Genomic DNA, 113,420 nt, shown 5'->3' with positions numbered 1-113,420 from the left:
CAGCTGGTCGACCAGGGCTTCCTGGTGGCGCGCGAGCGGCGCGGCCATTTCGTCAACCCTGACGTGCTGGCCACCCCCGCCAAGCCGCACCAGAAGGCGCCCGACCAGCAGAACGAGATCGACTGGAAGGCGCGCCGGCAGATCGCCGCAAGCGACATGCCGCCGCCGGCCAAGCATGACAACTGGATCAAGTCCTCTTACCCGTTCGTCTACGGCCAGTTCGATCCGGCGCTGTTTCCGACCGCCGAATGGCGCGAATGCAACCGCATGGCGCTGGCGGTGCTGGAGATCCGCAACTGGGCATCCGACATGGTCGACCGCGACGATCCGCTGCTGATCGAGCAGATCCAGGCCAGGCTCCTGCCGCGGCGCGGCATCTTCGCCAATCCGGACGAGATCATCGTGACGCTGGGCGCGCAGAACGCGCTCTATATGCTTGCCTCGCTCTTGATGACCAAGGGCTCGAAAGTGGCGATGGAAGATCCGGGCTATCCCGACGCCCGCTCGATCTTCCGGCTGGCCGGCGCCGATATCCAGCCGGTCCCGGTCGACCAGTCCGGCATCGTGACCTCGTCGATCCCCAGCGATTCCGGCTTCGTCTTCGTCACGCCGAGCCACCACTGCCCGACCATGGTGCCGCTGTCGGCCGAGCGGCGGCAGGACCTCCTGGCGCGCGCCAACCGCAACAACCAGATCATCATCGAGGACGGCTATGACAGCCAGCTGCTCGACGAGGCGCCCCAGCAGGCGTTGAAGAGCCTCGATCGCTCGGGCCGCGTCATCTATGTCGGCTCGATGTCGAAGACGCTGGCTCCAGGTCTCAGGCTTGGCTACATCGTCGCCTCGGCCGGGCTGATCGCCGAGCTTCGCGCGCTGCGCCGCTTCATGCTCAGGCACCCGCCGGCGAACAACCAGCGCGCCGTGGCGCTGTTCCTGTCGCTGGGCCATCACGAGGCATTGGTGCGGAGGCTTTCCACCGCCTTCGACGAGCGGCGCAAGCGTCTGGTCCATGCGATTTCCGCTTTCCTGCCGGAGTGGCGCTCCACCGACTCGGCGGGCGGCACATCGCTCTGGCTGGAAGGGCCGCGCGGCACCGATTCACGCGGCCTGGCGGAAGCCGCCGCGTCGCGCAGCGTCATCATCGAACCCGGCGACCGGTTCTTCGACCGCAGCGAAAAGCCCTCTCGTTTCATGCGCTTGGGCATCTCCTCGATCTCGCTGCAGCATATCGAGCCGGGCATCCGCGAACTCGCCACCGCCGCCGGACGCAGGCCCGCGGCCGCCTGATCGCCACAGAACTTCCAAAAAGAGCCGGCACAGCGCCGGCTCTTTTTTGTTTGGGCTCAGGCTTACCGGTTTAGCATTCTGGCATATTCGACGGGATTGGTTGGCCCATAGGCTGTACCAATGCCGGCGGCATAGTCGGGGCCAGAAGGGGACGAGGCAGGCCGATGGTGGACCAACCGCCGCGGACCGTCTCGCAGATAAAGACAAAAGGTGGAGTGCTTCCATGTCAGTGGCTCTCGAGAAGCAGGAATCGTCGTCGGACCAGCGTTCGCGGCGTTCCGGCGGGCGCGAAGCGCGCCGCGCGATGCGGGCGGCGCCGTTGGCCGACGACATCCGTCCGGTGCGGGCCGGCCTCGAAGGCGGCAGCTACGGGCCATTGAGCCAGAATGACCGGGAACGCATCCACGAAGCGGTGCTGACGCTGCTGGAGACAGTCGGCTTCGCCAATGCCATCCCGTCCTGCATCGAAGCGCTGGTCCGCGTTGGCGGCACCTATGGCGACGACGGCCGCATCCGGCTGCCGCGCGCCTTGGTGCTGGACACGATCAAGAAGGCTGCGCGCAACTTCACCCTCTACGGCCAGGATCCGAAGCACGACATGCTGATCCAGGGCAAACGCGTGCACTACGGCACGGCGGGCGCGGCGGTGCATCTGGTCGATGTCGAGAAGCGCGAATACCGCGAATCGCTGCTGCAGGATCTTTACGACGCCGCCCGTCTCGTCGACGGGCTGGACAACATCCATTTCTTCCAGCGCACCATGGTGCCGCGCGACATTCCCGACCCGCTCGATATGGACTTCAACACGCTCTATGCCTGCGTGACGGGGACATCCAAGCATGTCGGTACCTCGTTCACCGTGCGCGAGAACGTCAAGCCGGCGCTGGAAATGCTCTATGCGATCGCCGGCGGCGAGGAGAATTTCCGGGCGCGGCCGTTCGTGTCGAACTCGAACTGCTTCGTGGTGCCGCCGATGAAGTTCGCCGAGGACGCCTGCGGCGTGCTGGAAGCCTGCGTGGAAGGCGGCATTCCGATCCTGCTTCTGTCGGCCGGCCAGGCCGGCGCCACCGCACCGGCGGCGATTGCCGGCGCCGTCGTGCAGGCGGTGGCGGAAGTGCTGATGGGCCTGGTCTATGTCAATGCCATCAAGCCCGGGCATCCGGCGATCTTCGGCACCTGGCCGTTCGTCTCCGACCTCAGGACCGGCGCCATGTCCGGCGGCTCCGCCGAGCAGGCAGTGCTGACCGCGGCCTGCGCGCAGATGGCGCAGTACTACGACCTGCCGGGCGGCTCGGCCGCCGGCATGACGGATTCGAAACTGCCCGACATCCAGTCCGGCTATGAAAAGGGCATCACCGACGTGATGGCCGGTCTTGCCGGCCTCAATCTCGTCTATGAGTCAGCCGGCATGCATGCCTCGCTGCTCGGTTTCTGCCTCGAAAGCCTGATTATCGACAACGATATGCTCGGTCACTGCCTGCGCTGCGTGCGCGGCATCGAGGTGACCGACGAGGCGCTGTCGATCGACACCATCGCCGATGTCTGCATGAAGGGTCCCGGGCACTATCTCGGCAACGATCAGACGCTGAAGCTGATGCAGACGGAATATTTCTACCCCGCCGTCGGCGACCGTTTCTCGCCCAAGGAATGGAACGAAAAGGGCCGGCCCGACATCCTGTCGCGGGCGATCGCCGAGAAGAAGCGCGTGCTTGCCGAGCGCTTCCCGCGCCATGTCTCGCGCCTGCTCGACGACAAGTTGCGCGCCCGCTTCGGCGAGATGATCAAGTTGCCGCGCAGCGGCATGGGCGGCTAGAGCGTTTCACCGTTTCACGGAAACGGCGAACCGCTCTATCCCTTTGTTTTTACGCAATTCCGGACGGAAAACCGCTCACACTTTTCCTGGAATTGCTCTAGGGCGCGCTGATATTTCGGTGAGGCCGGCCTGCAAATGGCGGCTCCTGCGCTTCCGGTGCTCACGTACGAAAGTACGCTCCGCTCCGGTTCTCGGAAACCATCATTTTCGACTCGGCCTGACCGAATCTCAACGCGTCCCACCAAGTCACTCCGCGGTCAGCCCGTAGCGTTCGACGACCTCGGCGTTGATCAGCTTGGCGTGCAGCGTCATCAGCACGATCTGCGCGTCGAAACTGTCGCCGGCTTCCAGCGCCGCCTCGATGCGGCGCTCGACCTCCAAGGTCGGCTCCCGGCCGTTGGCCTGCTCGAACACATCCGGTCCGGCGACGCAGTAGCCGCAAAGTTGCGCCACGGAGTGATAGGCGGGCGCCGGTGGCTCGTTGGGCCAGTGGTCGTTCATCAGATTGACAATGGTGAGTTTGACGCCTTCGGGCACCAGGGCCGGATGCAGGTCGGCCGCGCGCAGTGCCTCGTCGAGCTGGCGCAAATCGCCGGAGCGGCCGAACATGCCGAGGAAGCCGAGGGAAGAACGCCGTTTCGCCACGATAATCTTCTCCCTTCGCAAGGCCGCCGAGGTCGAGCTTATCTGTGGGTTCCATGAAGCTGAAACAAGGGCATGAAAAAGGGCGACTCGCTATTCGCAAGCCGCCCCTTTGATTTAGCCGAATATGAACTCAGTGATTGTCGCGCGGCACGCCGCTGGTATGCGCGACGTCCTGGTATTTTACCGCCGGCTTCAGCACCATGCCGGCCGAGAACTGGTCGACCATACCGCGCTGAATCTCCTGCCAGGGCGTCTGGTGCTTGGGATAGTGATAGCCGCCATTGCCCTGCAGCGCGGCGCGCCGTTTGGCGATCTCCTCGTCGCTGACGAGGATATTGGCCGTGCCCTTCTTGAGGTCGATGCGGACGCGGTCGCCGGTCTTGAGCAGCGCAAGGCCGCCGCCGATGGCGGCTTCCGGCGAGGCGTTGAGGATGGACGGCGAGCCTGACGTGCCGGACTGGCGGCCGTCGCCGATGCAGGCCAGCGAATGGATGCCCTTCTTGATGAGGTAGGCCGGCGGCTGCATGTTGACCACCTCGGCGCCGCCCGGATAGCCGACCGGACCGGCGCCGCGCATGAACAGGATGGTGTGCTCGTCGATGCCCTGCGCCGGATCGTCTATGCGGGCGTGGTAATCTTCCGGCCCGTCGAAGACCATGGCGTTGCCCTCGAAGGCTTCCGGATCGTTCGGGTTGGAAAGGTAGCGCTCGCGGAATTCCGTCGAGATGCCGCTGGTCTTCATGATGGCGGAATCGAACAGATTGCCCTTGAGGTTGATGAAGCCGGCATTGGCCTTGAGCGGCTTGGCGGCGCTGCGGATGACATCGTGATCCTCGGTGACGGCATCCTTGCAATTGTCGCCCATGGTCTTGCCGTTGGCGGTGATCGCATCGGGATGCGGCAACAGGCCGCCCTTCATCAGTTCGGCCACCACCGCCGGCACGCCGCCGGCATGGTGATAGTCCTCGCCGAGATACTCGCCGATCGGCTGCAGGTTGACGAGCAGCGGCACGTTGAGGCCGATCTTCTGCCAGTCGTCATTGTCGAGCGGCACGCCGAGATGGCGGGCGATCGCGTTGAGGTGGATCGGCGCGTTGGTCGAACCGCCGATAGCCGAGTTGACGACGATGGCATTCTCGAAGGCCTGTCGCGTCATGATATCGGACGGCTTCAGGTCCTCATGCACCATGTCGACGATGCGCTTGCCCGTCTCGTAGGCGATCTGGCCGCGCTCGCGATACGGCGCGGGAATGGCGGCCGAGCCCGGCAACTCCATGCCGAGCGCCTCGGCCAGCGAATTCATCGTGGTGGCGGTGCCCATGGTGTTGCAGTAGCCGGTCGACGGCGCCGAGGAGGCGACGATGTCCATGAACTCGTCATAGTCGATCTCGCCGGCAGACAGGCGCTGGCGCGATTCCCAGACGATGGTGCCGGAGCCGGTGCGCTTGCCCTTGTGCCAGCCGTTGAGCATCGGGCCGACCGACAGCGCGATGGCCGGAATGTTGACGGTGGCCGCCGCCATCAGCAGCGCCGGCGTGGTCTTGTCGCAACCGATGGTCAGCACGACGCCGTCGAGCGGATAGCCGTAGAGCACCTCGACGAGGCTAAGATAGGCAAGGTTGCGATCGAGCGCGGCGGTGGGGCGCTTGCCGGTCTCCTGGATCGGGTGGCACGGGAACTCGAACGGGATGCCACCCATCGAGACGATGCCTTCGCGCACGCGCTTGGCGAGCTCGATGTGATGCCGGTTGCAGGGCGAAAGATCGGAACCGGTCTGCGCGATGCCGATCAGCGGCTTGCCCGACATCAGCTCGGCGCGCGTCAGGCCGTAATTGAGGTAGCGCTCGAGATAGAGCGCCGTCATGCCCGGATTGTCGGGATTGTCGAACCACTCCTGCGAGCGAAATGTCTTCTTCTTGGTGGGGGCGCCTGCCATGGTGGTCTCCGTATTTGTATGACAAATCGATAGGACAATGCGCTCATGCAGGCAAGAGGCAGGCGCTGCCAGAACCCGGACTTTGGTGCGATAGACTTGTCCCGGCCCGCGCGCTACGACCAATCGGCATCAGCAATCCGGGGAGGTCTTGATGGCTTTGGTGATCGAAGGCGAGGAGCGGATCGCCGCACCCATCGAGAAGGTGTGGGAAGCCCTCAACGACCCTGCGGTCCTGAAGGAGGCCATTCCCGGCTGCCAGAGTCTGGAGAAGAGTTCGGCCACCGAGATGGCGGCAACCGTGGTGCTCAAGATCGGGCCGATCAAGGCGACCTTCAACGGCGAAGTCACGCTGAAGAACCTCAAGCCGCCGCATTCCTATACCATCCAGGGCGAAGGCAAGGGCGGCATCGCCGGCTTCGCCAAGGGCGGCGCCGACGTCACGCTGATCGCCGACGGGCCGAATGCCACGGTGCTCAAATATGCCGCCAAGGCCGAGGTCGGCGGCAAGATCGCGCAACTCGGCAGCCGGCTGATCGAGTCGACATCGAAGAAATTGGCAGGGCAGTTCTTCTCGACGTTCGGCGAGAAGGTCGGCGCCTAGAGCGTTTCACCGTTTCACGGAAACGGCGAACCGCTCTATCCCTTTGTTTTTAAGCAATTCCGGACGGAAAACCGCTCACACTTTTCCTGGAATTGCTCTAGCGCCGGTCCGGCGAATTACTCGAACACGATGCTCGGCACCGCGGCTTCGGCCGCGCCGCGCTCTTCCTGGACCCGATCCCAGACCTTTAATGCGATGTCGCGATAGATTTTCGCCTCGGCGCCCTCGGGCTTGGAGGCGACGACCGGCGCGCCGGCATCCGAGCTTTCGCGGATGCCCATTTCAAGCGGCACCTCGCCGAGGAAGGTGACCCCGAGGCGCTCGGCCTCGCGGCGCGCGCCGCCATGGCCGAAAATGTCGTAGCGCTTGCCGGTGTCCGGAGCGAGGAAGTAGCTCATATTCTCGACGATGCCGAGCAGCGGCACATCGACCTTCTTGAACATGTTGAGACCCTTGCGGGCGTCGATCAGCGCCAGATCCTGCGGCGTCGAGACGATGACGGCGCCGGCGAGCGGCACCTGCTGGGCCATGGTGAGCTGAGCGTCGCCGGTGCCGGGCGGCATGTCGACCACCAGCACGTCGAGCGGACCCCATTCGACCTCGCGCAGCATCTGCGTCAGCGCCGACATCACCATCGGGCCGCGCCAGATCATCGGCGTCTCCTCGTCGACGAGGAAGCCCATCGACATCACCTTGAGGCCGTAATTCTGCATCGGCTTCAGGATCTTGCCGTCGACGGTCTGCGGCCGGCCGTGGATGTTGAGCAGCCTGGGCATCGACGGGCCGTAGATGTCGGCGTCGAGCACGCCGACCTTCAGCCCGTTGGCGGCAAGGCCGAGCGCCAGGTTGACCGCCGTGGTCGACTTGCCGACACCGCCCTTGCCGGAGGCGACCGCGATGATGGCGTCGATGCCGGGCACGCCGCGCTTGCCATGGCTCTGCGATGCGGGCGCGTGCGGCGCGGGACGCTGCGGTGCTGCCGGCGGAGCAGGCGGTGACGGTGCTGCCTGCGAAGATTGACGCGCCGGAACCGGCGCCTCCATGCCGCCGCCCTTCTTCTCCGCCGTCAGCGCGACGACGGCGCTGGCGACGCCGGGGATGGTTTTCACCGCGCGCTCGGCGGCGGCGCGCAGCGGCTCCAGCTCCTGGGCACGGGCAGCGGGAACGGTGATCGAGAAGAAGACCTTGGAATCGGCGATGAAAATCTCCGAGACCATGCCGAGGTCGACGATGTTGCCGGTGAAGTCCGGCCCATTGACCGTCTTCAGACGCTCGACGACGGATTCCTTGGTAACAGTCATGATCTTTCCTCGGGGTTTGGCGTTCCAGATAGTGCAGTTTCCCGGCAGAACCAAGCCGTGGCGCAACAGCTCGCCCGGCGTGCCCCGGAAAGCGACGGACGGTGTCGGATTTGCCAACCGGGATCGCGCTTCGAGCCCAAGCCCATGGCCAAACGACCCGCCCGCGCTATCTCCACTGCCATCACGACAATCTGTGAAGGAGACCGTCATGCTCCAAAACAGCAATGCGACAGCCAATCTCGCGGTGAAGGACCTGGACAAGGCCAAGGCCTTCTACGAAGGAACGCTCGGCCTCAAACAAGTGCACGACATGGGCGGCGAGCTGATCGTCTATAAGAGCGGCGAGACTGTCATCAACGTCTATCATTCGCAATTTGCCGGCACCAACAAGGCGACGGCGGTGACGTGGACGGTCGGCGACCAGATCGAGCCGATCGTCAAGTCGCTGCGGGCGAAAGGCGTCAGCTTCGAGCACTACGACATGCCCGGGCTGACGCTCGAGGGCGACATCCATGTCGGCCAAGGCATGAAGGTCGCCTGGTTCAGGGATCCCGACGGCAACATCCTGAACCTGGTGGACAGGTAGCCTCGCCGCGAGGCTGAGCACGGCCGCTTACGCGGCCAGCCTCGTAGCGAGATAGGTCAACGCCGAGATCGCCGCCGTCGCCGGCAAGGTGATCACCCAGGCGACGACGATGTTGCCGGCGATGCCCCAGCGCACGGCGGAGACGCGGCGGGCGGCGCCGACGCCGATGATGGCGCCGGTGATGGTGTGGGTCGTCGAGACCGGGACACCGAGCCAGGTGGCGGCGAACAGCGTCATGGCGCCGCCGGTCTCGGCGCAAAAACCTGCATGGGGTTCAGCCGCGTGATCTTCGATCCCATCGTGTGCACGATGCGCCAGCCGCCGAACAGCGTGCCCAGCGCCAGCGCCGACTGGCAGGTGAGGACCACCCACAGCGGCACATAGAAAGTCGGGCCGAGCGCGCCTTGCGAAAAGAGCAGCACGGCGATGATTCCCATGGTCTTCTGCGCGTCGTTGCCGCCATGTCCCAGGGAATAGAGCGAGGCGGAAAAGAACTGCAGCACGCGAAAGGTGCTGTCGACCGCGAACGGCGTCTGGCGCACGAACAGCCAGGAAACGATGAGAACCAGGACGAGCGCCAGCACGAATCCCGTCGCGGGCGAGAGCACGATGGCCGCGATCGTCTTGCCGAGCCCGGACCAGACGATGGCGCCGGTTCCAGCCTTGGCGACGCCGGCGCCGACCAGCCCGCCGATGAGCGCGTGCGAGCTGCTCGACGGAATGCCGGCGACCCAGGTGACGATGTTCCAGACGATGGCCCCGACGAGCGCTGAGAAAATCACCGCCGGCGTGACGATGCTGACATCGACAATGCCCTTGCCGACGGTCTCGGCGACATGCAGGCCGAAGAACATGAAGGCGATGAAATTGAAGAAAGCCGCCCAGAACACCGCGTAATGCGGCCTGAGCACCCGGGTGGAGACGATGGTCGCGATCGAGTTGGCAGCATCGTGCAGGCCGTTGAGGAAATCGAAGAACAGCGCCACGGCGACGAGGCCGATCAGCAGGGGAAAAGCGATCGTGGCTTCCATCGCCTAAACGTTCTCGATGACGATGCCGCTGATCTCGTTGGCGACATCCTCGAAGCGGTCGACCACCTTCTCCAGCTGGCCATAAATCTCCGAGCCGATCAGATACGCCATGGCGTCGCCGCGGCCATGACGCCTGAACAGGTCCTTCAGGCCCTGCTCGTGCAGGTCGTCGGCGCGGCCCTCGACGCGCATCACCTCCTCGGCGATGGCGTTGAGGCGCGCGGCATTGGCGCCGACCTTGCCCAGCAGCGGGATGGCCTCCGCGACCAGCCGGGCAGCCTGGACGATGACGCCGCCCATCTCCCGCATCAGCGGGTCGAACTCCCTCACCTCGAACAATTTCACCGTCTTGACGGTCTTGTGCATCATGTCGATGGCGTCATCCATCGACTGGATCAGATCCTTGATGTCGCCGCGGTCGAAGGGGGTGATGAAGGAGCGCCTGACGGCAAGCAGGACTTCGGCGGTGATGCCGTCGGCCTCGTTTTCGAGATCGACGATCTTCTGGCACCAGCGGTCGATGTCCTTGCCGCTGAGAAGCTGCTCGAGGGCCTCGGCGCCGCCGACCACGGTGCGCGAATGCCGCTCGAACAGATCGAAGAAGCGATCCTCGCGCGGCAACAGCTTGCGAAACCAGCCCAGCATGTCGTCCCTCCTTGGCTTGCGCCTATCCCACATAGCGCCATGCGCCGCGCGGGAAAACAGATAGCCGGCTCAAAAAATGTGGACGAGGCCCGATTATGCGTGCGTCTTGCGAAGCAACGCGATTTCCCCGACCTTGGGCCGAACGTTGCGGATCGGATGGCATGATCGACAAGCTGGAATTCTTCATCGCCTTGGCCAAGGAGGAGCATTTCGGCCGGGCCGCGGAGGTGTGCGGCGTCACCCAGCCGACCTTGTCGGCCGGCATCAAGCAGCTCGAGGAGCAGCTCGGCGTCATGCTGGTGCTGCGCGGCTCGCGCTTCCAGGGCCTGACGCCGGAAGGCAAGCAGGTGCTGGGCTGGGCGCGCCGCATCGTCGGCGATACGCGCACGATGCGCGAGGAGATGCGGGCGGCGCGCCACGGCCTGTCCGGGCGCATCCGCATCGCGGCGATCCCGACGGCGCTGGCCATGGTGGCGCGGCTGACGACACCGTTCCGCGAAAAGCATCCCGGCGTCACATTTTCCGTGCTGTCGCGCACCTCGATCGAGGTGCTGTCGCTGCTCGGCAATTTCGACGTCGATGCCGGCATCACCTATCTCGACAACGAGCCGCTCGGGCGGGTGACCAGCGTGCCGCTCTATGACGAGCGCTACCAGCTGATCACCGCGGTCGGGAACCCTTTTTCCGACCGCGACAAAGTGACGTGGTCCGAGATCAGCCAGTTGCCGCTCTGTCTGCTGACGCCGGATATGCAGAACCGCCGCATCATCGACCAGCACCTGGCGGAAGCGGGAGTGCAGGTGCGCCCGACGCTGGAATCGAATTCGATGATCGTGCTGTTCTCGCATATCCGTACAGGCAAATGGTCGTCGATCATGCCGCTCAACCTTGCGGAAACATTCGGCTTTTCGGAGCCGATCCGGGCTATTCCGATCGTCGACCCGGATGCCAGCCACACGGTCGGGCTGGTGGCGGCGCCGCGCGAGCCGCACACGCCGCTGGTGCAGGCGCTGCTGGACGAGGCGATGGCGCTGGCGGACGATTTCCGCGCCCACCGCTAGGCTAGACAATGCGAGCGACCTGATTTCGATAGAAAATTTCTATCAAGCGACGGAAGCGCTTTATTGATTTCGGAGGTTTCCTCTGATTTCGTAAGGACTTAGCGATATTGCGTCCATGCATGTCGTTGCCCCAAAATCGCTAAGAGTTTGGGCGGCATATATGGTTGGATGCCACGACCCAGGGAGGGCGCTGCGTGACCATGCAGGCCGCAAATACCGAGATCGCGTCGCGTACGGCGGCGATCATTGACGAGATGAAGGGCCTCGAAGGCCCGCTGCTGCCGATCCTGCACAGCATACAGGAAGAGTTCGGGCACGTTCCGAAGGACGCGCTGCCGGTGATCGCCGACGGGCTGAACCTGTCGCGGGCCGAAGTGCACGGCGTCGTCAGCTTCTATCATGATTTCCGCGCCAAGCCTGCCGGACGGCACGTGCTGAAGCTCTGCCAGGCGGAGGCCTGCCAGTCCATGGGCTCGGACGCCATCGCGGCCAAGGTCAAGCAGTTGCTCGGCATCGATTTCCACGAGACCACGGGCGACGGATCGGTTACACTGGAGCCGGTCTACTGCCTCGGGCTTTGCGCCTGCTCGCCGTCGGCGATGCTCGACGGCGAAGTTATCGGCCGGCTCGATGACGAGAAGATCGAAGAGATCGTCGCGGAGGTGCGTTCATGATCCCGCGCATCTATATCCCGGCAGATTCCGGCGCGCTGGCGCTCGGCGCCGAAAAGGTCGCCAAAGCGATCGAGAAGGAACTCAAGGAGCGCGGCGTCGAGGCCAAGATCGTGCGCAACGGCTCGCGCGGCGCCTATTTCCTCGAGCCGATGGTCGAGGTGGCGACGTCCGAGGGCCGCATCGCCTACGGGCCGGTCAAGCCGTCCGACGTCAAGAGCCTGTTCGACAGCGGCTTCCTCACCGGCGGTCATCACAAGCGCTGGCTCGGCGCGCCTGACAAGATCCCCTTCTTCGTCAAGCAGACGCGGTTGACCTTCGCCCGTTGCGGCATCAACGACCCGCTGTCGCTCGATGCCTACAAGTCGCTGGGCGGTCTGCGTGGCATGCAGAACGCCGTCGCCATGGCGCCGGCCGATGTCGTCAAGCAGGTTACCGAGTCCGGCCTGCGCGGCCGCGGCGGCGCCGGCTTCCCGACCGGCATCAAGTGGAAGACGGTGCTGGATACGGCGGGCGCGCAGAAATACATCGTCTGCAATGCCGACGAAGGCGACAGCGCCACTTTCGCCGACCGCATGATCATGGAAGGCGACCCCTTCGTGCTGATCGAAGGCATGGCGATCGCCGGCATCGCCACCGGCGCGACCAAGGGCTTCGTCTATGTCCGCTCGGAATATCCGCATGCGGTAGCGACAATGAACAAGGCCGTCGCCATCGCCCGCAAGGCGGGCGTGCTCGGCGTCAACGTGCTGGGCTCGCCCAACGCCTTCGACATGGAAATCCGCGTCGGCGCCGGCGCCTATGTCTGCGGCGAGGAAACCTCGCTCCTGAACAGCCTCGAAGGCAAGCGCGGCGTGGTGCGCGCCAAGCCGCCGCTGCCGGCGATCCAGGGCCTGTTCGGCAAGCCGACGGTGATCAACAATGTGATCAGCCTGGCCTCGGTGCCGATCATCATGGACAAGGGCGCCGCCTACTACAAGGATTTCGGCATGGGCCGCTCGCGCGGCACGATCCCGATCCAGATCGCCGGCAACGTCAAGAATGGCGGCCTGTTCGAGACGGCCTTCGGCCTGACGCTCGGCGAGATCGTCGACGATATCGGCGGCGGCACGGCTTCAGGGCGTCCGGTCAAGGCGGTGCAGGTCGGCGGGCCACTCGGCGCCTATTTCCCGCGCGCTTTGTTCGACACACCCTTCGACTATGAAGAATTCGCCAAGCGCGACGGTCTGATCGGCCATGCCGGCATCACCGTGTTCGACGACAGCGCCGACATGCTGAAGCAGGCGCGCTTCGCCATGGAGTTCTGCGCCATCGAAAGCTGCGGCAAGTGCACGCCGTGCCGCATCGGCTCGACGCGTGGCGTGGAGGTTCTGGACAAGGTCGCCGCGGGCATCGAGGCGGAAAAGAACCTCGCTCTGGTCACCGACCTCTGCAACACGATGAAGTTCGGATCGCTGTGCGCGCTGGGCGGCTTCACGCCCTACCCGGTGATGAGCTCGATCACGCATTTCCCCGAGGATTTCAAGCCCGCCGGCGCGCGTGGCGGCTGAATAGGAGCTGGCAGATGAACATCAAGGCCGACTTCCCGACACTCATCGAAGAGATCGACTACGGCACGCCGGCGTCGAAAGCGACGAAGCAGGTCACCCTGACCGTCGACGGGCAAAGCATCACCGTGCCGGAAGGCACCTCAATCATGCGCGCGGCGATGGGGGGCGGGGTCGAGATCCCGAAGCTCTGCGCCACCGACATGCTGGACTCCTTCGGCTCCTGCCGCGTCTGCCTGGTCGAGATCGAAGGGCGCGGCGGCACGCCGGCCTCCTGCACGACGCCGGTCGGCGAAGGCATGGTGGTGCGCACGCAATCGGATCGGCTCGATTCGATCCGCCGCGGCGTCATGGAGCTCTATGTCTCCGACCATCCGACGGGCTGGAACGAGAAGGCCGGAACCGGCGCCAGCGAATTCGACGCGGTGGCGAAGTCGGTCGGTCTCTCCGAGAACCGTTACGGCGTCGAGGGCCGCAACCACGTCAAGGAAGAGGGCGGCGTGGCGCCTGGCCATGGCTCGCTGGCGGTAGACTATATCGCCCGCGACGAATCGAACCCCTATTTCACCTACGACCCGGCGCAGTGCATCGTCTGCTCGCGCTGCGTGCGTGCCTGCGAAGAGGTGCAGGGCACCTTCGCGCTGACCATCGAGGGCCGCGGCTTCGAGTCGCGCATGGTCGCCGGCATGCATGAGGACTTCATCGCTTCCGAATGCGTATCCTGCGGCGCCTGCGTGCAGGCCTGCCCGACGGACGCGCTGCGCGAGAAGACCGTGCTCGAGAAGGGCATGCCGGAGCGCTCGGCCGTCACCACCTGCGCCTATTGCGGCGTCGGCTGCTCGTTCAAGGCCGAGGTCAAGGATGACGAGGTCATCCGCATGATGCCCTACAAGGACGGTATGGCCAATCACGGCCATTCCTGCGTCAAGGGCCGCTTCGCCTATGGCTACGCCACCCACAAGGACCGCATCCTGTCGCCGATGATCCGCGAGAAGATTTCCGATCCGTGGCGCGAAGTGACGTGGGAAGAGGCGATCGAGCATACGGCGAAGGAATTCCGCCGCATCCAGTACCAATATGGACGCACGGCGATCGGCGGCATCACCTCCTCGCGCTGCACCAACGAGGAAACCTACCTCGTCCAAAAGCTGGTGCGGCAGGGCTTCCGCAACAACAATGTCGACACCTGCGCCCGCGTCTGCCATTCGCCGACCGGCTACGGCCTCGGCCAGACCTACGGCACCTCGGCCGGCACGCAGGATTTCGACTCGGTCGAATTCACCGATGTCGCCGTGATCATCGGCGCCAATCCGGCTTCCGCCCATCCCGTCTTCGCCTCGCGGTTGAAGAAGCGGCTGCGCCAGGGCGCCAAGCTGATCGTGATCGATCCGCGCCGCACCGAGATGGTCAAGTCGGCGCATATCGAGGCGGACTATCACCTGCCGCTGAAGCCCGGCACCAATGTGGCGGTGCTGACGGCGCTGGCGCATGTCATCGTCACCGAAGGCCTCTACAATGAAGCCTTCGTGCGCGAGCGTTGCGACTGGGCCGAATTCCAGGACTGGGCGTCCTTCGTCGCCCTGCCGGAAAACAGCCCGGAAACCGTCGGCAAGCTGTCCGGCGTCGACCCGGAAGCCATCAGGGGCGCCGCGCGCCTTTACGCCAAGGGCGGCAATGGCGCGATCTATTACGGCCTCGGCGTGACCGAGCACAGCCAGGGCTCGACCACGGTGATCGCCATCGCCAACCTCGCCATGGCCACCGGCAATATCGGCCGGCAGGGCGTCGGCGTGAACCCGCTGCGCGGCCAGAATAACGTGCAGGGCTCGTGCGACATGGGCTCGTTCCCGCACGAGCTGCCGGGCTACCGCCACATTTCGGGCGACGCGGTGCGCGACATCTATGAGAGCCTGTGGGGCGTGAAGCTGGACGACGAGCCGGGCCTGCGCATCCCCAACATGCTGGACGCCGCCGTCGACGGCTCGTTCAAGGGCATCTACATCCAGGGCGAGGACATCCTGCAGTCCGATCCCGACACCAAGCATGTTGCCGGCGGCCTCGCCGCGATGGAATGCGTGGTCGTGCACGACCTCTTCCTCAACGAGACGGCAAACTACGCGCATGTCTTCCTGCCGGGCTCGACCTTCCTCGAGAAGGACGGCACCTTCACCAATGCCGAGCGCCGCATCAACATGGTGCGCAAGGTCATCGAACCGAAGGCCCGCTACGCCGACTGGGAAGCGACGCAGGAGCTTGCCCGCGCCATCGGGCTCGACTGGAACTACACGCATCCGTCGCAGATCATGGACGAGATCGCCAAGACCACGCCAAGCTTCGCGGGCGTCTCGTTCGAGCTGCTCGACCGCGTCGGCTCGGTGCAGTGGCCCTGCAACGAGAAGGCGCCGCTCGGCACGCCGATCATGCATGTCGACGGCTTCGTGCGTGGCAAGGGCAAGTTCATCCGCACCGAATATGTGGCGACGGACGAGCGGACCGGTCCGCGCTATCCGCTGCTGCTGACCACCGGCCGTATCCTGTCGCAATACAATGTCGGCGCGCAGACCAGGCGCACCGAGAATTCGATGTGGCATGCCGAGGATCGGCTGGAGATCCATCCGCACGACGCCGAAGTCCGCGGCGTGCGCGAAGGCGACTGGGTACGGCTGGCGAGCCGTTCGGGCGAAACCACGCTGCGCGCGCTGATCACCGACCGCGTCTCGCCCGGTGTCGTCTACACGACGTTCCACCACCCGGACACGCAGGCCAATGTGATCACCACCGACTTCTCGGACTGGGCGACCAACTGTCCGGAATACAAGGTCACCGCCGTGCAGGTGGCGCCGTCCAACGGCCCGACAGACTGGCAGAAGGACTATAACGAACAGGCCAAGCAGAGCCGGCGCATCGCTCCGCTGCAGGCGGCGGAGTAGTTCTTGGCCGCGCGCCGCAAAGCGACGACACAAATCTCGCGGCTGGCGCATCGCGCCAGCGGCACAGCGACCGCGTACCGCATGGTGCCGGAAGAGACGCCGGTGGCGTTCTCCTTTGCCGGCACCACGCATGCGGTGATGATGGCAAGCCCCGCCGATTTCGAGGATTTCGCGTTGGGCTTCTCGCTGACCGAAGGCATCATCGCCGACCGAAAAGAGATCGAGGCGATCGAGGTCGAGGATCTCGGCGCCGGCATCGATATCCAGATCAGGCTGAAGGACCAGGCCAACACGCGCTTCCAGGCGCGGCGGCGCCGGCTGGCCGGGCCGGTCGGCTGCGGCTTGTGTGGCATCGAATCCATCGAGGAAGCGATGCGCTCGGTCGACGCCGTCGGTGCGTCAAAGCTTACGCTTGGCGCGGATGACATAACGAGCGCTGTCCGACTACTCTCGAAGGTGCAGCCGCTGCACGCCGAGACCGGCGCGGTGCATGCCGCAGGCTTCTATATTCCCGGCAAGGGCATCGTGATGGCGCGTGAGGATGTCGGCCGCCACAATGCGCTGGACAAGCTCGCCGGCGCGTTGGCCAAGGCCGGCATCGACGGCGCAAGCGGCGCGATCGTGGTGACCTCGCGCGTCTCGGTGGAGATGGTGCAGAAGACGGCCGCCATCGGTGCTTCGATCATCATGGCGGTTTCCGCGCCGACCGCCCTTGCCATCCGCACGGCGGATGCCGCCGGTATGACGCTGGTGGCGCTGGTTCGCGGCGACGATTTCGATATTTTCACCCACCCCGAACGGGTGGCTTCCGGAGTTGCCAAGCATGTCGCATGACGAAGACCACATCGCCAGCACCGCGGAAAAGCTGGTGCGCATGGCCAACCAGATCGCCACCTTCTTTCATTCGAAGCCGCGCGAGGAAGGCATTACCGGCGTGGCCGAGCACATCAACAAGTTCTGGGAGCCAAGGATGCGGCGCCAGTTCTTCGAGATGCTCGACGCCGGCACCGAGAATTTCGACGAGCTCGTGGTTGCCGCCTCGGCCAGGATCAAGCGGCCGCCGATGCCGGAGCAGGCCGACAAGGACCTCGGCTATGTCAGGCAGGCATAGGGCCGGACGCCGTTCCGTACCCGGCAGGGCGGCTTCGCTCTTTCGGCGACAAAAATCTTATATTTCAGCTCTCTAAAGTTAGGCTGCCTTAGACGGCCGGTTTCTGCTATGGTCGGCGGCAGAAAATCGTCTGGCCGGACGGGGTAGTTTGCGTGAGGCCGATCGAGACCAGATACGCGCGCAGCGGAGAGGTGCGGATCGCCTATCAGGTGGTCGGCCAAGGCGCGTTCGATCTGGTCTTCGTGCCGGGCTTCATTTCCAATCTCGATCTGCATTGGGAAGACGAAGGCTACAGCCGCCTGTTGAAACGGCTCTCGGCCTTCTCGCGCCTGATCCTGTTCGACAAGCGCGGCACCGGGCTTTCCGACCGCGTCGACAGCCGCCACCTGCCCAGCTTGGAGACCCGCATGGACGACGTGCGCGCGGTGATGGACGCCGCCGGCAGCGGCCGGGCGGCGATCCTCGGCGCCTCGGAGGGCGCGCCGATGGCGATGCTGTTCGCCGCCACCTATCCGGAGCGGACGCGCGCGCTGGTGCTTTATGGCGGCTATGCGCATTTCCACAAGTGGGTGATGCCGCCGGAGCGTCTGGAAGCTTTCGTCGATACGACGGAAACGTGCTGGGGAACCGGCGCGACGTTGCCGAATTTCGCGCCTGGCCGGGTGGACGATACCCACTTCACCCAGTGGTGGGCCCGTTTCGAGCGGCTGTCGGCCAGTCCGACCGCCGCGGCAGCGCTTGCCCGTATGAACGCCGATATCGACGTGCGCGACATGCTCGGAACGATCAGGGTGCCGACATTCCTTATCCATCGCCGTAACGACGCCCGCGTCGATCCAGATGCCAGCCGCTTCCTGGCTAGGAAGATCCCCGGCGCTCGCCTGGTCGAGATCTCCGGGCGCGACCACCCGATCTGGACCGGCGACGTCGACCGCGTGGCCGACCTGGTCGAGGAATTCCTGACCGGAGAACCGGCCGTCGCGGATGTGGAACGCGTGCTTGCCGCGCTGCTGGTGACCCGTATCTACGACACCGCGCGACTTGGCGACCGTTTGTGGAGCGAACGCAGCCTGCGCTTCCAGGAGAACTGGCGATTGCTGGTCGGCCGCCATGGCGGGCGCGTTGCCGGAACGCATGGCGAACTGATGATCTCGCGCTTCGACGGCCCGGCCCGCGCCGTGCGATGCGCGGCGCTGCTGCGCGAGGCGGCCCAGGAAATCGGCGTGGCGAGCGCGCAAGGGGCGCATGTCGGCGAGATCGAGGTGCGGGGACCGCCGACGGGGCTGACGGCGCGTGTGACGATGCAGCTCGCCGCGCATGCCGAACGCGGCCACATCCTCTGCTCACGGCTGGTCGCGGACCTGGCCGCGGGCTCCGGGCTGCATTTCACCGATGCCGGGCGCATCAGCCTCGACGAGTTGGACGAGCCGCTGGCGCTGGTGCAGGTGACGGCCGAGCAGCATCTGGAGCCGGCCTGCCGGCCCAAGCCCAAGCCGGCCGAGCCGACGGCGCTGACGGTTCGCGAAAGCGAGGTGGTGAGCCTGATCGCCGACGGCAAGAGCAATGCCGCGATCGCCGCCGAACTCTGCCTCAGCGAGCACACGGTCAAGCGCCATGTCGCCAACATACTGCTCAAGCTCGACCTGCCGTCGCGGGCGGCGGCGGCGGCCTTCTCGGCCAGACATGCTGGCCCGGACGGGCCATGAGAACCATGGCGCTTTCGGGCGAAGCGGTCGGGGCGCCCTAAGAGGTATCAATTCTCCCCATGCAGGCTAGGCGATGCAGCCACGAAGGCACTGCGAATGGAGGATGAAATGCTGAAATTGAATCGCAAGATCGGATTGCTGGCATTTGCCGCGGGCGCATTGCTGGCCATCACTCCGGCGCGGGCCGAGGACGCCTCGGCAACCGCGGCCTACAAGGATATCCAGGCCACGCTCGGCACGGTGCCCGACATGTTCAAGACGCTGCCCGATGTCGCGGTGGCCGGCGCGTGGGCCGAGATCAAGGGCGTGCAGCTCAATCCGAACACCGCCCTCAACGGCAAGACCAAGGAGCTGATGGGCCTGGCGGTCGCCTCGCAGATCCCCTGCCAATACTGCATCTATTTCCACACGCTGGCGGCCAAGGCGAACGGCGCGAGCGACGAGGAGATTAAGGAGGCCATCGCGATGGCGGCGATCGTGCGCCACTGGTCGACGATGCTCAACGGCAGCCAGGTCGATATGGCGACCTTCAAGAAGCAGACCGACGACCTGTTCGCGGCGGTCAAAGCCAAGTCGCAATAACAAAATCCCTGTCCGGCAATGAGCGCCGGGCGGCACTTTCGCACATCAACCGCCCAAGACGATGGGCATATGGAGGATGAAATGCTGACCAAGACACAAACAGTGGACGGCGCTGCGATCAAGAAGGCGATCGAAGGCCGTGACGGCAAGCTCTTGTCGAGCTTCTACAATGACGATGCGCTGGTGCGGGTGATCGACCGCAACAATCCGCCGAGCAAGCCGCGCGAGATCCGCGGCCGTGCGGCGATCAGCACCTTCTGGGACGATATCTGCAGCCGGGCGATGACCCACAAGGTGGATACCACCATCGCGGAGGGGAACAACCTCGCCTTCATGCAAGCCTGCGCCTATCCGGACGGCACAAAAGTGTACTGCGCGGCGATGGTGGAGCTGAAGAACGGGCGGATCGCGCGGCAGACCGTCGTGCAGGCCTGGGACGAATAGTCAACCTCGGACAAATCAACAGCGGCCTTGGCCGCAATGGTGAGGGAGAAGCTACATGTTCAGCGCCAGATGGCAGATCGACGCCAAGTTCGGTCACAAGCAGACCGCACTCGAGCTGATGCGGAAATGGGAGCGCGAGATCGGCTCGCAGGTCGGGCTCGCCGACTTGAAATTCCGGCTCATGACGGGCTCGATCGGCGCACGCGAAGCGACGATCGAGTCCCATCACGAGGTCGAGAGCCTGGCCCAGTTGGAGGCGTTCTTCGCCAAGATCGCCAAGATCGACGCGCATGCCAAATGGGGCAAGGAACTGGAGCCCTGTGTGGTGTCTGGCACCAGCCAGTGGCAGATCTTCCGGATCGTGGAATAGCTGCACCGTCGAAGAGCCGGGGCTGAGAGGCGACCGGCAAGCACGAAGGCGCGAGTGGCCGCGGCGCGCGGCGGCCGCTCGCCTTCATCAGATCGACAAGGCCGGGGACCGAGCCTCGGTACGGCCGGCCCCGGCGGCCGCGTTGGCGGCCATGCCATGGCTCTCCCGGGCCATGCCCCGCTGGCCCTTTCGGGCGAAGCGGCACGCACTGGATCGGTGCAATGTGATCTTCCTGCGCCATCCAACGCACCCCGCCCGTCGAGGCGGCATAACGAAGCAACAAATGCGTCGCGCCGCCGCCGCATGGCGGTGGCCCCAATCAAGGGAGCAAACCGATGACCGACGAAGCCCATGCAAAACTACGTGAAAGCCTGCGCGGGGAGGTGATCCTGCGTGACGATGCCGGCTATGACGAGGCCCGCAAGGTCTATAACGGCATGATCGAAAAGCGCCCGCTGCTGATCGCACGCTGCGCCGACATCGCCGACGTGATCACCGCCGTGAAATACGCGCGCGACAACGACCTGCTGATCGCCGTGCGCGGCGGCGGGCACAACGGCGCCGGGCTGGGGATCTGCGACGGCGGCCTCGTCATCGACCTGTCGATGATGAAAGGGGTCCATGTCGATCCGAAAACGCGCACCGTGAGGGTCGGCCCAGGCTGCACGTCGGGTGACGTGGACCATGCCACCCATCCTTTCGGGCTGGCTGTTCCGGCCGGCATCGTCTCGACCACGGGCGTTGCCGGTCTGACCCTCGGCGGAGGGACGGGCTATCTCACGCGCAGATACGGTCTCACCATCGACAATCTGGTCGAAGCCGATCTGGTGCTGGCCGACGGCAGCGTGGTGACAGCCAGCAAAGCTGAGAATCCCGACCTGTTCTGGGCGCTCCGGGGCGGCGGCGGTAATTTCGGCGTCGTGACCAGCTTCCTGTTCCAGGCCCATCCTGTGAACATGATCTTCGGCGGCCCGGTGTTCTGGGAGGCCAAGGATGCGTTGGCCGTCATGCGGACCTATCGCGACTACCTGCCGGAGGCGCCGGAAGATCTCGGCGCCTTTGTCGGCCTGAAAACCGTTCCCTCGACCGATCCCTTCCCGCGCGAATATTGGGGCAAGCGCGCCTGCGCCATCATCTCCTGCTACAACGGCACCGAGGAGGACGGGCGCAAGGCCATGGCGCCGCTGCTCGACAATCTGCCGCCGCCGATCTTCAACTGGATGGGCGTTATGCCATTCCCGGCCTTGCAGGCGTTGTTCGACCCGCTGCTTCCGAAAGGCCTGCAATGGTATTGGAAGGGCGATTTCGTGAAGTCGCTTCCCGACGAAGCCATCGCCACCCATATCGCGCAGGCCGCCGCGGCGCCGAGCGAATTGTCGCTCATGCATCTTTACCCGATCGACGGCGCCGTTCGCCGCGTCGGCAAGAACGAAACGGCATGGAACGCGCGCGACGCAACCTGGTCGATGGTCATCGCGGCAATCGATCCCGATCCGGGCAAGGCCGCCGACCTCACCAAGTGGGCCAAGACCTACTGGACGAGCATCCACCCCCATAACGGCGAAGGCGGCTACGTGAATTTCATGATGGAAGACGAAGGAGAAGCGCGCGTGCAGGCGAGCTACGGCGCAAATTACGAGCGGCTGAGCCAGGTGAAGCGCACCTATGACCCCTTCAACGTCTTCCGGGTCAACCAGAACATCAAGCCTGCGACTTCGATGGCGGAGGGCAGGACAGCCGCTTAATTCCTACGCTGATCCCGCCGACACAGGGATCGTCGCGCCGAAGTCGGATTGCACCGAATTGCTCTTCGCAATTCGGTGCAATCCGACCTCCCCCACAAGGGAGAGGTCGGAGGCGCCTAGCCGTGCGCCACCATCACGTGGCGAACGGCGGTGTAATCCTCCAGCGCGTAGAGCGACATGTCCTTGCCGTAGCCGGACTGCTTCAATCCGCCATGCGGCATCTCGTTGGTCAGCATGAAGTGGGTGTTGATCCAGGTGCAGCCATATTGCAGGCGGGCGGCCGTCGCCATGGCGCGCGAGACGTCCTTGGTCCACACCGACGAGGCGAGGCCGTAGTCGCTGTCGTTGGCCCAGTTCACCGCTTCGTCGACATCCGAGAAGCGGGTGACGGAGACGACCGGGCCGAACACTTCGCGGCGCACGATCTCGTCTTCCTGCAGCGCGCCGGCCACCACCGTCGGCTGGTAGTAGAAGCCGGAGCCCTCGCCCGGCTTGCCGCCGGTGGTGATCTCGATGTGCTTCAGTTCGGAGGCGCGCTCGACGAAGCTCGAGACGCGGTCGCGCTGGCGGCGCGAGATCAGCGGCCCGATCTCGTTTTCGGTGTCGTCCGGCTGGTTGTACTTGATGGTCGAGACCGCCGAGGAGAGATCGGCGACGAGCTTGTCGTAGATCTTCTTGCCGGCATAGATGCGGCAGGCGGCGGTGCAGTCCTGACCGGCATTGTAGTAGCCGAAGGCGCGCAGGCCGTTGACCACGGCGCCGAGGTCGGCGTCGTCGAAGACGATGACCGGCGCCTTGCCGCCGAGCTCCAGATGCGTGCGCTTGACCGACTTGGCGGCCGCCTGCAGCACCTTCTTGCCGGTGGCGACATCGCCGGTGATCGAGATCATGTTGACCTTGGCATGGTTGATCAGCGTGTTGCCGACGCTGTCCCCGCGACCGAGCACGACATTGACGACGCCCTCGGGCAGCACCTCGGCGAGGATCTTCGCCAGCTTCAGGGCGGTCAGCGGCGTCTGCTCCGACGGCTTGAAGACGACCGTGTTGCCGCCGCCGATCGCCGGCGCCAGCTTCCAGGCCATCATCATCAGCGGATAGTTCCAGGGCGCGATGGAAGCGACGATGCCGACCGGGTCGCGCCGCACCATCGAGGTGTGGCCGGGCAGGTATTCGCCGGCGACCTGTCCGGGCATCGAGCGGACCGCGCCGGCGAAGAAGCGGTAGCAGTCGACGATCGCCGGGATCTCGTCATTGAGCACCGCGTTGATCGGCTTGCCGCAATTCAACGCCTCGAGCGCCGCGAACTCCTTCGCCTCCGCCTCGATGCGGTCGGCGATCTTCAAGAGATAGCCGGAACGTTGCGCCGGCGTCGTGCGCGACCAACCGACGAACGCCTTTTCAGCGGCCGCCACCGCGGCCTCGATCTGCGCCGGGCTCGCTTCCGGCAGGTTGAGGATGGTCGCCCCGGTCTTCGGATTGAGGATCGGCTCCTCGGTTTCGGTGCCCTTCTCGAATTTCGAGCCGATCAGCATCTGGGTGTCCATGGGGTCTCTCCTTGGTCAGGAGCGAGTAGCGAGTAGCGAATAGCGAATAGGGTTTGGCTGTCGGCTTTCCCTATTCGCTATTCGCTACTCCCTATTCGCTGTTTTCATTTTCCACTTCCCGCGATCTGGTCACCGTCGCGGGTCAGGTAATAGGCAAAGAGGATCGGCAGCAGCGTCACCAGCACGACCACCATGGCCACGACATTGGTGACCGGGCGCTGGCGCGGGCGAATGAGCTCCTCCAGCATCCAGATCGGCACGGTCTGCTGCTGGCCGGCGGTGAAGGTGGTGACGATGACCTCGTCGAAGGACAGCGCGAAGGCCAGCATGCCGCCGGCAAGCAGCGCGGTCGCGATGTTGGGCAGCACGACATGCCGGAACGTCTGGAAACCGTCGGCGCCGAGATCCATCGAAGCCTCGATCATCGAGCCCGAGGTGCGGCGGAAGCGGGCGACGGCGTTGTTGTAGACGACGACCACACAGAAGGTGGCGTGGCCGAGCACGATCGTCCAGAACGAAAACGGGATGTCGGCCAGCGCGAAGGCCGAGCGCAGCGCGATGCCGGTGATGATGCCGGGCAGCGCGATGGGCAGGATGACCAGCAGCGAGATGGCCTCGCGGCCGAAGAAGCGCGTCCGCGAGACGGCGGCGGCGCAGAGCGTGCCGAGCACCAGCGCGATCACCGTCGAGATGGCGGCGACGCGGACCGAAAGCGACAGCGCCTCCCAGACGTCGGGCCGGTTCCAGGTGACGGCGAACCATTGCGTGGTGAGCCCCGGCGGCGGCCAGACGAAGCTCTTCTCTTCCGTCGTGAAGGCGTAGACGAAGATCAAGAGGATCGGCAGGTGCAGGAAGAGCAGGCCGCAGGCGGCGGCGACCTTCAGGCCGAGCGGAGCACGTTGGCCACGATCAGAGCGCATCGAAAGCCCCCATGCGCTTGGCGCCCCACAGGTAGAAACCCATGATGACGATGGGCACCACGGTGAAGGCGGCGGCCAAAGGGATGTTGCCGGCGGTGCCCTGCTGCGAATAGACGGCCTGGCCGATGAAGAGCCGCGAGGTGCCGATGATCTGCGGGATGATGTAATCGCCGAGCGTCAGCGAAAAGGTGAAGATCGAGCCGGCGACGATGCCCGGCAGCGCCAGCGGGAACAGCACGTTGCGGAAGGTCTGGCCGGGCGAGGCGCCGAGATCGGACGAGGCCTCGACCAGATTGCCGGGCACGCGCTCGAGCGCGGCCTGAACGGGCAGGATCATGAAGGGCAACCAGACATAGACGAAGACGATGAAGGTGCCGGTGAAGGACACCGACAGCGAGTTGCCGCCGACGATCGGCAGCGACAGCCATGCATCGAGCAGCCAAAGCAGGTTCAGCTTGGCGAGCAGCCAGGTGAGGATGCCTTCCTTGGCCAGGATCAGCTTCCAGGCGTAGATCTTGACCAGATAGCTCGACCACAGCGGCAGCATGACACCGAGATAGAACAGCGCCTTCCAGCGGCCGCGCGCATAGCGCGCCGCGTAATAGGCGATGGGGAAGGCGACGACCGCGGAGGCGAGCGTGACGAGCGCCGCCATCGTCACCGTGCGCAGGATGATGTCGAGATTGGCGGCCTGGAACAGATCGCCATAGGTCTTCAGCGTGAACTGGCGATTGATGAGGCCGGAGAACTCGTCGATCGAGAAGAAGCTTTGGGCGAGCAGCGCGAACAGCGAGCCGATATAGACGATGCCCAGCCACAGAAGCGGCGGCAGTAGCATCAGGGTGAGCAGGAATTTCGGCCGCCGCCAGAACAGATCGGAGAAGGCGCCGCGCAGGCCGCCGCTGCCCGGCAGGATGGCGGGCGTGGGGTTGGATTGAACAGCGGCGATGGTCATGGCGCCGCCGTGTGCAGACCGAGGCCGCGATCCTTCGCCCCCCTCTCTGTCCTGCCGGACATCTCCCCCTCAAGGGGGGAGATCAGCAGTTTCTCGGCCTCGCCAATTCTGCCACGTTGGAGATTGGCGAAACCCAAAGGGACAGCCAATCTCTCCCTTTGAGGGGGAGATGTCCGGCAGGACAGAGAGGGGGGCCTCGCGCAAACCTTCATCATGCCGGCTCGTCCATCAGATGCAGGCTGTCGCGGTTGAAGGTGAGCATCACCGCCTCGCCTTCCGCCGGCAGCGCCGTTCCCGCCGGCACCACGGCATGCAGCCTCAACCCGTCGGCATCGAGCGCCAGCCTCGTCGTGGCGCCGAGATAGTTTGTCCCGACCAGACGCGCGGCAACGCCGTCGCCGCCGGTCGCGCTGGAGACGCGGATCGACTCCGGGCGCAGACTCCCCCAGCGATGCTGGCCGGAATAGCGCTGGACGAAATCCGGCGGCAGCACGTTGGACGAGCCGACGAAATCGGCGACGAAGCGCGTGTTCGGGCGCTGGTAGATATCTTCCGGCGTGCCGACCTGCATGATCTTGCCGTCGTTGAAGACGGCGACGCGGTCGGCCATGGAAAGCGCCTCGCCCTGGTCATGGGTGACGAAGACGAAGGTGATGCCGAGCGCCTTCTGCAGCGACTTCAATTCCTCCTGCATGTTCTCTCGCAGCTTGAGGTCGAGCGCACCGAGCGGCTCGTCGAGCAAGAGCACCTTCGGCTGGTTGACCAAAGCGCGGGCGAGCGCGACGCGCTGGCGCTGGCCGCCGGAGAGCTGGCCGGGGCGGCGCGCGCCGTAGCTCGGCAGACGCACCAGCGACAGCGCCTCCTCCGCCGCCTTCAGGCGCTCGGCCTTGCCTACGCCCTTGACCATCAGGCCGTAGGCGACGTTGTCGAGCACGTTCAGATGCGGGAACAGCGCATAGTCCTGGAAGACGGTGTTGACGTTGCGGCGGTAGGGCGGAACGCCCTCGGCGCGCTCGCCGAAGATCGAGATCGATCCGGACGTCGGCTGCTCGAAGCCGGCGATCAGCCGCAGACACGTCGTCTTGCCGGACCCGGACGGCCCGAGCATGGCGAAGAACTCGCCAGGGACGATCTCCAGATCGACCGCGTCGACCGCGCGCACGCTGCCGAAATGGCGCGAGACTTGTTTGAAGGAAACGGCAGAGGTCATGGGCCCTGTCAGTTCAGTTGCCGGTTAAACGAAGGCGAGTTCGCACGACGCCCACCTCCCCCTCGATGGGGAAGGTCGCGGCGAAGCCGCGAGTGGGGGTGGTTAGCGCCAAACGTCAGCGCTGCCCCCACCCCGACGCTTTGCGTCGACCCTCCCCACAAGGAGAGGTCAGGGAGATCACCGGCCGCCGATGACGCCGATATAATCCGACACCCAGCGGTAGTAAGGCACGCACTGGTCGTTCTGGCTGGCGCATTTCGACACCGGCGTCTTCCAGAACTTGATCTTGTCGAAATTCTCGTAGCCGTTGGTCTTGCAGCCTTCCTCGCCGAGCAGCTCGTTGCCCTTGCAGGCGGCGGGCACGACCGGCAGCGAGCCGAACCAAGCCGAGACGTCGCCCTGGACCTTCGGCGACAAGGAATGCTCAAGCCACATATAGGCGCAGTTCGGATGGGCGGCGTCGGCTTCCATCATGGTGGTGTCGGCCCAACCGGTGACTCCTTCCTCCGGCACGGTCGAGGCGACCGGCTTCTTGGCGGCGACCAGCGTGTTGACCTGATAGGGCCAGGAGCCGGAAGCGACCACGCCCTCGTTCTGGAAGTCGTCGACCTGGATCGCGGCGTCATGCCAGTAGCGGCCGACCAGCGTGCGCTGCGTGCGCAGGAGATCGAGCGACGCCTTGTACTGGTCCTCGTTGAGCTCGTAGGGGTCCTTGATGCCGAGTTCCGGCTTGTGGAACATCAGGTAGTTGGCGGCGTCGGCGATGTGGATCGGGCCGTCATAGGCCTGGACGCGGCCCTTGTTCGACTTGCCGTCGGGCAGCTTCATTTCCTCGAAGACGACGTTCCAGCTCTTGGGCGCGTCCTTGAAGACGTCGGTGTTGTACATCAGGATGTTCGGACCCCACTGGTAGGGAACGCCGTAATGCACCTTGTCGACGGTGAACCACGGCGCGTCCTTCAGCCGGTCGTCGACCGTCTTCCAGCTCGGGATGAGATCGGTGTTGATCGGCTGCACGCGCTTGCCGGCGACGAGGCGCAGCGAAGCATCGCCCGAAGCGGTGACCAGGTCGAAGCCACCCTCGTTCATCAGCGAGACCATCTCGTCCGAGGTGTTGGCGGTCTTGACGTTGACCTTGCAGCCGCTTTCCTTTTCGAAAGCCGTGACCCAGTCGTAACCCTTGTCGGTCTCGCCGCGCTCGATATAGCCCGGCCAGGCAACGATGTTGACCTCGCCCTCGCCCTTGCCGAGTTCCTTGACCTGGGCAATGGCCTGACTGGAAAAAGTCAGCGCGACAGTCAGCGCCGTGCACGACTTCAGGAATGCATTCATCGTCGATCTCCCATTTTGGCGCATGACCCCGAAAACCAGTTCGGTTTTCGGAAGGATCATGCGCAAACTACAAAGGGTCGGAGCTTCATGCTCCGACGGCAGCGCTCTCAGGGCGCGGCTTTGTTCCCTGAGCGAAAGGTGCTGTGAAAATTCCGGTTTCGCAAATTCATTTATCAGAAAGCCGATATCGGTTTTACCGATAGTTCTTTTGAACGCAATTCCGGACGGAAGGCTACGGCGAAGCCGCCGAACCCAACCGCTTCACACTTTTCCTGGAATTGCTCTTATTTGACGCAATTCCGGATGGAAAACCGCTTCACACTTTTCCTGGAATTGCTCTGGTCACGGCCGTTGACGGACCATCCGCTGCGACTGCGCGAGGCCGATGAAGTCGCGCGCGGCCTGCGGCAGGCCGGAGCCGCGGCGCCAGACCGTGCCGACCTGGACCACCGGCAACGAGCCGGAAACGTCGCGCGATTCGATGCGGTCGCCTTCCAGCGACCAGGGCCGGTAGACGAGGTCGGGCAACAGCGCCACGCCGGCGCCGGTGGCGACAAGGCTGCGCACCGCTTCCACCGATCGCGTGCGGAAGGCGACATGCGGCCGCGCGCCGATCGCCGACAGCAGCTTGCCGGTGTTCTCCTCGATCTCGTCGACGGTAAGCATGATCAGCGGCTCGGACGCGATGTCGCCGATCGAGATGATGTCGGCGCTGGCGAGCCTGTGGCTGAGCGGGATCCACAGCCGGTAGGCCGAGACTTCGAGGATTTCCGACTGCAGCGCGGTGCGGTCGCGCAGGTTGGACGTCACCATGACGGCGATGTCGAGCTTGCCGCCAACCAGAAGGTGCTCGAGATAGTCGCCATTGTCCTCGATGGCCGAGACTTCGACGCCGGGATAGGCGCGGCGGTAGCGGGCTAGCAGATCGGACAGCACATAGCCGGCGACCAGCGAGGTGACGCCGAGTTGCAGGCGCCCGCCCGCGGCGGCCTGCTCGCCGGAAAAGGAACGGCGCGCGTCCGAGACATCGGCCAGGATCTTGGTCGCGTGGCGGAGAAACTGGTGGCCCTTGTGGGTGATGTTCAAGCCACGCGGATGGCGCTCGAAGAGCTCGACGCCGAGGTCGCTCTCCAATTCCTTGATCGCCTCGGTGACCGAGGATTGGGAAATCGACAGGTTCTGCGCCGCACCCGAGACGGTGCCCTGCTCGGCGACGGCGACGAAGAACTGCAACTGGCGGATGGTGAAAGCCATGGCCGGACTAAACACCGGCGCGCACGGGAAGGAAAGCGGGCGCGGCCGGCTTGTTCGCCCCGGCAACTTCTAGCCCCTTGCGGATCCGACGCGGCGCCGGTGGGAGCGCAGCGCGATGAGGAACGCGACTTCCAGCGCGAGCACGATGGCCATGATGCGAAACGCCACCGTGGGCAGATCGTGGACGCTGCCACGCATCGCATAGCCGGCAAGAAGAAAGCCGGCGTTCCACAGCATCGCGCCAAGCAAGGTGGCCAAGGCAAAGGGCAAGGCCGGCAGGCGCAACGCGCCGGCGGCGATCGGCAGATAGTTTCGCACCGTGGGCACGAACTGCGCCATGAGCGAGGCCCGCATGTGGTTACGGCGGTAGGCGTCGCAGAAACGCAGATAGGTTTCTTGGCGCAGGAAGACGTAGCGGCTGAAGCGCCGGACCAGGGCGTCGGCGCGCCCCTGCCCGAGCCGGGCGCCCAGAGCGAACCAGAACAGGCAACCGGCCGTCGAAGCCAATGTCGTCACCGCCAGCAGGGCGCCGAGCGCCGCCAGATCAGCCGCCCTGGTCATGCCGAGAAAGAGCAGCAGCACATGCGACGGCGGCGCAGGAAGGATCTTTTCGGTGAAGGCGAGACATGCCGCGCCGAGCAGGCCAAGCCCCAGAACCGCCGACAGGACATCGCTCATGCGAAGCGCCAGTCATAGGTGCCGAGGCTCTTGATCCTGGAAACGCGATAAACCGTCGCCGGCGGAAAGTTGCGCAAGGTGCCGCCGATGCGGACTGCCTCGAGGTCGAGCCTGTCGAGGACCGACTGCTCGAAAGGGCACCGGCGGCCAAAGGTAAACTGGTAGAGTGCCGCGCCCGGCCGAAGACTGGCAAAGACGCCTTCCAGGATCGCGGATGATTTGCGCGGCGATATCAGGCGAAACGGCAATCCGCTGACCGCCGCGCCGACAACCGGGCCATTGAAGAGCGGCTGATGGCGCAGGCCGACCGCATCCATCTCGACGATGCGCGCCGCCGGGAAACGGCGGCTGAGCAACGAAGCGAAATCCGGATCGGACTCGACCAGGGTCAGGTCGCTTTCGCGGACGCCGCGCTGCAGCAAGGCGCGCGTGAAGGGGCCGGTGCCCGGCCCGAGTTCCAGCACCGGACCCGTGTCGGGACCGATCTCGCGCGTCATCAGCGCCGCGAGGCTCGGACTGGAGGGCGTCACCGAACCCATGCGGAACGGCGCCAGCGTCCAGGCCATCAGGAAGGACAAAGCATCACTTGCAGGCATGTTGACCTCATTGCTTGCGCGGGCGATTCGAACCTGCCCGGCATTCGACGAGGCGCTGTTTGCGGGGTGCGGATTGCATGGACATTGCGCATGGCGTGGCCTCACGAAAGAAAGGCTCGCGCCGTCGCCAGGAAACTGGCGCCATGTTTGCGCAATCTTGGCGCGATAGTCGGCCGGCAAGGAATTGTAAGAGGTGGGATTGGAAGAGGTTTTGAATGCGTATCCTGCTGGTCGAGGACGAGCCGGAAATGGTTTCGGCGCTGCGGGCGGCGCTGAGGCGGCACGACATGGTGGTCGACCATGCCGGCTCGCTGCTGGAAGCGGGAGGGTTCATCGCGGTCGACAGCTATGACGCGATCCTGCTCGACCGGCAGTTGCCGGACGGCGACGGGCTGACGCTGGTGCCGAAGCTGCGCGCCGCCAAGAACATGACGCCGGTGCTGATGCTGACGGCCCGAGGCGACATCGCCGACAAGGTCGACGGGCTCGACATGGGCGCCGACGACTATCTGGCCAAGCCCTTCGCCTTCGAGGAGCTGCTGGCGCGGCTGAGGGCATTGCTGAGGCGGCCGGCGGCGATCGCGACGCAGACGATCCGCGCCGGCCATCTTTCGCTCGATGTCGGCCATCGCGAAGCCTCGATCCGCGGCGAGCCGCTTAGCCTGCCGCGCCGCGAGCTGCTGGTGCTGGAAGCGTTGATGCGACGTACCGGCCGCATGGTGCAGCGAGAAGCCCTGATGGAAGCCGTCTTCGGGCTCGACGACGAGATCCAGTCCAACGCGCTCGACACCCATGTCTCGCGGCTGCGCCGCAAGCTTGCCGACGCCGATGGCGGGGTCGTCATCAACGGCATCCGCGGCGTCGGCTACCTGCTGCGCGAGACCACATGAACCTTCGCCGGCCGCGCTCGCTGAAATGGAGCCTGGTGCTGCGCATCGCCATCCTGCAATGCGTGATGCTGACGCTCATCATCGTCGTCATCATCGGCGCAATGCTCGCCACCGGCCTCATTCCGCACGACTATGAGGACGGCACGATGGACGTGCTGGCGGATGCGGTGACGCGCGAAGCCAATGGCGCGCTGGTGCTGAAGGAGAATTCCGACCTGACCAAGCTGCGGTCGGAGGTCCCGGACCTCTGGTTCATCATCCGCGACAAGCAAGGGCACCGGCTTCGGGAAGGGACGGCGCCGGTCGCCTACCAACCCTTCGTGGGACTGCTGGACAATATCAGCGATGCCCGCATCGACCTGGCCATCGGCGAAGCTGCACCGCCGGGCGGCAAGATCCGCTGGACCGACACTGCGGCCGGCAATGTCCAGATCATGTGCGGCACCAAGGGCGGGCTGTCGCTGCTGCGCGTTCTCGGGCAGGCGCCCGAACTCTTCCTGCGGGGGATTTTGCCGCTGGCCGGGCTGATGGCGCTGGCGACGCTGTTCGTCACTCCCTGGGTGGTGCGCGGCGCGCTTTCCAGCCTGGGGCGTGCGGCGACCGCGGCCGGCCAGATCGACATCGACAAGCGCGGCGCGCAACTGCCGCTGGACGGCGTGCCCAAGGAAGTCACGCCGCTGGTCGACGCGGTCAACGCCGCCTTGTCGCGGCTCGATGCCGGTTACGCGCGGCACAAGCGCTTCCTGACCGATGCCGCGCATGAGCTCAGGACGCCAGTCGCCATCCTCAACACCCGGCTTGCCGCGCTGCCGGCAACGCCGGAGCGGGCGCGGCTTCTGCAGGACGCCGCACGGCTGTCGACGCTTGCCGACCAGTTGCTCGACCTGCAGCGGCTCGACCGCCAGGCTGAGCATTTCGGGCCGGTCGACCTGGTCCTTCTTGCCCGCAACGTCGTGGTCGACCTCGCGCCGATGGCCTTCGCCGCCGGCTATGAGATGGCGTTCGAGCCGGCCAAAGAGACGCTCGTGGTGCGCGGCGATCGCACCGCGATCGAACGCGCCGTGACCAATCTCGTCCAGAACGCGATCGACCATGGCGGCAAGGCCGGCCGGATCACCATCAGCTTAATCACGCCCGCGGTGATCGAAGTGCTGGATGAAGGCGACGGCGTGCCGACCTCCGAACGCGAACGCATCTTCGAGCCGTTCTACCGGTTGCATCCGCAGGATCATGGCGCCGGACTCGGCCTCAACCTTGTCCGCGACCTGATGCAGCTGCATGGCGGCAAGATCGAGGTGCTTGACGGTAAGGCCGGCGGCGCCTGTTTCCGGATGATTTTCCCGGCCTGACATCCGTTCGATTGCCATGGCAATCGGTGAGGATTTGACATCGGCATTATTCGTAACTAACTAAGTTACATGAAACGCAACAGCCGGCTGTCCTCGACCCTGCACATCCTCGTCCATATGGCCGACGCGCCCGACCGGGCGCTGACCTCCGAACAGCTTGCCGGCTTCATCCACACCAATCCGGTGGTCGTGCGCCGCACCATCGCCGGGCTGCGCGAGGCCGGCATCGTCACTTCGTCGCGCGGCCATGGCGGCGGCTGGCAGCTCGGTCGCGCGCCGGACAAGATCTCGCTCGCCGAGATCAGCGCCGCGCTCGGCGAGACGCTTTTGCCGTTCAGCACCGAGCCGGAAAGCCCTGGATGCCTGGTCGAGCAGGCGGTGATCGCCGTGCTCGACGATTTTCGCCTGGAGGCGGAAAGACTGCTCACCGAGCGGCTCAGCCATATCACGCTGGCCGACCTGACGGCCGACTTCCGCCGCCGTTATGACCTGATTGGAGTATCCAGCCATGCAGTATGATGTGATCGTCGTCGGCGGCAGCTTTGCCGGCCTGTCCGCCGCCATGTATGCGGCGCGGGGCCGACGCAAGGTGCTGGTTATCGATGCCGGACAGCCGCGGAATCGCTTCGCCGAGCACTCGCATGGCTTCTTCGGTCAGGACGGGCGGGCGCCGTCGGACATTCTCGACGAGGCCCGGGCGCAGTTGCTTGCCTATCCCACCGTCACGGTGATCGACGGCCGCGCCGAGCGGGCCGCCCTTGCCGGCGCCGGCTTCGAGATCGAGATGGACAATGGCGAGGGTTTCGGCGCGACGCGGCTGGTGCTCGCCACCGGCGTCCGCGATATCCTGCCGGACGTCCCCGGATTGGCCGGGCAGTGGGGCAAGACGGTGCTGCATTGCCCCTATTGCCACGGTTACGAGGTGGCCGGCGGGCCGCTCGGCGTGCTGGCGACCGGACCGATGTCGCTGCATCAGGCCGAGCTGATCTCCGACTGGGGCGACGTCACGCTGTTCGCCAACGGCTTGTTCGAACCGGATGCGGACCAGGCGCGAGCCTTGGAGAAGCGCAATATCCGCTTCGAGCCGGGCAAGGTGAGCGAGGTGCGGGAAGACGGCGCCGGCGGCCTGGTCGTCAGGCTCGATGGTGATCGCCGCGCAAGCGTGCGGGCGCTGTTCACCGCGCCGCGCAATGTGATGGCAAGCCCGCTCGCCGAGCAGCTTGGCTGCGCCTTCAACGAAGGCCCGCTTGGCCAGGCAATCGTCGTGGACGACAAGCAGCAGACATCGGTGCCCGGCGTCTTCGCGGCCGGAGACGCCGCGCGGATGATGCACAACATCGCCTTCGCGGTGTCCGGCGGCGCGATGGCCGGGGTTGCGGCGCATCAGTCCCTGGTCTTCGGCTAGCTGCTTCCTGTTCCCCGGGGGATCAGGCCGTCGCAATGGTCAAGCGCGCGCCGGCCTGGCTCAGCGCGGCGGCGACGTCACGCGGCGGCGGCTGGTCGGTGGCAAGCTCGGAAAAGCCGTCGAAGCCGCAGACCCTGACCAGGCCCTGGCGACCGAACTTGGTGTGGTCGGTGATGACCAAAGAGCGCTGGCCGCGCGACAGCACCATGCGGGCGAATTCCGCCTCATCCAGATCATAGTCGGTCAAGCCGGCGACGGCGTCGACCGCACCGATCGAGATCACCGCGTGATCGACCGAGAAGCGGCTGACGAACTCGATCGCCGAAATCCCGAACGCCGCGCCTGAATCGCTGCGCAGCTCGCCACCGGCCATATAGACCTTGTTGCCGTTCACCGTCGCCAGCGTGCGGGCAATGTCGGAGGAATTGGTGACCACCGTCAGCCGGCGATGCGCCAGCAGCTCGCGCGCCAGGAAGGACGTGGTCGTGCCGGTATCGAGCATGATCGCCTCGCCATCGCGGATCGTGGCCGCGACCATCCTGGCGATCAGGCGCTTGGCTTCGGCATTCTCGCGCATGCGCCGCTCGAATGGCGCCTCGCCCACCATCGAGGCAAGGCCCACGGCGCCATGCATCTTCAGCACCGACCCGTCATCGGCGAGCGGCTTGACGTCGCGCCGCACCGTTTCCAGCGACACGCCGAGACGTTCGGCGAGGTTCGCTATGGTGACCGTGCCTTCCTCGTGGAGGATGCGCAGGATTTCGCCATGCCGTTTCGAATGGATCATGTGGATGTCCGGGATTTTGACCGAATTTAAGGCTTTGACAACGCTTTGAAAGGAGTTGCTTATATTTTCGGGCAAAACACCCAAAAAAGGTCACAGCTTTTGATTGACAGTTCTGCCACCACGGCATGAGAGTGGTTGCAAGTGACAGGCTCGGAACTGCTAACGGGAGGGTGATGGCAGAGCCGCAACCTAGTGACCAGATCGTCTGGAGACAGCCAGACGCGGGCTTTTATCGAATCCGCGGGGGCGGATGCCGGGATACTAAACCTGGCCAAGGGGCTCGTCGGTGCGGTGCGGGATACCGATCCTGGCGTCTCGCACCGACGAGGCTTTTTCGTTTTCTCTCATCACTGTTTTCCGGAGGACCGGCTTTGGCCGGAGCAGAACCGTGAGGGCCGAAGACCGCATCCGCGCCCTGCCGTGCTGGAACGGCGGCATCGAGATCGAGCCGCTGCCGGGCGGCCTCAGCAACGCCAATTTTGTCGTCACGGATGCGGCCGGGCGGCATGTCGTGCGCTTCGGCCAGGATTTCCCCTTCCACCATGTCTTTCGCGAGCGCGAGGTGATGACGGCGCGAGCCGCGTATGCGGCAGGCTTCGCACCGGCCGTACACTATTCCGAGCCCGGCATCCTAGTGACGGCGTTTCTGGGAGCGAAGACCTTTCTCGGCGAGGACGTGCGCGCCAATCTCGGCCGCGTGGCGGCGCTGCTGCGCGGCTTCCATCGCGAGATGCCTAACCACGTCTCAGGTGCCGGCTTCATGTTCTGGGTGTTCCACGTCATCCGCGACTATGCGCGCACGCTGGACGAAGGCGGCAGCCGCAAGAAGGACCAGCTGCCGCGCTACCTGGCGCTGGCGGACGAGCTCGAGCGGGCGCAGAAGCTTTTGCCGATCGTCTTCGGCCATAACGATCTTTTGCCGGCGAATATCCTCGACGACGGCCAGCGCCTGTGGCTGATCGACTTCGAATATGCCGGCTTCAACACGGCGATGTTCGACCTCGCCGGCGCGGCCTCCAATGCCGGGATGAGCAACGACGAATCCTTCGCCTTCATGACCGCCTATTTCATGAAGGAGCCGGACAACGAAATCCGCCGCTCGCACGCCGCCATGCAATGCGCCTCCCTGCTGCGCGAGGCGATGTGGAGCATGGTGTCGGAGCTTTATCTCGACGCGCCCGGCATCGACTACGTCGCCTACACCGAGGAGAACCTCGTGCGGCTCGACGCGGCGCTTGAGAACTACCGGACGAAATACGGGACCAAGTCATGACCTTGCCCAGCCATGCCGGGATCGTCGTCATCGGCGGCGGCATCATCGGCTGTTCCACTGCCTATCATCTGGCGCGCGACCACCGGGCGGACGTGGTGCTGCTCGAGCAAGGCAAGCTGACATCGGGCTCGACCTGGCACGCCGCTGGCCTGGTCGGACAGTTGCGCTCCTCGGCCTCGATCACGCGCGTGCTCAAATATTCGGTCGAGCTCTACAAGGGGCTGGAGGCCGAAACCGGCCTCGCGACCGGCTGGAAGATGACCGGCTGTTTGCGGCTGGCGACGAATGCCGACCGCTGGACCGAGTTCAAGCGGCTGGCGACGACGGCCAAAAGCTTCGGCATGGACATGCAATTGCTGTCGCCGGCCGAAGTGAAGCGCATGTGGCCGCTGATGGAGACCGGCGACCTGGTCGGCGCCTCGTGGCTGCCGACCGACGGGCAGGCCAGCCCCTCCGACATCGCCCAGTCGCTCGCCAAGGGCGCGCGCATGCATGGCGCGAAACTGTTCGAGGACGTGCGCGTCACCGGCTTCACGATGAAGGACGGCCGCATCACCGCGGTGAAGACCTCAAAAGGCGACATTGCCTGCGACAAGGTGGTGAACTGCGCCGGGCAGTGGGCAAGGCAGGTCGGCGCGATGGCCGGCATCAGCGTGCCGCTGCAGCCGGTCAAGCACCAGTACATCATCACCGAGAAGATCGAGGGGCTCGCCAACGACGCGCCGACGATCCGCGACCCCGACCGCCGCACCTATTTCAAGGAGGAGGTCGGCGGGCTGGTGATGGGCGGCTATGAGCCCGACCCACAGGCCTGGGCAACCGGACTTTCCGGCGGCGACGTTCCCAACGACTGGGAATTCCGCCTGTTCGACGACGACTACGATCACTTTGAGCAGCACATGACCCAGGCGATCGCGCGCGTGCCGGCGCTTGGCCTCGTCGGCGTCAAGCAGATGATCAACGGATCGGAAAGTTTCACGCCGGACGGCAACTTCATCCTCGGCGTCGCGCCCGAATGCTCCAACATGTTCGTCGGCGCCGGCTTCAACGCCTTCGGCATCGCCTCGGGCGGCGGCGCCGGCTGGGTACTGGCGCAATGGGTGGTCGACGGCGAGGCGCCGCTCGACCTTTGGGTCGTCGACATAAGGCGCTTCTCAAGCCTGCATCGCGACCGCGACTGGGTCCGCGACCGCACGCTGGAAGCCTATGGCAAGCACTACACGATCGGCTTCCCGCATGAAGAATATCTGACGGGACGGCCGCGCATCGTTTCGCCGCTCTATGAGCGGCTGAAGGCGCACCGCGCCGTGTTCGGCTCCAAGCTTGGCTGGGAACGGCCTAACTGGTTCGCGCCGGATGAGGCGGCCGCCGAGGACGTCTATTCGATGGGCCGCCAGAACTGGTTCGGCCCGGTCGGCGACGAGCACCGCCATGTGCGCGAGAAAGTCGGCATCTTCGACCAGTCCTCCTTCGCCAAGTACGAGCTGACCGGCGCCGACGCGCTGAAGGCGCTCGACTGGATCTGCGCCAACGACGTCAACAAGCCGGTCGGTCGGCTGACCTACACGCAGCTTCTCAACACGCGTGGCGGCATCGAGGCCGACCTCACCGTGTCGCGGCTCGGCGAGGACCGGTTCTACATCGTCACCGGCACCGGCTTCCGCACGCATGACCTGTCGTGGATAAGCGACCATATCGGCTCGGGCCTGGACGCGCGGCTGACGGACGTCACGGAGGAGTACGGCACGCTGTCGCTGATGGGGCCGCGCGCCCGCGACGTGCTGGCGGCGGTGACGGAGGCCGACGTCTCCAACGCCGGCTTCCCCTTCGGCCATGCGCGCGAGATCGCGATTGCCGGCCATAGCGTGAAGGCGCTGCGCGTCACCTATGTCGGCGAGCTCGGCTGGGAGCTGCATGTGCCGATCGACGCCACCGGCGAGGTTTTCGACGCGCTGATGACGGCGGGCAAAGCGCATGGCATTCGCCCGGTCGGCTACCGGGCGCTGGAATCGCTCAGGCTGGAGAAAGGCTACCGGGCCTGGGGCTCCGACATCACGCCGAACGACACGCCGCCGGAGGCGGGGCTGGGCTGGGCGGTGAAGCTTCGCAAGAACACCGATTTCGTCGGGCGCAGGGCGCTGGAGAAAGCAGCCGGCAAGCCACCGACGAAACGCTTTGCCGGCTTCACCGTGGACGACCCGGAGATCGTGCTGGTCGGGCGCGAGACGATCCTGCGCAATGGCGAGCCGGTCGGCTACCTCACCTGCGGCGGCTATGGCTATACGGTGGAGAAGAACATCGGCTACGGCTATGTGCGCAACGCCGACGGCGTCGGCGACGAGTTCCTCGCCTCAGGCGATTATGAGCTTGTCGTGGCGATGGAACGCACGCCGGCCAGGATCCATCTCGAGCCGATGTATGACCTGGCCGGGGCGAAGATAAAGGCCTGATCACGGAGAGCGGGTCAGCTGACGCGCAGCACCAGGCCCCTGCTCGGCACTGTGTCACCCTCGCCCGGCATCGAAGCGTATGGCCGTGTCTCTTCGAGGCGGGTTACGGTGCCTTCGGCCTCAAGCTCGAGGATGCGCTCGGCAAAGCCGGTCTGCCAAAGCGTGTTCTTGACCGTCAGCACGATGACGCCGCCGGGACGGCAGATGCGGATCAACTCGTCCAGTCCCTCGACCCCGACATGGCCGGAGGTGAAGACGCCCGCCGAAATAATGCCGGCATAGGCGCGGTCGGCGAAGGGCAGAGTGTCACCCATCGCCAGGCGATGCAGCGCCGTGTAGACGCCCTTGGCGCCTGCTTTGTCCAGCATGCCTTGTGAGATATCGAGCGCCTCGACCCTCGGATAGCCGGTGATGGCCAGCCATTCGCCGATCAGACCGGTGCCGGCGCCTGCATCGAGCAAGGGGGCAGCGCCGCGTGGCAGGTGCCGGGCGAGCAGCGCCAGGCAGATCGTCGGATGGCGATAGCCGGCCGCCGACATGTCGGTGTCGTAGGTGTCCGCCCAGCTATCATAGATCGCGGCCACTTCCTCCGGCCGCTTCGCGGCGTAGGCCGCGCTTAGCGAGCCGCTGTGCTTGCCGTCCGTCATTGTCGCCCCTCAAAGCCGATTCATGTGCGAAGGATCATAGCCAAGCCGCCAAAACTGTGGAACCGTCCAAGCTAGAACAATGGCGTGAAGGGGGACACGACATGACCGATGAGCTGCGCGCGGCGCTGGCGACCATTCCGGTGCTGTCAGGCTATGACGGACCGCTGGAGCGTTTGGGCGGCCTCACCAACATGGTCTACAGGGCCGGCGAAGCGTGTCTGCGCGTTCCCGGCAAGGGCACGCAGGAATATATCAACCGCGCCAACGAGGTGGTTGCGGCGCGCGAGGCGGCCAAAGCCGGTGTCAGTCCCGAAGTGCTTTATGCCGATCCGGCGTCCGGCCTGATGGCGACGCGTTTTATCGCTGGCGTCGAGACGATGTCGCCCGAAAAATTCAAGGCGCGGCCGGGCAGCCCGGCGCGGGCCGGCCAGGCCTTTCGCAAGCTCCACTCTTCCGGCGCGGTCTTTCCCTTCCGCTTCGAGCTGTTCGCGATGATCGACGACTATCTCAAGGTGTTGTCGACCAAGGACGTGGCGCTGCCCGCCGGCTATCACGACGTGGTGCGCGAGGCAGGCGCGGTGCGCGCGGCGCTTGCCGCGCACGCCATCCCACTCGCCGCCTGCCATTGCGACCCGCTGTGCGAAAACTTCCTCGATACCGGCGAGCGGATGTGGATCGTCGACTGGGAATATTCCGGGATGAACGATCCGCTCTGGGATCTCGGCGACCTCTCGGTGGAGGGCAAGTTCGATGCGGACCAGGACGAGGAACTGATGCGCGCCTATTTCGGCGGCGAAGCGATGCCGGCGGAGCGCGGCCGCGTCGTCATCTATAAGGCGATGTGCGACCTGCTCTGGACGCTCTGGGGGCTGATCCAGCTCGCCAACGACAATCCGGTCGACGATTTCCGCGCCTATGCCGATGGCCGCTTCGCTCGCTGCAAGGCGCTGATGGAGACAAAGGAATTCTCGCGGCATCTGGCGGCTGTGCGCGCGGGTTAGGAAAGAAATTTCTGCCTATTTGTACCCCAGAAACATAGCTGTTGGCACATCTGCTGGTGGTGCCACTTTAAACGCAATTTGGTAATGAGGTCTGATCACACCGGGTCGCAGCAAGCAACAACTCAAATATTGCCTTCCTGACCCGCACGGACAAGAATCTGTGGGATCAATTTCCGAGAAAAAAGTGTGCGAGTGATATGCCTTTTCCAATTTATACGACCATTGACCGAACGGACTACTGATCCTGTCTACAACAAACTTAACCACTGAATAATTAAACTGGTCATTTCCTGATTCGTCACGGACAAACGCCACCGAATATTTTTGTACTGGATCGAGAACTATCGAAATACTCAGAAAATTTGCTTCTTCGATAACCCGGCAACACATTTCCCCTGAATAAACTTTACCAACCTTGTGGTCGCACTTCTCCCACGGATCGACAATAGCCTTACAGATCGAGCACGTCGCTTTTTTGATGACAAATTCCGGGCTCATGAAAACTTTGTATGGAAAAATTCCTTGCCAGAATTTTACCTGCTTAGACAGCTTCGCAATCTCAAACTCGCCGCCCTCGAAGAACGCGTTTGATCGCAGTCCATCGATAGCGATCTCCATTCTCTCAAAATTGCACCAGGCTCCGTAATAATCGCCATCTCTCATTTCTTGCATGGACTTAACCATAAGTCCTCGCACTGCCGCAACTTCCCTTAGGTACCACGCGCGATTGGAACAATCCTCCAAGCTAGACACCCTAGCCTCCACGCGAAGCTTTTCTGCCCTCCCTTCCATCTCAGTCCAAAACGAAATATCCGGCGATCTCAGCCGAATCTTTATCGCTTTAGCCAGATTCCTTATTTCCCTTATCAATTTTTCTTCTTTTTCAAATATTTCTTACTCTTCGTCGGCATCATCTTGTTCTTGCTATCCACTCGTTTAGGTTTGTCCTTTTCCGTAGGCGGTAAGCATCTTGAGCTCTCTGCGACTAGCGTTTCAATCAATCTTCCAGGCGGGCCATTGTACTTTATTGAAATACATTTTCCAGAATCACCTTCAATCACCAGTTCCATTTCAATGGTGTCGTCCGTGGACGCCCCAGCAGAGATACCGATTTCATTCGAGATTATCGCGTCAAGCCTGTTCGTTATAATGCCAACAACAACAGGCACGAGAACGGTTGATACGAGAATTGTCGGCCATCGCGACGCACGGCCATGAAGGGCAATCTCTTCATACTTTTCCCGATCTATTGCGATCGCAATCTTCAGATCGGCGCTAGCTTGGAGGCTACGAAAAAACTCCGGCGTGCCTTGGGGAAAGAGAGCGACATGGTCCTCCCTGAAATTCTCCCATGGGAGAAGCAGTATATCCGCGTCACGCAGTTCCTGAGAATTGCCCCCCACCCAGGGCCGGCTCACCCAATATTCTCTATTCTTGTCCGTTTCGCTGACTTCCAGCTGAAACAGCTTTCTGTTTAGACCGCTCAAGAATTCCCCCACAGCAAACCACCCAGCCATTATATAGTCGTGGGTTGGCGCTAAAAAAGAGAGGGATACCGGTTCCTCGGTAATTTTCGAGACGATTTGGGGCATCGATCACGCCCGGCCATTGGGACGCCCTAATTCACGCCCTTCGGCACGTTCTCGGGCGGCACCTCGGTCTCCACCACCTTCTGGCGATGGAAGATGAACATGCCGGCAAGCACGACGATCGCCGCGCCGATCAATATACGCGGCCCCGGGACATCGCCGAAGAACACCAGGCCGAAGACCACGGCCCACAGAAGCAGCGTGTAATGCAGCGGCGCCAGCGTCGAGGCCGGCGCCAGCTTCAGCGCCCTTGTGATCATCAGATGCGCTGCGCAGGAGACGACGCCGAGCAAAAGCATGGCGCCGAAATCAAGCCCCGACGGCGTGCGCCAGGCGCCGATGGTGAGAAGGCCGCCGACAATCAGCGTGCCGATGGTCTGCCAGGTGACCAAGGTGGTGTCGCTGGTGCCGCGCAGCAGGCGGCCGAGGATGATGGCGAAGCCGAAGGCGATGCTGCCGACCAGCGCGAAGGCGGAAGACAGCGAGAAGGCCGCCGGGGACGGCTTCAGGATGATCAGCACGCCGCAGAAGCCGACCAGGATCGCCAGCCAACGGCGCCACCCGACCTTCTCGCCGAGCAGGAGGTGCGACAGCGCCGCGACATAGATCGGCCCTGCCATATAGAAGCTCATCACGTCGGCCAGCGGCAAATAGACGACCGCGGCGTAGAAAAGCCCGGTATCAGTCGTGGTGGCCACGACGCGCAGGAACTGCAAGAGCGGCCGGTCCATGTCGAACAGCCTGGCCGTGCCCTGGTTGGCGATCATCGGGCCGAGCACGATGAAGGCGCCGATCGAGCGGATCAGCACCACCTGTCCGACGGAGAAGCTCGCGACCAGCCATTTGCCCATCGCGTCGTTCAGCGCGAACATGAAGTCGCCGGCCAGCATCAAGAGGATGCCGGCGAGCAACATGTTCCTGATCGTGAAATTGCGGGCGATGGTCTGAGCCATGCCGCTCCCTAGCCGCAAGCGGCTGGTTTGACGAGGGAAATCCGTAAGACCAGCGCCGGGAATCGAGGTTGGCCGAAGACAAAGCATCATGAACGGTTCGCGATTGACCGGAACGCTCGGGACTTCGTCATTCTATGGCGAAGCAAGGAGCGAAGCGACGCGGCGCAGACCATAGAATCCATGCCGTAACCTCGGAGCGTTGCTGCGGCGCAGAATGACCTTAGTTCTGCACCGCTTTTACTCCTCGCACAACGTCACGGAATGGATCCTCGGGTCTACGCGACGCTGCGCGTCGCTCCGCCCGTGGATGACGAAGTTCGGGCGAAAACGCTATCCTCTCGCTCGTCAAACCGAGAATGCAGAGACCTACGCTGTCTTGTGCCGCCGGTTCACCTGCGCAGGCCGGCCGGCGATCGACAGCCGCGTTTCCTGCCTGGTCCGCTCCGCCACGACCTTGCCCCTGGCGATGACGCAGAGGCGTTCGGGGCGCAGGCGCACGGCCTCGATCGCATTGCCGGCATCGAGCACGACGAGGCTCGCCCGCTTGCCGACCGCAAGGCCAAGATGATCGAGCCCCATGATGGCGGCGTTGACGTTGGTGACCATGTCGAAGCAGCGCGCCATATCGGCCGGGCTCGACATCTGCGCGACATGCAGGCCCATGAAAGCGACGTCGAGCATGTCGGCGGTGCCCAGCGAATACCAGGGGTCGAGCACGCAATCCTGGCCCCAGCCGACACGGATGCCGAGCGCCTGCATCTCCTTGACCCGGGTCAGGCCGCGTCGCTTCGGGAAGGTATCGTGGCGCCCCTGCAGCATGATGTTGATCAGCGGATTGGGGATAGCCGAAACGCCGGCCTCAGCGATCAGCGGCAACAATTTCGAGACGTAGTAATTGTCCATCGAATGCATGGAGGTGAGGTGCGAGCCGGCCACCCTGCCCTGCAGGCCGAGGCGCTGCGTTTCGTAGGCCAGTTGCTCGATATGGCGCGACAGCGGATCGTCGGTCTCGTCGCAATGCATGTCGACCATCAGGCCGCGTTTGGCGGCGATCTCGCAGAGCTCCGTGACCGAGCGGGCGCCGTCAGCCATGGTGCGCTCGAAATGCGGAATGCCGCCGACGACGTCGACGCCCAGGTCGAGCGCCCGGATGGTGTTCTTGAGCGCCGTCGGGGAGCGGTAGAGGCCGTCCTGCGGAAACGCGACCAGCTGCAGGTCGATATAGGGCGCGACAATTTTCTTGACGTCGAGCAGCGCTTCCACCGCCAGCAGCCGGTCGTCGCAGACATCGACATGGCTGCGGATGGCGAGCAGGCCCATCGAGACGGCCCAGTCGCAATAGGCGAGCGCGCGCTCGCGCACCGCCTCGTGCGTCAGCAGCGGCTTCAGTTCGCCCCACAGCGCGATGCCTTCGAGCAGCGTTCCGGAAGCGTTGATGCGCGGGATGCCGTAGGAGAGCGTGGCATCCATATGGAAATGCGGATCGACGAAGGGCGGGGAGACCAGATTGCCGCGCGCGCCCCCCGCGGTCGGCGCGGAGCCCGGCAGTTTCTGCTCGACCGCCCGGATGGTTTCGCCGGCAATGCCGATATCGGCAATTTTGCCGTCCGGCAGCGTGCCGCCGCGCACGATGAGGTCGAAATCCATCTGTCGTCACCCTCTTCCTTAAGAACCGGCAATCATCGTGGCCGAAAAGACAGCCTGGCGCAGCCTTTTCTTTCGCCTGCAGCCGAAAGGTTCCATCGCGCCGCAACTCGCTCTATAAGCCGCCTCTCGCACTCGTGGCGAATCCGAAATTCTTTGCAAGCCAGACATAGGATCGGCCGTTGTTTCGCTTCTTCCGTTCGACGGAAAACCAGCGCCTTATCGCGAGGCTGATAAGGGAATCCTTCCACGAGCATAAATTCGGCTATGGCGCCGCCATAGCATCGATGCTGGTGGTGGCCGCCATGACCGGCGCCAGCGCCTGGATCCTGCGCGAGATCACCAACGAATTCGTCGTCTTCAAGAGGCTCGACCGCGTCAACCTGATCGCGGCGGGCGTCGCGGGGATCTTCCTGCTCAAAGGTCTCGCCACCTTCGTCCAGGCCTATTTCATGAGCCGCGTCGGCAACGCCATCATCGCCGACCGGCAACGCAAGATCTACGATCGGATCCTGGCGCAAGGCATCGAATTCTACCATTCGACCTCATCGGCCGACCTGATCGCCCGCATGACCAACAATGCGCAGGCCGCGCGCAGCGTGCTCGACCTCGTCGTCACCTCTTACGTGCGCGACCTGGTGACATTGATCGTGCTGGTCGCGGTCATGGTCTGGCAACAGCCGTGGCTGTCGCTGATCTGCTTTGCCGTCGGGCCGGTGGCGATCTATGGCGTCAACCGCATCCTGAAACGTGTGCGCAAGATCGCGTCCATGGAATTCATATCGCTCGGCCAGATCGTGCATGTGATGCAGGAGACGGCGATCGGCGTGCGCGTCGTCAAATCCTTCAACCTCGAAGGCGCGATGCGCAAACGCATGTACAAGGCCGTCTCCGATGTCGAGAACCGCGCCAACAACATCGCGACGCTGGAGGCCGCCACCAGTCCGGTGATGGAAACGCTTGCCGGCATGGCGATCGCCGGGGCGGTCTTTGTCAGCGGGTTCCTGGTGCTGCAGGGCGGGCAGATGCCGGGCAACATCATGGCCTTCATCGCGTCGCTGCTCTTGGCTTATGAGCCGGCAAAGCGTCTGGCCCGCGTTCGCATATCGCTCGAGACCGGCATTGTCGGCGTGCGCATGATGTTCCAGCTCGCCGACCGGCCGCTGACGCTCGCCGAGAAGCCCGGCGCCACGCCGCTGCAGCCCGGTCCGGGCGAAATCCGCTTCGACAATGTCAGCTTCGCCTATCCGGAAAGCTCGCCGGTGTTCGAAGGCCTCAACCTGACGCTCAAGGCCGGCAAGATGACGGCGCTGGTCGGGCCGTCCGGCAGCGGCAAGTCGACGATCCTCAATCTGATCATGCGCATGTACGACCCGCAGACCGGCAAGGTGATGTTCGACGGCCAGGACATCTCGTTCGCGACGCTCGATTCGCTCAGGCAGAAGATCGCCTATGTCAGCCAGGACACGTTCCTGTTTGCAGGCACCGTCATGCACAATATCCGGCTTGGCCGCGAGGGCGCGACGGATGAAGAGGTGATCGCCGCCGCCAAGGCCGCCAATGCGCATGAGTTCATCAGCGCCATGGCCAAGGGCTATGAGACGGAGGTCGGCGAGAATGGCTCGCTCTTGTCCGGCGGCCAGCGCCAGCGCATCTCGATCGCGCGCGCCATGCTGCGCAATGCCGAGATCCTGCTGCTCGACGAGGCGACCAGCGCGCTCGACGCCGAGTCGGAAGCGCTGTTCCGCGACGCGCTGCAGCAGCTCACCGTCGGGCGTACGACGATCGTCATCGCGCACCGGCTTTCCACCGTGCACCAGGCCGACACGATCGTGGTGCTGGAAAAAGGCAAGGTGCGGGAAAGCGGCCCGCACAAGACTCTGCTCAAGCAAGGCGGGCTCTACCAGAAGCTCTATGAATATCAGCTGATGCCGTAGCGCCGGCTTTCCCTTCTCCCCTTGTGGGAGAAGGTGTCGCCGAAGGCGACGGATGAGGGATGTTCTAGGAAACACCAACCTCTCACGCCGCTGGAACACCCCTCATCCGTCTCGGCGCTATCGCGCCGATCCACCTTCTCCCACAAGGGGAGAAGGAAGAATCTGTCCTACTCCGGCACTTTCCTGACCGCGCCCTTGTCGGCGCTGGTGGCGAAGGCGGCGTAGGCGCGCAGCGCCGTCGTCACCTTGCGCTTGCGCTTTTCCGCCGGCTTCCAGGCGTCCGCCCCCTTCGCCGCCATCGCCTTACGGCGTACCTCGAGCTCGGCATCGCTGATGGCGAGCCGGATCGTGCGGTTGGGGATGTCGATCTCGATCGTATCGCCTTCCTGGACCAGGCCGATCGCGCCGCCTTCGGCTGCTTCGGGCGAGACGTGGCCGATCGACAGGCCGGACGTGCCGCCGGAGAAGCGGCCGTCGGTGATCAGCGCGCAGGCTTTGCCGAGGCCCTTCGACTTCAGATAGCTGGTCGGGTAGAGCATCTCCTGCATGCCGGGGCCGCCCCGCGGGCCTTCGTAGCGGATGACGACGATGTCGCCGGCCTTGACCTCGTTGGCGAGGATCGCCTTGACGGAGGCGTCCTGGCTTTCGAAGACGCGGGCCGGGCCGGTGAATTTCAGGATCGATTCATCGACGCCGGCGGTCTTCACGATGCAGCCGTCGAGCGCGAGATTGCCTTTCAGCACCGCAAGGCCGCCGTCCTTGGAGAAGGGCGTCTTTGCCGAGCGGATGACGCCCGTCTCGCGGTTCGTGTCGAGCTCGTCCCAGCGGCGGTCCTGACTGAAGGCGACCTGCGTCGGCACGCCGCCGGGAGCGGCGAGGAAGAACTCTCGGACATTCTCGGCCGAGCTGCGCGAAATATCCCAATGGTCGAGCGCCTCGCCGAGCGTTGCCGTATGCACCGTCGGCAGGTCGCGATTGATTAGGCCGGCATGGTCGAGCTGGCCAAGGATCGCCATGATGCCGCCGGCGCGGTGGACGTCCTCCATATGCACGTCGGACTTGGCCGGCGCCACCTTGCAGAGCACAGGCACCTTGCGCGACAGGCGGTCGATGTCTTCCATGGTGAAGTCGACCTCGCCCTCATGTGCGGCGGCCAGGATGTGCAGCACCGTGTTGGTCGAGCCGCCCATGGCGATATCGAGCGCCATGGCGTTCTCGAAGGCGCCCTTGGAGGCGATGCTGCGCGGAAGTGCCGTTTCGTCGTCCTGCTCGTAATAGCGCTGGGCGAGATCGACGACGAGATGGCCGGCCTCGACGAACAGGCGCTTGCGGTCGGCATGGGTGGCCAGCGTCGAGCCGTTGCCGGGCAGCGACAGGCCCAGCGCCTCGGTCAGGCAGTTCATCGAATTGGCGGTGAACATGCCCGAGCACGAGCCGCAGGTCGGGCAGGCCGAGCGCTCGATGACCTTGACGTCCTCGTCGGAAATCTTGTCGTCGGCGGCCGCGACCATGGCGTCGACCAGATCGAGCGCCTGCGCCTTGCCGGCCAATACCACCTTGCCGGCCTCCATCGGACCGCCTGAGACGAAGACGGTCGGGATGTTGAGGCGCAGCGAGGCCATCAGCATGCCGGGGGTGATCTTGTCGCAATTGGAGATGCAGACCATGGCGTCGGCGCAATGCGCGTTGACCATGTATTCGACGGAATCGGCGATCAGCTCGCGCGATGGCAGCGAATAGAGCATGCCGTCATGCCCCATGGCGATGCCGTCGTCGACGGCGATGGTGTTGAACTCCTTGGCGACGCCGCCAGCCTTCTCGATCTCGCGCGCGACGAGTTGGCCGAGGTCCTTCAGGTGGACGTGGCCCGGCACGAACTGGGTGAAGGAATTGACGACGGCGATGATCGGCTTGCCGAAATCGCTATCCTTCATGCCCGTGGCGCGCCACAGGCCGCGGGCGCCGGCCATGTTGCGGCCATGGGTGGTGGTGCGGGAACGATAGGCAGGCATTGATTTTCCTTAGCTGGCTGGCTGCGCTCGGTGCAGAGCGCGGCGGCGCTGAATTCGGATCGCAGGCGTTATAGACGCCACAGTCCGGCATGGCCAGAATTTTGCGATGCACCAGCAAGCTGGTTGACCATCGACGTCGATTTGTATATAGCCACTTAGGTATATAACTGATTGGCTATCTAATATGAATCAGCTCGATGCTACCTTTGCTGCGCTTTCCGACCCGACGCGGCGCGCCATTCTCGCTCGGTTGATCGAGGGGGAGGCCTCGGTGATGGAGCTTGCCGAGCCCTTCGCCATGAGTCAGCCGTCGATCTCGAAGCATCTCAAGGTGCTTGAGGGTGCAGGCCTGATCTCGCGCGGGCGCGACGCTCAGCGCAGGCCATGCCGGCTCGAAGTGAAGCCGCTGGCGGAAGCCACCGAGTGGTTGGAGCGTTATCGCAAAATCTGGGAAGGCAATTTCCAACGGCTCGATGCCTTGCTGGGCGCGCTGCAGGCCAGCAAGAGCCCGGGCGAGGCGGAACAATAGGCGGAGCCAGGCGTATCCGGCCCATGGCACGGCCCGATCGGAAAAATAGCAATCGTGTCGGGCCGGCGCCTGGCCGGACGTCCTTGAGCAAGCGAACACAAAAAGGACATTCCATGAGCACCACGAGATTGCCAGGCTCCACTGTCGCGACGTTGACCGTTACAACCCCCAGCGATCGCGAGGTCCGCATAACCCGTGTCTTCGACGCGCCGCGCGCGATGGTGTTTGACTGCTGGACCGTCCCCGACTTGCTCAAGGGCTGGCTGCATGGCCCGGACGGCTGGCGGCTCGAGACCTGCGAAATCGACCTCAGGGTGGGCGGGACGGCACGCTACGTGTGGCGCCATCGTGACGGCCAGGCGATGGGCATGACCGCCACTTATCGCGAGATCGACCGGCCGAGCCTGATCGCGGCCAGCGAGCTGTTCGACGAGGACTGGACCGGCGGCGAGACACTCGCAACCGTCGTCTTCACCGAGGCCAAAGGGAAGACGTTGCTTACGCAAACGATCCTCTACGCATCGCAAGCCGCGCGCGACGGCGCGCTTGGCACCGGCATGACCTCAGGCATGGCCGACAGCTACGGCCAACTCGATGCCTATCTCGCTTCGCTTCAGGACAGCGCCAAAGGCGCCGCCTGACCTCATTCCAAAACGCAAAGGAGAAAACGATGCCAAAGATCACCACCTGCCTGTGGTTCGACGGCCAGGCCGAAGAGGCGATGAACCACTACGTCTCCATCTTCAAGAATTCGAAGGTGCTGAGCGTCATGCGCTGGCCGGAAGGCCATGCCCAGGAAGGCCAGGCACTGGTGGCCACGTTCGAGTTGGACGGCGTACCGTTCCAGGCGCTGAATGGCGGGCCGCAATACAAGTTCAGCGAGGCGATGTCACAGTCGATCGACTGCAAGACCCAGGCCGAAGTCGACCATTTCTGGACACGTCTTACCGAAGGCGGCGGCGAGCCCGGGCCTTGCGGCTGGCTGAAGGACAAGTTCGGCGTTTCCTGGCAGGTCGTGCCGGAACAGTTGCCGCGGCTGCTCCAGGATCCGGACCGGGCCAAGGCCGGGCGCGTGATGGACGCCATGATGAAGATGGGCAAGATCGAGATCGACAGGCTGGAGGCGGCGGCGAAAGGGATGATCATAAGTGAGTAGTGAGTGGTGAGTGGTGAGTAGTGAGTAGTGAGTAGTGAGTAGTGAGTAGTGAGTAGTGAAATCACTACTGACCACTGACTACCGACTACCGACTACCGACTACTGACTACTGACTATTCACTTCTCACGGCGCCTTATCACGCACCTGATAGTCCTTCACCGCGGTGAAGCGGATCGCTTTCCAGCGCTCGGCTTCGTAGTTGAGCGAGAAGGCGTGCTGGGCGAGGAAGACCGGGTCGTTGTCGAGGTCGCGGGCGATGTCGCCGCGATGCGCCTCGATGAAGCGCTGCACCTCCGCCTTGTCGTCGGCCGCGATCCAGCGGCAGATCGAGAAGCGCGACATCTCGAAATCCACCGGCAGCGTGTACTCGATGTTGAGCCGCTCCTTCAGCACGTCGAGCTGCAGCGCGCCGACCACGCCGACAATGGCCGGCGAGCCGTCTTCCGGCGAGAAGAGCTGCACCACGCCCTCCTCGGCCATCTGGTGCAGCGCCTCCTTCAGCTTCTTGGCCTTCATGGCATCGCCGAGGCGCACGCGGCGCAGGATTTCCGGGGCGAAGTTCGGCACGCCGCGGAACAGGATCTCCTCGCCTTCGGTCAGCGTGTCGCCGATACGCAGCGTGCCGTGATTGGGAATGCCGACGACGTCGCCGGCGAAAGCCTCGTCGGCGGTGACGCGGGTGCGGGCGAAGAAGAACTGCGGCGCAGACAGGCTCATCGGCTTGCCGGTGCGCACCAGCTTGGCCTTCATGCCGCGCTCCAGCTTGCCTGAACAGACGCGCACGAACGCGATGCGGTCGCGGTGGTTGGGATCCATGTTGGCCTGGATCTTGAAGACGAAGGAGGTCATCTTGTCCTCCGTCGCCTCGACCGTACGCTCATCGGCTTCCTGGGCACGCGGCGGCGGGCCGTAGGCGCCGAGCGCCTCGATCAGGTCGCGAACGCCGTAATTGCGCAGCGCCGAGCCGAAATAGACGGGCGTCAGATGGCCTTCGCGGAAGGCGTCGACATCGAGCGGGCGACAGGCTTCGCGTGCGAGCTCCAGTTCCTCGATGAAGGCTTCGCGTTCATTGTCCGGCAACAGCCCGGCGACGCGGTTGGAATCCGGGCCGTTGACCGGCGTCCGCTCCTTCTCGTCGTCGCTGCGGCGCACCGCGTTCTGCGCCAGATGATAGGTGCCTGAAAAGCTCTTGCCGCGGCCGATCGGCCACGTGACAGGCGCGGTATCCAGCGCCAGCTTCTGCTCGATCTCGTCCAAAATCTCGAACGGATCGCGGCTTTCGCGGTCCATCTTGTTGACGAAGGTGATGATCGGGATGTCGCGCAGACGGCAGACCTCGAACAGCTTCAGCGTGCGCGGCTCGATGCCCTTGGCGGCGTCGATGACCATGACGGCGGAATCCACCGCCGACAGCGTGCGGTAAGTGTCGTCGGCGAAATCCTCGTGGCCGGGCGTGTCGAGCAGGTTGAAGACGTTGTCGTCATATTCGAAGGTCATCACCGAGGTGACGACCGAGATGCCGCGTTCGCGCTCGATCTTCATCCAGTCTGAGCGCGTCTGGATGCGGTCCTTCTTGGCCTTGACCTCGCCGGCAAGCTGGATGGCGCCGCCGAACAGCAGCAGCTTTTCGGTGAGCGTGGTCTTGCCGGCGTCGGGGTGCGCGATGATCGCGAAGGTGCGGCGGCGCGCAACCTCTTCGGGTATTGTTTCGGGCATTTCTTTTAAGGCGTTCCGTGTGACAGGCGGCGCTTCTACCAGTGCGGTGCCGGCCTGTCGACATGGGGCGGGCAACGCTTCGTGCCCGCCGCTACGGCTCAAGCCAGCTCGGCCGCGTTTTCCGCCGGAGCGATCCGCGGCAACCAGCCGGCAATGGCCTTGCCGATCGCATCGGGATGGTCTTCCTGCAGATAATGGGCGCCCGGCCCCAGATCGATGAAACGGCAGTTCTTCAGCCCCGCCGCGAATTCCCGAGCCGCCTGCGCAGAAATCAGAGCGCCGGGGTCGCCCGCGAATAGCAGTTTCGGATAGGAGGAAAGCCGCAGCGCGTGGTGATCGTGCGCGCTGATCGCGGCGACATCGGCCGGCTGACCTTCGATCGGCAGTTCCCTGGGCAGGCGCAGCGCCGGCTTGCGCGACTGCGGCGTCGGGAACGGCGCGCGGTAAGCGGCCATCTCGTCCTCTTTCATCGGCCGCAGGACCGAGGCAGGCAGGATTTTTTCCACGAAGATATTGTCTTCCAACACCAGCTTCTCGCCGGCGCCCGGCGTGCGCAACGCCTTGAAGAGCTCGCGCGCCTGCGGGCGCTGATGGAAATCCTCCCAGCGCTCGAAGGGCCTGATGAACTCCATGAAGGCCAGGCCCAGAACGCGCCGGGGCCGCCGCGCCGCGAAATGGAATGCCAGCGCCGTGCCCCAGTCCTGGGCGACGATCACCAGATCCTTGATGTCGAGCGCCTCGATGAAGGCGTCGAGATAGCGGACCTGATCGAAGAAGCGATAGTCGATGTCCGGCTTACCCGACTGGCCGTAGCCGATCAGGTCGGGCGCGATGCAGCGACCGAACGGCGCGACATGCGGAATGATGTTGCGCCAGATGTAGGAAGAAGTCGGATTGCCGTGCAGGAACAGCACGGTCGGGCCGGTCGATCCAGCCTCCAGATACGACATCGTTGAATCAAGGACATTAATCTCGGCGCGCCGCAGTTGCCGCCCATCGGTCGTCGAATTCACCTGAATCACTCCCTTCCGAACACGGTGCTGAAGATGATTTTCTTGAACCGCTCGAGCGGTTCCGGACTGCGCTCGACTTTCATGCGCAACATGGCTCCCTGCCAGGACGACAGCAGGAAATCGGCGAGGTCCTCGGCGTCGAAGGCTTTTGTGATCTCGCCCGCAGCCTGACCCTCGGCGATGCAGGCCGCGAAGGGCTGGCGCCAGCGCTCGAAGATGTCGACCAGCCTGAGTCGGAGCGGTTCACTGTGAACGGCCGTTTCCAGGCTGAGATTGCCGACCATGCAGCCGCGCGCCCAGTCATGCGCTTCGAGCTTGGAGGTGATGACGTCGAGATAGCGGCGAAGCCTGCCGATGGGCGGCGTGCCGTCACGCGTCAGCGCGCTTTCCACCAAGCCGCTGACATAGGCGAAGTAGCGCTCCAGCACCTCGCCGGCAAACTCCTCCTTGGAGGCAAAATGGTTGGTGAACGAACCCGGACGGGCGCCGGCGGCGGCAACGATGTCGCGGACGCCGGCCGCGGTGTAGCCGGAATTCCAGATGGTCTGGAAGCCGGCCTGGAGAAGGTTTTCGCGGAGTGATTGTCTAGCCATGGTGATATAATACGTACGTACGTATTGATGTCAAGCGCATGGATTGGACTGGCAAAAGATTGCTCCAAATCGGCAGTGGGATGCGGGACATCATCAGAGCCGCATGCGGGGCGCCGGTGCCGACCTCATCGGCACTGTTGAAGCGGATGCCGTGGACCGTCGCCGCCGGAACCAGCCCGTCAAATCTGTGCACCGTCGTCCTGGCTGCGGCCGTGCCAGATGACCGACGAGATTTCCGAACGTTTGATGCCGATGTCGCGCAGCAGATGGTCCGGCAACTCGTCCAGCCAGACGCGATCCCTGCGGAGGCGGACCATCCGTGCAAGCACGCGCGGGCCGGAGCGGCATATTTCGACGGCTGTCGCGAAGAAACGCCCGTCAACTGGCTGACCGGCGACGGCTTCATTCCCATGCGAAGGGTTGGCATGATCATCTTTCCTTTTGTCTGAACGAAGGGATCGGGAGGGCCACGAATGGTCCTCCCGAAGCACACCGCCCGTCACACCGGTCAGGACCGGTCGTGCTCGCAGCTCACATAGGGGTTCCAGTCGGCGAACATGCCGGCCGGGTTGTGCCGCCAGTGCCAGACATGGAGCTCGTAATACGGGTCCACCGGGTGGACGCCCACCGTCGTCTTGCGCTGCAGGGTGCGGCCGAGGAATTCGGGCACGCCTTTTCCCTTCCAGTCCTTTTCGAAGACGATGTATTCCATGCCGACGAGCTGCATCGAGCCATCGGCTTCCGGCTCGTAGGTCAGCACGTCCGGCTCGCCGAGCACGAGCCTGCCGTCGCCGGCGCGGCCGGGATGGATGAAGTGGACGCCCATCGTGCCGTGCTCGTCATGCGTCGTGCATTCGAACAGCTGCTTGTAGCCGTCGGTTTTGGCGACCTCGATGTCGAGGTACTTGGCCGCCATGTCCCGCGACCGGTTGAGCACCGGATCGGGCATGTCATGCGCGACCGCGGTGCTGCAAAGCAGCGCCGAGGCACCGACGGCAAGGACGATTTCCGCAAAGCGCTTCACGATCGATCCCTCCCCGTCAGGCGGCGGCGTAAGCCGTCGTCGGATCGAACAGGCGCTTGACCTGCGTGATCTTGGTCGCCGGGAAGCCGCTCATCTTGGCGTGGCGCTGGATGATCGCCTCGTCCTTGGCGAGATAGACGCAAAAGGTCTTGTCGTCCAGCGCTGGCCGATGGCCTCAATCCAGGCGCTGACCGCGGAAGCCAAGGCGGAGCTGTTCATGCAGGAAGAACGCCTCGCCGAGGCCGCCCGGGAGCTGCAGATCGCATGCTCGCGGTGGAACGAGATCGGCTCGCCGATCAATGCCGCCGACGCCAGGCTGTCGCTCGCGGCGCTCCTCATCAGGATCGGCGATCGTTCCGGCGCTGAACTGGAGCTCGGCACAGCACTGGCGGTTGCGAAGAAAGTCGATTCTTCACGGCTCAAACGGTGCTGTGACGAGTTGAGGGGCCTGATTGCCGGGGCGCCTGCGGTAGCAATGGGCGGCGCATAGCCGGCGCTCACTTGAGGTCCGGCCGGCGGGGTGGCATGACGGGGGAAATCTCTCCCAAAGGTCCGGCATGAGCAACGCAAAACAAGTCATCGTCATCGGAGCCGGCATCATCGGCGCCTCTATCGCCTGGCATCTGGCGAAAGCCGGCGCGCGCGCGACGGTCGTTTCCGAGAGCGGCGCCGGTGGTGTCGCCACGCCGAATTCCTTTGCCTGGATCAACGCAAGCTGGGGCAATCCGGAAACCTATTTCCGGCTGCGCATCCGGGCCATGGCCGAATGGAAACGGCTGGCGAACGACCTGCCGGGCCTGCCGCTCGCCTGGTGCGGCGGCCTGTGCTGGGACCTGCCAGCGGACAAGCTCGAAGCTTATGCGGCGGAGCATTCGTCCTGGGGCTATGGCATCGAGCGGGTCGGGCGCGAGCAAGCGGCGCGCATCGAGCCCAATCTCACTGAGTTTCCCGAGTTTGCGCTCTACGTCGCGGAGGAAGGCGTGGCCGAGCCTGTGGCGACCACAAAAGCACTGCTAGCCGATGCCGAACGGCGCGGCGCACGGGTCGTCATGGGGACTGTCGACACGCTAGTGCTGTCCAACGGCAAGGTCACCGGCGTCGTCGTTTCGGGCGAGACCATCGCCGCCGACGAGGTGGTGGTTGCAGCGGGAGCCGGTGCTCCGGCGATCGCCGCGACGGCGGGCGTCATGTTGCCGATCGAGACTCCGCCCGGCCTGATCGTGCACTCGCGCCCTCACAAGAGGCTGCTTAACGGCCTCGTGCTGGCCGACAGGCTGCATATGCGCCAGACGGCCGAGGGACGCATCGTCGCCGGCTCGGATTTCGGCGGCGGCGAGCCAGGCGAGAACGCGGAAGCGGATGCGCGCGCGCTGTTCGCCGCGACGAAAGCGATGCTGCGTGGCGCGGACGGGCTGGAATTCGACTTCCACACGATCGGCTACCGTCCAACGCCGGCCGATGGTTTCCCGATCGTCAGCCGCGCCGACGGCGTCGGCGGCCTCTACATCGCCGTCACTCATTCCGGCATCACGCTGGCGCCCGCCGTCGGCATGTTTGTTGCCCGCGAAATCCTCGACGGCGAGCGCGATGCGTTGCTCGCGCCTTACGCCCTGTCGCGCTTCGTTTAGCAGCCGGCCGATGGCAGAAGCCGCCAATGCCGAGGCTTCAGCTTGCCAGCGCCCACCGGGACGTCGCTGGCGCGAACGGCCGGATGCTGGTGCTGTCGCGGGTCATCGTCACGAAGCTCGATTGCGGAATCTCGTGCCAGGTCCGGCCGTCGCGATCGAACGGCTCGGAGACGATGCAACGGCCGACGCCTTTGGCGAAGGCGGCGGTGTAAAGCGTCGGTGCTTGACCGTCGGTGGCGTAGCGAACTGCGTGAAGCGCCCGACCATCGCTGAAGGCGGCCGTCAGCTTCAGGGACGGCTCGATGCCGACGCGGCGCGCAGCCTCGAGCACGCGGCCGGTGGCGCGGGACACCGCGCCTTGCGGATCCTGCGCAAGGCCTTCGCCGAGCATCACGCGGAAAAACAGCTCGGAATCCGTGGTCCCTTCGATCTGGTCGAACAGCGCATCCGAGAGCGAGTTCTCGGGCTGACGACGGATCTTCTCGAAGCCGCCGATCTGGCCGTTATGCATGAACGACCAGCGGCCCGAGGGGAAGGGATGGCAGTTCGCGCGGCTGGTGGCGCCGCCTGTCGAAGCGCGGACATGGGCCAGGAACAGGCCGGATTTCACCTGGCGTCCAAGGCTCCTGAGATTGGTGTCGGACCAGGCCGGGAGGGGGCGGCGATGACGTCTTCCAGGAAGATCGCGTCGCCGAGATAGGCTGCCCACCTGCACATTGTCCTGTCATCCTCTGTCGACGCGTTTTTGAGCGCGCGAACGAATTCGCCGCTCGTCTGGCGCCACAGATGACAGGAGGGAGGTTGGACGTCCTTACGCCGCGCTTACGTTTTGCTGATCTCTGCCTGAACGCGGCAGTTCGGGATTCTACTTCAACCGACGACCAGCGCCAGCTTGTTCGCCGCCGGCGCGAACGGCCGGATGCCGGTGCCGTCCCTGGTCATGGTGACGAAGCTTGCCGGAGGTATCGCCTGCCACTCGCCGCCGTCGCGGTCGAAGGGTTCCGAGACGATGCAATGACCGGCGCGCTTCGTGAAGGCGCCGGTATAGAGCGTCGGCGCATGGTCGTCGGTGGCGTAGCGAACGGCGTACAGCGCCTCGCCATCCGAAAAGGCCGCCGTCAGCTTCAGCGCCGGCGCGCTGCCGGCGCGGCGGGATGCCTCGATGACGCGACCGGTCGCCCGTGACACCGCACCCTGCGGGTCGGTCGCCAGGCCCTGGTCGATCATCAGGAGAAAAAAGAGCTCGGAATCGGTAGTGCCCTCGCGCTGGTCGAAGACCGCGTCGGTGAGCGTGTTTTCCAGCGCGCGGCGGATCTTTTCGAAGCCGCCGATCTGGCCGTTATGCATGAACGACCAGCGGCCGGAGACGAAGGGATGACAGTTCATGCGGCTGGTGGCGCCGCCGGTCGAGGCGCGCACATGGGCCAGGAACAGTCCCGATTTGATCTGCCGGCACAGGCTCTTCAGGTTGGGGTCGGACCAGGCCGGCAGGATGTCGCGATAAAGGCCGGGCTCGGGCCGGTCGCCGTACCAGGCAAGGCCGAAGCCGTCGCCATTGGTCGGCGACTTGGCTTCCTGGGCGCAGTGGCTCTGGGCGATCAGCGAATGGCAGGGCGCGGTGATGATGTCTTCGAGGAAGACCGCTTCACCAAGATAGGCCGCCCACCGGCACATCGCATTCCACCACTTATCAGGCGCGATCCATCAGAGCCGCCGGCTCCTTGACCGCATGTGAGCCTCGGTTGTGCGTGCGCTCGTAGAGCTCGCGAACGATTCGGCTCGCCGTAGTTTCGAACAGAAACGGCAAGAAAGCGTGAACGAGCGCGGCACCGGCCGCCATCGACAGGCGCGAGCAGAACCAGGCGGCGAAGGCCATGTGGCCGAAATAGGTCTCGCCGACCTTCTCAGGGTGAGAGGTGAACAGTGCCGTAAGCCTGGTCGTCATGGTGATCCCTCCTGCGGGATAAGCCCCTATGGTGAGTATCGTGCCACAGGGCTTTGGTTCATCGGTCCCAAATTGTCCTTGATTTTGATAGAACCATGAGACATTCATCCCAATATGCCGACAGAACTCGATGAGATCGATCGAAGATTGCTTGCCGAGTTGCAACGCGACGGCACGCTGTCGATCGACCAGCTGTCGGAGCGGGTGGCGCTGTCGCGCAACGCCTGCTGGCGACGCGTCAAGCGGCTGGAAGAGGATGGCGTCATCACCGGCCGCGTGGCGCTGGTCGACGCCGACAAGCTTGGCCTCGGCCTTTCCGTCTTCATCCTGATCCGCACCTCCAACCACGACCCGGACTGGCTGCAGAAATTCCGCGCGGCGGTGACCGGCTTTGCCGAGATCACCGGCGTCTACCGCATGTCGGGCGACCTCGATTATGTGCTGAGGGCCCGGGTAGCCGACGTGAAAGCCTATGACCGGCTCTACCAGCGGCTGATCGCCAAGGTGGCGCTGTCGGATGTCTCGGCCTCCTTCGTCATGGAGGAGATCAAGGAGACAACCGTGGTGCCGGTGGAACTGCGCTAGGTTGGCAAAGCCTCATCGCTTCGTCATCCACGGACGAAGCGACGAGCGTTCTCGCCAATCGCCAAAATGGATGGCGAGGTCATAGTCGCGCCAGAAAGAAAGCCGTTGATAGCATGGCGGGCGAGTTGACCGAATCGCCGCTCGCGCCGATAGGATCGATTTTATGCGCACAGCTGTCCATCCTTCCTCCGTCATCGGCCCCACCGTCGGTTTCGTCAGGCTCCCGCATGGAGAAGGCCTGCCTCTGCCGGCCTATGAAAGCGCCGGCGCCGCCGGCATGGATCTGCGGGCCGCGGTGCCGGAAGACCGGCCGCTGCTCATCCTGCCGGGAAAGCGGGCCCTGGTGCCGACCGGGCTTGTCCTGGAAATCCCGGAAGGCATGGAAGGCCAGGTGCGGCCACGCTCGGGCCTTGCCTTCAAGCATGGGCTGACCGTCCTCAACACGCCCGGCACCGTCGACAGCGACTATCGCGGCGAGGTGAAAGTGCTGCTCGTCAATCTCGGCGACGAGGATTTCTCGGTGACCCGCGGCATGCGCATCGCCCAGATCGTTTTCGCCGCGGTGACGCAGATGGCCAGCGAGGAGCGCGCGCTGGCCGGCGGCACGACGCGCGGCGCCGGCGGTTTCGGATCGACCGGCACCGCCTAAATGCAAGTTCCAAAGCTGGTCATCTTCGACTGCGACGGGGTCCTGGTCGACACCGAGAACCTTGCCAACCGGCGCCTCGCCGAATGGCTGACCGCCGCCGGTTTTGCGACCACATTCGAATATTGCCGCAAGAATTTCTCCGGCCGCAGCATGGTCTCGGTGCAGAAAGAGATCGAAGAGACGACCGAGGTCCGGCTCGGCGCCGACTTCGTCGATCGCTGGAATGCGGGCCTGCCGGATCTTTTCTCGCATGGCGTCGAGGCGATCCCCTATGTGCGCGATTTCGTCGAGACGGTGCGCAAAGCCGGCATCGCCTATTGCGTCGCCTCCTCGGCGCGGGTCTCGAAGATGCATATCACGCTTGGACAGACCGGACTTTTGCCGCTGTTCGAGCATGCCATGTTTTCCGCCACCATGGTCAGCCGCGGCAAGCCGTTCCCGGACCTCTTCCTGCATGCCGCAGGGACGATGGGCTTCGCGCCGGCCGACTGCGTCGTCATCGAGGACAGCGTTGCGGGCACCCAAGCCGGTATTGCCGCTGGCATGCGGGTGTTCTCCTACTATGCCGATCCGTTCTCCGATCGCGACGGCCTGGCGGCATCCGGCGGCATCCTGTTCGACGACATGCGCGAACTGGCAGGGCTGGTACCTATCCACTGATCGCATTTGGCTGCGCGCCGTAAAACGCCGTGCTAGCGTGGGCTGATCCGAGGGGGCGCGGTCCATGGTTTCCACATTAAGCCGTTTCATGCTCGCATGCCTGCTGCTGCCTTGCCTGTGGGCGGCCGCGCTGGCCCAGGCGGTCGGCTTTCCGGAGCTGAGCAGCGCCGTTCCCCGACATCAGGACGTCACTTATTTCGACCTTGCCAAAATGATCGTGCCTGACCTCAAGGCCGGCGATGACGGTTTCTACAAGGGCAGCGCGCCGATCGAGATGCGCGACATCCTCGGTGGCGACGACGGCGGATCGCCGCCTGAAACCATCAACCTGCCGAATGCGGCGGTGCTGGCCATCAAGGCCGGCGGCAAGGGACGGCTGACGATGCTTCTCGACCTCGGCCAGGCGCAGGACAGCGCCGAAGGATTTGCCGTGCTGGCGCTCTTCGATCTCACCGGCAAGCCGAAGCTGCTCGACGCGGTCAATGTCGGAACCGACCGGAGCACCTATTTTCGCGATCCTGGAAAGCTGGCGATCAGCCCGGATGACGACGCGCTCATCACAATGAGCACGCATTTCAATTCGAACCAGGGCTATGTCGGCACGATCCTGATCCTGGTCCGCAACGACCGCTTCGAGACGATCGACCAGATCAATACGTTCGACGAGAATGTCTGCGCCTACAAGCGCACGCAGGACCTTTCCTTCCAGGCGCTCGGCGCTGAGAAGCCCTACGCGGCGATCAAGGTGACGGTGACCGACGCCACCGAGCCGAGCGAGGAAAGCTGCGAGGAGCCGGCGCCCAAGGCGGTCTCGCACGATATTTCCGTCACTTATCGCTGGGATGCCAAGGCGTCACGCTACGTGAAGGATTCCGACGCCTTCGAGAAATTGTCAGCAGAAAACGCCGAACGCTTCTGAGCCACACGCATTCGTTTGCCCGGTTCGAGCGGCCGCGATAAATTCCCCGCACGACCCCCACTCATGATTGAGGACCCGCCATGGACAAGGGCAAGATTTTTCGCGATCTGCATGCCTCCACCTTCGTCATGCCCAACCCCTGGGACATAGGCACGACCAAGCTTCTGGCCTCGTTCGGCTTCAAGGCGCTGGCGACGACCAGCGCCGGTTTCGCCTTCTCCCGCGGCCTGCCGGACGGCGCCGTGACCTTCGACGCCATGATCCATCATTGCCGCGAGGTGACGGCCGCGACGGAGCTGCCGGTTTCGGCCGATCTCGAACGCGGCAAGGGCGACAGCGCCGAACAAGCGGCCGAGACCATCTTCGCGGCCGAGGCCGCCGGTCTCGCCGGCTGCTCGATCGAGGACCACACCGGCGACGCCGCCAACCCGATCTATGATTTCTCGCACGCCGTCGAGCGCGTCGCCGCCGCCGTCGAGGCCGCCCGCGCGCTCAAGCACGATTTCGTCTTCACCGCGCGGGCCGAGAATTTCCTGTGGGGCAGGACCGACCTCGACGATACCATCAAGCGGCTGCAGGCCTTCGAGAAAGCCGGCGCCGACGTGCTTTATGCGCCCGGCATCGGCGACGTCGAAATGGTGCGCACGATCTGCTCGTCGGTGAGCCGGCCGGTCAACGTGATGGCCCGACCCGGTTTCACCATCGCCGACCTTGCCATGGCCGGCGTCAAGCGCATCTCGCTCGGACCGTGGCTGACCAATTTCGCCTATGGCATGCTGGAGACGGCGGCGCGCGAAATCCAGCAGGACGGCACTTTCGGCTTCACCCGGGCGGCGATGCCGTTCGGCAAGCTGCAAGCGCTGTTCCGGGAGGGCAAGGAGTAGGGCTAGATCGGCTCCCGCGCCGAAACCGCCTTGTGCAGATGCACCATCATGGCGGCCGCGAAAAGCGGCGTCAGAAGATTGAGCAGCGGCACCGCCAGGAACAGGGCGATGACCAGCCCGGCCAGGAACACGGTGCCGGCATATTTGCGGCGGAGCGCCTTGGCCTCGGGTTCGGAGCGAAAGCGCATGGCCGCGAACTCGAAGAATTCGCGGCCCAGCAGATAGCCGTTGACGATGAAGAAGGCGGCGATGTTGATGCCCGGGACCAGAAGCAAGAGCAGCGCGACGATGTTGCCGAGGACGACAACGCCGAAGAATTTGATCGCCAGCGCAAGCGAGCGCAGCGCCGGCACGGCATGGCCGGGCGGATCGTTGGGATAGTCGGTACGTTCGACGACTTCGGCGATATCGTCGAGGAAGAGACCGGCGACGATCGCCGTCACCGGCGCAATGAGCAAGGCCAGGCCCACGGCCAGAACGATGCCGGCGATGATGCCGCCCAGCCATCCGGCCCAGGACGGCAGGCCAGGCAGCAGCGTTTGCAGCCAGGGCAAGGCCAGCCATTCGAGCAGGCTCTCCAGGCCGAGCCAGAGCGCCAGCAGAGCGAGCAGCGTCAGCCCAAGCGTCTTCAGGAAGACGGAGCGGAATTCAGGCGAGAACAGCCGGCTGGCGGCGGCGCGTGCAGCGTCTAGGATCACGGCGGGTCCAGGCCCTCATCGAGTAATGACGTCCCCGAGATAGGCGGGCTTCTGCCCAGACGCAACCAAAGCGCGTCGCGCCGACGCGCTTTGGTTTGGTCTCGATGCATGTCGGTTATCCCAAAACCGTGTCACACTTTTGGGCGACATGCATTATCGCGCAAGCTTGACCTGCCGTGCCGGAATGGTCATGGCCGCAACGCCGGCGACGACAAAGCCCATGCCGACCCAGGCCATCGGCCCCAGGCTTTCGCCGAGGAAGACGGCGCCGATGCCGACGCCGATCGGCACGCGCAGATAGGCCTGCGAGGTGGTGCCGACCGAGCCCAGCGTGTGGATCAGGCGGAAATAGATGACGAAGGCCAGCGCCGTCGAGAAGACCGACAGGCCGAGCAGGGCCAGGATCGATGCGCCCGACGGCGCAAGCGTCCATGGCTGGTCCACGACCAAGCTCAGAGGAACAAGTATGACGGCGCCGCAAAGCATCGAACCCGCGGCGGGTATCATCGGATCGAGGCCCTTGAAGCCGCGGCCGAAGATCGCCGCCCCGGCATAGGAGACCGTCGCGATGACGATCGCAAGCTGCGCCCAGAGCTCACGGCCGAGTCCGCCGAGCGCCTCCGTGCCGATGATGAGACAGATGCCGACGATGCCGGCGCCGACACCGACCAGCTTGCGCGCCGTGACGGGCTCATGGCGCGTGATCAACGCCGTCAGCAGGAAGGTGAAGATCGGCGAGGTCGAATTGAGGATTGTGGCAAGACCGGCATCGACCGAGCGCTCGGCGGCGGCGATCAGCGTGAACGGCACGACGCTGTTGAGGCAGGCCTGGAAGGCGAAGCGGCGCCAGATTGCCGCGTCGGCGGGCATGGCGAGGCCGCGCCAGCGGATGATGGTGAAGAGAACAGCCCCGGCAATCAGCGTCCGGGCGGCAATGAAGGTCACCGGCGGGATCGTCTCGACGCCGATCTTGATGAAGGTATAGGAAGCACCCCACAGCACCGCCAAAACGCCAAGCAGCGCAAGGTCGGTGGACATTTCGGTCTTCTCGGACATTCGTGGTTCGCGCCTTCAGCCTGTCGCCGGAACGATCCGCTTCGTTCTTACGGTTCTTACGCAATTCCGAACGGAAAACCGCCACGCACTTTTCCTGGAATTGCTTCTAGCCCGCAACGTCGCGGAAATGTTTAGATCGCGGTGAAACCATAGCTGTCACGGTCGTGACTGTTGTGGGCCAGTTCGATACGAACGCTGCCGCAGCCGGCGAACAATCGGCGCCACGGTCGGCTCCACGGAAGGCAATGGCGATTTTCGGGGTAGGCAAAGCAGTGCCAAGTCGCTAGACCCGCGCCCGGCCGGCATGCCAGATAGCCGGCCAGAAGCCTGATTGGCTCTTGGCGGAGATTTTGATGCCGGAATATGACGTGCTTTGCATCGGCAATGCCATTGTCGACATCATCGCGCAGTGCGACGAGGCTTTTCTCGAGACCAACGGCATCATCAAGGGCGCGATGAACCTCATCGACGCTAGGCGCGCCGAATTGCTTTACGGCCGCATGGGACCGGCGATCGAGGCTTCCGGCGGCAGCGCCGGCAACACGGCGGCCGGCGTCGCCAGCCTCGGCGGGCGGGCGGCCTTCTTTGGCAAGGTGTCGAACGACGCGCTGGGCGATATCTACACCCATGATATCCACGCCCAGGGCGTTGCCTTCGACACCAGGCCTCTCGGGGGCGAGCCGCCGACCGCGCGCTCGATGATCTTCGTCACGCCCGATGGTGAGCGTTCGATGAACACCTATCTCGGCGCCTGCGTCGAGCTTGGCCCCGAGGATGTCGAGGCGGACAAGGCTTCCGGCTCTAAAGTGACCTATTTCGAAGGCTATCTGTGGGATCCGCCGCGCGCCAAGGAAGCAATTCGGCAGACCGCCAAGCTGGCGCATGCGGCGGGCCGCGAAGTGTCGATGACACTGTCGGACTCCTTCTGCGTCGACCGCTACCGCGACGAGTTTCTCGACTTGATGCGCTCGGGCACCGTCGACATCGTCTTTGCCAACAGCCACGAGATCAAGTCGCTTTACCAGACCGCGTCGTTCGAGGAGGCGCTCGCCGCCATCCGCAAGGATTGCAGAATAGCCGCTGTCACCCGCTCCGAAAAAGGCTCGGTGATCGTGCGCGGCGACGAGACCGTCGCCATCCAGGCGACGAAGATCAAGGAACTGGTCGACACGACCGGCGCCGGCGACCTCTATGCCGCCGGCTTCCTCTACGGCTACACGACCGGACGCAGCCTCAAGGATTGCGGCGACCTCGGTTCGCTGGCCGCGGGGTTGGTGATCCAGCAGATCGGCCCGCGCCCGCGCCAGAGTCTGCGCCGCGAGGCCGAGCAGGCCGGGCTCCTCTAGGGCCTTTACCTCCCCCCGTGGGAGGTCGGATTGTCCCGAATTGCGCTTCGCAATTCGGCTGGCAATCCGAGCGAGGGGTAATCGGCGCCAAGCTGGAGCACCCCCTCATCCGTCTCGGCGCTGTGCGTCGATCCACCCGGCTGCTCATAAGGGGAGAAGATAGTGCGCCGGCTGTCGCGGACCTGTCACGTTGGCCCTCTAAGATGCAAAATGAGGCGTTCCGTGACTGACATTTCGGCGCGCCAAACCAGGGGTGTGAAGATGCAAACCAGCAAGCTGCCGGGCCGCGGCGCCAGTTGCCGTCGCGTATTTTATTTTCCGCTATAAAATTTCAGCAATCGCCGGCGCCTGGGGAGGAGCGCGGGCCGCAAGACAGATTCATGACCAGGTTCCAGAACCCGTCCGACGGGATTTCACAAGAGGCATTGGCAGGCCTAATGGCCGAAGCCGTGCAACAGGCGTTGATGCAGCATGGCGTCATGCTGGACGCCGAGGCGCTGACGTCGGCAAGCAAGATCGCCGGCCATCTGGCTGCCGCCCTCCCCTTCCTGCCGCCTGCACAGCGCCTGGCCATCGGCTCCTTCAAGGGCGAGTGGACCGACCTTGCCTCCGACTTTCTTCGTGTGATGACGAACAAGGTCGCGAGCGACGGTTCGGCCGCATCCGAGCGCGGCCCTGAGCGCCCGGCGCGGAAATCGGAGACAGGGAGGCCGGCGGCCCAGCCGATCGCCGAGCGAGCCGCGGACCTGCAATCGATGCCGATCGAGGATTGGGCTGGCGAGGTCGCCGGCTCGACCTATCTGGAAGAGAAGCTCCGCATTCCGCGCTCCACGCTGCATCGCTGGCAAAGACGCGGCGAGGTCATTGCGCTCCGCAAGGGCGGCCGCAAGCATGTCTTCCCACTGGCCCAGTTCATTGATGGCAGGCCGGTTCTGGGTATCGGCGACGTGCTTTCGGCGATCGCCAATCCGCGGCTTGCCTGGTTCTGGCTGAGCCGGCCTTCGCCCGAGCTGGGCGGCCGCGTCCCCATCGAGATGTTGAGGGATGACATGGTCGAGGACGTGGTCCGCGCCGCACGCGCCCTGTCCTGATCCGGAGTCGTTTTTTCCATATTCGTCCGAACTTTTAGAAATTTATTCGGCAAAATTCCTGTCATAAAACCATAATAATTGGCACATTTGGCACATTTCTAGGTCTTCCCCGCGCTTAGATTGTATAGATTGTGCAATATGTCCCATTTTTACAGATGTATGACGTGATATTTGGGCAACAAGACCTTCATAAGATTCAAAAAGCCGCCTTTCAGACACAATCTCTGTTGTACGTGACGGCCGATTAAGCCATGTCCAAGGCGAAGAAGCGGCGCCGGTGCGCGACTTCTTCAACGATGGGGACGGGGGTGGCAAGAGCCGAACGGCATGTCAGGCCTGTCTTGAACCTTTGACTGGAGATTCAAGAAAATGAACATCAAGAGCCTTCTTCTCGGCTCCGCTGCGGCCCTGATCGCAGTTTCGGGCGCGCGTGCCGCCGACGCGGTGACCGTCGCCGAGCCGGAACCGGCCGAATACGTCAAGATCTGCGACGTCTATGGCGCCGGCTACTTCTACATCCCCGGCACCGAGACCTGCCTGCGCGTCGGCGGCTACATTCGCTATGACGCCGGCTTCGGCGATCCCGGCACGCTCGACGGCCGCAGGACGGCCGACGTCATGGACGGCGATGCGCAGAACAGCTGGAACAAGAACGCCCGTTTCGCGCTGAGGACCTGGACTGGGCAGGAGACCGAACTCGGTACGTTGAAGACCTATACCGAGACCCGCTTCAACTTCAAGAACGGCGATTCGGCGGCGAACCTGGAATTCGGCTGGGTCCAGCTCGGCGGCCTGCGCGTCGGTGTGGACGAGACGCCTTACGACCAGTTCATCGGCTATGCCGGCAACGTCATCCAGGACACGATCATCCCGTACGGCATCAAGGTCACCAACGTCGTCAGCTACTATTTCGACGCCGGCAGCGGCTTCTCGGGCGTGGTCTCGCTCGAAGAAGGTGCGAACACTGGCAAGATCCTCGGCTTGATCGACAGCTATGTTCCGCATGTCGTCGGCGGCCTGAAGTACAAGGGCGACTGGGGCGCGATCACGGGCGTCGTGGCCTATGACAGCAACTACGAGGAAGTGGCCGGCAAGGTCCGCCTGGATGTCAACGTCACCAAGGAACTGTCGCTGTTCGTCATGGGCGGCTACGGCACCGACGACAATTTCGTCGACCACGCCAGCGGCCGCGGCTTCTACAAGCCTTGGGGCGGCAACTGGGCCGTCTGGGGCGGCGGCACCTACAAGTTCAACCCGAAGACCGCCTTCAACCTCCAGGTCTCGGCCGACGACGCCAAGAACTTCGCCGTGGCGGCAAACGTAGCCTACACGATCGTCTCGGGCTTCACGGTCACGACCGAAGTCAACTACTACCACGATGGCAAGTTCGGTCAGGCCGACGACTACAATTTCACCAAGGCCTTCAGGAAGAACAACTGGGGCGGCATCGTCCGCTTCCAGCGCAACTTCTAATCGAATGCAAAGATCATAAAGAAACGATCGCTCTGCTACCTAGTGCGTTTTCGCCGTTTCACGGAAACGGCGAAACCCCCTGGCTCTTTGTTTCTTACGCAATTCCGGACGGAAAACCGCTCACACTTTTCCTGGAACTGCTTGGTCAGTTCCCCGCCGTATAGGCCGCGATCGCCGCCATGTTGACGATGTCCGAGTCCTTAGCATTCAACGACACGATCTGCACCGGCTTGTTCAAGCCGACCAGCAGCGGGCCGATGACGGTCGAGCCGCCGAGCTCCTGCAGCATCTTGGTCGAGATCGAGGCCGAGTGGAAGGCTGGCATCACCAGCACATTGGCCGGGCCGGTCAGGCGGATGAAAGGATACTGCGCCATGGCGCGCGGGTTCAGCGCGACGTCGGCCGCCATCTCGCCGTCATACTCGAAATCGACGCGGCGCTTGTCGAGGATGCGCACCGCTTCCTGCACACGCTCGGAACGTTCGCCCTGCGGATGGCCGAAGGTGGAATAGGCAAGCATGGCGAGCCTCGGCTCATAGCCCATGCGGCGGGCGAACCCGGCCGCCTCCTCGGCGATGTCGGCGATCTGCTCGGCGTTCGGCATGTCGTGCACGGCAGTGTCGGCGACCAGCACCGTCCTGCCGCGCGCGAGCACGATCGACACGCCGATGACGCGGTGGCCGGGCTTGGCGTCGATGATGCGGCGCACGTCGTCGAGCGCGGTCGAGTAGTTGCGGGTGACGCCGGTGACGATGCCGTCGGCATCGCCCAGCGCCACCATGCAGGCGGCGAAATGGTTGCGGTCGTTGTTGATCAGCCGCTGGCAGTCGCGGAACAGGAAGCCCTTCCGCTGCATGCGCTCGTAGAGATAGTCGGTGTAGATGCCGTTGCGGCGCGACAGCCTGGCATTGATGATTTCGAGGCCCGGCTTGTTCAAGTCGATGCCGGCATTGCGGGCATTGTCCTTGATGACGTCGTCGCGGCCGAGCAGGATCGCCGTGCCGAGCTTCTGGTTCACATAGGAGACGGCGGCACGCATCACCTGCTCCTCCTCGCCCTCGGCGAAGACGATGCGTTTGGGCTGGCGGCGCACGCGGTCGTAGATGCGCTGCAAGGTGGAGGCGATCGGGTCGCGGCGGGCGGACAGTTCCTGCGCGTAGCGGTCGAGGTCGAGGATCGGCTTGCGGGCAACGCCGGATTCCATCGCCGCCTTGGCCACCGCCAGCGGGATCGCCGAGATCAGGCGCGGATCGAACGGCACCGGGATGATGTAGTTGGGGCCGAATTTCGGCCGGTTGCCCTGATAGGCGGCGGCGACGTCGTCCGGCACGTCCTGGCGCGCCAGCTCGGCCAACGCCCTGGCGGCCGCGATCTTCATCTCGTCGTTGATGGTGGTGGCGCGCACATCCAGCGCGCCGCGGAAGATATAGGGGAAGCCAAGGACATTGTTGACCTGGTTCGGGTAGTCCGAGCGACCGGTCGCCATAATGGCGTCGGTGCGGATCTCGGCCACTTCCTCCGGGGTGATCTCCGGATCGGGATTGGCCATGGCGAAGATGATTGGGTTTTTCGCCATCGACTGCACCATGGCGGTGGTGAGCGCGCCCTTGGCGGACAGGCCGAGGAAGACGTCGGCGCCGTCCAGCGCTTCGGCCAGGCTGCGCGCCTCGGTCTTGACGGCATGCGCCGACTTCCACTGGTTCATGCCTTCGGTGCGGCCCTGGAAGACCACGCCCTTGGTGTCGCACAGGGTGACGTTTTCCGGCGCAAAGCCCATCGCCTTCATCAATTCGATGCAGGCGATGCCGGCCGCACCCGCGCCGTTGCAGACCATCTTGGTGGTCTTCATGTCGCGGCCGGTGACCTCCAGCGCATTGATCAGCCCGGCGGCCGAGATGATTGCCGTGCCATGCTGGTCGTCATGAAAGACGGGAATGTCCATCAGCTCGCGCAGCCGCTGCTCGATGATGAAGCATTCCGGTGCCTTGATGTCCTCGAGATTGATGCCGCCGAAGGACGGCCCGAGGAAGCGCACGCAGTTGATGAACTCGTCGGCGTCCTCGGTCGCGACCTCAAGGTCGATGGAATCGACATCGGCGAAGCGCTTGAACAGCACCGCCTTGCCTTCCATCACCGGTTTGGAGGCCAGCGCGCCGAGATTGCCGAGGCCGAGAATGGCGGTGCCGTTGGAGATGACGGCGACCATGTTGCCGCGCGTCGTGTAGTCGAAGGCGCGGCTCGGATCCTCGGCGATGGCGCGCACGGGAACGGCGACGCCAGGCGAATAGGCCAGGCTCAGGTCGCGCTGTGTCGCCATCGGCTTGGTGGCGACGATCTCCAGCTTGCCGGGCCGTCCCATGGCGTGGAACTCCAGCGCCTCCTCGGCACTGACGGAGGGGCCGCTGCTTTCAGTTTTCCTGGCCATGATGCCTGACGTTTTCCTCACCATTTCGCGCTCTTGAGGCGAGCGCATTCGTTTGAATTACCGGCTTAAGGCCATACTCCGCCGCTGTAAACCGCCAAGCCATGCAGTGACGATGTTCCTCGGCGTTGCCGGCGACAGTCAAATCTTGCCCGATGAGATCGCGGCAATCTCGCGCAGGTGCTCGCGCACCGGAGCCCAGCGCGTCAGCCCAGAGGTACCGGCGAACGGCCATTCGGAGAAGGGCGGATCATCGCTTCCCATGCGTTGCTTAAGCGCCGAGAGATAGGCTATCAGTTCCAGCCGTTCCGCCTTTACCCTTTCAAGCGTGCGGCGCGAATCTCCTCCCGCGGTATGGCGCGGTCGCGAAGCCGCTCGACCGCGCGGCGGATCGCGGCCGGCTCCGGCTCGGCGATAACGCAGTAGTCCGGATCGAAATAGACGTCGCGGCCGCCGATGCTCGGTGTCGAGACGATGGGCAGGCCGGCCAACAGATACTCCATGCTGGAATACATCGCCCCTTCCACCGCCGACAGGCAGAGCCCGACCGCGGCCTGGTTGTAGACGCGGTTGACCTCTTGCGACGGCATCCGACCGGGCAGGCCATCAACGAGCGGATTGGCGATGCTGTGAAGCGGCGATTGCGCCTGCAGGCGGCGGATGAAGGCGCGGTCGCCGGCCGGCGGCAATTCGCCGATCGAGGACGTCACATGGACCAGTCTTTCGATCTCGAAGGCGAGATAGTGCCGCTTGGTGTACGAGATGCGGCCGTTGTAGACGGCATCGTACTCGACCGGCACGTCCGGCAGCGGCCGGAAGACGTCTTCCGAAATCATCAGATTGTGGTTGGAGAAGATCGCTGTGCCGCCAACGCCTGCAATCAGGCGCCACTCTTCCTCCGTGTTGCAAAGGAAGATCAACTCGTGGTTGGGGCAGACCCTGGCGAACCAGGCGAGATCCTTGCGTATCTGCTCGACGACGGCGGGCCTTTCCAGCGTCCAGTTCGGCATCAGAAGGAAGGTAGCGCGCCGTGGCGCCAGGCGCCGGCAGAAAGCAGCGAGCGCGTAGAGCGGGCGCCTGCCGCCGACAGGTATATAGAGGATCAGCGGATCGCGACTGAAGATGTGGAGAGGCATGACGACGACGCCATCGAGGCCTGAGAGCGGTCCGCGCGCCGGAAGGATGAAGGGCAACCGTATCCGCGTCCACGCCTTGATTTTGGTTCTGGTTCGATTGGCGCGGTTGGTGGCAAGAAGCCGAATACGGCCGAGCGACGAGCCGGCGGGGCCGACCATTTCCTCGAACGTCTCGTGTCCGTCCTTCTTCATCGCCCTACCATGCTCTCATGGGCCCGGACGATCCATATGTCGGCCGACGGCATGAGGCAACATTCCTTCCACACCTGTCCTGCATATGGCGGCAACCGCCCAGTCTTCCCCTGCTTTTCGCGCCGCCGGCATTAAACCGGGCTGCCACATCTGCTAGCGTTCGGGCATGAACATGCACATGCCGACAGACACCGACGTCCAGGAGACGACGACGCCTGCGCCCGCCACGGGCGGCGTCACGCCGATGATGGAGCAATTCATCGAGATCAAGGCGGCGAACCCGGATTCGCTGCTGTTCTACCGCATGGGCGATTTCTACGAGCTGTTCTTCGAGGATGCGGAGAAGGCAAGCCAGGCGCTGGGCATCGTTTTGACCAAGCGCGGCAAGCACCAGGGCCACGACATCCCAATGTGCGGCGTGCCGGTGCACGCCGCGGACGATTATCTGCAGAAGCTGATCGCACAAGGCTTTCGCGTTGCCGTCTGCGAGCAGATCGAGGACCCGGCCGAAGCCAAGAAACGCGGCTCCAAATCGGTGGTGCGCCGCGACGTGGTGCGGCTGGTCACGCCGGGCACCATCACCGAGGACAAGCTGCTCGCACCCTCGGAATCGAGCTTCCTGATGGCGCTGGGGCGCGTCAAGGGTGGCGGCGCGGCGACCAGCCAGGCCGGCTTTGCATTGGCCTGGATCGACATTTCGACCGGCGCCTTCCGGGTTGCCGAGACGAGCGCCGAGCGGCTGCTTGCCGATATCTTCCGCGTCGACCCGCGCGAGCTGATCGTCGCCGAGCCGGTTTTCCACGATCCGGAGCTCAGGCCGATATTCGATGTGCTGGGCCGGGTCGCCAATCCGCAGCCGCCTTCGCTGTTCGATTCGGCGTCAGCCACAAGCCGCATCGCGCGCTTCTTCGAGGTCGCGACGCCGGACAGCTTCGGCACGTTCTCGCGCGCGGAACTGTCGGCGATCTCGGGCGCCATCGCCTATGTCGAGAAGACGCAGAAAGCCGAACGCCCGCCGCTGTCGCGGCCCGAGCGCGAGGAGCAGGGCTCGACGCTGTTCATCGACCCGGCGACGCGCGCCAATCTGGAACTGTTGCGCACGCTGTCGGGCAGCCGCGACGGCTCGCTGTTCAAGGCGATCGACCGCACCGTGACCGGCGGCGGCGCGCGATTGCTGGCCGACCGGCTGATGGCGCCGCTGACCGATCCGGCGACGATCGCGGCACGGCTGGATTCGGTCTCCTTCTTCCGCTCCGAGACACGGCTCTGCCAAGGATTGCGGACAAGCCTCAAAAGCGTCGCCGACATGCCGAGGGCGCTGTCCAGGCTCGCGCTCAACCGCGGCGGACCGCGCGATCTGGGTGCTCTGCGCGCCGGTTTCGAGGCGGCAGGCGCGATCGCCGAACTGTTCTCGGCGTCCGCCCTGCCCGCCGAGCTCGGTGCAGCACTTGCCGCGATCCTCGCCTTGCCCGAGGCGCTTGCCCGCCATCTCAGCGAAGCGCTCGACGACGAGCTGCCGCTGATCAAGCGCGACGGCGGCTTCGTGCGGTCGAGCTACAATGCCGAGCTCGACGAGATGCGGGCGCTGCGCGACGAATCGCGAAAGGTGATCGCCGGGCTGGAACGCTCGCTGATCGAGGAAACCGGTATCCGCTCGCTGAAGATCCGGCAGAACAATGTGCTCGGCTATTACATCGAGGTGACGGCCAACCATCACTCGATCATGACCGGCAGCGACGCCGCCAAGGCGCGCTTCATCCATCGCCAGACCATGGCCAACGCCATGCGCTTCACGACGACGGAACTGGCGGAATTGGAATCGAAGATCGCCAACGCCGCCGACAAAGCGCTCGGCATCGAGCTCGCCGCCTTCGACCGGCTTACGGCGGAAGTGGTGGGTGCGGCGGACAGCATCCGCGCCGGCGCCGAGGCGCTTGCCGTTCTGGACGTGTCGGCGGCATTGGCGCTGCTTTCCGAAAGCGAAAGCTGGTGCCGGCCGCTGGTCGATTCGAGCCTCGCCTTCGAGATTTCGGGCGGGCGTCATCCGGTGGTCGAACAGGCGCTCAGGCGATCCGGCGACGGGCCGTTCGTCGCCAATGATTGCGACCTGTCGCCCGAGGGCGGCGCCAAGGCCGGCGCGATCTGGCTGCTCACCGGTCCCAATATGGGCGGTAAATCGACGTTCCTGAGGCAGAATGCGCTGATGGCCATCCTTGCCCAGACCGGCTCCTTCGTGCCGGCTGAAAGCGCCCATATCGGCGTCGTCGACCGGCTGTTCTCGCGTGTCGGCGCCTCGGACGACCTGGCGCGCGGACGTTCGACCTTCATGGTTGAGATGGTCGAGACGGCGGCGATCCTCAACCAGGCCGGCGAGCGGGCATTGGTCATCCTCGACGAGATCGGCCGCGGCACCGCGACTTTCGACGGGTTGTCGATCGCCTGGGCGGCGGTGGAATATCTGCATGAGAAGAACCGCTGCCGGGCGATCTTCGCCACGCATTTCCACGAGATGACGGTGCTGGCCGGCAAATTGCCCCGGCTTCACAACGTCACCATGCGGGTCAAGGAATGGGAAGGCGACGTCGTCTTCCTGCACGAGGTCGGCAAGGGCGCGGCCGACCGCTCCTACGGCGTGCAGGTCGCGCGGCTGGCAGGCCTGCCTGAAGCGGTGGTCGGGCGCGCCAAGGAAGTGCTGCACCAACTGGAAGAAGGCGAAGTTTCCGGCAAGACCAATCGGCTGGTCGACGACCTGCCGCTGTTTTCGGTGGCGATGAAGCGCGAGGCGCCAAAGCCGGTGAAGAGCGATGCGCTGGGCGAAGCGCTCGGCGCGATCAATCCGGACGAGATGACACCGCGCGAGGCGCTGGAGGCGCTCTACCGGCTGAAGGGGCTGGCGGATCGGTAATCAAAACAATCGGAACATCGGCGTCACCAGCCCTGCCGACTGGAACCAGCCGAGCAATTCGACCGCGAGTATCGCCGCAAGAAAGTAAGAGCTGTCGATGGAGGTCCGCCTCAGCGCCACCGAATCGAACGTGACGGGAGACGGGCCTAAGAGGTCGTCGTCATCGCGCCGCAGACGGGGAAAGAAGGCCGGCACGCTTCGACAATAACGCCAATAGGCCTCGCCAAAGATCGCGTCCAGCGCGATCGCTTCGCGCATCGCGACATAGGAAAAGACCAGACAGGTGAAGGCAAAGAGAAACGCCGAAAGGATCAGCGACCCGAATGTCAGCCCGACGCCGGCCAGTCCAAGGGCCGAGAAGAAATAGAGCGGGTTGCGCGTATAGGCATAGGGGCCGGTTGTGACGAGTTCACGGTTCTTGCGTCCGCCAACATAGAGCGATGCCCAGCAGCGGCCGCCGATACACATGAAGATCAGCACGGTACCCGCAAATTCCAGCATTTCGCGAAAGGTGCTGCCTTGCGGCCACCCGCTCTCCGCAAGCAGGATCGGCGCCAGGACGACGGGAGCAACCAGCCAAAGAAAGCGCATCCTTCTGCTTTGTTGAAAAGCTGAAAGCGGCATCGGGGATTTCTTCTGCATTTGCGTCATCGCCTCAGTCATTGCGCACCGCGGCTCCCTTGTCGGTCCAGGCCGGCGGCAATCCCATCCGATCGCCGACGAAGCCGACGAGACCGGGCGACTTTCCGAAGGCCTTGCAGGCGGGATATTTAGGCCCGCCGCCGAACATGGCGCGCAATTCCGCCCTGGCCGGCAGCGACGGCAGCTTGTTCAACGGCGTCTTGCCGGTGACCAGGAGCTTGCTGAAATCCTCGCCGAACTTCGCCGCCAGGTCGTAGGCGTTGGCGCCGCGCCCCCAGACCATCGCCGCCGCCTGCTTGCCGTTGTCATCAATCGCTTCGGCTTCGAGCGACAGGCTGCCCAATCCGATCGGCAGGCGAGGAACCGGAACACGGACTTCGGGCAACGCTTCGGAAACCGCCGTGGACGCGACTTTCGAAACGCCGACCGCCAAAGCGTTCGTCGGCGTCACGTGCGGGCTACCTGCAGCTCGAACAAGCCATTTTCGACGGCTTATGCGAGTTGCGGCCGGACCAGGCACGCAACGGTCTGCGGCTGGTTTCCCTGGTGGCGGTCGTGGCGTTGCGCCTGGCCGTGGAAACATGGCAGCAGCAACAAGCCAAGCATCCGCTGGCAGGATATGTCCGGGATGCCTTTGAAAGGCTGAAAACCGAAATTCGATAAGTCCAGCCGTCTGAGGCGCCGCGAAGAACAGAAGCTGTGTTGACTCATTGTACCGATCGGTACAATGTCGGTTATCGACGATCGAAACCGACAGGAGATTTCATGAGCCGCCCGCCATTGCCGCCCTTCACGGCCGAAACGGCAGCGCAAAAGGCGCGCCTTGCGGAGGACGCCTGGAACAGCCGCGACCCGGAACGGGTGTCGCTCGCCTATACCGAGGACAGCATCTGGCGGAACCGGGCCGAATTCGTCTCCGGCCGCGGCGAGATCGTCGGCTTCCTCCAGCGCAAATGGGCGCGCGAGCTGGACTATCGCCTGATCAAGGAGGTCTGGACCTGGAACGAGAACCGGATCGCGGTGCGCTTCGCCTATGAATGGCGCGACGACAGCGGGCATTGGTTCCGCTCCTACGGCAACGAGAACTGGGAATTCGACGAGGCAGGGCTGATGCGCCGACGCGTGGCGAGCATCAACGACCTGCCGATCACTGAAAGCGAGCGGAAATATCACTGGCCGCTCGGCCGCCGGCCGGACGACCATCCCGGCCTTTCCGAGCTCGGGCTCTAGAGGGCCGAGTGGATGCGGCGCATCGCGCCAGATCGCGACCAGCTGCTGGGGATCGTTGCCGAGGTGTTCCGCGAGCATGGCTATGAGGGCGCCAGCCTGACCCTGATCGGTGAGGCGACGGGGCTCGGCAAGGGAAGCCTCTACCACTTCTTTCCCGGCGGCAAGGAAGAGATGGCTCGGGCCGTCATTGCCCATATAGACGGCTGGTTCGAGGACAATGTCTTCGTGCCCTTGCGCGACGCCGTCGAGCCGCTGGCCGGGATCGGGCAGATGCTCGAGGCGACCGACAGCTATTTCCGCTCGGGGCGCCGGGTTTGCCTCATCGGAGCCTTCGCGCTCGATGAATCGCGCGCCCTCTTCGCCGGCCAGATCGGAAGCTATTTCGGCCGCTGGGTCGTGCATCTTGCCCGCGCTCTGGAGCGATCCGGACATCCACCGGGCGAAGCCAGCGAGTTGGCCGAGGAGGCCGTCGCCGCCATTCAGGGCGCACTCACGCTTGCCCGCGCCGCCAACGACCTCGATGTATTTTCGAGGGCCTTGCGCCGACAGCGGATGCGGCTTGGGCTGCCGGCCAAGATCTAGCCCGGCTCCTACAAACCTTCGAAGCGGAAACCCGTTTCGGTTCGGGAAACCCGGCCGACGCCGGGGGAATCGAGATGCGCGCCGGCAACGCACCAAGCGCTGTCGGCGGCAAGCGCCAAGATGCGCAGCCGGGTTGCCCGCGCCTGTTCCTGGTCGGCGTCGAATTCCCAAGTGATCTCAGGCCGGTCGAACTGGAGCGAGGGCACATGCACGAGGTCGCCCCAGACCAGCAATGTCTCGCCGCCGCTCGTGACACGAAAGCCGGTGTGGCCGATTTCGTGGCCAACAGCGGCGACCGCCTCGATGTTCGCGCTCTGGCGCTGTCCGGGGTTCGAAGGTTCTGCTCGATCATGGAAGCGGCTCAATCTCGCTACCGACCGAAACATGTCGAGCTCGGCTTGAGGGACAAGCAAGCGGGAGAGCTGCGGGAAGCCGTCGCGACCATCTGGAAGGACGAGCCCGTGGATATGGTCGAGATGGGTGTGGGTGAAGGCAACCGTACGTATCCGATCGACGGCGATCTTCGCCTCGCTCAGCGCCTGCGGCAGGAAGCCCATCGTCGGATGCCAGGCGTTCGAGGATCCCGTATCGATCAGCGTGATTGCTTCGCCGTCGTCGATGGCAAAGGCATTGACCGACAATCTGAGCGCGCCGTCGAAGAGCGGTACTTGCGACGGGAAATCGTCGCCGAAAGGCTTGTCTCCCGGCTGGCGCAGCCGCCGGACCGGCATATCGACATAACCGTCGCGCAGCGAGGTGACCTTGATGTCGCCGATCTTGTAGGTCGCGTGAAAGGGCCCGTCTGAAATTCGTTCCACGCTTGCTCTCTTTCAACCTAGGTTTCGGCTAGATCATCTCCAACCCGCGCTTGCGCGTCGGCGGCGGGAAGGCGCGGTCGAGATCGGCGATATCCTGCGCCGTCAGCTTGATGTCGAGCGCGGCGGCGTTCTGGCGGACATGTTCCTGCCGGCTAGCCTTCGGGATGGCGATGACACCTGGCTGCGCCATGACCCAGACAAGCGCGATCTGCGCCGCGGTGGCGTTGTGCCGGGCAGCGACTGCCTCGAGCCGGGCGTTGCGCGCCAGCGCGCCCTGCTCGACCGGCGAATAGGCCATAAGCGGAATGCCGCGCTCTGCACACCAGGGGGCCAGATCGAATTCCGGGCCGCGCCGCGACAGATTGTAGAGCACCTGGTTGGTCTGGACGTTGCCGCCATGCGGCAGGCCGACCAGATCCTCCATCTCGTCGGTGTCGAAATTGCTGACGCCCCAGTGGCGGATCTTGCCTTCGGCCTTCAGCGCCTCGAACGCCTCCACGGTTTCGGAGAGCGGCACGCTGCCTGGCCAGTGCAGCAGATAGAGATCGATGCGGTCGGTGGCGAGCCGTTTCAGGCTGTTCTCGCAAGCACGCTTCACGCCGGCGCGCGAGGCGTTGGAGGGCAGCACCTTGGAAACCAGGAAGGTCTCGTCGCGGCGCCCGGCGATGGCCTCCGCCACCACTTCCTCGGCACCGCCGCTGGCATACATCTCGGCGGTGTCGATCAGCGTGATGCCAAGGTCGAGTCCGAGTTTCAGCGCCGCGACTTCATCGGCGCGGCGGCGCCGGTCCTCACCCATCTTCCAGGTGCCTTGACCCAGCACCAGAACGGTTTCGCCCGATGGCAGCTTTAAGGTTCTGACGGATGACGGCATGGCTTGCTCCTCGTGCGGACGGATCGCAGCACAGCCCCGTTCTGAAATCCAGATCAAAGGCCGAAAATCCAAACCGAAGGGGCTCCTGGCCGGCCGGATTTCCCGCAGTGGCTACTTCACCGGATGCTTGGCGAGCCAGTCCTGCATTTCCTTGATCTCGGCTTCCTGCGCCGCGACGACGCCTTCGGCGAGCTTGCGGATTTCCGGGTCCTTGCCGTTGGCGATCACCACCTTGGCCATGTCGATGGCGCCCTGATGATGCGGGATCATGCCGCGGACGAAATCGACATCGGCATTGCCGGTGTATTTGATCATCATGTCCTTGTGCATCTTCTTCATCGCCGCCTCGTAGCCGACGGTGGCCGGGCTCTGGGCGCCCATCGCCATCTTGGACATGTCGTGCTTCATCTCCTCCGACGAGGCCGGCACGCTTTCGAGGAAGACGGCAAGCAGCATTCCGGCGGCCATCAGCAGCAGCACGATTTTCTTGGCCAGGGTCATTCAGGTCTCCTTCTGTTGGATTTCGTATCTGGGTGTTTTGCTCAGAGTTTCAACGTTCTCAGCCGCAGCGCGTTGCCGATCACCGATACCGACGACAGGCTCATCGCCGCAGCCGCGAGCATCGGCGACAGCAGCGTGCCGGTGAGCGGGTAGAGCACGCCGGCCGCGACTGGCACGCCGAGCACGTTGTAGAGGAAGGCGAAAAACAGGTTCTGGCGGATGTTGAGGATCGTCGCCTGGGCGAGCGTGCGGGCCCTGACGATGCCGTTGAGATCGCCCTTGACCAGCGTGATGCCGGCGCTTTCGACCGCGACATCGGCGCCGGTGCCCATGGCGATGCCGACATCGGCGCTGGCCAAGGCCGGCGCGTCGTTGACGCCGTCGCCGGCCATCGCAACGACAGCGCCTTGGCCGCGCAGTTCTGCCACCAGCGCGCTTTTGCCGTCCGGCAGCAGGCCGGCACGGATCTCGTCAATGCCCAGCCTGCCGGCGATGGCTTTCGCGGTGCGCTCGTTGTCGCCCGTCGCCATGATGATGCGCAGGCCCTTGTCATGCAGCGCCTTGATCGCCTCGGCCGTCGTCGCTTTCACGGGATCGGCCACGGCGACCAAGCCGGCGAAGCTGCCGTCGACAGCCACGAACATGGCCGTCTTGCCGTCGGCCTGCAGCGCCCCGGCACTGGCCGCCGGCGCCTCCATGCCGAGATCCGCCATCATCGCCGCATTGCCGAGCGCGACCTTCCGGCCCGACACCGTGCCCGAAACGCCCTTGCCGGTGACGGCTTCGAAATCGACGGCATCGGCGAGCTTCAGACCGCGCGCGATGGCGCCCTCGACGATCGCCTCGGCCAGCGGATGCTCCGAACCCTTTTCGAGCGCGGCGGCGAGGCCGAGCAGCTCATTCTCCTCGATGCCGCCGGCCGCGACGACATCGGTGAGCCTGGGCTTGCCCTCAGTCAACGTGCCGGTCTTGTCGACGATCAGCGTGTCGACGGCGGCGAAACGTTCCAGCGCCGCGGCCTCCTTGATCAGCACGCCGGCATGCGCGCCGCGCCCGGTCGCGGTCATGATCGACATCGGCGTCGCGAGACCAAGCGCGCAAGGGCAAGCGATGATCAGCACCGACACTGCCGAGACGATGGCGAAGATCAGGCTCGGCTCGGAGCCGACGGCCGCCCAGGCAATGAAAGCGATGACCGCGACCAGCACGACGGCTGGAACGAAATAGAAGGACACGCGGTCGGCCAGCCCCTGGATCGGCGCGCGCGAGCGCTGCGCCTTGGCGACCAGCTCGACGATGCGCGACAGCGTGGTTTCGGCGCCGACCTTCTCGGCTCGCATGACCAGCGAGCCTTGTCTGTTCAGCGTGCCGCCGGTAAGCGCATCGCCTTGCGTCTTCTCGACCGGCAGCGGCTCGCCGGTGATCATGGATTCGTCGATCGCCGAGCGTCCCTCCAGCACGGTGCCGTCGACTGGCACCGCGTCGCCAGGGCGGATGCGAAGCCGATCTCCGGTCTTGACGCTGTCGAGCGGCACGTCCTTCTCGGAGCCGTCGGCGCCGATCAGCCTCGCTGTCTTCGGCGCAAGGTCGAGCAGGGCGCGGATGGCCGAGCCGGTGCGCTCGCGGGCTCTGAGTTCCAGCACCTGGCCGAGGAAGACCAGCGCGACGATGACGGCGGCGGCCTCGAAATAGACCGGGACGGCGCCGTCATGACCGCGGAACTGATGCGGGAAGACATCCGGGAACAGCGTCGCGACGAGGCTGAAGAGATAGGCGGCACCCACACCCAGCGAAATCAGCGTCCACATATTTGGGCTGCGGTTAAGGATCGATTCCCAGCCGCGATGGAAGAACGGAAACGCCGCCCACAACACCACGGGGCTCGCCAGAGCCAGCTCCACCCAGGTCTTGGTGCGGCCGTCGACGAGGTTTTCGAAGCTGAAACCCAGCATCGGCGCCATGGCGACGATCAGCAGCGGCAGGGAGAGCGCAGCGCTGACCCAGAACCGGCGTGTGAAATCGACGAGCTCGGGGTTAGGGCCTTCGTCGCCGGTCGGAACGCCCATCGGTTCCAGCGCCATGCCGCAGATCGGGCAGGAGCCGGGCTTGTCGCGGACGATCTCGGGATGCATCGGACAGGTGTATTGGGTGCCCTTCGGCATCGGCTGCGGCTCGGGCCGCCCGGCAAGGTATTTTGCCGGCTCCGCCTCGAACTTGCCCTTGCAGCCCGCCGAACAGAAGTAGAAGCCCTGCCCTTCGTGGCGAACGAAGTGCTTGGCGCTCGCGCGGTCGACATTCATTCCGCAGACGGGGTCGGTGGCCGCAAGATATGCTTGAGGCTCGGCCTGGAATTTCGTCCGGCAGCGTTCGCTGCAGAAATGAAACGTCCGGCCGCCGTGCTCGGCCGTCGGCTTGCCGCCCGCCGGATCGACCATCATCCCGCAGACAGGATCGCGAATCACTGCATCGGCGGCAGGCGCGGCATCCTTGGCGGAACAGCAGGCTCCGCCATGCTTATGACGGTGATGGTGGTGGTCGGAATGGCTCATGACAACGCCTCAAATTTTCGAACTTGAGGCGGAGGTAGTCCTTCCAGCTACTGGAAGGTCAAGGGGCGGTTCGGATTTTTAGACTTTCGCCTTTCAGTTGCCCATAGCGTCTATCGCATACGACTGGAAACGTGGCGGCCCGCCCCATACACAGCGCCGCGAAAACAGGCTATAGACGCCGCCGAATGGCAAAGATCTCCCTGAAACTCGACGAAATGATCGATGGCGACGCGCTGCGCCGCGATCTGACCGCGCTGACGGCGGCAAGCGCCGGCGACGGCTCGGGGGCCGCTGTTCGCGCGGCCGTCCTCCAATTGCTCAAGGGCAGGATGGCGGAAGGACGAAAGATCGCCGAGGCCATGCTTATGCAGGATGGCGGCGGCAATGCCTGCGCCGAGCGGCTCTCGCATCTGATGGATGAGCTGATCCGGGCGCTCTATGATTTCGCCGCCACCCATGTCTACCGGGTCAAGAACCGGTCGGCGGCCGAGCGCATGGCTGTCGTGGCCGTCGGCGGCTATGGCCGCGGCACGCTGGCGCCGGGCTCCGACATCGATCTCCTGTTCCTGCTGCCCTACAAGCAGACGCCTTGGGGCGAGCAGATCGTCGAATACATGCTCTACATGCTGTGGGACATGGGGCTGAAGGTCGGCCACGCCACCCGCAACATCGACGAGTGCCTCAGGCTCTCGCGCGGCGACATCACCATCCGCACCTCTATCCTGGAAGCGCGATACCTGTGGGGCGAACGCAAGCTCTATGACGAGTTGCTCACCCGCTTCGACCATGAGGTGGTGCGCACGACCGGGCCGGAATATGTGCAGGCCAAGCTTGCCGAGCGCGACGATCGCCACGCCAAGGCCGGCGAAAGCCGCTATCTGGTCGAACCCAACGTCAAGGACGGCAAGGGCGGGCTGCGCGACCTGCAGACGCTGTTCTGGATCGGCAAATATTTCTACCGCGTGCGCACCGGCGAGGAGCTGGTCGAGAAGGGCGTCTTCACCGAGGCCGAATATCGCGAGTTCCAGAAGGCCGAGGATTTTCTCTGGGCGGTACGCTGCCACATGCATTTCCTCACCGGCAAGGCGGAGGAGCGGCTGCATTTCGACATCCAGCGCGAGATCGCCGAGCGGCTCGGCTACACCACGCATCCCGGCCTGTCGGCCGTCGAGCGCTTCATGAAGCACTATTTCCTCGTCGCCAAGGATGTCGGCGACCTGACCCGCATCTTCTGTGCGGCGCTCGAGGAAGAGCAGGCCAAGCACGTGCCCGGCTTCAACCGTATCTTCCTCACCTTCCAGCGGCGCAAGCGCAAGCTTGCCGGTACGTCCGATTTCATCGTCGATAACCACCGCATCAACATCGCCGAAGACAGCGTGTTCGAGCGCGATCCGGTCAACCTGCTCAGGTTGTTCTGGTTCGCCGACAAGCATGGGCTGGAGTTCCATCCCGATGCGCTGAAGCTGCTCACCCGCTCGCTCGGCCTGGTCAACAAGTCGCTGCGGCGCGACGAGGAAGCCAACCGGCTGTTCCTCGACATCCTGACGTCGGACCGTAACGCCGAGCTCAATCTCAGGCGCATGAACGAGGCGGGGCTGCTCGGCAGGCTAATCCCCGACTTCGGCAAGATCGTCGCCATGATGCAATTCTCGATGTACCACCACTACACGGTGGACGAGCATCTGATCCGCTGCATCGGCGTTTTGGCCGAAATCGAGCGCGGCGACGGCGCGAAAGTGCATCCGCTGTCGCATTCGCTGATGCCGGGACTGAAGAAGAGCCGCGAGGCGCTTTATGTCGCGGTGCTTTTGCACGACATCGCCAAGGGCCGGCCGGAGGATCACTCGGAAGCGGGTGCCAGGATTGCCCGGCGCATCTGTCCCCATATGGGGCTGTCAGCGGCCGATACCGAGACGGTCGCCTGGCTGGTCGAGAACCACCTCGTGATGTCGATGACGGCGCAGACGCGCGACCTCAACGACCGCAAGACCATCGAGGATTTCGCCTCGATCGTGCAGTCGGTCGAGCGGCTGAAGCTGCTTTTGATCCTCACCGTCTGCGACATCAGGGGCGTCGGACCAGGTGTGTGGAACGGCTGGAAGGGCCAGTTGCTGCGCACGCTTTATTTCGAGACCGAATTGTTGCTGACCGGCGGCTTCTCGGAAGTCTCGCGCGCCGAGCGCACGACGGCGGCGCGCGAGCGGCTGGCCGAGGCGCTGTCTGCCTGGCCGGCGAAGGAGCGCAAGCGCTATGTCGCGCAGCATTACGAGAACTACCTCTTGACCGTCGACCTGTCCGACCAGTTGCGCCATGCCGAATTCGTCCGCGAGGCGGATGCGGCCGGCAAGAAGCTCGCCACCATGGTCAAGACGCATGAGTTCGAAGCGGTGACCGAGATCACCGTGCTGGCGCCGGACCATCCGCGCCTGCTTTCGATCATCGCAGGGGCCTGTGCCGCGGCCGGCGGCAACATCGTCGACGCGCAGATCTTCACCACCTCGGACGGGCGCGCGCTGGACACCATCCTGATCTCCCGGGAGTTCGACCTCGACGAGGACGAACGCCGCCGCGCCGAGCGCGTCGGCCGGTTGATCGAGGACGTGCTGTCCGGCAAGAGCTGGCTGCCCGAGATGATCGAGAAACGCACCAAGCCGAAGCGCGGGGCCAAGGCGTTCCGCATTCCGCCGCGCGCCGAAATCCGCAACACGCTGTCGAACCGCTTCTCGGTGATCGAGGTCGAGGGACTGGACCGGCCGGGGCTGCTCTCCGAGATCACCGGGACGCTGTCCGACCTGTCGCTCGACATCGCCTCGGCGCATATCACCACCTTCGGCGAGAAGGTCATCGACACGTTCTACGTCACCGACCTCACCGGCCAGAAGATCGACAGCCCGACGCGCACCGCCGCCATCCACAAGCGGCTAATCGATACGCTGGAAGGCAATTCGTCCGAACGCAACGGCAGGGCCAAGGCGGCGGCCGAGTGACCATCCATTTGACGCAATTTTTCTGGCAGTCGTCCCCAGCATGAGCCTAGTCAAGAAATTCGCCACCGTCGCCTCCGGCACGCTGATGAGCCGCGCGCTGGGCTTCGGCCGTGAGATGCTGATGGCGGCGGCGCTCGGCACCGGGCCGGTCGCCGACGCCTTCAATGCCGCCTTCCAGCTCCCCAACACCTTCCGCCGGCTGTTCGCCGAAGGCGCCTTCAACGCCGCCTTCGTGCCGCTGTTCGCCAAGGAGATCGAACAGCACGGCACGGAGGGAGCCAAGCGCTTCTCGGAGGAGGTTTTCGGGGTTCTGTTCTCGGTGCTGCTGGCGCTCACCGTCCTCATGGAACTGGCGATGCCGCTGATCGTCCGCTACCTGGTGGCGCCGGGCTTTGCCAGCACGCCGGGCAAGTTCGAGACGACCGTCACGCTTGCGACGATCATGTTTCCCTATCTGATCTGCATGTCGCTCGGCGCCATGATGGCGGGCATGCTGAACTCGCTGCGCCGCTATTTCGCCGCGGCGATCGCACCCGCCTTCCTCAACATCATCCTGATCAGCGTGCTCGCCTATGCCTGGTATCATGGGCTGGACGCGCATGATGTCGGCTTCGGGCTGTCCTGGGGCGTGCTGGCGGCGGGCATCGTTCAGTTGGCGATCGTGTGGGTGGCAGTGCGCTATGCCGGCATCTCGATCGGCTTCCGCCGGCCGAAGATGACGCCGAACGTCAAGCGGCTCCTGGTCCTGGCGCTGCCGGCGGCGATCACCGGCGGCATCACCCAGATCAACCAGCTGATCGGCACGGCGATCGCCTCGGGTCAGAACAGCGCCGTGTCGTCGCTCGCCTATGCCGACCGCATCTACCAGCTGCCGCTCGGCGTCGTCGGCGTTGCGGTCGCCATCGTGCTGTTGCCGGAGCTGTCGCGGGCGCTGAAATCGGGCAATCTGATCGAAGCCGCCAACCTGCAGAACCGGTCGGTCGAGTTCACCTTGTTCATAACGCTGCCGGCGGCGGCGGCGCTGTGGGTGATGTCGGAACCGATCGTGCGGCTGGTCTATGAGCGCGGCGCCTTCGCCGCCAACCACTCGACGCCGGTCGTCGCCTCCATCCTGGCGGTCTTCGGCCTCGGCCTGCCTGCCTTCGTGTTGATCAAGGCCTTCACGCCGGGCTATTTCGCGCGCGAGGACACGCGCACGCCGATGATCTTCGCCGCCATCTCCGTCGGCGTGAATGTCGCAACGGCGCTGACCTTGTTCCCGTCGATGGGCGCTCCGGGCATCGCGGTGGCGTCGGCCGTCGCGGGCTGGGTCAACGCGCTGATGCTGCTCGCCATGCTGATCAGGCGCGGTCATTGGGGCCGCGACATCCCCCTGCTGAAGCGCATCCCGAGGCTGGTGCTGTCGGCTGTGATCATGGCCGTTGCGCTCTACTTCGCCGAGCGCCATTTTGCCACGCAGATCGGACCGGGTTCACCGCTGGCGGTGAAGGCGACGACCGTGCTTGCGCTCGTTGCCGGGGGAGCGGCGCTCTACTTCATCGCCGCCTTCGGCACCGGCGGCGCCGATTTCGGCATGATCCGCCGGAACGTGAAGCGAGGCGAGGCAAAGGCCGCGCCGGCGTCCAAGCCCAATCTCGACGAATAGTCAGCCTGCCACCTCGCCTGTCGTCGGTACTTGCTCCCGCCCTCGGGTTGGTCCATAAGCCCGCCGTCGAAAGACTTTCGCCGCGCGCGGTCTCCAGCCGCATGATTGGCTCCAAACTTTTTGGAATCATGCTTATACGGCCCTCCACAAGCCATGAGGAACTCATGTCCGCCTTCAAGCCACTCGTCTTTTCTGGCGTCCAGCCGACCGGCAACCTGCATCTCGGCAATTATCTCGGCGCCATCAAGAAATTCGTCGCCCTCCAGGAACAGTCCGACTGCATCTACTGCGTCGTCGACCTGCATTCGCTGACGGCGCAGCTCGTCCATCAGGATCTCGGCGACCAGACGCGCTCGATCACCGCGGCGTTCCTCGCCTCCGGCATCGACCCCAAGAAGCACATCGTCTTCAACCAGTCGCGGGTCATGCAGCATGCCGAGCTGGCCTGGATCTTCAACTGCGTGGCGCGCATCGGCTGGATGAACAAGATGACGCAATTCAAGGACAAGGCTGGAAAGGACCGCGAGAACGCTTCGCTCGGCCTGCTCGCCTATCCGAGCCTGATGGCCGCCGACATCCTGCTCTATCGCGCCACCCATGTGCCGGTGGGCGAGGACCAGAAGCAGCATCTGGAGCTCACCCGCGACATCGCGCAAAAATTCAACAACGACTTCTCCGACAGGATCGCGGCGCTCGGCGTCGGCGTCGAGATGAGGATAGGCGAAGAGACGGTGAACGGCTATTTCCCGATCACCGAACCGGTCATCGGCGGTCCGGCGGCGCGTATCATGAGCCTGCGCGACGGCTCGAAGAAGATGTCGAAGTCGGACCCGTCGGACCTGTCGCGCATCAACCTGACGGACGATGCCGATACGATCTCGAAGAAGATCCGCAAGGCCAAGACCGACCCGGAAGCCTTGCCGAGCGAGATAGACGGCTTGGAAAGCCGGCCTGAGGCCGAAAACCTCGTCGGCATCTATGCCGGCCTCGCCGAGATCTCGAAGGAAGACGTGCTGAAGGAATATGGCGGCCAGCAGTTCTCCGTGTTCAAGCCGGCTTTGGCCGACCTTGCCGTGGAGAAGCTGGCGCCGATCGCTTCCGAGATGCGCCGCATCGAGGGTGATCGCGCCTATGTCGACGCCGTGCTCAAGGATGGCGGCGACCGCGCCCGGGCGATTGCCGAACGCACGATGAAGACGGTGCGCGACATCATCGGCCTGTTGCAGGACTGATCCTTCTGTCCCGCTAAACTCAATCGCCATACGGGCCGGCGGCTTGCCGCCGCCCCGTGGCGGTGGCAGATTGCGGCCGAATTGATACCGAGCAGATAGAGATGGTCTCCAAACGCCTCAGCCGCGAAGCCGGGCATCGTAGAAAATTTCTGGCGATCATCGACGATACGCCGGAATGCGAGCGCGCAGTCGCTTACGCCTCGAAACGGGCGCAGCATACCAGCGGCGTGCTGGTGCTGCTCTACGTCATCGAGCCGGACGATTTCCAGCACTGGCTGGGCGTGGAAAAGATCATGCGCGAGGAAGCCACGGCGACAGCCCGCGCAGCGCTCGACGGCTACGCCAACAAGGTGCGTCAGCATGTCGGGATCGAGCCGGAGCTGGTGGTGCGCGAAGGCAAGCCCACGGAAGAAATCCACAAGCTGATCGAGGACGACCAGGACATAGCCATCCTGGTGCTGGCGGCTGGCGCCGGCAAGGAAGGCCCCGGGCCGCTGGTCGGCGCGGTGGCCGGCAAGGGCGCCGCTTTCCCAATCCCGGTCACGGTGGTGCCGCAGAATCTGTCGGATGAGGAGATCGACAGCTTAGCCTGAGATGTGCTGATATTCAGGTGAGGCCGGCCTGCGAACGGCGGTTTCCTGCGCTTCCGGTGCTCACGTACTTCGAAGTACGCTCCGCTCCGGTTCTCGAAACCACCGTTCTCGACTCGGCCTGACCTGAATCTCAATACATCTCAAGTGGATGAGGGGTCGAAAAAACATTCCGCCAGCCAGCCGTTCCTAGCGACGCGTTTCGCTTGAATGTCCAGCCGATAGAGCCTATTTAGAATTATTCCAAACTATCGGCCCGCGAAGGGCCTGGAGATACCCATGTTCATCCAGACCGAATCGACGCCGAACCCGGCGACGCTGAAATTCCTGCCGGGCAAGGAAGTGCTGCGCGAAGGCACGGCCGATTTCCGCAACGCCGAAGCCGCGGCTGAGGCTTCGCCGCTGGCCGGCCGTCTGTTCGAGATCCCGGGCGTCACCGGCGTTTTCTTCGGCTATGATTTCATCACCGTGACCAAGGACGGCCCGGACTGGCAGCACCTGAAGCCGGCGATCCTCGGCGCCATCATGGAGCACTTCATGTCCGGCGCGCCGGTCATGGCCTCGACCGCTCCGACGAGCGACGTCGGCGAGACCGGCGAGTTCTACGACAAGGCAGACGAAGAGCTGGTGCTGACCATCAAGGAACTGCTCGACACGCGTGTGCGCCCGGCGGTCGCCCAGGATGGCGGCGACATCACCTTCCGCGGCTTCGAGAACGGCACCGTGTTCCTGCATATGAAGGGCGCCTGCGCCGGTTGCCCGTCCTCGACGGCGACGCTGAAGCATGGCATCCAGAACCTGCTTCGCCACTTCGTTCCGGAGGTCCAGCAGGTCGAGCAGGTCGCCTGACGCCCATTGATAGTTCTACCCCGCTGACCATCTGGCTCGGTTTTCTGCGCTTCCGGTGCTCACGTACTTAAAGTACGCTCCGCTCCGGTTCTCGAAAACCAAGCCATATGGATTCAGCAAGGCGAACTCTCGAAAGGGCGTCGCGCCGCGATATTCCAGCAAACCACAAAAACAAAAAACCGGGCCCCAACAGCCCGGTTTTCTGTTCTTGGACGTCTTGTTGTTGCCTAGACGGTCCGCTTGCGAAAGCTTTTGGCCTCGGCCTTCGTGATCACATCACGATGACTTTGGCGCCGACCGACGTGCGGTCGTAGAGGTCGATAATGTCCTGGTTCATCAACCGGATGCAGCCCGACGACATCGCCTTGCCGATCGAGAACCATTCCGGGCTGCCATGCAGGCGGTAGCCCATGTCGCCGCCCTTGTTGAAGAGATACATGGCACGCGCGCCGAGCGGGTTCTTCAGGCCCGGCTCCATGCCACCGGCGAACTTGGCGAGCTCGGGCTGGCGCTTGATCATCTGCGAAGGCGGCGTCCAGGTCGGCCATTCGCGCTTCAGCGCGATATGGGCTGTGCCGTGCCACTCGAAACCCTCGCGGCCGACGCCGATGCCATAGCGCATCGCCATGCCGTCGCCCTCGATGAAATAGAGGAACTTGTTCTGTGTATCGACGATGATGGTGCCCGGCTTCTCCGAAGAATCATACCGCACTTCCTGGCGGTGGTACCTGGCGGGGACCTTCTCGATCGGGATGCGCGGCAGCTGATAACCGGCATCGGTCATCGCGCCATAGTTGTTGGTGAACATTTGCCCACCGATGGTGCTGCACCCGCTGATCGCGGTCGACAGCGCAAGAGCGGCGAGGATTGCAAATGACTTCAAGCGCATGAATAGGTCCGACGCCCCGTCTCTATGGCAGCGGCACGAGTCGGCCGCCTTCTTGCCATCATTCATGCTGGCATTTCTTTTGCTTGCCAAGCGCGCACTGCCTATATGCAAGACCTTACGTGCCGGTAAGTGCCGAACTGCGGCATTTCCGCAACAGGCCTCACGGGATTGTGAAGCAAAATCAATGAGGCGGCTCAGAGAGCCGCCTGGAATTCGAGGAGAGCGCCATGAATGTCGGAGATGCCGCCGAGCGTTCCGGCCTGCCGGCCAAGACCATCCGCTACTATGAGGAGATCGGATTGATCCGTCCGGCGCGGGCCGGGAACGGCTATCGCGATTACTCCGGCGAGGACATCCACCGGCTTGCCTTCCTGCGCCGCGCGCGCAACCTCGGCTTCTCAATCGACGATTGCAGGCAGCTGATGGCGCTCTATCAGGACCGCGACCGCGCCAGCCACGACGTGCGCGAGATCGCCGCCGCCCATGTCAGGGCGATCGAGGAGAAGGTGCGCGAATTGCAGTCGATGCGCTCGACGCTGCAGACACTGATCCACGCCTGCCACGGCGACCACCGGCCGGACTGCCCGATCCTGGACGATATGGCTGGCGCGGTGGACCAGCTCTCCGCCTGACAGGCCCCCGCCCTACCCGCCGCGATATTGCGTGGGCGAAGCGCCGAACCGAACCCGGAACCGCCGGTTGAAATAGGACACGTCGTTGAACCCCGCGGCGAGCGCGATGTCGCTCACCCTCGTGGCGTCGTTGCGGATATCCGACAGCATGGCAGATGCCTTCTGCAGGCGCAGCTCCAGCACGCGTTCGGCAAAGGTGCGGCCGCTCTCCAGCAGAAGCGTGTTGAGATAGCGACGCGACAGACCGATCGCGCGGGCGACCATCTCCGTCGACAGCGCCGGGTCGGCAAAACGCGCCTCGATCACCGCCACGGCTTCGCGAAGCCGTGCCGCGCGCAGCCCGCGGCCGGTCGCGATTTCCGCGGCGTCGCCCATGGCCCCCAGCGCCAGCACGATCAGGTCGGCCAGCGCCGTCCCGGCCTGCCGCGAAAGCGCCGGCTCTCCGTCCAGCTCCTCGGATTGCAGCAGGAAGTCGATCGTGCGTTCCAGATGCCGGACGGCGGGGTTTGCCGGGTCGAGCCGCGTCACCGGGCGGTCGTCGGCATGCGGCACCATGCTGAGCAGCGAGGCGCGAGGGATGGAGGCCAGCACCCAGGCGGTCACGCCGTCGGTGAAACTGCGGCAGGGCTGGGCGACGTTGTAGGCGATGCCGTTGCCGCGCAGCAGCGACAGATCGCAATCGGCGACCGACCAGACCTGCGGCTTGGGGCTGCGGTAAAACCCCACGAAGATATCGTCGCGATCGTTGGCTACATGCCGGCGCGTGCGCACATAGTACTCGGTCGTGGTCTCGAACAGGCCGACGCGGAGGTCGCCGAGGAAGCGCATCTTCGTCGCCGTTGCGAAGCGCTTGTCCTCGGCATGCCTGATCTCGGCCGCGCCGAGCTGCTCCATCCACATGTCGCGCCAGAGGCGAAAGCGATCCTTGTCGCTCAGATGCGCTGGCAGGCTGTCCGACGAAAAATCGATCTTCTGCATTGGCGGAAATCTGTTTGCCCCGTGCTCAGCCTAGCACGGCCATCGCGGCGCGGATCGGCCAAAAAGAAACGATCCGGCTCGCCAGTCCAATTCCAGAGCCATCCGGTCCAAGCCGCGATCATTTGGATCGGTATTCGTTGCAGCCGCGCCACATTCCCGATCGATTTCAAACCACGCCCGCCCATCCAATGCCGGAGCCCGCCGGTCCAAGACGGCAGCCGCGAAATCAGCCATGGCTGCACGTGCCAGGATCAACTTCGAGGACTTTTGCATGAGAGCTTTGCGCGCGGCCGGTATCGTCATCGTGAGCATGTTGCCGCCGGCGGCATCGGCGGCCGACATGAATGCCGCGGGGCAAGCGCCGGCCCGGGACTGGAGCGGGTTCTATCTTTCGGCCGGCGGCGGGTTCGGATGGTGGAGCGCCGACCAGTACACCGATTTCGGAGGCTTTCCCGCGCCCGGACCATCCGAGCAGACCACAGGGAGCGGCGGCTTTGCCACTGTGGGCGGCGGCTATGACTGGCAATTTGCCCCTTCCTGGCTGGCCGGCGCCTTCGCCGACGCTCAGTTCGGCGACATCCGGGGCACGATCCGGGCGCCCTTCGAGCAATATTCCGGCACCACGAGCAACAGGCTGAACCTTGCCGCGGGACTTCGCCTCGGCGTGCTGGCAACGCCGGACGTGCTGATCTATGCCAATGGCGGCTACAGCCACGCCGAGTTCACGGGATCCGGCCTCGACCCGACACCGCTCGTGCCCTTGAGCGTTGCCGGACAACATTATGACGGCTGGTTCGTCGGCGGCGGCGTCGAAAACACGCTCGACTTCACGGGCATCGCTTCACCGGGCTGGTTCATGAAGACCGAATACCGCTTCGCCGACTACGGCCGCAAAAGCGCCGGCATGTATGTCGATGCCACCGGAGCCCCGGACAGCGCCATCGCCTTCAAGCCGAAAGTGCAGACGCTCTCGTTCTCGCTCGTCTATCGGTTCAACGAGGCGGGAAACACCCGCTTCTGAGACCGCGTCAGCGCTTCCAGAAATCGCGGTGCGGGGCGAGCAGTTCGTCCGCGATTTCGGGAAAGGGGCCGAAGACCTCGATCTTCTTCTGGCCGGAGGCGAAGACGGTGCGCGAGGTGAGGTTCATCGTCGGATTCTCCGCGTGATCCCCGGTGAGCGCCAGGAGATCCGTCTCCTCGTAGCCGTAGACCAGCCGCCCGATGTTGGCCCAATACATCGTGCCGGCGCACATCGCGCAGGGCTCGCCGGTCGTGACCAGCGTGCATCGCCACAGGAACTGAGGCGCATAGGCCGCCGCGGCGCGACGGGCGAGCTCGGTCTCGGCATGGCGCACCGTGTCGAGATTGCCCTGCCGCATCAGAACCTGGTCGTCCGGCCCGACCAGGACGCAACCGAACGGATGATGCCCATGCGCCGCCGCCTCGCGCGCGACGGCGTCGGCGGACCGGAGGTGGGCAAGCATCTGATCGCGGGTCATGGGGAAATCCCCTCACGGCGAGATTGCTGCCGAGGGATATGATTAGCAAGGGCTAATCTCCTTGCCCATCGTTTCGAGTATTCCGCGCGCCATGATCCTCTATCGGATCTGCTTGTAGAGGCCGGATCGCGCTGGCTTTTGTCCGCCTTCGTCGCCATCATGGGCCATGGGCATCCAGGAAGACATCGAACGGGTCGAGCAGCACATCCGCGAGATCGAGCAGCGGATCGAGCACCAGCGCGCGGTCATCACCCAGGCGGAAGAAAACGGCTTGCCGACCGACGGCCCGCGCAACTTCCTGTGGTTCCTGAAGGAGACATTGAGCCTGAGCCGCGACCACTTGGCGAGGCTTCTGGCGGATGAATTTCGAGCGGGGAACCCACAGTAAGGGTGCTGCGTTCTTCTGGTGGCTGGGCCGAGTCGAGATTAGACCCCTTGGCGCTCTTGCCGCTCCCGGTGGATCCAGAGCGGCACGGTAATCATACCGAACACGATCACGGTCAACCCGACCCAATAGGTAAATGGGTCATGGGCTCGCTCTACAGCGTGATCCTTGAAAAGAATCCGGCCCGTCCAAAGGGACTGGGCAACCAAAAAGACTAGAGCCAACTCCATAGCGAGCATACCGGCTCTCATCATAAGCTTGCTGGGCTTCCTCATGCGACTTTTGTATCAGCGCACCCCGGAATCCGGCAAATTAGGAGAGGTCTCTGGACTTGTTCCAGCCTCGACCTTTGCGGGTTTCGAGGTCGGACCAGTAGTAGGCAGAAGCCAAAATGGCCGGAAGACCGATGCCAACAATGACGACTGCTATAGCAAGCCAACTCATTCCCTAACACTTATCAGCGCGCAAGTCGGCAGTCGCCGGGTTTGTCAAATATACAATCGCCCCTAAGATGGCGATTGTATATTTGACAGACCCAAACTTCCCCTACCAATCTTGCGATGCTACCTATTGGCGACTTGAATCCGGGGGAGCAGAATGATCCGTATAGCAATCGTCGTTGCCATTGCAGCAAGTGCAACCGCGTGCACTAGCCAAGCGAATGTTCCTTATTCGAGTAAGGTAACGTGCACAAACCATACCGGGTACGGTGATATCGGGGGGAAGCTTGTGCCAATGAATATCAAAGAGTGTATCCCAGACACATCCCAGAAATCCTGTCTCCAGTATCTTGACCGTCGCACGGGCAACATGACGGTCATGTGCACCCCGCTAACCCGCAAAGCTACCGATCCGAAAGCTCGCGCTAGGCAACTAGGAAATGGCTGAAAGATAGGCGCGATCCAGTCCCAACCAGCAGATGAATGCGGCGGCCTAATCGTCCTTCGGCGGCGGCGACGACTTGGCCACCTTCCTAATTGCCGCGTTCAACGGCGCTTCGGAATCGACGGTTTCAATCTCGCGCGCCAGTTCGCGAAATTTATCAATTTGAGACTTGGCGGACTTTGAACCAGTACGTTCGGGTTGAGTCATGTTTCCGTCCTCGTTTGGTATACAGTTCCACCAGCCCCTTATCGACCAACCCAGACATTATCTTGCTAGCGGTCGGCCACGACACGGGTTCAAACCATGAACAAAATCTGGCATGGTGCCTCCCATGCCCATCGTTTCCCCGATTCCCCTCAACCCTTTGATCGACGGCCGCCAGTCGGAGCGCGCCATGCTGGTGCGGCGCGGCGTGCAGCGGCTGCTCACCGAGATGGGCGCGCATGTGCTGCCGGAGCTTTCGCTCGCCACCGGGCGGCGGGCCGATCTCGTGGCTCTGACCAGGCAGGGCGACATCTGGATCATCGAGATCAAATCCTCGATCGAGGATTTCCGGGTCGACCGCAAATGGCCTGACTACCGGCTGCATTCCGACCGCTTCTTCTTCGCCACCCATCCCGGCGTCCCGCAGGACATTTTCCCCGAGGAATGCGGCTTCATTCTTTCCGACGGCTATGGCGCGGAGATCCTGCGCGAGGCGCCGGAGCACCGCATGGCGGCCGCGACGCGCAAGGCGCTGATGCTGCGGATTGCCCGAGCGGGCGCCGCGCGGCTCTTGGCAGCCGAGCTTGCCGGCGTCGCGGTGCCGGCGCTGGACGGCGAGAGCGAGTAGGTCAGGCTCCCCCCGCGCGAGGTCGGCGAGAATTTTTCGCCTCGCACCGATGATTTCCGCCGATCCCATTTGTCTTCACCTACAGGCGCGTCCGGATGGCCGGCGGCCTGGAAAAGAGGTGACGCATGAAATCCCTGCAAAACCAGAATGTCGTCGTCGTCGGAGGCAGCCGCGGTGTCGGCCGTTCGATCGTGGAAGCAGCGCTTGACGCGGGAGCGACCGTGCTTGCCGTCGCCCGAGGCGCGGCCGACCTGAAGCAACTCGCCTGGGAACGGCCAGGCCTGAAGATCTTGGCCGCCGACGCGACGGCGGAAGACGCGCCGCGAGTGGTTTTCGACGCGCTGGCGCCCGACGCGCTGGTGGTCTGCGCGGGCGCGCTCGCCCCGGCCGCGCCGATCCAGGAGCAGAGCTGGGAGGTCTTCTCGGCCAACTGGGAGATGGACGTCAAGGCGTCGTTCCTGTTCTGCCGGGAAGCTCTCAAGGGCCGGCTCAAGCCCGGAGCCCGTGTGCTGCTGATCGCCAGCGGCGCCGCCATCAGCGGCGGCCCGCCGAATTCGGGCGGCTATGCCGGCGCAAAGCGCATGCAGATATTCCTGGCCGGCCATTGCCAGAAGGAATCGGACCGGCTCGGCCTCGGCCTGCGCTTCATGGCGCTTTCACCGGCCCGCATTATGCCGGGCACCGGAGTCGGCGATCGCGGCATCGACGGCATTGCGGCCTATATGGGCATCCGCCCGGCCGACTTCCTGGCCAGCATGAGCGACATGCAGACGCCGGCCGATGTCGGACAGGCGGTGATCCAGCTCGTGACGGGCAAGCCGCAAGGCAGTTCCTTCACGGTGAGCGGCAGCGGCCTTGCGGCGACGGCATGAGGCGCGCAGGATGGCGGCCGAATTCAGCTCTCCGGGCTCCGCATGACTGACGCTTCCGGCCCTACCCGGCCTTTGGGCCGGCCAGGCCAGCCGGCCCTCGACCGGCTGGCCTTCGAGCGCCTGAGCGTCGCCCACCGCCGCGCGCTCAAGCTGCATTGCTACCGGATGATGGGCTCGCTCAACGAGGCGGACGATCTCGTCCAGGAGACGTTCCTCAAGGCCTGGCGCGCACGGTCGCAATTCGACGGACGCGGCTCGGCGCGCGGCTGGCTCTACTCGATCGCCACCAACAGCTGCCTCAATGCGATCAAGGCACGGGCATCCACGCGGCGCATTCTCGAGCAGCCCGGACGGCCGCCTTCCGAAGGAAGAGCGACCGGCGGCCCGGCCATCGAACTCACCTGGCTGGAGCCATATCCGGACGCGGAACTGCCCGACATTGCCGACGACAGGCCCGGTCCGGAAGCGCGCTACGAAGCCCGCGAGGCCGTGCGGCTCGCCTTCGTCGCGGCGATCCAGCTGCTGCCGCCGAGGCAGCGAGCAACCTTGCTGCTATGCGACGTGCTCGGGTGGTCCGCAATCGAGACCGCGCAACTGCTGGGCGGATCGACCGCCTCGATCAACAGCGCCTTGCAGCGGGCCCGCGCGACGCTGGGTGGCCGCCAGGTGCGCCCGCCGCAACGGTCGCGGCCCAGCGCGGACGAAGGCGTGCTTCTCGAACGCTATATGCGGGCCTGGCAGGCCGACAATCTGAACGGGCTCGTCGAGCTGCTCAAGGAAGACGCCGTCTACCACATGCCGCCTTGGCGGGAATGGTACTTCGGACGTCCTGCCATCGGCGCTTTCCTGGGAAGCGTCTGGGGTAATTTTGCCGGCTATCGCGCGGTGGCCGTCGGCGCCAACACCCAGCCGGCCGTCGGCGTCTACGCGCTTGGCCGCCAGGATTCCAAGTGGCGGCCGCATTCGCTGCATGTCATCGAGCCGACCGGCGACAGGATCGCCGTGCTGACGATCTATGTCCCGCCGCTCGGTCCCAGCTTGTTTGCGGCCTTCGGCCTGCCGCCGGAACCCAGCCTGCCTTAGCCCAGATCCTCGTCCACCCCGCCGGCCGCCGGCGCCATGAGCAGCACGGCGGCGCCGACCAGCGCGGCAATCAGCGAACCGGCAAGAATGCCGACTTTCACCGCGTCCTGCAGCGCCGGGTCGCTGGCGAAGGCGAGCAGGCCGATGAACAGGCTCATGGTGAAGCCGATGCCGCAAAGCAGCGAGATGCCCAGCATATGCAGCCAGCCGGCATTGACCGGCAGGTCGGCGAGGCCGAAGCGGATGGCGAGCGCCGAAGAGCCGAAGACGCCGACCAGCTTGCCCAGCACAAGGCCGGCGGCGACGCCCAGCGTCAGCGGCTCGACGAGCGCTGCAAAACTCACGCCGCCGAGCGAGACGCCGGCATTGGCGAAGCCGAAGATCGGGATGACGATGAAGGGCACGAGCTTGTGCAGGCCGTGCTCCAGCCGGTGCAGCGGCGAATGTTCGACATCATGGCTAATGCCGGGAGAACGCTCCAGCGGGATGGTGAGCGCCAGCGCCACGCCGGCCAGCGTGGCGTGCACGCCCGACTTCAGCACCAGCACCCACAGCAGCGCGCCAAGCAGCAGATACGGCCAGAGCTTCATCGCCCGCATGCGGTTGAGCACGACCAGCAGAGCGATGACGACGAAGGCGGCGGCCAGATAAGCGAGCGACAGACCGCTGGTGTAGAACAGCGCGATGATGATGACGGCGCCGAGATCGTCGATGATGGCGAGAGCGGTGAGGAAGACTTTCAGCGAGGCGGGCACGCGGCTGCCGAGCAGCGAGAGCACGCCGAGCGCGAAGGCGATGTCGGTGGCGGTGGGGATCGCCCAGCCGGAAAGCGCGGCCGCATTGTTACGGTTGATCAGGACATAGACCAGCGCCGGCACCACCATGCCGCCGGCGGCGGCGATGCCAGGCAGCACGCGGCGCGGCCAGGTCGAGAGTTGGCCGTCCAGCATCTCGCGCTTGATCTCCAGCCCGACCAGCAGGAAGAACACCGCCATCAGCCCGTCATTGATCCAGTGCGAGACGCTGAGCGGCCCGAGATAGGCGTGCAGGACGGCGAAATAGGTTGCAGCCAGAGGCGTATTGGCGACGATCAGCGCGAGCGCGGCGGCCACCATCAGGATGATGCCGCCGGCGGCCTCGCCATCGAGGAATTCGCGCAGGATCGATTTCGGCCGTTCGTCTCGCATGGTCCCTCCCTAGCCCAGCCTCACCTAGCCTTATCGGCCGGGAGTCTGTATTCCAATGATGCGCGGCGCCAGCGATGACGCAAGGCTTACAAGTTACACGCCAGCGCATGTTTCGAAAGTTGGCTGAAACGCCTGTCCTTTCGTCATCCATGGGCGAAGCAAGGAGCGAAGCGACCGCGGAGACCCGAGGATGACGAATGTCTGCCTACCGCGGCGCCCGCTTTGCGAGGATCCGCTGCAGCGTGCGGCGGTGCATGTTCAATCGCCTGGCCGTCTCGGAAACGTTGCGGTCGCACATTTCGTAGACACGCTGGATGTGCTCCCAGCGCACGCGGTCGGCCGACATCGGGTTTTCCGGAGGCGCCGCGCGCTCGCCGGAGGTGCGGGTAAGCGCGGCGAAGACGTCGTCGGCATCGGCGGGCTTGGACAGGTAGTCGACGGCGCCGAGCTTCACCGCCGTCACCGCGGTGGCGATGTTGCCGTAGCCGGTCAGGATGATGGCGCGGGCGTCGTTGCGCTTCTCGCGGATGGCGGCCACGACATCGAGGCCGTTGCCGTCGCCGAGCCGCATGTCGACCACCGCATAGGCCGGCGGATGGGCGCGCGCCTTGGCGACCGCCTCTTCCACGCTCTCCGCCGTCTCGACCACGAAACCCCGGGTTTCCATGGCCCGGGCAAGCCGGGTGAGGAACGGCTTGTCGTCCTCGACGATGAGCAGCGAGGTATCCTCGCCCTCGACCATTGCGCCCGTCGTTTCGTCTCCGCTCATCTTATCGACATCCTACTGACCAAGAGCACCTTCGCATCAAAACGAATTCTACCGAATGCGCCTTAAGTCCTTGTTTCCAGGCATGCCGTCTCGCCAAACGCGGCTGCACAGTTTTAGGCGACATGCCTCACTTTTACGCAGATACAATTCCGCAACAGCAATGTCCAATTTTTAGAGCCCGCAACAGAGCTGCCATGCGGCGAATGCAAGGCATGGTTCACCGTTTCGCAATTCCGGACGGAAAGCTACGGCGAAGTCGCCGAGCCCAACCGCTACGCACTTTTCCTGGAATTGCTCTAGGCATTGTCGAACATGGTGGAGGCCTGGTCCTGGTTAAGGAAGACGCCGCGCGGCCAGGCGATCTGCACCACCGCGCCTTCGCCGAGCCCGCTCGAATTACGGAAATCGATGGTGGCGCCCGACCGTTCCAGCAGGGTCTTGGCGATGAACAGCCCTAGCCCCAGCCCGCCGCCGGCCTCGGTGCCCTGGCGCGTCGACATATAGGGCTCGCCGATGCGGTCGATGATCTCGGCCGGAAAGCCCGGCCCGTCATCGGTGATCGAGAAGATGACCGCCTCATTGTCCCAGCTCCAGCTGACGGTGACGGACTTGCGGGCGAAATCGACGGCGTTCTCGACCAGGTTGCCGAGCCCGTAGATGACGCCGGGGCTCCGCTGGCCGACCGGCTCGGGGCCGATGCGTTCGCCGGGCCGCAGCCGGATCGAGATGCCGAAATCGCGATGCGGCGCCGTCACCTCCTCGACGAGCGAGGTGAGCGGCATGCGCGACATATGCGCCTCGCCTTCCGAGGAAAGGCTGGTCAGCCGCTTGAGAATCTCGCGGCAACGCTCGCTTTGCGAGCGCAGGAGCTTCACGTCCTCGCCGTATTTAGGGTCCTTGCCGAGCGCCTTTTCCATCTCCTTGGCGACGACGGTGATGGTTGCCAGGGGCGTGCCGAGTTCATGCGCGGCGGCCGCCGCCAGCCCGTCCAGCGCCGACAGATGCTGCTCGCGCTGCAGCACCAGCTCGGTGGCGGCCAGCGCGTTGGCGAGCAGGCGCGCTTCGGCCGCGACGCGGAAAGCATAGATGGCGGTGAAGGCGATCGAGGCGAAGACAGCCATCCACATGCCGGCGACATAGATGAACGGCATCGGCAGCGGCGCCTCCTCGTACCAGGGCAGCGGCAGGTGGAAGAACACCAGCAGCGTGGCGGCCATCATGACCAGCGCGCCAAGCACCGCGGTCATGCGCAGCGGCAGCGAAGCGGCCGAGATGACGACCGGGACCGATAGCAGCACCGAAAACGGGTTGGTGAGGCCGCCGGTCATGTAGAGCAGGCCGGTGAGCTGGATGCCGTCGAAAGTGAGGATCGCGAAGGCCGAAAGCGGGGTGAGCCGATGCGCCGCCGGATAGCGGAAGGTGAGCCACAGATTCATCCAGGCCGAGCAGGCGATCAGCGCAAAGCACATCGACACCGGCAACGGGAACTTCAGGCCATAGGCGACGACCAGCACGGTCAGGCTCTGGCCGACGATGGCCAGCCAGCGAAGGCGGATCAGCGTGTTGAGCCGCAACCGCTGGCTTTGCTGGGAATCGGGCGCGCGCAGGATGTTGATCATCGACTTACGATTATAACCGCGGGAGGGTAAGCGCTAGTAGCCCTGTAAAGGCGACCCGACCCGTTGGCAGCGGGTGTTTCATCATAACCATTCGAGATTGGCCGAGGCCCTCGCGACTTCGTCATCCACGGGCGGAGCGACGCGAAGCGGAGCGCAGACCCGAGGATCCATTCCGTTACCTTGAGCGTAGAATGCAGCGGAACAGAATTCTGAACCGCGGCGCCGCCTCAACGTCACGGAATGGATCCTCGGGTTCTACGCGCGTCGCTTCGCTCCTTGCTCCGCCCGTGGACGACGAAGGAACGGGCGTTTGCGCCAATCGCAAAGGTTTGCGGTCCGCCCCGACACTACGTCCCGCGCGGCTTGGCGCGACTGGTGGCGGCCGCCTGGAGCGGATTTTCCGGCCAGACATGTTTTGGGTAGCGGCCGCGCATGTCGGCGCGCACGTCCGCCCAGGAGCCGCGCCAGAAGCCGGGGAGGTCGCGTGTCGTCTGGATCGGCCGGTGCGCCGGCGACAGCAATTCCAACGTCAGCGGCACGGTGCCGTTGGCGATCGCCGGATGGCCGTCGAGGCCGAACAGCTCCTGCACACGGACCGCCAGCACCGGCCATTCGCCGTCATAGCGGATCGGCACGTGGCTGCCCGACGGCGCGTCGAAATGGGTCGGCGCCAGCGCGTCGACCTTGCGCTGCAGGTCGTGCGGGACCAAGGCCATCAGCGCCGACGACAGCGTCGCCGGCTTGATGGCGGCGAAAGAGGCGTCGCCGGCGAGAAACGGCAGGAGCCAATCGTCGAGACCCTCGACAAGCGCTTCATCCGAAACATCGGGCCAGGGCGCGCCGAGGCCACTGTGCAGCCAGCCAAGCCGCTGGCGGAGCGTTTCCGCCTCCTTGCCCCAGTCGAGCAGCGACAGGCCGTGCTCGCGCACGGCATCTATCATGGCGCGGTCGGCATCGGCGCCGGATGGCGCCGGCAGCATGCGCTCGGAAAGCGTGATGGCGCCGAGCCTGGCGGTCTCGCGCATGCGCACGGCACGGCGCTCGCGGTCGAAGCCCGCCTCGCGCTTCGTCTCGATGCGCTCGGCAAGGGCGGCGCGGATATCGGCTTCTTCAACCGGCGCGGCGGCGGTGATGCGGGCGTTCTGCGCCTTGCCCTGCAGGTCGGCGACGACGAGCCAGGTTTCGTTGGCCAGCGGATCGGCGGCATCGACCATGGCGCCCGACCCGTTGGCGAGCACGAAGCGGCCGCGCTCGCCGCGCGCCCTGGCGACCCGATCCGGCCAGGCATGGATGAGGAGCGAGCCGGCGGCTGCCGCCTCGCTGCCCTGGCCGCCGCCGCCCTGCCTGGCCAACCGCTCGGCGAGCTGCCTGGCGGCGTTGGTGCGGGGGGATTTCTCGCCGCGAAACCGGATCAGGCGCCGCTCCAGGTCGGCGCTGTCGCCGCCTAATCCACGCTCTGTCAAAAGCACGGCGAGCAAGGCCGCTTCCCGCGCATGGCCGGTCTTCGCGGCCTCGGCGACCATATGCGCCAGCCGCACCGGCAGCGCCAATTTGCGCATGGCGGCGCCCGCCCCGGTCAGCCTGCCGGCATCGTCGATGGCATGCAGCGCCTTGAGCAGGACCCTCGCCTCGTTGAGCGCCGGCGCCGGCGGCGGATCGAGGAAGGAAAGGCTCGACGGATCGGCCACCCCGAAAGCGGCGCAGTCGAGCAGCAGGCCGGACAGATCCGCCTCGAGGATCTCCGGCGGCGTGAAGGCAGGGAGCGACGCCGTCTGCTCGGCCCGCCACAGGCGAACCGCCACGCCGGCTTGCGTGCGGCCGGCGCGGCCGGCGCGCTGGTCGGCCGAAGCCTTGCTGACGCGCACCGTCTCGAGCCTGGTCAGGCCGCTCGCCGGCTCATAGCGTGGCAGCCGCGACAGGCCGGAATCGATGACGACGCGCACGCCGTCGATGGTGATCGAGGTCTCGGCGATCGAGGTTGCCAGAACCACCTTGCGGCGGCCGGCCGGCGCCGGTTTGATCGCCTGGTCCTGCGCCCGGTTGTCGAGCTGACCGTAGAGCGGAACGATGTCGGTATCGGCGGCGACATTGCCCTGAAGCCGCTCGGCGGTGCGCTCGATCTCACGCTGCCCGGGCAGGAAGGCGAGCACGCTGCCCTGCTCGGTAGTCAACGCAGAGCGGATCGCCTTGGCCATAGCATCCTCGATCGCGATGCCGGCCGGCCGCTCGTCATGGCGGATCTCGACCGGAAAGGCGCGGCCCTCGCTTTCGATCACCGGCGCATCCGACAAAAGCTTCGCCACGCGGGCGCCGTCGAGCGTCGCCGACATGACCAGCAGACGCAGGTCCGGCCTGAGCGCGCCCTGCACGTCGAGCGCCAGCGCCAGGCCGAAATCGCCATCCAGCGAACGCTCGTGGAATTCGTCGAAGATCACCGCCGAGACGCCGGGCAGCTCCGGGTCGTCGAGGATCATGCGCGAGAGCACGCCTTCGGTGACGACCAGGATCTTTGTCCGCGCCGAGCTGCGGTTCTCCATGCGCATGGCGTAGCCGACCGTGCCACCCGGTTCCTCATCCAGCAGCTCGGCCATGCGGCGGGCGGCGGCGCGGGCGGCGAGCCGCCGCGGCTCGAGCAGCACGATCCTGCCCTGCCCGAGCCATGGCGCGTCGAGCAGCGCCAGCGGCACCAGCGTCGTCTTGCCGGCGCCGGGCGGCGCCACCAGCACGGCGCTGCTGCGCCGGGCAAGTGCCTCGGCAAGCGCCGGCAGCACGGCTGCGACCGGAAGGTCCGGCAAAGGTTTCGTCGTCATGGCGCCCGCATATCAGCGGTCGCGACCGCTGCGCAACTCAAAGCCGGGCGCGCGTGAACGGGTTCCAGCGCACCGTGCCAAGCCGCACTTCCTCGCGCACCATGGTGAGCAGGCCGGAAGCGCCTACGACGACAAGGCCGACCAGCGTCATGGCGTCGGGGTATTCCTTGAAGAACATCGCGCCGAGGATGACCGCCCAGACAATCTGCGAATAATGCGTCGGCGCGATGCGGTTGGCCGGAGCGTATTTGGCCGCCAGGAGATGCAGCAATTGACCGCCGGCGGTGAACAGACCGCCCAGGACCAGCCAGCCCAGTTGCCACAGATTGGGAAGCGAAAACGACGTCGCGGCCGCGCCGACGCCGTTGAACAACAGGCCGCAGCCGATCAGCGTGCCCAACATGGTGGTGCGCTTCTCCTGCTGGGCGAGAGAGCGCATCAGGATGACGATGGTTGCCGCGACAAACGCGTTGGCAAAGGCGGCGAGATGGCCGAGATGCAGCTCGCGGAAGCCCGGCCGCACCACCAGCATGACGCCGACAAAGCCGGCGACCACTGCCAGCCACCGCCATGGACCGACCTTCTCCTTCAGGATGACGGTCGAAAGCACGGTGACGAGCAACGGGGCCAGAAAGAGCAGGGCGTAGACTTCCGCCAGCGGAATGGTGGTGAAGGCATAGACGCTGAGCACGCCCGACGCGATCCCCGCCCAGGCGCGGGCCTGTACGGCCCAGGGCCGCCTGGTGCGCCAGAAATCGCGCCAGCGCTCCTCCTTCGGCCGAGTGAAGAACAGGAAACAGCCGGCAAACAAGGTTACGAAGAAGCCGATCTCGAAGACGGTGAACTGCCCGCCCAGACCCTTGATGACGGCGTCGCTGAACGAATAGTTTGCGTAAGCGAGAAGGGCGAGCAGGATTCCGTTCGGCATACCATTTCCGGGAGAGAAGACATGAGGATACTGGCGCTGGGGGCACATCCCGACGATATCGAGATATTCATGTTCGGTACGCTGGCCGCCTATGCAGCGCAAGGCGCAGAGCTCAATTTTGCGATAGCCACCGATGGTGCCAAGGGCGGCAAGGGCGATCCGAAGGCGCTTGCCCGCTTGCGACGCCAGGAAGCGACCAAGGCGGCAGGCCTGCTCGGCGTCGAGCCGCGCTTCCTCGACTTTCCCGACGGAGAACTCGTCGCCGATGCGGCGTTGATTTCGATGCTGAAGGCGCTGATCGGCGAAGTGAAACCCGACCTGGCGATCACCCATGCGCCCTACGACTATCACGGCGACCATCGCGCCCTGTCCGACGGCGTGCGCATCGCCGCATCCTTCGCCGTTCCGGTGCTGCATGCCGACACGCTCGGCGGCACCGGCTTTTCGCCGACGCATCATGTCGAGATTTCGCATCATTGGGAGATCAAGGCGAAGGCGATCCGCGCGCACCAGTCGCAGGGTCCGGAGCATTATGTGCACAGGGCGCGCCTTCAGAACGAGTTTCGCGCCGGCCAGTGCAACGGCGTTTCCGGCGCGCTGGCGGAAGCCTTCCGCTTCGAGCCGACCTTTCCCTTCGCCGACATACGCGCATTGCTGCCGCCAGCGCCGCCGGTCCGGCCGGTGACGGCAAGCCCGAGCCCTGCCAACCCGGCCGGCTGACGGCGGCGGGCCGCAGCGTCCGGAAATCATTTCCCAACGATTTCAATCACCCGTTTTCGCCATGCTGCGGCGCAGCAACGAATTCGCTTGCGTTGTTTAGTAAAAAGCGCATCACTAAACAAATTACTAAACATCGGCGGCACATCGCGCACCATGTTTGGGCCCTCGGAGGAGCGAGGGTTGAGGGCTCTTGAAACCGTCATCCGGACGCGTTTCGCAAATGGGAGGTAAGGCATGAAATCGACCTTGAAACTGGCGTTGGGACTGGCCTCGGCGATCTTTGCGTCGACAGCCGTCTCGAACGTCGCGCATGCGGAAGACCTGACGCTGTGCTGGGCGGCCTGGGATCCGGCCAACGCGCTCGTGGAACTGTCCAAGGACTTCACCAAGGAAACCGGCATCGGCATGAAGTTCGAATTCGTGCCGTGGACCAATTACGCCGACCGCTTCCTCAACGAGCTCAACTCGCACGGCAAGCTCTGCGACCTGATCATCGGCGACAGCCAGTGGATCGGCGGCGCCGCCGAGAACGGCCACTACGTCAAGCTGAACGACTTCTTCGACAAGGAGAAGATCAGCATGGACGACTTCGTGCCGGCGACCGTGGTCGGCTATTCGGAATGGCCGAAGAATACGCCGAACTACTGGGCGCTGCCGGCCATGGGCGACGTTGTCGGCTGGACCTATCGCAAGGACTGGTTCTCGCGGCCCGAGCTGCAGAAGGAATTCAAGGAGAAATATGGCTGGGACCTCGCCCCGCCGACCACCTTCGACCAGCTGAAGCAGATCGCCGAATTCTTCCAGAAGCGGCAGATCGACGGCAAGACGGTCTATGGCGCCTCGATCTATACCGAGCGCGGCTCGGAAGGCATCACCATGGGCGCCATGGACGTGCTCTACAGCTATGGCTTCCAGTATGAAAACCCCAAGAAGCCCTACGAGATGGAAGGCTTCGTCAATTCCGAGAAATCGGTGAAGGGGCTGGAGTTCTACAAGGCGCTCTATGATTGCTGCACGCCGCCCGGCGCCTCCAACAGCTACATGGGCGAAGGCGTCGACGCCTTCAAATCCGGGCAGGTGGCGATGCATATGAACTTCGCCTTTACCTGGCCCGGCCTGCAGAAGGACGAGAATGTCGGCGGTGACAAGATCGGCTATTTCGTCAATCCGAAAGGTCCCGACGGCGACCAGTTCGCGCAGCTCGGCGGCCAGGGCATTTCAGTGGTTTCCTATTCCGACAAGCAGGAATCGGCGCTGAAATACATCAAGTGGTTCGCCAACAAGGACGTGCAGGCCAAGTGGTGGTCGCTCGGCGGCTATTCCTGCCTGAACTCCGTCGTCAAGGACCCGAAGTTCCCGTCCAGTCAGCCCTACGCGCAGGCTTTCCTCGACTCGATGGCCATCGTGAAGGACTTCTGGGCCGAACCGAGCTACGCACCGCTGCTGCAGGCTTCGCAGAAGCGCTTCCATGACTATGTCGTGGCCGGCCAGGGCTCGCCCAAGGACGCGCTCGACGGCCTCGTCAAGGACTGGACCCAGGTCTTCCAGGACGACGGCAAGATGTAACCGGGCCAAGATGTAAGGCTCCTCCCGAGCCGGACCGAAGCGTCCCGTGCCGCCCTTGGCACGGGACGCAGTTCAGATAAATTCCATCATCGAGACCTACCGTGACCGAAGCAGGACTGACCATGCTCAATCGGACTGCGGACAACGCTGCCCGGGCGACCCCGGAGCCGTTGGCCAAGAAGATCCGGGGCATCAGCGACAAGGGCCTCGCCTGGCTGTTCATCTCGCCGACGATCCTTTTGCTGCTTGCCATCAACATCTTCCCGCTGTTCTGGGCGATCTATCTGTCGTTCACCAACTACCGCGCCAACCGGCCCAACGAGGTGGTGAAGAACCTGGGGCTCGCAAACTACAAGCGCATCCTCGGCGATCAGGACATCTGGATCGCCATGCAGACCACCGCGCATTTCGTGTTCTGGACGATCCTCTTGCAGACGGTGATCGGCTTCACACTGGCCTGGCTGATCGACCGCAAATTCCGCGGCCACGCCTTCTGGACCACCATCATCCTGGTGCCGATGATGCTGTCGCCGGCGGTGGTCGGCAATTTCTGGCGCTTCCTCTATGAGCCGCAGATCGGGCTGTTTTCCTATGTCGTCTCCTTCGTCACCGGCATTCCGCCGACGAATGTGCAGATGCTGTCCAATGTCGAGCTGGCGCCGTGGTCGATCATCATCGTCGACACATGGATGTGGACGCCCTACGTCATGCTGATCTGCCTTGCCGGCCTGCGCTCCATTCCCGAATACATCTATGAGGCGGCCGAGGTCGACCGCGCCTCCAACTGGCGGCAGTTCTGGTCGATCACGCTGCCGATGGCGCTGCCCTTCATCATGCTCGCGGTGCTGTTTCGCGGCATCGAGAACTTCAAGATGTTCGACATGGTCAACCTCTTGACCGGCGGCGGGCCAGGCTCGACCACCGAGGTCGCCTCGATCACGCTGAAGCGGCAGGCCTTCGAAAGCTGGCGCACCGGCTATTCCTCGGCCTTCGCCATCATCCTGTTCGTCGCGGTGTTCGGCCTCGCCAACATCTACGTCAAGGCGCTCAACAAGGTGAAGCAGAGATGAGCCTGACCACCGCCCATTCCGTCGTAGCACCGTCGTCGAACGCGAAGCTGATCGCCGGCACGATCATCATCGCCTATGCGCTGATCTCGATCGTGCCGCTGTTGTGGATCTTCGCCACCAGCTTCAAGACGCCGCCGGATTCGATCGCCTATCCGCCGAAGATCGTCTTCCAGCCGAGCATCGAGGGCTATTGCAACCTGTTCACGACCCGCACCCGGCAGACGCCGGAGTACATCAACGCGCTCGGGCCGCCGACCGGCTTCTGCGACGAGACGGTGCGCAAGCGCAACATGGTCATCGCCGGGCCGTCGAACTTCCTGCCGCGCTTCGTCAATTCGCTGATCATCGCCTTCGGCTCGACCTTCTGCGCCGTGTTCCTCGGCACGCTCTCGGCCTATGGCTTCTCGCGCTTCAAGGTGCCCTTGGCCGACGACCTTCTGTTCTTCATCCTGTCGACGCGCTTTATGCCGCCGATCGCGGTGGCGATCCCGATCTACCTGATGTATCGCGAGCTCGGCCTGTCCGACACGGCGCTCGGCATGATCCTGCTCTACACCGCGGTCAACGTTTCACTCGCGGTCTGGCTGCTCAAGGGCTTCATCGACGAAATCCCGCGCGAGTACGAAGAGGCCGCGATGATCGACGGCTACACGCGGCTGCAGGCCTTCTGGCGCACCGTGCTGCCGCAGGCGACGACCGGCATCGCCGCGACAGCGATCTTCTGCCTGATCTTCGCCTGGAACGAATATGCGTTCGCCGCGCTCCTCACCTCTGGCACGGCGCAGACCGCCCCGCCCTTCATCCCGACCATCATCGGCGAGGGCGGCCAGGATTGGCCGGCGGTGGCCGCGGGCACGACGATCTTCCTGGTGCCGATCCTCGTCTTCACCATCCTGCTCCGCAAGCAATTGCTGCGCGGCATAACTTTCGGCGCGGTGCGCAAATGAGCACGATACAGCCTGCAAAACGCAAATCGCGCTGGCCTGTCTGGGCAAGGCGCGGCCGCATGGAAAACATCGCGACGGCGATCATCGCGATCGGCTTCCTGATGCTGTTCCAGCCCTTCGCGCTATCGCTCTACACCTATTCCTTCGTCACCATGCTTGCCGGCACGGTGATGTTCATCATCGTCTCGAAACTCCCGGAGTAACGATGGCCGAGATCCGTGTTCAGAACCTGAGGAAGGCCTTTGGCGCATTCGTTGCCGTGCAGGATTCCAACTTCGTCGTCGAGGACGGCGAGTTCTTCGTCATGCTCGGGCCATCCGGCTGCGGCAAGACGACGACGCTTCGCATGATCGCCGGCCTCGAGTTGCCTACCGGCGGCAAGATCCTGCTCGGCGGCGAGGACGTCACCATGCGCCGGGCACGCGAGCGCGACATCGCCTTCGTCTTCCAGCTCTTCGCGCTCTATCCGCATATGAACGTGCGCAAGAATATCGGCTTCCCGCTGCTGGCGCAGGGCATGCCGGCGGCCGAGATCCGCAGCCGCGTCGAGGAGACGGCGAAGCTCTTGCGTATTGACCATTTGCTGAACAAATCCGTCTCCGGCCTTGCCGGCGGCGACCGCCAGCGCGTCGCGCTCGGCCGCGCCATCGTGCGGCGGCCGAAATGTTTTCTCATGGATGAGCCGCTCGGCACGCTCGATACCGAGTTCCGCGATCTGATGGTGCATGAGCTGCGCGAGCTGCACAACCGCATCCACGCCACGACGGTCTATGTGACGCACGACCAGATGGAAGCGATGTCGATGGCCGACAAGATTGCGGTGATGAACCATGGCGTCATCGAACAATTCGGCACGCCGCGCGAGATCTACGACCGGCCGGCGACCATGTTCGTCGCCGATTTCATCGGCTCGCCGCCGATGAATTTCCTGAAGTTCGGCGGCGGGCTTGCCAGGGGCGCGAAGGAGATCGTCGTGCAGGGCGCCAAGGTGGCGGTGCCGGAGGTGCGCGAGGATATCGCGCCCGCCGACATGGCGCTGGGCATCCGGCCCGAGCACATCCGCTTCGACGACGGCTCGAAGCTGCGCGGCGCGATCTACGGCACCGAATATCTCGGCACCACGCAGATCGTCGCCGTCGAGACGGCCGACGGCATCATCAAGGCGCGCGTGCCGGCGGGCATCCCTCTCAATCCCGGCGAACAGGTCGGGCTGGCGCTGAGCAGCGCGCGGCTGTCGCTGTTCGAGAAGGGTTCCGGCCGCGCGGTCAGGACCGTCATGCATGATCAGGCAGCGGAGGCGCGCCATGGCTGATGTCCATATCCAGGGCGTGACCAAAAGCTTCGGCGACACCGTCGCGATCGACGATCTCGACCTCGCGATCAAGGACGGCGAGTTCGTCGTGCTGCTCGGACCGACTGGCGCCGGCAAGACGACGACGCTGAGGCTGGTCGCGGGGCTGGAGCGGCCGGACCGCGGCACGATCAAGATCGGCGGCCATGACGCGACGACGCTGTCGCCGGCCGAGCGCGACACCGCCTTCGTCTTCCAGCAATATTCGCTCTACCCGCATCTTTCGGTGTTCGACAACCTAGCCTTCCCGCTGCGCTCGCCGGCGCGGCGCTTTCCGGAGGAGGCGGTGCGCCGCCGCGTCGAGGAGGTCGCGCGCATGGTGCGCATCGACCACAAGCTCGACAACCGTTCGACAAAACTGTCGGGTGGCGAGATGCAGCGCGTCGCCATCGGCCGCGCGCTGGTGAGGAAGCCCGCGATCTACCTGATGGACGAGCCGCTGTCGTCGCTCGACGCCAAGCTGCGCGCCGATCTCAGGCTCGAGTTGAAGCGCATCCAGTCGGAGCTCGGCGCCACCATGCTCTACGTCACGCATGACCAGATTGAGGCTATGACCATGGCCGACCGCATCGGCATCCTCGCCGACGGGGTGCTGGTGCAGATCGGCACGCCGCGCGCGATCTATTCGGAGCCGGCAAACCTGCATGTCGCGGCGCGCCTCGGCCAGCCGGCAATCAACCTTCTGCCGGCCGGGCTGCTGCCCGATGGCGGCACGCCGACCGGCACGGCGACGATCGGCGCCCGCACCGAGCACCTCGCGATCGAGAAGGCGGCGAACGGGCATGCTGACGGCGTCGTCGACTGGGTCGAGCATCTCGGCGACCAGAACCACCTGCATGTGACGGTGGGGGCGAAGAAGCTGGTGACGCTGACTGATCCCGACACGCCGCTCGCAAAGGGGGACAAGGTGACGATCCGCTACATCGCGCCGCTCTATTTCGGCTCGGACGGGCAAAGATTGATGTAGCGGGGACCGATGTAGCCGCCTCGCGCCCAATATTCGCACTGATTGACGACCGCAGATACGGACTGGACGAAATCCATGAAGCACTTTTTCAACCGCAAGGACACGATCGTCACCGAGGCGCTCGACGGCTTTCTCGCCACGGCGGGGTCGGGCGCGCTCGCCCGCCTCGACGGCTATCCCGAGATCAAGGTCGTGCTGCGCGCCGACTGGGACAAGACGAAGGTGGCCGTGGTTTCAGGCGGCGGCGCCGGGCATGAACCCTCGCATGCCGGCTTCGTCGGCGCCGGCATGCTGACGGCGGCAGTCTCGGGCGAGATCTTCGCCTCGCCGAGCGTCGAAGCGGTGCTGGCGGCGATCCGCGCCACGACCGGCCCGGCCGGCTGCCTGCTGGTCGTCAAGAACTACACCGGCGACCGGCTCAATTTCGGCCTCGCCGCCGAAAAGGCGCGCGCCGAAGGCCTTGCGGTCGAGATGGTGATCGTCGGCGACGACATCGCGCTGCCCGACATCGCGCAGCCGCGCGGCGTCGCCGGCACGCTGTTCGTCCACAAGATCGCCGGTCACCTTTCCGAAAGCGGCCAGGACCTGGCGGCGGTCGCGGCCGCGGCGCGCGCGGCGGCCAAGGACATATTTTCGCTCGGCATCTCGCTGTCCTCCTGCTCGATCCCCGGGCAGGCGCATGAGGATCGCTTCGGCGCGGAGGATGGCGAGCTCGGCCTCGGCATCCATGGCGAGTCGGGCGTCGAGCGCATCGCGCTGCAGAGCGCCGGCGCATTCGTCGCCATCATGGCGGAGCGCCTCGCCGCGCGGCTCGATTCTGGCAGCCGCTATGCCTTGCTGATCAACAATCTCGGCTCGGTGCCGGCGCTCGAAATGTCCTTGATCGCCAACGCGGTGCTCGCCTCGCCGTTGGCGAAGGCCGTGGCACTGACGATCGGCCCCGGGCATCTGATGACGGCGCTCAACATGAACGGGTTCTCGCTGTCACTGCTCAAGCTGGATGCGGAACGCGAGGCGGCGCTGTTGGCTCCGGTCGGCCCGCATGCCTGGTTGCCGGCGAAGCCGGTTCGCGCGCCCGTCGTCGTGTCGATGGCAAGGCCCGCGGCCGGCGCAACGACCAAGCCCTCCAGCCCCGATGCGGCCGCCGAGCGACTGATAAGAGCCGTCTGCCAGAAGCTGATCTCGCTCGAAGAGCCGCTCAACGCGCTCGACGCCAAGGCAGGCGATGGCGACACCGGCTCGACCGTGGCGACGGGGGCGCGCAGTATCCTCGGGCGCATCGAGACGCTGCCGCTTGCCGATCGCGCCGCGACCGCCGCCGCGATCGGCGATACGCTGGGCACATCGATGGGCGGCTCCAGCGGCGTGCTGTTGTCGATCTTCTTCACCGCCGCGTCGCAGTCGCTCGGCAGCGGCGCGTCGCTCAGCAAGGCTTTGCTCGCCGGGCTCGACCGGATGACCTTCTACGGCGGCGCCAAGGTCGGCGACCGCACCATGGTCGATGCGCTGGAGCCGGCGCTGAAAGCCTTCGACGTGGCCGGACCGGAAGCGGCCGCCAAAGCGGCGCGACAAGGCGCCGAAGCAACCGCCGCCATGCGCAAGGCCAAGGCCGGCCGTTCCGCCTATATCGGCAGGCAGCTCGACGTTGCTGACCCCGGCGCCTTCGCGGTCGCCGAGGTCTTCACTGCCGTGGCAGTACTGTTCGCCCCGGCATGAAGGACGGACAATGGCCGCATTCGATTTCTCCCGACTGATCGCGGCGGCGGCCGATACGATCGCGGCGCATGCCGAGGAATTGACCGCGCTCGACCAGGCGATCGGCGACGGCGACCACGGGCTGAACATGAAGCGCGGCTTCGAGGCCGTGCGCGCCGAGGCGGACGCCTTCTCGGCGAAGCCGCTGCCCGAGGCGCTGAAAGCGGTGGGAACCAAACTGGTGATGACCGTGGGCGGCGCCTCCGGGCCTCTGTTCGGCACGTTGTTCATGGCGCTCGGCAAGGACCTGCCGGTTGCACCCGATCGAAACGGGCTGGCCGTGGCCCTGGGCAAGGCGATCGAGGCGGTCGCCGCGCGGGGTAAATCGCAAGTTGGCCAAAAAACCATGCTCGACGTGCTGCGGCCGGTGTATGAGGCGCTGGCGCAAGGCAAGACGGCTACCGAGATCGTCGATGCAGCCGACAGGGCTGCGGAGGCCACGGTGCCGATGAAGGCCCTGCGCGGGCGCGCCTCCTTCCTGGGAGAGCGCTCGATCGGGCATATGGACGCCGGAGCGCGCTCGACCGCGCTTCTGGTGCGCGCAGTCGCGGAAGCGATAGAGGGTATTTGATGAGCAATGTCGGTATCGTCATCGTGTCGCATTCGCCTTTGGTCGCCGAGGGCACGGCCGACATGGTGCGCCAGATGGTAGGCGACGAAGTGCCGCTTGCATGGTGCGGCGGAAACGGCCATGGCGGGCTCGGCACCAGCGTCGAGGCGATCATGGGCGCGATCGACAAGGCCTGGTCGGAAGCGGGCGTCGCCATCCTGGTCGATCTTGGCGGCGCCGAGACCAACTCGGAGATGGCGGTCGAGATGATCGGCGAGCCGCGCTCGCACAGAATAGTCGTCTGCAACGCGCCGATCGTCGAAGGCGCGGTGATGGCGGCAACCGAATCCTCCGGCGGCGCCTCGCTCAAGGAAGTGGTGGCGACGGCGCATGAATTGTCGCCGTCGTGAACGAACGGGAACCGACTGAATGTCAGCATCCTCCGAAGCAACCGTCCTGATCACCCACGCGGTGGGCTTGCATGCGCGCCCTTCGGTGAAGTTCACCAAGCTCGCCAAGACGTTCGCGGCCGAGGTGGAGGTGGCGGTGGCCGCCAACGGTCCCTGGT

108 protein-coding genes and 2 pseudogenes (2 of these 110 running past the window's edge) are annotated in these 113,420 nt (G+C 64.5%); 61 read left to right on the top strand and 49 right to left on the bottom strand.

Annotation, left to right across the window (positions count from 1 at the left end; genetic code table 11):
• Positions 1-1,287 carry the 3' portion of a PLP-dependent aminotransferase family protein gene (locus tag LB572_RS10875; protein WP_140805753.1) on the top strand. The gene continues 207 nt to the left of window position 1, outside the view, so only the last 1,287 of its 1,494 coding nucleotides appear in the window; its start codon lies off the left edge, out of view; its stop codon occupies positions 1,285-1,287.
• 223 nt (positions 1,288-1,510) lie between these two features.
• Complete coding sequence (locus tag LB572_RS10870; RefSeq protein ID WP_140805751.1) at positions 1,511-3,100, top strand: trimethylamine methyltransferase family protein; 1,590 nt, start codon at positions 1,511-1,513, stop codon at positions 3,098-3,100.
• A 246-nt stretch (positions 3,101-3,346) separates the two neighbouring features.
• Here LB572_RS10870 and LB572_RS10865 read toward each other — a convergent pair whose 3' ends face one another.
• Both LB572_RS10865 and LB572_RS10860 read right to left on the bottom strand, forming a co-directional pair.
• Entirely contained in the window at positions 3,347-3,745 is a 399-nt protein-coding gene (locus LB572_RS10865; protein WP_140805749.1) for a hypothetical protein, read from the bottom strand.
• Between the two features lie 130 nt (positions 3,746-3,875).
• Positions 3,876-5,681 carry an IlvD/Edd family dehydratase gene (locus LB572_RS10860; protein ID WP_140805747.1) on the bottom strand — a complete coding sequence of 602 codons (1,806 nt, stop codon included), beginning with the start codon at positions 5,679-5,681 and terminating at the stop codon, positions 3,876-3,878.
• A 151-nt stretch (positions 5,682-5,832) separates the two neighbouring features.
• Here LB572_RS10860 and LB572_RS10855 point away from each other — a divergent pair, with 151 nt between their 5' ends.
• On the top strand, positions 5,833-6,282 hold the full coding sequence (locus tag LB572_RS10855) for an SRPBCC family protein (protein ID WP_224667713.1): 450 nt from the start codon (positions 5,833-5,835) through the stop codon (positions 6,280-6,282).
• A 116-nt stretch (positions 6,283-6,398) separates the two neighbouring features.
• On the opposite strand, the gene LB572_RS10850 is transcribed toward LB572_RS10855, so the two are convergent.
• Positions 6,399-7,583, bottom strand: coding sequence for an Mrp/NBP35 family ATP-binding protein (locus LB572_RS10850; RefSeq protein WP_224667712.1), 1,185 nt, complete (start codon positions 7,581-7,583; stop codon positions 6,399-6,401).
• A 208-nt stretch (positions 7,584-7,791) separates the two neighbouring features.
• Between LB572_RS10850 and LB572_RS10845 the strand changes: the two genes are divergently transcribed.
• Positions 7,792-8,169, top strand: a complete 378-nt coding sequence (locus LB572_RS10845; protein ID WP_140805741.1) for a VOC family protein — start codon at positions 7,792-7,794, stop codon at positions 8,167-8,169.
• A gap of 27 nt (positions 8,170-8,196) precedes the next feature.
• On the opposite strand, the pseudogene LB572_RS10840 reads toward LB572_RS10845, so the two are convergent.
• Positions 8,197-9,200: pseudogene (locus LB572_RS10840) on the bottom strand (inorganic phosphate transporter).
• A gap of 3 nt (positions 9,201-9,203) precedes the next feature.
• Positions 9,204-9,845, bottom strand: coding sequence for a DUF47 domain-containing protein (locus tag LB572_RS10835; protein ID WP_140805737.1), 642 nt, complete (start codon positions 9,843-9,845; stop codon positions 9,204-9,206).
• A 161-nt stretch (positions 9,846-10,006) separates the two neighbouring features.
• Between LB572_RS10835 and LB572_RS10830 the strand changes: the two genes are divergently transcribed.
• From LB572_RS10830 to LB572_RS10780, 11 genes are all read left to right on the top strand, one after another.
• Entirely contained in the window at positions 10,007-10,906 is a 900-nt protein-coding gene (locus LB572_RS10830; protein ID WP_140805735.1) for a LysR family transcriptional regulator, read from the top strand.
• Positions 10,907-11,100: 194 nt separating this feature from the next.
• Positions 11,101-11,580, top strand: a complete 480-nt coding sequence (locus tag LB572_RS10825) for a formate dehydrogenase subunit gamma (protein WP_224667711.1) — start codon at positions 11,101-11,103, stop codon at positions 11,578-11,580.
• Entirely contained in the window at positions 11,577-13,127 is a 1,551-nt protein-coding gene (locus tag LB572_RS10820) for a formate dehydrogenase beta subunit (RefSeq protein WP_224667710.1), read from the top strand. Before LB572_RS10825 ends, LB572_RS10820 begins: the two co-directional genes overlap by 4 nt.
• A gap of 14 nt (positions 13,128-13,141) precedes the next feature.
• On the top strand, positions 13,142-16,054 hold the full coding sequence (gene fdhF, locus LB572_RS10815; RefSeq protein ID WP_224667709.1) for a formate dehydrogenase subunit alpha: 2,913 nt from the start codon (positions 13,142-13,144) through the stop codon (positions 16,052-16,054).
• A 3-nt stretch (positions 16,055-16,057) separates the two neighbouring features.
• Positions 16,058-16,888 carry a formate dehydrogenase accessory sulfurtransferase FdhD gene (gene fdhD / locus LB572_RS10810; RefSeq protein WP_140805727.1) on the top strand — a complete coding sequence of 277 codons (831 nt, stop codon included), beginning with the start codon at positions 16,058-16,060 and terminating at the stop codon, positions 16,886-16,888.
• Entirely contained in the window at positions 16,878-17,165 is a 288-nt protein-coding gene (locus LB572_RS10805) for a formate dehydrogenase subunit delta (protein ID WP_224667708.1), read from the top strand. The genes fdhD and LB572_RS10805 overlap by 11 nt, the downstream gene beginning before the upstream one ends.
• Positions 17,166-17,317: 152 nt before the next feature.
• Positions 17,318-18,871 carry an alpha/beta fold hydrolase gene (locus LB572_RS10800; RefSeq protein ID WP_140805723.1) on the top strand — a complete coding sequence of 518 codons (1,554 nt, stop codon included), beginning with the start codon at positions 17,318-17,320 and terminating at the stop codon, positions 18,869-18,871.
• 108 nt (positions 18,872-18,979) lie between these two features.
• Positions 18,980-19,453, top strand: coding sequence for a carboxymuconolactone decarboxylase family protein (locus LB572_RS10795; protein WP_140805721.1), 474 nt, complete (start codon positions 18,980-18,982; stop codon positions 19,451-19,453).
• A gap of 81 nt (positions 19,454-19,534) precedes the next feature.
• Complete coding sequence (locus LB572_RS10790) at positions 19,535-19,897, top strand: nuclear transport factor 2 family protein (protein WP_224667707.1); 363 nt, start codon at positions 19,535-19,537, stop codon at positions 19,895-19,897.
• Between the two features lie 55 nt (positions 19,898-19,952).
• Positions 19,953-20,267 (top strand): hypothetical protein, encoded by a 315-nt coding sequence (locus LB572_RS10785; protein ID WP_224667706.1) that lies wholly within the window; start codon positions 19,953-19,955, stop codon positions 20,265-20,267.
• Positions 20,268-20,602: 335 nt separating this feature from the next.
• The gene (locus tag LB572_RS10780; protein WP_224667705.1) at positions 20,603-22,012 is read left to right on the top strand and encodes an FAD-binding oxidoreductase; all 1,410 of its coding nucleotides are present in this window, start codon (positions 20,603-20,605) and stop codon (positions 22,010-22,012) included.
• 116 nt (positions 22,013-22,128) lie between these two features.
• Here the strand turns inward: LB572_RS10780 and LB572_RS10775 are convergent, their stop codons facing one another.
• The 8 genes from LB572_RS10775 to LB572_RS10740 form a co-directional block, all read right to left on the bottom strand.
• Positions 22,129-23,556, bottom strand: coding sequence for a gamma-aminobutyraldehyde dehydrogenase (locus LB572_RS10775; RefSeq protein ID WP_224667704.1), 1,428 nt, complete (start codon positions 23,554-23,556; stop codon positions 22,129-22,131).
• Positions 23,557-23,660: 104 nt separating this feature from the next.
• Complete coding sequence (locus tag LB572_RS10770; protein ID WP_224667703.1) at positions 23,661-24,476, bottom strand: ABC transporter permease; 816 nt, start codon at positions 24,474-24,476, stop codon at positions 23,661-23,663.
• Positions 24,466-25,431, bottom strand: coding sequence for an ABC transporter permease (locus tag LB572_RS10765; RefSeq protein WP_140805709.1), 966 nt, complete (start codon positions 25,429-25,431; stop codon positions 24,466-24,468). The genes LB572_RS10770 and LB572_RS10765 overlap by 11 nt, the downstream gene beginning before the upstream one ends.
• Positions 25,432-25,642: 211 nt before the next feature.
• Entirely contained in the window at positions 25,643-26,641 is a 999-nt protein-coding gene (locus LB572_RS10760) for an ABC transporter ATP-binding protein (RefSeq protein ID WP_224667702.1), read from the bottom strand.
• A 177-nt stretch (positions 26,642-26,818) separates the two neighbouring features.
• Positions 26,819-27,973, bottom strand: a complete 1,155-nt coding sequence (locus tag LB572_RS10755; protein ID WP_224667701.1) for an ABC transporter substrate-binding protein — start codon at positions 27,971-27,973, stop codon at positions 26,819-26,821.
• A 342-nt stretch (positions 27,974-28,315) separates the two neighbouring features.
• The gene (locus LB572_RS10750; RefSeq protein ID WP_140808465.1) at positions 28,316-29,227 is read right to left on the bottom strand and encodes a LysR substrate-binding domain-containing protein; all 912 of its coding nucleotides are present in this window, start codon (positions 29,225-29,227) and stop codon (positions 28,316-28,318) included.
• Positions 29,228-29,296: 69 nt separating this feature from the next.
• Complete coding sequence (locus LB572_RS10745; protein ID WP_224667700.1) at positions 29,297-29,905, bottom strand: DedA family protein; 609 nt, start codon at positions 29,903-29,905, stop codon at positions 29,297-29,299.
• Positions 29,902-30,501 carry a class I SAM-dependent methyltransferase gene (locus tag LB572_RS10740; RefSeq protein ID WP_224667699.1) on the bottom strand — a complete coding sequence of 200 codons (600 nt, stop codon included), beginning with the start codon at positions 30,499-30,501 and terminating at the stop codon, positions 29,902-29,904. Before LB572_RS10740 ends, LB572_RS10745 begins: the two co-directional genes overlap by 4 nt.
• A 215-nt stretch (positions 30,502-30,716) precedes the next feature.
• Here LB572_RS10740 and LB572_RS10735 point away from each other — a divergent pair, with 215 nt between their 5' ends.
• The 4 genes from LB572_RS10735 to LB572_RS10720 all read left to right on the top strand — a co-directional run bounded on the left by LB572_RS10735 (position 30,717) and on the right by LB572_RS10720 (position 34,145).
• Complete coding sequence (locus LB572_RS10735; RefSeq protein ID WP_224667698.1) at positions 30,717-31,391, top strand: response regulator transcription factor; 675 nt, start codon at positions 30,717-30,719, stop codon at positions 31,389-31,391.
• Entirely contained in the window at positions 31,388-32,740 is a 1,353-nt protein-coding gene (locus LB572_RS10730; protein ID WP_224667697.1) for a sensor histidine kinase, read from the top strand. Before LB572_RS10735 ends, LB572_RS10730 begins: the two co-directional genes overlap by 4 nt.
• A 69-nt stretch (positions 32,741-32,809) precedes the next feature.
• A complete protein-coding gene (locus LB572_RS10725; RefSeq protein WP_140650228.1) occupies positions 32,810-33,259 on the top strand; it encodes an RrF2 family transcriptional regulator in 450 nt (149 codons plus the stop codon).
• Positions 33,249-34,145 (top strand): NAD(P)/FAD-dependent oxidoreductase, encoded by an 897-nt coding sequence (locus tag LB572_RS10720; RefSeq protein ID WP_224667696.1) that lies wholly within the window; start codon positions 33,249-33,251, stop codon positions 34,143-34,145. The genes LB572_RS10725 and LB572_RS10720 overlap by 11 nt, the downstream gene beginning before the upstream one ends.
• 22 nt (positions 34,146-34,167) lie before the next feature.
• Here the strand turns inward: LB572_RS10720 and LB572_RS10715 are convergent, their stop codons facing one another.
• Positions 34,168-34,932: a DeoR/GlpR family DNA-binding transcription regulator gene (locus LB572_RS10715; RefSeq protein ID WP_224667695.1), complete on the bottom strand. Its 765-nt coding sequence runs from the start codon at positions 34,930-34,932 to the stop codon at positions 34,168-34,170.
• 388 nt (positions 34,933-35,320) lie between these two features.
• Here LB572_RS10715 and LB572_RS10710 point away from each other — a divergent pair, with 388 nt between their 5' ends.
• Both LB572_RS10710 and LB572_RS10705 read left to right on the top strand, forming a co-directional pair.
• A complete protein-coding gene (locus tag LB572_RS10710) occupies positions 35,321-36,205 on the top strand; it encodes a phosphotransferase family protein (RefSeq protein WP_140808447.1) in 885 nt (294 codons plus the stop codon).
• Positions 36,202-38,655 carry a GcvT family protein gene (locus LB572_RS10705; protein WP_224667694.1) on the top strand — a complete coding sequence of 818 codons (2,454 nt, stop codon included), beginning with the start codon at positions 36,202-36,204 and terminating at the stop codon, positions 38,653-38,655. The genes LB572_RS10710 and LB572_RS10705 overlap by 4 nt, the downstream gene beginning before the upstream one ends.
• Before the next feature lie 14 nt (positions 38,656-38,669).
• Here the strand turns inward: LB572_RS10705 and LB572_RS10700 are convergent, their stop codons facing one another.
• A complete protein-coding gene (locus LB572_RS10700; RefSeq protein WP_224667693.1) occupies positions 38,670-39,302 on the bottom strand; it encodes a class I SAM-dependent DNA methyltransferase in 633 nt (210 codons plus the stop codon).
• 101 nt (positions 39,303-39,403) lie between these two features.
• Here LB572_RS10700 and LB572_RS10695 point away from each other — a divergent pair, with 101 nt between their 5' ends.
• On the top strand, positions 39,404-40,303 hold the full coding sequence (locus LB572_RS10695; protein ID WP_224667692.1) for a phosphotransferase family protein: 900 nt from the start codon (positions 39,404-39,406) through the stop codon (positions 40,301-40,303).
• A 15-nt stretch (positions 40,304-40,318) separates the two neighbouring features.
• On the opposite strand, the gene LB572_RS10690 is transcribed toward LB572_RS10695, so the two are convergent.
• From LB572_RS10690 to LB572_RS10675, 4 genes are all read right to left on the bottom strand, one after another.
• Positions 40,319-40,987: an SEC-C metal-binding domain-containing protein gene (locus LB572_RS10690; protein ID WP_224667691.1), complete on the bottom strand. Its 669-nt coding sequence runs from the start codon at positions 40,985-40,987 to the stop codon at positions 40,319-40,321.
• 182 nt (positions 40,988-41,169) lie between these two features.
• Positions 41,170-41,895, bottom strand: a complete 726-nt coding sequence (locus LB572_RS10685; protein WP_224667690.1) for a hypothetical protein — start codon at positions 41,893-41,895, stop codon at positions 41,170-41,172.
• A 26-nt stretch (positions 41,896-41,921) separates the two neighbouring features.
• Positions 41,922-42,845 carry a DMT family transporter gene (locus LB572_RS10680; protein ID WP_224667689.1) on the bottom strand — a complete coding sequence of 308 codons (924 nt, stop codon included), beginning with the start codon at positions 42,843-42,845 and terminating at the stop codon, positions 41,922-41,924.
• 366 nt (positions 42,846-43,211) lie between these two features.
• The gene (locus LB572_RS10675) at positions 43,212-44,492 is read right to left on the bottom strand and encodes an amidohydrolase family protein (protein WP_224667688.1); all 1,281 of its coding nucleotides are present in this window, start codon (positions 44,490-44,492) and stop codon (positions 43,212-43,214) included.
• A 179-nt stretch (positions 44,493-44,671) separates the two neighbouring features.
• On the opposite strand from LB572_RS10675, the gene LB572_RS10670 reads away from it, so the two are divergent.
• Positions 44,672-46,426 carry an ABC transporter ATP-binding protein gene (locus tag LB572_RS10670; protein WP_224667687.1) on the top strand — a complete coding sequence of 585 codons (1,755 nt, stop codon included), beginning with the start codon at positions 44,672-44,674 and terminating at the stop codon, positions 46,424-46,426.
• Positions 46,427-46,593: 167 nt separating this feature from the next.
• On the opposite strand, the gene ilvD is transcribed toward LB572_RS10670, so the two are convergent.
• Complete coding sequence (gene ilvD / locus LB572_RS10665; protein ID WP_224667686.1) at positions 46,594-48,438, bottom strand: dihydroxy-acid dehydratase; 1,845 nt, start codon at positions 48,436-48,438, stop codon at positions 46,594-46,596.
• Positions 48,439-48,622: 184 nt separating this feature from the next.
• Between ilvD and LB572_RS10660 the strand changes: the two genes are divergently transcribed.
• The 3 genes from LB572_RS10660 (at position 48,623) to LB572_RS10650 (ending at position 50,123) form a co-directional block, all read left to right on the top strand.
• Positions 48,623-48,967 carry an ArsR/SmtB family transcription factor gene (locus LB572_RS10660; RefSeq protein ID WP_140802081.1) on the top strand — a complete coding sequence of 115 codons (345 nt, stop codon included), beginning with the start codon at positions 48,623-48,625 and terminating at the stop codon, positions 48,965-48,967.
• Positions 48,968-49,080: 113 nt separating this feature from the next.
• Positions 49,081-49,608 (top strand): SRPBCC family protein, encoded by a 528-nt coding sequence (locus LB572_RS10655; protein ID WP_224667685.1) that lies wholly within the window; start codon positions 49,081-49,083, stop codon positions 49,606-49,608.
• A 29-nt stretch (positions 49,609-49,637) separates the two neighbouring features.
• The gene (locus tag LB572_RS10650) at positions 49,638-50,123 is read left to right on the top strand and encodes a VOC family protein (protein ID WP_224667684.1); all 486 of its coding nucleotides are present in this window, start codon (positions 49,638-49,640) and stop codon (positions 50,121-50,123) included.
• A 124-nt stretch (positions 50,124-50,247) separates the two neighbouring features.
• Here LB572_RS10650 and LB572_RS10645 read toward each other — a convergent pair whose 3' ends face one another.
• The 6 genes from LB572_RS10645 to LB572_RS34695 form a co-directional block, all read right to left on the bottom strand.
• Positions 50,248-51,840 carry a peptide chain release factor 3 gene (locus tag LB572_RS10645; RefSeq protein WP_140802078.1) on the bottom strand — a complete coding sequence of 531 codons (1,593 nt, stop codon included), beginning with the start codon at positions 51,838-51,840 and terminating at the stop codon, positions 50,248-50,250.
• A gap of 98 nt (positions 51,841-51,938) precedes the next feature.
• Positions 51,939-52,853, bottom strand: a complete 915-nt coding sequence (locus LB572_RS10640; protein ID WP_224667683.1) for a haloalkane dehalogenase — start codon at positions 52,851-52,853, stop codon at positions 51,939-51,941.
• 5 nt (positions 52,854-52,858) lie between these two features.
• Positions 52,859-53,446 carry a TetR/AcrR family transcriptional regulator gene (locus tag LB572_RS10635; RefSeq protein WP_224667682.1) on the bottom strand — a complete coding sequence of 196 codons (588 nt, stop codon included), beginning with the start codon at positions 53,444-53,446 and terminating at the stop codon, positions 52,859-52,861.
• Between the two features lie 179 nt (positions 53,447-53,625).
• The gene (locus LB572_RS34700) at positions 53,626-53,763 is read right to left on the bottom strand and encodes a DUF1127 domain-containing protein (protein ID WP_224667681.1); all 138 of its coding nucleotides are present in this window, start codon (positions 53,761-53,763) and stop codon (positions 53,626-53,628) included.
• Between the two features lie 191 nt (positions 53,764-53,954).
• A complete protein-coding gene (locus LB572_RS10625; protein WP_224667680.1) occupies positions 53,955-54,470 on the bottom strand; it encodes a hypothetical protein in 516 nt (171 codons plus the stop codon).
• Between the two features lie 16 nt (positions 54,471-54,486).
• Positions 54,487-54,582, bottom strand: a complete 96-nt coding sequence (locus LB572_RS34695; RefSeq protein WP_412033552.1) for a hypothetical protein — start codon at positions 54,580-54,582, stop codon at positions 54,487-54,489.
• On the opposite strand from LB572_RS34695, the gene LB572_RS10615 reads away from it, so the two are divergent.
• The gene (locus LB572_RS10615; protein ID WP_224667679.1) at positions 54,571-54,960 is read left to right on the top strand and encodes a hypothetical protein; all 390 of its coding nucleotides are present in this window, start codon (positions 54,571-54,573) and stop codon (positions 54,958-54,960) included. The genes LB572_RS34695 and LB572_RS10615 overlap by 12 nt on opposite strands.
• A 67-nt stretch (positions 54,961-55,027) precedes the next feature.
• On the top strand, positions 55,028-56,098 hold the full coding sequence (locus LB572_RS10610; protein ID WP_224667678.1) for an NAD(P)/FAD-dependent oxidoreductase: 1,071 nt from the start codon (positions 55,028-55,030) through the stop codon (positions 56,096-56,098).
• Between the two features lie 37 nt (positions 56,099-56,135).
• Here the strand turns inward: LB572_RS10610 and LB572_RS10605 are convergent.
• From LB572_RS10605 to LB572_RS10595, 3 genes and pseudogenes are all read right to left on the bottom strand, one after another.
• Positions 56,136-56,815 (bottom strand): annotated as a pseudogene (locus tag LB572_RS10605) (class II glutamine amidotransferase).
• 153 nt (positions 56,816-56,968) lie between these two features.
• Complete coding sequence (locus LB572_RS10600) at positions 56,969-57,772, bottom strand: class II glutamine amidotransferase (RefSeq protein WP_224667677.1); 804 nt, start codon at positions 57,770-57,772, stop codon at positions 56,969-56,971.
• Between the two features lie 16 nt (positions 57,773-57,788).
• Positions 57,789-58,043, bottom strand: a complete 255-nt coding sequence (locus LB572_RS10595; RefSeq protein ID WP_135886919.1) for a DUF6356 family protein — start codon at positions 58,041-58,043, stop codon at positions 57,789-57,791.
• A gap of 114 nt (positions 58,044-58,157) precedes the next feature.
• Here LB572_RS10595 and LB572_RS10590 point away from each other — a divergent pair, with 114 nt between their 5' ends.
• From LB572_RS10590 to LB572_RS10570, 5 genes are all read left to right on the top strand, one after another.
• Positions 58,158-58,628: an Lrp/AsnC family transcriptional regulator gene (locus LB572_RS10590; RefSeq protein WP_140802070.1), complete on the top strand. Its 471-nt coding sequence runs from the start codon at positions 58,158-58,160 to the stop codon at positions 58,626-58,628.
• A 163-nt stretch (positions 58,629-58,791) separates the two neighbouring features.
• Positions 58,792-59,277 (top strand): dUTP diphosphatase, encoded by a 486-nt coding sequence (gene dut / locus LB572_RS10585; RefSeq protein ID WP_224667676.1) that lies wholly within the window; start codon positions 58,792-58,794, stop codon positions 59,275-59,277.
• The gene (locus LB572_RS10580; protein WP_224667675.1) at positions 59,278-59,937 is read left to right on the top strand and encodes an HAD family hydrolase; all 660 of its coding nucleotides are present in this window, start codon (positions 59,278-59,280) and stop codon (positions 59,935-59,937) included.
• Positions 59,938-60,001: 64 nt separating this feature from the next.
• The gene (locus LB572_RS10575) at positions 60,002-60,856 is read left to right on the top strand and encodes a hypothetical protein (RefSeq protein ID WP_224667674.1); all 855 of its coding nucleotides are present in this window, start codon (positions 60,002-60,004) and stop codon (positions 60,854-60,856) included.
• 80 nt (positions 60,857-60,936) lie between these two features.
• On the top strand, positions 60,937-61,740 hold the full coding sequence (locus tag LB572_RS10570) for an isocitrate lyase/PEP mutase family protein (RefSeq protein ID WP_140802066.1): 804 nt from the start codon (positions 60,937-60,939) through the stop codon (positions 61,738-61,740).
• Positions 61,741-61,742: 2 nt separating this feature from the next.
• Here LB572_RS10570 and LB572_RS10565 read toward each other — a convergent pair whose 3' ends face one another.
• Together LB572_RS10565 and LB572_RS10560 are read right to left on the bottom strand one after the other, a co-directional pair.
• Entirely contained in the window at positions 61,743-62,438 is a 696-nt protein-coding gene (locus LB572_RS10565; protein WP_224667673.1) for a sulfate transporter family protein, read from the bottom strand.
• Positions 62,439-62,591: 153 nt separating this feature from the next.
• The gene (locus LB572_RS10560) at positions 62,592-63,476 is read right to left on the bottom strand and encodes an EamA family transporter (RefSeq protein WP_224667672.1); all 885 of its coding nucleotides are present in this window, start codon (positions 63,474-63,476) and stop codon (positions 62,592-62,594) included.
• 371 nt (positions 63,477-63,847) lie between these two features.
• Here LB572_RS10560 and LB572_RS10555 point away from each other — a divergent pair, with 371 nt between their 5' ends.
• The 3 genes from LB572_RS10555 to LB572_RS10545 all read left to right on the top strand — a co-directional run bounded on the left by LB572_RS10555 (position 63,848) and on the right by LB572_RS10545 (position 67,404).
• A complete protein-coding gene (locus LB572_RS10555) occupies positions 63,848-64,840 on the top strand; it encodes an adenosine kinase (protein WP_140802063.1) in 993 nt (330 codons plus the stop codon).
• A gap of 380 nt (positions 64,841-65,220) precedes the next feature.
• Entirely contained in the window at positions 65,221-65,931 is a 711-nt protein-coding gene (locus LB572_RS10550) for an antitoxin Xre/MbcA/ParS toxin-binding domain-containing protein (RefSeq protein WP_224667671.1), read from the top strand.
• A gap of 369 nt (positions 65,932-66,300) precedes the next feature.
• Positions 66,301-67,404 (top strand): porin, encoded by a 1,104-nt coding sequence (locus LB572_RS10545; protein WP_224667670.1) that lies wholly within the window; start codon positions 66,301-66,303, stop codon positions 67,402-67,404.
• A gap of 145 nt (positions 67,405-67,549) precedes the next feature.
• Here LB572_RS10545 and LB572_RS10540 read toward each other — a convergent pair whose 3' ends face one another.
• The 3 genes from LB572_RS10540 to LB572_RS10535 form a co-directional block, all read right to left on the bottom strand.
• On the bottom strand, positions 67,550-69,829 hold the full coding sequence (locus tag LB572_RS10540; protein WP_140802060.1) for an NADP-dependent malic enzyme: 2,280 nt from the start codon (positions 69,827-69,829) through the stop codon (positions 67,550-67,552).
• 138 nt (positions 69,830-69,967) lie between these two features.
• Positions 69,968-70,090 (bottom strand): hypothetical protein, encoded by a 123-nt coding sequence (locus tag LB572_RS34380; protein WP_263497921.1) that lies wholly within the window; start codon positions 70,088-70,090, stop codon positions 69,968-69,970.
• A gap of 50 nt (positions 70,091-70,140) precedes the next feature.
• Positions 70,141-71,154 carry a glycosyltransferase gene (locus LB572_RS10535; RefSeq protein ID WP_224667669.1) on the bottom strand — a complete coding sequence of 338 codons (1,014 nt, stop codon included), beginning with the start codon at positions 71,152-71,154 and terminating at the stop codon, positions 70,141-70,143.
• A gap of 166 nt (positions 71,155-71,320) precedes the next feature.
• On the opposite strand from LB572_RS10535, the gene mutS reads away from it, so the two are divergent.
• Positions 71,321-74,059, top strand: coding sequence for a DNA mismatch repair protein MutS (mutS, locus tag LB572_RS10530; RefSeq protein ID WP_224667668.1), 2,739 nt, complete (start codon positions 71,321-71,323; stop codon positions 74,057-74,059).
• Here the strand turns inward: mutS and LB572_RS10525 are convergent, their stop codons facing one another.
• Both LB572_RS10525 and LB572_RS10520 read right to left on the bottom strand, forming a co-directional pair.
• Positions 74,060-74,722, bottom strand: a complete 663-nt coding sequence (locus LB572_RS10525; RefSeq protein ID WP_224667667.1) for a methyltransferase family protein — start codon at positions 74,720-74,722, stop codon at positions 74,060-74,062.
• Entirely contained in the window at positions 74,715-75,152 is a 438-nt protein-coding gene (locus tag LB572_RS10520; RefSeq protein WP_318014030.1) for a DUF3313 family protein, read from the bottom strand. The genes LB572_RS10525 and LB572_RS10520 overlap by 8 nt, the downstream gene beginning before the upstream one ends.
• A 314-nt stretch (positions 75,153-75,466) precedes the next feature.
• On the opposite strand from LB572_RS10520, the gene LB572_RS10515 reads away from it, so the two are divergent.
• Positions 75,467-75,931, top strand: coding sequence for a DUF1348 family protein (locus LB572_RS10515; protein WP_140802056.1), 465 nt, complete (start codon positions 75,467-75,469; stop codon positions 75,929-75,931).
• A gap of 12 nt (positions 75,932-75,943) precedes the next feature.
• Complete coding sequence (locus LB572_RS10510; RefSeq protein WP_140802055.1) at positions 75,944-76,513, top strand: TetR/AcrR family transcriptional regulator; 570 nt, start codon at positions 75,944-75,946, stop codon at positions 76,511-76,513.
• 8 nt (positions 76,514-76,521) lie between these two features.
• Here the strand turns inward: LB572_RS10510 and LB572_RS10505 are convergent, their stop codons facing one another.
• The 4 genes from LB572_RS10505 to LB572_RS10490 form a co-directional block, all read right to left on the bottom strand.
• Entirely contained in the window at positions 76,522-77,331 is an 810-nt protein-coding gene (locus LB572_RS10505; RefSeq protein ID WP_224667666.1) for an MBL fold metallo-hydrolase, read from the bottom strand.
• Between the two features lie 28 nt (positions 77,332-77,359).
• Complete coding sequence (locus LB572_RS10500) at positions 77,360-78,205, bottom strand: aldo/keto reductase (protein ID WP_224667665.1); 846 nt, start codon at positions 78,203-78,205, stop codon at positions 77,360-77,362.
• A gap of 111 nt (positions 78,206-78,316) precedes the next feature.
• Positions 78,317-78,706: a DUF305 domain-containing protein gene (locus tag LB572_RS10495; protein ID WP_140802052.1), complete on the bottom strand. Its 390-nt coding sequence runs from the start codon at positions 78,704-78,706 to the stop codon at positions 78,317-78,319.
• 41 nt (positions 78,707-78,747) lie between these two features.
• The gene (locus LB572_RS10490; RefSeq protein WP_224667664.1) at positions 78,748-81,255 is read right to left on the bottom strand and encodes a heavy metal translocating P-type ATPase; all 2,508 of its coding nucleotides are present in this window, start codon (positions 81,253-81,255) and stop codon (positions 78,748-78,750) included.
• A 185-nt stretch (positions 81,256-81,440) separates the two neighbouring features.
• On the opposite strand from LB572_RS10490, the gene LB572_RS10485 reads away from it, so the two are divergent.
• The 5 genes from LB572_RS10485 (at position 81,441) to LB572_RS10465 (ending at position 88,558) form a co-directional block, all read left to right on the top strand.
• On the top strand, positions 81,441-84,242 hold the full coding sequence (locus tag LB572_RS10485) for a [protein-PII] uridylyltransferase (RefSeq protein WP_224667663.1): 2,802 nt from the start codon (positions 81,441-81,443) through the stop codon (positions 84,240-84,242).
• 40 nt (positions 84,243-84,282) lie between these two features.
• Positions 84,283-85,887, top strand: coding sequence for a murein biosynthesis integral membrane protein MurJ (murJ, locus tag LB572_RS10480; protein WP_224667662.1), 1,605 nt, complete (start codon positions 84,283-84,285; stop codon positions 85,885-85,887).
• A 164-nt stretch (positions 85,888-86,051) separates the two neighbouring features.
• A complete protein-coding gene (gene trpS, locus LB572_RS10475) occupies positions 86,052-87,119 on the top strand; it encodes a tryptophan--tRNA ligase (RefSeq protein WP_224667661.1) in 1,068 nt (355 codons plus the stop codon).
• 101 nt (positions 87,120-87,220) lie between these two features.
• On the top strand, positions 87,221-87,712 hold the full coding sequence (locus tag LB572_RS10470; RefSeq protein WP_140802047.1) for a universal stress protein: 492 nt from the start codon (positions 87,221-87,223) through the stop codon (positions 87,710-87,712).
• A 276-nt stretch (positions 87,713-87,988) separates the two neighbouring features.
• Positions 87,989-88,558 carry a NifU family protein gene (locus LB572_RS10465; protein ID WP_140802046.1) on the top strand — a complete coding sequence of 190 codons (570 nt, stop codon included), beginning with the start codon at positions 87,989-87,991 and terminating at the stop codon, positions 88,556-88,558.
• A gap of 271 nt (positions 88,559-88,829) precedes the next feature.
• On the opposite strand, the gene LB572_RS10460 is transcribed toward LB572_RS10465, so the two are convergent.
• A complete protein-coding gene (locus tag LB572_RS10460; RefSeq protein WP_140802045.1) occupies positions 88,830-89,447 on the bottom strand; it encodes a L,D-transpeptidase in 618 nt (205 codons plus the stop codon).
• Between the two features lie 227 nt (positions 89,448-89,674).
• Here LB572_RS10460 and cueR point away from each other — a divergent pair, with 227 nt between their 5' ends.
• On the top strand, positions 89,675-90,079 hold the full coding sequence (cueR, locus tag LB572_RS10455; RefSeq protein ID WP_140802044.1) for a Cu(I)-responsive transcriptional regulator: 405 nt from the start codon (positions 89,675-89,677) through the stop codon (positions 90,077-90,079).
• A gap of 12 nt (positions 90,080-90,091) precedes the next feature.
• Here the strand turns inward: cueR and LB572_RS10450 are convergent, their stop codons facing one another.
• Complete coding sequence (locus tag LB572_RS10450) at positions 90,092-91,057, bottom strand: helix-turn-helix domain-containing protein (protein WP_224667660.1); 966 nt, start codon at positions 91,055-91,057, stop codon at positions 90,092-90,094.
• A 271-nt stretch (positions 91,058-91,328) separates the two neighbouring features.
• On the opposite strand from LB572_RS10450, the gene LB572_RS10445 reads away from it, so the two are divergent.
• Positions 91,329-92,078: an outer membrane protein gene (locus tag LB572_RS10445; RefSeq protein WP_224667659.1), complete on the top strand. Its 750-nt coding sequence runs from the start codon at positions 91,329-91,331 to the stop codon at positions 92,076-92,078.
• Between the two features lie 7 nt (positions 92,079-92,085).
• On the opposite strand, the gene LB572_RS10440 is transcribed toward LB572_RS10445, so the two are convergent.
• Positions 92,086-92,556 (bottom strand): nucleoside deaminase, encoded by a 471-nt coding sequence (locus LB572_RS10440; RefSeq protein WP_224667658.1) that lies wholly within the window; start codon positions 92,554-92,556, stop codon positions 92,086-92,088.
• 166 nt (positions 92,557-92,722) lie between these two features.
• Between LB572_RS10440 and LB572_RS10435 the strand changes: the two genes are divergently transcribed.
• The gene (locus LB572_RS10435; protein ID WP_224667657.1) at positions 92,723-92,944 is read left to right on the top strand and encodes a hypothetical protein; all 222 of its coding nucleotides are present in this window, start codon (positions 92,723-92,725) and stop codon (positions 92,942-92,944) included.
• Positions 92,945-93,874: 930 nt separating this feature from the next.
• Here the strand turns inward: LB572_RS10435 and LB572_RS10430 are convergent.
• The gene (locus LB572_RS10430) at positions 93,875-94,033 is read right to left on the bottom strand and encodes a hypothetical protein (RefSeq protein ID WP_224667656.1); all 159 of its coding nucleotides are present in this window, start codon (positions 94,031-94,033) and stop codon (positions 93,875-93,877) included.
• Positions 94,034-94,157: 124 nt separating this feature from the next.
• Here LB572_RS10430 and LB572_RS10425 point away from each other — a divergent pair, with 124 nt between their 5' ends.
• From LB572_RS10425 to LB572_RS10415, 3 genes are all read left to right on the top strand, one after another.
• Positions 94,158-94,658 (top strand): MmcB family DNA repair protein, encoded by a 501-nt coding sequence (locus tag LB572_RS10425; RefSeq protein WP_181177496.1) that lies wholly within the window; start codon positions 94,158-94,160, stop codon positions 94,656-94,658.
• A gap of 125 nt (positions 94,659-94,783) precedes the next feature.
• A complete protein-coding gene (locus tag LB572_RS10420; protein ID WP_224667655.1) occupies positions 94,784-95,530 on the top strand; it encodes an SDR family oxidoreductase in 747 nt (248 codons plus the stop codon).
• Between the two features lie 42 nt (positions 95,531-95,572).
• Positions 95,573-96,613 (top strand): RNA polymerase subunit sigma-70, encoded by a 1,041-nt coding sequence (locus tag LB572_RS10415; RefSeq protein ID WP_224667654.1) that lies wholly within the window; start codon positions 95,573-95,575, stop codon positions 96,611-96,613.
• On the opposite strand, the gene nhaA is transcribed toward LB572_RS10415, so the two are convergent.
• From nhaA to LB572_RS10390, 5 genes are all read right to left on the bottom strand, one after another.
• On the bottom strand, positions 96,610-97,800 hold the full coding sequence (gene nhaA / locus LB572_RS10410; protein ID WP_224667653.1) for a Na+/H+ antiporter NhaA: 1,191 nt from the start codon (positions 97,798-97,800) through the stop codon (positions 96,610-96,612). The genes LB572_RS10415 and nhaA overlap by 4 nt on opposite strands.
• A 205-nt stretch (positions 97,801-98,005) precedes the next feature.
• Positions 98,006-98,569, bottom strand: coding sequence for an ActR/PrrA/RegA family redox response regulator transcription factor (locus tag LB572_RS10405; RefSeq protein WP_140802034.1), 564 nt, complete (start codon positions 98,567-98,569; stop codon positions 98,006-98,008).
• A 296-nt stretch (positions 98,570-98,865) separates the two neighbouring features.
• Complete coding sequence (locus tag LB572_RS10400; protein ID WP_140802033.1) at positions 98,866-100,188, bottom strand: ActS/PrrB/RegB family redox-sensitive histidine kinase; 1,323 nt, start codon at positions 100,186-100,188, stop codon at positions 98,866-98,868.
• A gap of 347 nt (positions 100,189-100,535) precedes the next feature.
• Positions 100,536-102,998 carry an ATP-dependent helicase HrpB gene (hrpB, locus tag LB572_RS10395; RefSeq protein ID WP_224667652.1) on the bottom strand — a complete coding sequence of 821 codons (2,463 nt, stop codon included), beginning with the start codon at positions 102,996-102,998 and terminating at the stop codon, positions 100,536-100,538.
• A 37-nt stretch (positions 102,999-103,035) separates the two neighbouring features.
• Positions 103,036-103,926: a DMT family transporter gene (locus LB572_RS10390; RefSeq protein WP_224667651.1), complete on the bottom strand. Its 891-nt coding sequence runs from the start codon at positions 103,924-103,926 to the stop codon at positions 103,036-103,038.
• A 21-nt stretch (positions 103,927-103,947) separates the two neighbouring features.
• On the opposite strand from LB572_RS10390, the gene LB572_RS10385 reads away from it, so the two are divergent.
• The 11 genes from LB572_RS10385 to LB572_RS10335 all read left to right on the top strand — a co-directional run.
• The gene (locus LB572_RS10385; protein WP_224667650.1) at positions 103,948-104,646 is read left to right on the top strand and encodes a PIG-L deacetylase family protein; all 699 of its coding nucleotides are present in this window, start codon (positions 103,948-103,950) and stop codon (positions 104,644-104,646) included.
• A 234-nt stretch (positions 104,647-104,880) separates the two neighbouring features.
• A complete protein-coding gene (locus tag LB572_RS10380) occupies positions 104,881-106,212 on the top strand; it encodes an ABC transporter substrate-binding protein (protein WP_140802029.1) in 1,332 nt (443 codons plus the stop codon).
• A gap of 122 nt (positions 106,213-106,334) precedes the next feature.
• On the top strand, positions 106,335-107,282 hold the full coding sequence (locus LB572_RS10375) for a carbohydrate ABC transporter permease (protein WP_140802084.1): 948 nt from the start codon (positions 106,335-106,337) through the stop codon (positions 107,280-107,282).
• Positions 107,279-108,229 (top strand): carbohydrate ABC transporter permease, encoded by a 951-nt coding sequence (locus LB572_RS10370; protein WP_140802028.1) that lies wholly within the window; start codon positions 107,279-107,281, stop codon positions 108,227-108,229. Before LB572_RS10375 ends, LB572_RS10370 begins: the two co-directional genes overlap by 4 nt.
• The gene (locus LB572_RS10365; RefSeq protein ID WP_224667648.1) at positions 108,226-108,432 is read left to right on the top strand and encodes a hypothetical protein; all 207 of its coding nucleotides are present in this window, start codon (positions 108,226-108,228) and stop codon (positions 108,430-108,432) included. Before LB572_RS10370 ends, LB572_RS10365 begins: the two co-directional genes overlap by 4 nt.
• 2 nt (positions 108,433-108,434) lie before the next feature.
• Complete coding sequence (locus LB572_RS10360) at positions 108,435-109,541, top strand: ABC transporter ATP-binding protein (protein ID WP_140802026.1); 1,107 nt, start codon at positions 108,435-108,437, stop codon at positions 109,539-109,541.
• A complete protein-coding gene (locus tag LB572_RS10355) occupies positions 109,534-110,547 on the top strand; it encodes an ABC transporter ATP-binding protein (RefSeq protein WP_140802025.1) in 1,014 nt (337 codons plus the stop codon). The genes LB572_RS10360 and LB572_RS10355 overlap by 8 nt, the downstream gene beginning before the upstream one ends.
• A gap of 75 nt (positions 110,548-110,622) precedes the next feature.
• Entirely contained in the window at positions 110,623-112,263 is a 1,641-nt protein-coding gene (locus LB572_RS10350) for a dihydroxyacetone kinase subunit DhaK (RefSeq protein ID WP_224667647.1), read from the top strand.
• A 10-nt stretch (positions 112,264-112,273) separates the two neighbouring features.
• Positions 112,274-112,873 carry a dihydroxyacetone kinase subunit DhaL gene (gene dhaL, locus LB572_RS10345; protein WP_140802023.1) on the top strand — a complete coding sequence of 200 codons (600 nt, stop codon included), beginning with the start codon at positions 112,274-112,276 and terminating at the stop codon, positions 112,871-112,873.
• A complete protein-coding gene (dhaM, locus tag LB572_RS10340; protein ID WP_140544084.1) occupies positions 112,873-113,262 on the top strand; it encodes a dihydroxyacetone kinase phosphoryl donor subunit DhaM in 390 nt (129 codons plus the stop codon). Before dhaL ends, dhaM begins: the two co-directional genes overlap by 1 nt.
• Before the next feature lie 19 nt (positions 113,263-113,281).
• Positions 113,282-113,420 carry the beginning of an HPr family phosphocarrier protein gene (locus tag LB572_RS10335; RefSeq protein WP_224667646.1) on the top strand. It continues 164 nt past the right edge of the window, so the window shows 139 of its 303 coding nt (coding positions 1-139); it begins with the start codon at positions 113,282-113,284; the stop codon falls past the right edge of the window.

Origin of the sequence: Mesorhizobium sp. BH1-1-5, from assembly GCF_020165615.1 — a bacterium.
In the GTDB taxonomy this organism is placed as follows: domain Bacteria; phylum Pseudomonadota; class Alphaproteobacteria; order Rhizobiales; family Rhizobiaceae; genus Mesorhizobium.
This window is presented reverse-complemented; position numbering and strand designations above follow the sequence as displayed.

Bases quoted from the DNA above. Each gene is read 5' to 3' on its own strand.
- LB572_RS10870 (WP_140805751.1), top strand. From the start codon at position 1,511: ATGTCAGTGGCTCTCGAGAAGCAGGAATCGTCGTCGGACCAGCGTTCG.
- LB572_RS10860 (WP_140805747.1), bottom strand. From the start codon at position 5,681: ATGGCAGGCGCCCCCACCAAGAAGAAGACATTTCGCTCGCAGGAGTGG.
- LB572_RS10855 (WP_224667713.1), top strand. From the start codon at position 5,833: ATGGCTTTGGTGATCGAAGGCGAGGAGCGGATCGCCGCACCCATCGAG.
- LB572_RS10850 (WP_224667712.1), bottom strand. From the start codon at position 7,583: ATGACTGTTACCAAGGAATCCGTCGTCGAGCGTCTGAAGACGGTCAAT.
- LB572_RS10845 (WP_140805741.1), top strand. From the start codon at position 7,792: ATGCTCCAAAACAGCAATGCGACAGCCAATCTCGCGGTGAAGGACCTG.
- LB572_RS10835 (WP_140805737.1), bottom strand. From the start codon at position 9,845: ATGCTGGGCTGGTTTCGCAAGCTGTTGCCGCGCGAGGATCGCTTCTTC.
- LB572_RS10830 (WP_140805735.1), top strand. From the start codon at position 10,007: ATGATCGACAAGCTGGAATTCTTCATCGCCTTGGCCAAGGAGGAGCAT.
- LB572_RS10820 (WP_224667710.1), top strand. From the start codon at position 11,577: ATGATCCCGCGCATCTATATCCCGGCAGATTCCGGCGCGCTGGCGCTC.
- fdhF (WP_224667709.1), top strand. From the start codon at position 13,142: ATGAACATCAAGGCCGACTTCCCGACACTCATCGAAGAGATCGACTAC.
- LB572_RS10805 (WP_224667708.1), top strand. From the start codon at position 16,878: ATGTCGCATGACGAAGACCACATCGCCAGCACCGCGGAAAAGCTGGTG.
- LB572_RS10795 (WP_140805721.1), top strand. From the start codon at position 18,980: ATGCTGAAATTGAATCGCAAGATCGGATTGCTGGCATTTGCCGCGGGC.
- LB572_RS10790 (WP_224667707.1), top strand. From the start codon at position 19,535: ATGCTGACCAAGACACAAACAGTGGACGGCGCTGCGATCAAGAAGGCG.
- LB572_RS10785 (WP_224667706.1), top strand. From the start codon at position 19,953: ATGTTCAGCGCCAGATGGCAGATCGACGCCAAGTTCGGTCACAAGCAG.
- LB572_RS10780 (WP_224667705.1), top strand. From the start codon at position 20,603: ATGACCGACGAAGCCCATGCAAAACTACGTGAAAGCCTGCGCGGGGAG.
- LB572_RS10775 (WP_224667704.1), bottom strand. From the start codon at position 23,556: ATGGACACCCAGATGCTGATCGGCTCGAAATTCGAGAAGGGCACCGAA.
- LB572_RS10770 (WP_224667703.1), bottom strand. From the start codon at position 24,476: ATGCGCTCTGATCGTGGCCAACGTGCTCCGCTCGGCCTGAAGGTCGCC.
- LB572_RS10765 (WP_140805709.1), bottom strand. From the start codon at position 25,431: ATGACCATCGCCGCTGTTCAATCCAACCCCACGCCCGCCATCCTGCCG.
- LB572_RS10760 (WP_224667702.1), bottom strand. From the start codon at position 26,641: ATGACCTCTGCCGTTTCCTTCAAACAAGTCTCGCGCCATTTCGGCAGC.
- LB572_RS10755 (WP_224667701.1), bottom strand. From the start codon at position 27,973: ATGAATGCATTCCTGAAGTCGTGCACGGCGCTGACTGTCGCGCTGACT.
- LB572_RS10750 (WP_140808465.1), bottom strand. From the start codon at position 29,227: ATGGCTTTCACCATCCGCCAGTTGCAGTTCTTCGTCGCCGTCGCCGAG.
- LB572_RS10745 (WP_224667700.1), bottom strand. From the start codon at position 29,905: ATGAGCGATGTCCTGTCGGCGGTTCTGGGGCTTGGCCTGCTCGGCGCG.
- LB572_RS10740 (WP_224667699.1), bottom strand. From the start codon at position 30,501: ATGCCTGCAAGTGATGCTTTGTCCTTCCTGATGGCCTGGACGCTGGCG.
- LB572_RS10735 (WP_224667698.1), top strand. From the start codon at position 30,717: ATGCGTATCCTGCTGGTCGAGGACGAGCCGGAAATGGTTTCGGCGCTG.
- LB572_RS10730 (WP_224667697.1), top strand. From the start codon at position 31,388: ATGAACCTTCGCCGGCCGCGCTCGCTGAAATGGAGCCTGGTGCTGCGC.
- LB572_RS10725 (WP_140650228.1), top strand. From the start codon at position 32,810: ATGAAACGCAACAGCCGGCTGTCCTCGACCCTGCACATCCTCGTCCAT.
- LB572_RS10720 (WP_224667696.1), top strand. From the start codon at position 33,249: ATGCAGTATGATGTGATCGTCGTCGGCGGCAGCTTTGCCGGCCTGTCC.
- LB572_RS10715 (WP_224667695.1), bottom strand. From the start codon at position 34,932: ATGATCCATTCGAAACGGCATGGCGAAATCCTGCGCATCCTCCACGAG.
- LB572_RS10705 (WP_224667694.1), top strand. From the start codon at position 36,202: ATGACCTTGCCCAGCCATGCCGGGATCGTCGTCATCGGCGGCGGCATC.
- LB572_RS10700 (WP_224667693.1), bottom strand. From the start codon at position 39,302: ATGACGGACGGCAAGCACAGCGGCTCGCTAAGCGCGGCCTACGCCGCG.
- LB572_RS10695 (WP_224667692.1), top strand. From the start codon at position 39,404: ATGACCGATGAGCTGCGCGCGGCGCTGGCGACCATTCCGGTGCTGTCA.
- LB572_RS10690 (WP_224667691.1), bottom strand. From the start codon at position 40,987: ATGGTTAAGTCCATGCAAGAAATGAGAGATGGCGATTATTACGGAGCC.
- LB572_RS10685 (WP_224667690.1), bottom strand. From the start codon at position 41,895: ATGCCCCAAATCGTCTCGAAAATTACCGAGGAACCGGTATCCCTCTCT.
- LB572_RS10680 (WP_224667689.1), bottom strand. From the start codon at position 42,845: ATGGCTCAGACCATCGCCCGCAATTTCACGATCAGGAACATGTTGCTC.
- LB572_RS10675 (WP_224667688.1), bottom strand. From the start codon at position 44,492: ATGGATTTCGACCTCATCGTGCGCGGCGGCACGCTGCCGGACGGCAAA.
- ilvD (WP_224667686.1), bottom strand. From the start codon at position 48,438: ATGCCTGCCTATCGTTCCCGCACCACCACCCATGGCCGCAACATGGCC.
- LB572_RS10660 (WP_140802081.1), top strand. From the start codon at position 48,623: ATGAATCAGCTCGATGCTACCTTTGCTGCGCTTTCCGACCCGACGCGG.
- LB572_RS10655 (WP_224667685.1), top strand. From the start codon at position 49,081: ATGAGCACCACGAGATTGCCAGGCTCCACTGTCGCGACGTTGACCGTT.
- LB572_RS10650 (WP_224667684.1), top strand. From the start codon at position 49,638: ATGCCAAAGATCACCACCTGCCTGTGGTTCGACGGCCAGGCCGAAGAG.
- LB572_RS10645 (WP_140802078.1), bottom strand. From the start codon at position 51,840: ATGCCCGAAACAATACCCGAAGAGGTTGCGCGCCGCCGCACCTTCGCG.
- LB572_RS10635 (WP_224667682.1), bottom strand. From the start codon at position 53,446: ATGGCTAGACAATCACTCCGCGAAAACCTTCTCCAGGCCGGCTTCCAG.
- LB572_RS34700 (WP_224667681.1), bottom strand. From the start codon at position 53,763: ATGGTCCGCCTCCGCAGGGATCGCGTCTGGCTGGACGAGTTGCCGGAC.
- LB572_RS10610 (WP_224667678.1), top strand. From the start codon at position 55,028: ATGAGCAACGCAAAACAAGTCATCGTCATCGGAGCCGGCATCATCGGC.
- LB572_RS10600 (WP_224667677.1), bottom strand. From the start codon at position 57,772: ATGTGCCGGTGGGCGGCCTATCTTGGTGAAGCGGTCTTCCTCGAAGAC.
- LB572_RS10595 (WP_135886919.1), bottom strand. From the start codon at position 58,043: ATGACGACCAGGCTTACGGCACTGTTCACCTCTCACCCTGAGAAGGTC.
- LB572_RS10590 (WP_140802070.1), top strand. From the start codon at position 58,158: ATGCCGACAGAACTCGATGAGATCGATCGAAGATTGCTTGCCGAGTTG.
- dut (WP_224667676.1), top strand. From the start codon at position 58,792: ATGCGCACAGCTGTCCATCCTTCCTCCGTCATCGGCCCCACCGTCGGT.
- LB572_RS10580 (WP_224667675.1), top strand. From the start codon at position 59,278: ATGCAAGTTCCAAAGCTGGTCATCTTCGACTGCGACGGGGTCCTGGTC.
- LB572_RS10575 (WP_224667674.1), top strand. From the start codon at position 60,002: ATGGTTTCCACATTAAGCCGTTTCATGCTCGCATGCCTGCTGCTGCCT.
- LB572_RS10570 (WP_140802066.1), top strand. From the start codon at position 60,937: ATGGACAAGGGCAAGATTTTTCGCGATCTGCATGCCTCCACCTTCGTC.
- LB572_RS10560 (WP_224667672.1), bottom strand. From the start codon at position 63,476: ATGTCCACCGACCTTGCGCTGCTTGGCGTTTTGGCGGTGCTGTGGGGT.
- LB572_RS10555 (WP_140802063.1), top strand. From the start codon at position 63,848: ATGCCGGAATATGACGTGCTTTGCATCGGCAATGCCATTGTCGACATC.
- LB572_RS10550 (WP_224667671.1), top strand. From the start codon at position 65,221: ATGACCAGGTTCCAGAACCCGTCCGACGGGATTTCACAAGAGGCATTG.
- LB572_RS10545 (WP_224667670.1), top strand. From the start codon at position 66,301: ATGAACATCAAGAGCCTTCTTCTCGGCTCCGCTGCGGCCCTGATCGCA.
- LB572_RS10540 (WP_140802060.1), bottom strand. From the start codon at position 69,829: ATGGCCAGGAAAACTGAAAGCAGCGGCCCCTCCGTCAGTGCCGAGGAG.
- LB572_RS34380 (WP_263497921.1), bottom strand. From the start codon at position 70,090: ATGGGAAGCGATGATCCGCCCTTCTCCGAATGGCCGTTCGCCGGTACC.
- LB572_RS10535 (WP_224667669.1), bottom strand. From the start codon at position 71,154: ATGAAGAAGGACGGACACGAGACGTTCGAGGAAATGGTCGGCCCCGCC.
- mutS (WP_224667668.1), top strand. From the start codon at position 71,321: ATGAACATGCACATGCCGACAGACACCGACGTCCAGGAGACGACGACG.
- LB572_RS10525 (WP_224667667.1), bottom strand. From the start codon at position 74,722: ATGACTGAGGCGATGACGCAAATGCAGAAGAAATCCCCGATGCCGCTT.
- LB572_RS10515 (WP_140802056.1), top strand. From the start codon at position 75,467: ATGAGCCGCCCGCCATTGCCGCCCTTCACGGCCGAAACGGCAGCGCAA.
- LB572_RS10510 (WP_140802055.1), top strand. From the start codon at position 75,944: ATGCGGCGCATCGCGCCAGATCGCGACCAGCTGCTGGGGATCGTTGCC.
- LB572_RS10500 (WP_224667665.1), bottom strand. From the start codon at position 78,205: ATGCCGTCATCCGTCAGAACCTTAAAGCTGCCATCGGGCGAAACCGTT.
- LB572_RS10495 (WP_140802052.1), bottom strand. From the start codon at position 78,706: ATGACCCTGGCCAAGAAAATCGTGCTGCTGCTGATGGCCGCCGGAATG.
- LB572_RS10490 (WP_224667664.1), bottom strand. From the start codon at position 81,255: ATGAGCCATTCCGACCACCACCATCACCGTCATAAGCATGGCGGAGCC.
- LB572_RS10485 (WP_224667663.1), top strand. From the start codon at position 81,441: ATGGCAAAGATCTCCCTGAAACTCGACGAAATGATCGATGGCGACGCG.
- murJ (WP_224667662.1), top strand. From the start codon at position 84,283: ATGAGCCTAGTCAAGAAATTCGCCACCGTCGCCTCCGGCACGCTGATG.
- trpS (WP_224667661.1), top strand. From the start codon at position 86,052: ATGTCCGCCTTCAAGCCACTCGTCTTTTCTGGCGTCCAGCCGACCGGC.
- LB572_RS10470 (WP_140802047.1), top strand. From the start codon at position 87,221: ATGGTCTCCAAACGCCTCAGCCGCGAAGCCGGGCATCGTAGAAAATTT.
- LB572_RS10465 (WP_140802046.1), top strand. From the start codon at position 87,989: ATGTTCATCCAGACCGAATCGACGCCGAACCCGGCGACGCTGAAATTC.
- LB572_RS10460 (WP_140802045.1), bottom strand. From the start codon at position 89,447: ATGCGCTTGAAGTCATTTGCAATCCTCGCCGCTCTTGCGCTGTCGACC.
- cueR (WP_140802044.1), top strand. From the start codon at position 89,675: ATGAATGTCGGAGATGCCGCCGAGCGTTCCGGCCTGCCGGCCAAGACC.
- LB572_RS10450 (WP_224667660.1), bottom strand. From the start codon at position 91,057: ATGCAGAAGATCGATTTTTCGTCGGACAGCCTGCCAGCGCATCTGAGC.
- LB572_RS10445 (WP_224667659.1), top strand. From the start codon at position 91,329: ATGAGAGCTTTGCGCGCGGCCGGTATCGTCATCGTGAGCATGTTGCCG.
- LB572_RS10440 (WP_224667658.1), bottom strand. From the start codon at position 92,556: ATGACCCGCGATCAGATGCTTGCCCACCTCCGGTCCGCCGACGCCGTC.
- LB572_RS10435 (WP_224667657.1), top strand. From the start codon at position 92,723: ATGGGCATCCAGGAAGACATCGAACGGGTCGAGCAGCACATCCGCGAG.
- LB572_RS10430 (WP_224667656.1), bottom strand. From the start codon at position 94,033: ATGACTCAACCCGAACGTACTGGTTCAAAGTCCGCCAAGTCTCAAATT.
- LB572_RS10425 (WP_181177496.1), top strand. From the start codon at position 94,158: ATGCCCATCGTTTCCCCGATTCCCCTCAACCCTTTGATCGACGGCCGC.
- LB572_RS10420 (WP_224667655.1), top strand. From the start codon at position 94,784: ATGAAATCCCTGCAAAACCAGAATGTCGTCGTCGTCGGAGGCAGCCGC.
- LB572_RS10415 (WP_224667654.1), top strand. From the start codon at position 95,573: ATGACTGACGCTTCCGGCCCTACCCGGCCTTTGGGCCGGCCAGGCCAG.
- nhaA (WP_224667653.1), bottom strand. From the start codon at position 97,800: ATGCGAGACGAACGGCCGAAATCGATCCTGCGCGAATTCCTCGATGGC.
- LB572_RS10405 (WP_140802034.1), bottom strand. From the start codon at position 98,569: ATGAGCGGAGACGAAACGACGGGCGCAATGGTCGAGGGCGAGGATACC.
- LB572_RS10400 (WP_140802033.1), bottom strand. From the start codon at position 100,188: ATGATCAACATCCTGCGCGCGCCCGATTCCCAGCAAAGCCAGCGGTTG.
- hrpB (WP_224667652.1), bottom strand. From the start codon at position 102,998: ATGACGACGAAACCTTTGCCGGACCTTCCGGTCGCAGCCGTGCTGCCG.
- LB572_RS10390 (WP_224667651.1), bottom strand. From the start codon at position 103,926: ATGCCGAACGGAATCCTGCTCGCCCTTCTCGCTTACGCAAACTATTCG.
- LB572_RS10385 (WP_224667650.1), top strand. From the start codon at position 103,948: ATGAGGATACTGGCGCTGGGGGCACATCCCGACGATATCGAGATATTC.
- LB572_RS10380 (WP_140802029.1), top strand. From the start codon at position 104,881: ATGAAATCGACCTTGAAACTGGCGTTGGGACTGGCCTCGGCGATCTTT.
- LB572_RS10375 (WP_140802084.1), top strand. From the start codon at position 106,335: ATGCTCAATCGGACTGCGGACAACGCTGCCCGGGCGACCCCGGAGCCG.
- LB572_RS10370 (WP_140802028.1), top strand. From the start codon at position 107,279: ATGAGCCTGACCACCGCCCATTCCGTCGTAGCACCGTCGTCGAACGCG.
- LB572_RS10365 (WP_224667648.1), top strand. From the start codon at position 108,226: ATGAGCACGATACAGCCTGCAAAACGCAAATCGCGCTGGCCTGTCTGG.
- LB572_RS10360 (WP_140802026.1), top strand. From the start codon at position 108,435: ATGGCCGAGATCCGTGTTCAGAACCTGAGGAAGGCCTTTGGCGCATTC.
- LB572_RS10355 (WP_140802025.1), top strand. From the start codon at position 109,534: ATGGCTGATGTCCATATCCAGGGCGTGACCAAAAGCTTCGGCGACACC.
- LB572_RS10350 (WP_224667647.1), top strand. From the start codon at position 110,623: ATGAAGCACTTTTTCAACCGCAAGGACACGATCGTCACCGAGGCGCTC.
- dhaL (WP_140802023.1), top strand. From the start codon at position 112,274: ATGGCCGCATTCGATTTCTCCCGACTGATCGCGGCGGCGGCCGATACG.
- dhaM (WP_140544084.1), top strand. From the start codon at position 112,873: ATGAGCAATGTCGGTATCGTCATCGTGTCGCATTCGCCTTTGGTCGCC.